Annotated in this window: 82 protein-coding genes, 1 tRNA gene and 3 pseudogenes (2 of these 86 running past the window's edge); 52 read left to right on the top strand and 34 right to left on the bottom strand. The window is 71.7% G+C overall.

Annotated elements, in window-relative coordinates; all coding sequences use genetic code 11:
- On the bottom strand, positions 1-1,365 hold the 5' portion of the coding sequence (locus ABD374_RS27550; RefSeq protein ID WP_344498585.1) for an AMP-dependent synthetase/ligase. The gene continues 459 nt to the left of window position 1, outside the view; 1,365 of the gene's 1,824 nt are visible here — the first part of the coding sequence; the start codon lies at positions 1,363-1,365; its stop codon lies off the left edge, out of view.
- A gap of 284 nt (positions 1,366-1,649) precedes the next feature.
- Positions 1,650-2,528, bottom strand: a complete 879-nt coding sequence (locus ABD374_RS27555) for a LysR substrate-binding domain-containing protein (RefSeq protein ID WP_344498587.1) — start codon at positions 2,526-2,528, stop codon at positions 1,650-1,652.
- A 129-nt stretch (positions 2,529-2,657) separates the two neighbouring features.
- Between ABD374_RS27555 and ABD374_RS27560 the strand changes: the two genes are divergently transcribed.
- Together ABD374_RS27560 and ABD374_RS27565 are read left to right on the top strand one after the other, a co-directional pair.
- Positions 2,658-3,683, top strand: coding sequence for a bile acid:sodium symporter family protein (locus ABD374_RS27560; protein ID WP_344498589.1), 1,026 nt, complete (start codon positions 2,658-2,660; stop codon positions 3,681-3,683).
- Between the two features lie 197 nt (positions 3,684-3,880).
- Positions 3,881-4,300, top strand: coding sequence for a (2Fe-2S) ferredoxin domain-containing protein (locus ABD374_RS27565; protein ID WP_344498590.1), 420 nt, complete (start codon positions 3,881-3,883; stop codon positions 4,298-4,300).
- A gap of 88 nt (positions 4,301-4,388) precedes the next feature.
- On the opposite strand, the gene fdhD is transcribed toward ABD374_RS27565, so the two are convergent.
- Both fdhD and ABD374_RS27575 read right to left on the bottom strand, forming a co-directional pair.
- A complete protein-coding gene (fdhD, locus tag ABD374_RS27570) occupies positions 4,389-5,264 on the bottom strand; it encodes a formate dehydrogenase accessory sulfurtransferase FdhD (protein ID WP_344498851.1) in 876 nt (291 codons plus the stop codon).
- A gap of 38 nt (positions 5,265-5,302) precedes the next feature.
- A pseudogene (locus tag ABD374_RS27575) lies at positions 5,303-5,434 on the bottom strand (2Fe-2S iron-sulfur cluster-binding protein); the annotation flags it as partial.
- Positions 5,435-5,749: 315 nt separating this feature from the next.
- On the opposite strand from ABD374_RS27575, the gene ABD374_RS27580 reads away from it, so the two are divergent.
- Positions 5,750-6,697: a beta-ketoacyl-ACP synthase III gene (locus tag ABD374_RS27580; protein ID WP_344498592.1), complete on the top strand. Its 948-nt coding sequence runs from the start codon at positions 5,750-5,752 to the stop codon at positions 6,695-6,697.
- A 128-nt stretch (positions 6,698-6,825) separates the two neighbouring features.
- On the opposite strand, the gene ABD374_RS27585 is transcribed toward ABD374_RS27580, so the two are convergent.
- Positions 6,826-6,981, bottom strand: a complete 156-nt coding sequence (locus ABD374_RS27585) for a hypothetical protein (protein WP_344498594.1) — start codon at positions 6,979-6,981, stop codon at positions 6,826-6,828.
- A gap of 462 nt (positions 6,982-7,443) precedes the next feature.
- On the opposite strand from ABD374_RS27585, the gene ABD374_RS27590 reads away from it, so the two are divergent.
- From ABD374_RS27590 to ABD374_RS27670, 17 genes are all read left to right on the top strand, one after another.
- Positions 7,444-8,121: a GntR family transcriptional regulator gene (locus tag ABD374_RS27590; protein ID WP_344498596.1), complete on the top strand. Its 678-nt coding sequence runs from the start codon at positions 7,444-7,446 to the stop codon at positions 8,119-8,121.
- A 216-nt stretch (positions 8,122-8,337) separates the two neighbouring features.
- Positions 8,338-9,519, top strand: coding sequence for an ROK family transcriptional regulator (locus ABD374_RS27595; RefSeq protein WP_344498597.1), 1,182 nt, complete (start codon positions 8,338-8,340; stop codon positions 9,517-9,519).
- Positions 9,520-9,714: 195 nt separating this feature from the next.
- The gene (locus ABD374_RS27600; RefSeq protein WP_344498599.1) at positions 9,715-11,253 is read left to right on the top strand and encodes a sugar ABC transporter ATP-binding protein; all 1,539 of its coding nucleotides are present in this window, start codon (positions 9,715-9,717) and stop codon (positions 11,251-11,253) included.
- Complete coding sequence (locus ABD374_RS27605; RefSeq protein ID WP_344498601.1) at positions 11,250-12,290, top strand: ABC transporter permease; 1,041 nt, start codon at positions 11,250-11,252, stop codon at positions 12,288-12,290. The genes ABD374_RS27600 and ABD374_RS27605 overlap by 4 nt, the downstream gene beginning before the upstream one ends.
- Positions 12,291-12,347: 57 nt before the next feature.
- Complete coding sequence (locus ABD374_RS27610; RefSeq protein WP_344498603.1) at positions 12,348-13,388, top strand: substrate-binding domain-containing protein; 1,041 nt, start codon at positions 12,348-12,350, stop codon at positions 13,386-13,388.
- Positions 13,389-13,447: 59 nt separating this feature from the next.
- Complete coding sequence (locus ABD374_RS27615) at positions 13,448-14,686, top strand: Gfo/Idh/MocA family protein (RefSeq protein WP_344498605.1); 1,239 nt, start codon at positions 13,448-13,450, stop codon at positions 14,684-14,686.
- A gap of 14 nt (positions 14,687-14,700) precedes the next feature.
- Positions 14,701-15,705, top strand: a complete 1,005-nt coding sequence (locus tag ABD374_RS27620) for a sugar phosphate isomerase/epimerase family protein (RefSeq protein ID WP_344498607.1) — start codon at positions 14,701-14,703, stop codon at positions 15,703-15,705.
- Between the two features lie 244 nt (positions 15,706-15,949).
- Positions 15,950-19,678, top strand: a complete 3,729-nt coding sequence (locus ABD374_RS27625; RefSeq protein WP_344498609.1) for a ThuA domain-containing protein — start codon at positions 15,950-15,952, stop codon at positions 19,676-19,678.
- Positions 19,679-19,800: 122 nt separating this feature from the next.
- A complete protein-coding gene (locus ABD374_RS27630) occupies positions 19,801-20,934 on the top strand; it encodes an inositol-3-phosphate synthase (protein ID WP_344498611.1) in 1,134 nt (377 codons plus the stop codon).
- Positions 20,931-22,139: a UbiA family prenyltransferase gene (locus ABD374_RS27635; RefSeq protein ID WP_344498613.1), complete on the top strand. Its 1,209-nt coding sequence runs from the start codon at positions 20,931-20,933 to the stop codon at positions 22,137-22,139. The genes ABD374_RS27630 and ABD374_RS27635 overlap by 4 nt, the downstream gene beginning before the upstream one ends.
- Entirely contained in the window at positions 22,136-23,065 is a 930-nt protein-coding gene (locus ABD374_RS27640; RefSeq protein WP_344498615.1) for a sugar phosphate isomerase/epimerase family protein, read from the top strand. The genes ABD374_RS27635 and ABD374_RS27640 overlap by 4 nt, the downstream gene beginning before the upstream one ends.
- The gene (locus ABD374_RS27645; protein WP_344498617.1) at positions 23,059-23,790 is read left to right on the top strand and encodes an EboA domain-containing protein; all 732 of its coding nucleotides are present in this window, start codon (positions 23,059-23,061) and stop codon (positions 23,788-23,790) included. Before ABD374_RS27640 ends, ABD374_RS27645 begins: the two co-directional genes overlap by 7 nt.
- The gene (locus tag ABD374_RS27650) at positions 23,790-24,641 is read left to right on the top strand and encodes a TatD family hydrolase (RefSeq protein ID WP_344498619.1); all 852 of its coding nucleotides are present in this window, start codon (positions 23,790-23,792) and stop codon (positions 24,639-24,641) included. The genes ABD374_RS27645 and ABD374_RS27650 overlap by 1 nt, the downstream gene beginning before the upstream one ends.
- Before the next feature lie 3 nt (positions 24,642-24,644).
- Positions 24,645-25,853: a metabolite traffic protein EboE gene (gene eboE / locus ABD374_RS27655; RefSeq protein WP_344498621.1), complete on the top strand. Its 1,209-nt coding sequence runs from the start codon at positions 24,645-24,647 to the stop codon at positions 25,851-25,853.
- Positions 25,850-27,253, top strand: coding sequence for an alkaline phosphatase family protein (locus ABD374_RS27660; RefSeq protein WP_344498623.1), 1,404 nt, complete (start codon positions 25,850-25,852; stop codon positions 27,251-27,253). The genes eboE and ABD374_RS27660 overlap by 4 nt, the downstream gene beginning before the upstream one ends.
- 25 nt (positions 27,254-27,278) lie before the next feature.
- Complete coding sequence (locus ABD374_RS27665) at positions 27,279-28,310, top strand: sugar phosphate isomerase/epimerase family protein (RefSeq protein WP_344498625.1); 1,032 nt, start codon at positions 27,279-27,281, stop codon at positions 28,308-28,310.
- A gap of 327 nt (positions 28,311-28,637) precedes the next feature.
- A tRNA-Leu gene (locus tag ABD374_RS27670) sits at positions 28,638-28,722 on the top strand.
- Here ABD374_RS27670 and ABD374_RS27675 read toward each other — a convergent pair.
- A complete protein-coding gene (locus tag ABD374_RS27675; RefSeq protein WP_344498627.1) occupies positions 28,687-29,304 on the bottom strand; it encodes a hypothetical protein in 618 nt (205 codons plus the stop codon). The two genes, ABD374_RS27670 and ABD374_RS27675, sit on opposite strands and share 36 nt — an antisense overlap.
- A 143-nt stretch (positions 29,305-29,447) precedes the next feature.
- On the opposite strand from ABD374_RS27675, the gene ABD374_RS27680 reads away from it, so the two are divergent.
- The 3 genes from ABD374_RS27680 (at position 29,448) to ABD374_RS27690 (ending at position 40,196) form a co-directional block, all read left to right on the top strand.
- Complete coding sequence (locus tag ABD374_RS27680; RefSeq protein WP_344498629.1) at positions 29,448-30,866, top strand: serine/threonine protein kinase; 1,419 nt, start codon at positions 29,448-29,450, stop codon at positions 30,864-30,866.
- Positions 30,867-31,063: 197 nt separating this feature from the next.
- Positions 31,064-34,357 (top strand): SNF2-related protein, encoded by a 3,294-nt coding sequence (locus ABD374_RS27685; protein WP_344498631.1) that lies wholly within the window; start codon positions 31,064-31,066, stop codon positions 34,355-34,357.
- 109 nt (positions 34,358-34,466) lie between these two features.
- Entirely contained in the window at positions 34,467-40,196 is a 5,730-nt protein-coding gene (locus ABD374_RS27690) for an Eco57I restriction-modification methylase domain-containing protein (protein ID WP_344498633.1), read from the top strand.
- A gap of 126 nt (positions 40,197-40,322) precedes the next feature.
- Here ABD374_RS27690 and ABD374_RS27695 read toward each other — a convergent pair whose 3' ends face one another.
- Both ABD374_RS27695 and ABD374_RS27700 read right to left on the bottom strand, forming a co-directional pair.
- Positions 40,323-40,520, bottom strand: coding sequence for a DUF397 domain-containing protein (locus ABD374_RS27695; RefSeq protein WP_344498635.1), 198 nt, complete (start codon positions 40,518-40,520; stop codon positions 40,323-40,325).
- Positions 40,517-41,380: a helix-turn-helix domain-containing protein gene (locus ABD374_RS27700; RefSeq protein ID WP_344498637.1), complete on the bottom strand. Its 864-nt coding sequence runs from the start codon at positions 41,378-41,380 to the stop codon at positions 40,517-40,519. The genes ABD374_RS27695 and ABD374_RS27700 overlap by 4 nt, the downstream gene beginning before the upstream one ends.
- Before the next feature lie 175 nt (positions 41,381-41,555).
- On the opposite strand from ABD374_RS27700, the gene ABD374_RS27705 reads away from it, so the two are divergent.
- The 6 genes from ABD374_RS27705 to ABD374_RS27730 all read left to right on the top strand — a co-directional run bounded on the left by ABD374_RS27705 (position 41,556) and on the right by ABD374_RS27730 (position 55,106).
- A complete protein-coding gene (locus tag ABD374_RS27705; protein ID WP_344498639.1) occupies positions 41,556-42,017 on the top strand; it encodes an ATP-binding protein in 462 nt (153 codons plus the stop codon).
- A 162-nt stretch (positions 42,018-42,179) separates the two neighbouring features.
- On the top strand, positions 42,180-49,421 hold the full coding sequence (locus tag ABD374_RS27710; RefSeq protein ID WP_344498641.1) for a DEAD/DEAH box helicase: 7,242 nt from the start codon (positions 42,180-42,182) through the stop codon (positions 49,419-49,421).
- On the top strand, positions 49,418-51,784 hold the full coding sequence (locus tag ABD374_RS27715; RefSeq protein WP_344498643.1) for a UvrD-helicase domain-containing protein: 2,367 nt from the start codon (positions 49,418-49,420) through the stop codon (positions 51,782-51,784). The genes ABD374_RS27710 and ABD374_RS27715 overlap by 4 nt, the downstream gene beginning before the upstream one ends.
- A gap of 87 nt (positions 51,785-51,871) precedes the next feature.
- Complete coding sequence (locus tag ABD374_RS27720) at positions 51,872-53,395, top strand: CBS domain-containing protein (RefSeq protein WP_344498645.1); 1,524 nt, start codon at positions 51,872-51,874, stop codon at positions 53,393-53,395.
- A gap of 204 nt (positions 53,396-53,599) precedes the next feature.
- The gene (locus tag ABD374_RS27725; RefSeq protein ID WP_344498647.1) at positions 53,600-54,052 is read left to right on the top strand and encodes a hypothetical protein; all 453 of its coding nucleotides are present in this window, start codon (positions 53,600-53,602) and stop codon (positions 54,050-54,052) included.
- Positions 54,053-54,626: 574 nt separating this feature from the next.
- Entirely contained in the window at positions 54,627-55,106 is a 480-nt protein-coding gene (locus tag ABD374_RS27730) for a VOC family protein (RefSeq protein WP_344498649.1), read from the top strand.
- A gap of 33 nt (positions 55,107-55,139) precedes the next feature.
- Here the strand turns inward: ABD374_RS27730 and ABD374_RS27735 are convergent, their stop codons facing one another.
- The 7 genes from ABD374_RS27735 to ABD374_RS27765 are packed head-to-tail and all read right to left on the bottom strand — an operon-like array spanning position 55,140 to position 64,873.
- Complete coding sequence (locus tag ABD374_RS27735) at positions 55,140-56,420, bottom strand: TIGR02679 family protein (protein ID WP_344498651.1); 1,281 nt, start codon at positions 56,418-56,420, stop codon at positions 55,140-55,142.
- Positions 56,417-60,541 carry a TIGR02680 family protein gene (locus ABD374_RS27740; protein WP_344498653.1) on the bottom strand — a complete coding sequence of 1,375 codons (4,125 nt, stop codon included), beginning with the start codon at positions 60,539-60,541 and terminating at the stop codon, positions 56,417-56,419. Before ABD374_RS27740 ends, ABD374_RS27735 begins: the two co-directional genes overlap by 4 nt.
- Entirely contained in the window at positions 60,538-61,878 is a 1,341-nt protein-coding gene (locus tag ABD374_RS27745) for a TIGR02678 family protein (protein ID WP_344498655.1), read from the bottom strand. The genes ABD374_RS27740 and ABD374_RS27745 overlap by 4 nt, the downstream gene beginning before the upstream one ends.
- Positions 61,875-63,449 carry a TIGR02677 family protein gene (locus ABD374_RS27750; RefSeq protein WP_425577375.1) on the bottom strand — a complete coding sequence of 525 codons (1,575 nt, stop codon included), beginning with the start codon at positions 63,447-63,449 and terminating at the stop codon, positions 61,875-61,877. The genes ABD374_RS27745 and ABD374_RS27750 overlap by 4 nt, the downstream gene beginning before the upstream one ends.
- On the bottom strand, positions 63,446-63,688 hold the full coding sequence (locus ABD374_RS27755; RefSeq protein ID WP_344498657.1) for a ScoMcrA-related endonuclease: 243 nt from the start codon (positions 63,686-63,688) through the stop codon (positions 63,446-63,448). The genes ABD374_RS27750 and ABD374_RS27755 overlap by 4 nt, the downstream gene beginning before the upstream one ends.
- Positions 63,689-63,725: 37 nt before the next feature.
- Positions 63,726-63,938 carry a DUF397 domain-containing protein gene (locus tag ABD374_RS27760; RefSeq protein ID WP_344498659.1) on the bottom strand — a complete coding sequence of 71 codons (213 nt, stop codon included), beginning with the start codon at positions 63,936-63,938 and terminating at the stop codon, positions 63,726-63,728.
- The gene (locus tag ABD374_RS27765) at positions 63,935-64,873 is read right to left on the bottom strand and encodes a helix-turn-helix domain-containing protein (protein WP_425577376.1); all 939 of its coding nucleotides are present in this window, start codon (positions 64,871-64,873) and stop codon (positions 63,935-63,937) included. The genes ABD374_RS27760 and ABD374_RS27765 overlap by 4 nt, the downstream gene beginning before the upstream one ends.
- A gap of 247 nt (positions 64,874-65,120) precedes the next feature.
- On the opposite strand from ABD374_RS27765, the gene ABD374_RS27770 reads away from it, so the two are divergent.
- The 10 genes from ABD374_RS27770 (at position 65,121) to arfA (ending at position 76,931) form a co-directional block, all read left to right on the top strand.
- Positions 65,121-65,597, top strand: a complete 477-nt coding sequence (locus tag ABD374_RS27770; protein ID WP_344498661.1) for an ATP-binding protein — start codon at positions 65,121-65,123, stop codon at positions 65,595-65,597.
- 209 nt (positions 65,598-65,806) lie between these two features.
- Complete coding sequence (locus ABD374_RS27775) at positions 65,807-66,841, top strand: LacI family DNA-binding transcriptional regulator (protein ID WP_344498663.1); 1,035 nt, start codon at positions 65,807-65,809, stop codon at positions 66,839-66,841.
- Positions 66,838-68,388, top strand: coding sequence for a sugar ABC transporter ATP-binding protein (locus tag ABD374_RS27780; RefSeq protein ID WP_344498665.1), 1,551 nt, complete (start codon positions 66,838-66,840; stop codon positions 68,386-68,388). The genes ABD374_RS27775 and ABD374_RS27780 overlap by 4 nt, the downstream gene beginning before the upstream one ends.
- A complete protein-coding gene (locus tag ABD374_RS27785) occupies positions 68,378-70,336 on the top strand; it encodes an ABC transporter permease/substrate-binding protein (protein WP_344498667.1) in 1,959 nt (652 codons plus the stop codon). The genes ABD374_RS27780 and ABD374_RS27785 overlap by 11 nt, the downstream gene beginning before the upstream one ends.
- Before the next feature lie 64 nt (positions 70,337-70,400).
- Positions 70,401-71,309, top strand: a complete 909-nt coding sequence (locus ABD374_RS27790) for a ribokinase (RefSeq protein ID WP_344498669.1) — start codon at positions 70,401-70,403, stop codon at positions 71,307-71,309.
- Positions 71,306-71,695, top strand: a complete 390-nt coding sequence (gene rbsD / locus ABD374_RS27795; RefSeq protein WP_344498671.1) for a D-ribose pyranase — start codon at positions 71,306-71,308, stop codon at positions 71,693-71,695. Before ABD374_RS27790 ends, rbsD begins: the two co-directional genes overlap by 4 nt.
- A 475-nt stretch (positions 71,696-72,170) precedes the next feature.
- Entirely contained in the window at positions 72,171-73,508 is a 1,338-nt protein-coding gene (locus tag ABD374_RS27800) for an extracellular solute-binding protein (RefSeq protein WP_344498673.1), read from the top strand.
- The gene (locus ABD374_RS27805) at positions 73,505-74,473 is read left to right on the top strand and encodes a carbohydrate ABC transporter permease (RefSeq protein WP_344498675.1); all 969 of its coding nucleotides are present in this window, start codon (positions 73,505-73,507) and stop codon (positions 74,471-74,473) included. Before ABD374_RS27800 ends, ABD374_RS27805 begins: the two co-directional genes overlap by 4 nt.
- A complete protein-coding gene (locus ABD374_RS27810) occupies positions 74,470-75,333 on the top strand; it encodes a carbohydrate ABC transporter permease (RefSeq protein ID WP_344498677.1) in 864 nt (287 codons plus the stop codon). Before ABD374_RS27805 ends, ABD374_RS27810 begins: the two co-directional genes overlap by 4 nt.
- Positions 75,334-75,401: 68 nt before the next feature.
- A complete protein-coding gene (gene arfA / locus ABD374_RS27815) occupies positions 75,402-76,931 on the top strand; it encodes an arabinosylfuranosidase ArfA (protein ID WP_344498679.1) in 1,530 nt (509 codons plus the stop codon).
- Positions 76,932-77,071: 140 nt separating this feature from the next.
- Here the strand turns inward: arfA and ABD374_RS27820 are convergent, their stop codons facing one another.
- The 13 genes and pseudogenes from ABD374_RS27820 to ABD374_RS27880 form a co-directional block, all read right to left on the bottom strand.
- Positions 77,072-79,132, bottom strand: coding sequence for a pectinesterase family protein (locus tag ABD374_RS27820; RefSeq protein ID WP_344498681.1), 2,061 nt, complete (start codon positions 79,130-79,132; stop codon positions 77,072-77,074).
- Between the two features lie 28 nt (positions 79,133-79,160).
- Complete coding sequence (locus tag ABD374_RS27825; RefSeq protein WP_344498682.1) at positions 79,161-80,495, bottom strand: pectate lyase family protein; 1,335 nt, start codon at positions 80,493-80,495, stop codon at positions 79,161-79,163.
- Positions 80,495-81,265: a rhamnogalacturonan acetylesterase gene (locus ABD374_RS27830; protein WP_344498684.1), complete on the bottom strand. Its 771-nt coding sequence runs from the start codon at positions 81,263-81,265 to the stop codon at positions 80,495-80,497. Before ABD374_RS27830 ends, ABD374_RS27825 begins: the two co-directional genes overlap by 1 nt.
- The gene (locus ABD374_RS27835) at positions 81,262-82,602 is read right to left on the bottom strand and encodes an ABC transporter substrate-binding protein (protein ID WP_344498686.1); all 1,341 of its coding nucleotides are present in this window, start codon (positions 82,600-82,602) and stop codon (positions 81,262-81,264) included. Before ABD374_RS27835 ends, ABD374_RS27830 begins: the two co-directional genes overlap by 4 nt.
- 75 nt (positions 82,603-82,677) lie before the next feature.
- Complete coding sequence (locus tag ABD374_RS27840; RefSeq protein ID WP_344498688.1) at positions 82,678-84,210, bottom strand: glycoside hydrolase family 43 protein; 1,533 nt, start codon at positions 84,208-84,210, stop codon at positions 82,678-82,680.
- Complete coding sequence (locus tag ABD374_RS27845; RefSeq protein ID WP_344498690.1) at positions 84,207-85,070, bottom strand: DUF6807 domain-containing protein; 864 nt, start codon at positions 85,068-85,070, stop codon at positions 84,207-84,209. The genes ABD374_RS27840 and ABD374_RS27845 overlap by 4 nt, the downstream gene beginning before the upstream one ends.
- On the bottom strand, positions 85,067-86,242 hold the full coding sequence (locus tag ABD374_RS27850; RefSeq protein ID WP_344498692.1) for a Gfo/Idh/MocA family protein: 1,176 nt from the start codon (positions 86,240-86,242) through the stop codon (positions 85,067-85,069). Before ABD374_RS27850 ends, ABD374_RS27845 begins: the two co-directional genes overlap by 4 nt.
- On the bottom strand, positions 86,239-87,165 hold the full coding sequence (locus ABD374_RS27855; protein ID WP_344498694.1) for a carbohydrate ABC transporter permease: 927 nt from the start codon (positions 87,163-87,165) through the stop codon (positions 86,239-86,241). The genes ABD374_RS27850 and ABD374_RS27855 overlap by 4 nt, the downstream gene beginning before the upstream one ends.
- Positions 87,162-88,094 (bottom strand): carbohydrate ABC transporter permease, encoded by a 933-nt coding sequence (locus ABD374_RS27860; RefSeq protein ID WP_344498696.1) that lies wholly within the window; start codon positions 88,092-88,094, stop codon positions 87,162-87,164. Before ABD374_RS27860 ends, ABD374_RS27855 begins: the two co-directional genes overlap by 4 nt.
- Positions 88,095-88,229: 135 nt before the next feature.
- Positions 88,230-89,954 carry an L-arabinonate dehydratase gene (gene araD, locus ABD374_RS27865; protein WP_344498698.1) on the bottom strand — a complete coding sequence of 575 codons (1,725 nt, stop codon included), beginning with the start codon at positions 89,952-89,954 and terminating at the stop codon, positions 88,230-88,232.
- Positions 89,951-90,862 (bottom strand): dihydrodipicolinate synthase family protein, encoded by a 912-nt coding sequence (locus ABD374_RS27870; RefSeq protein ID WP_344498700.1) that lies wholly within the window; start codon positions 90,860-90,862, stop codon positions 89,951-89,953. Before ABD374_RS27870 ends, araD begins: the two co-directional genes overlap by 4 nt.
- The gene (locus ABD374_RS27875; RefSeq protein ID WP_344498701.1) at positions 90,859-91,503 is read right to left on the bottom strand and encodes a GntR family transcriptional regulator; all 645 of its coding nucleotides are present in this window, start codon (positions 91,501-91,503) and stop codon (positions 90,859-90,861) included. Before ABD374_RS27875 ends, ABD374_RS27870 begins: the two co-directional genes overlap by 4 nt.
- A 141-nt stretch (positions 91,504-91,644) precedes the next feature.
- A pseudogene (locus tag ABD374_RS27880) lies at positions 91,645-92,868 on the bottom strand (immunoglobulin-like domain-containing protein); the annotation flags it as partial.
- 521 nt (positions 92,869-93,389) lie between these two features.
- Here ABD374_RS27880 and ABD374_RS27885 point away from each other — a divergent pair.
- The 8 genes from ABD374_RS27885 to ABD374_RS27920 all read left to right on the top strand — a co-directional run bounded on the left by ABD374_RS27885 (position 93,390) and on the right by ABD374_RS27920 (position 105,725).
- Positions 93,390-94,463, top strand: a complete 1,074-nt coding sequence (locus ABD374_RS27885; protein ID WP_344498703.1) for a glycoside hydrolase family 43 protein — start codon at positions 93,390-93,392, stop codon at positions 94,461-94,463.
- Positions 94,464-94,664: 201 nt separating this feature from the next.
- Positions 94,665-95,954, top strand: coding sequence for an ABC transporter substrate-binding protein (locus ABD374_RS27890; protein WP_344498705.1), 1,290 nt, complete (start codon positions 94,665-94,667; stop codon positions 95,952-95,954).
- On the top strand, positions 95,954-96,964 hold the full coding sequence (locus ABD374_RS27895; RefSeq protein WP_344498707.1) for a carbohydrate ABC transporter permease: 1,011 nt from the start codon (positions 95,954-95,956) through the stop codon (positions 96,962-96,964). Before ABD374_RS27890 ends, ABD374_RS27895 begins: the two co-directional genes overlap by 1 nt.
- Positions 96,961-97,830: a carbohydrate ABC transporter permease gene (locus ABD374_RS27900; RefSeq protein ID WP_344498709.1), complete on the top strand. Its 870-nt coding sequence runs from the start codon at positions 96,961-96,963 to the stop codon at positions 97,828-97,830. The genes ABD374_RS27895 and ABD374_RS27900 overlap by 4 nt, the downstream gene beginning before the upstream one ends.
- Positions 97,831-97,836: 6 nt before the next feature.
- On the top strand, positions 97,837-98,400 hold the full coding sequence (locus ABD374_RS27905) for a hypothetical protein (RefSeq protein WP_344498711.1): 564 nt from the start codon (positions 97,837-97,839) through the stop codon (positions 98,398-98,400).
- A gap of 60 nt (positions 98,401-98,460) precedes the next feature.
- Positions 98,461-101,199, top strand: a complete 2,739-nt coding sequence (locus ABD374_RS27910) for an exo-rhamnogalacturonan lyase family protein (RefSeq protein ID WP_344498713.1) — start codon at positions 98,461-98,463, stop codon at positions 101,197-101,199.
- 93 nt (positions 101,200-101,292) lie between these two features.
- Positions 101,293-102,495, top strand: coding sequence for a LacI family DNA-binding transcriptional regulator (locus ABD374_RS27915; protein ID WP_425577377.1), 1,203 nt, complete (start codon positions 101,293-101,295; stop codon positions 102,493-102,495).
- 599 nt (positions 102,496-103,094) lie between these two features.
- Positions 103,095-105,725 (top strand): ATP-binding protein, encoded by a 2,631-nt coding sequence (locus ABD374_RS27920; RefSeq protein WP_344498717.1) that lies wholly within the window; start codon positions 103,095-103,097, stop codon positions 105,723-105,725.
- A gap of 55 nt (positions 105,726-105,780) precedes the next feature.
- Here the strand turns inward: ABD374_RS27920 and ABD374_RS27925 are convergent, their stop codons facing one another.
- Positions 105,781-107,067, bottom strand: coding sequence for an MFS transporter (locus ABD374_RS27925; protein WP_344498719.1), 1,287 nt, complete (start codon positions 107,065-107,067; stop codon positions 105,781-105,783).
- Between the two features lie 107 nt (positions 107,068-107,174).
- Here ABD374_RS27925 and ABD374_RS27930 point away from each other — a divergent pair, with 107 nt between their 5' ends.
- Positions 107,175-108,035 carry an alpha/beta fold hydrolase gene (locus tag ABD374_RS27930; protein ID WP_344498721.1) on the top strand — a complete coding sequence of 287 codons (861 nt, stop codon included), beginning with the start codon at positions 107,175-107,177 and terminating at the stop codon, positions 108,033-108,035.
- A gap of 117 nt (positions 108,036-108,152) precedes the next feature.
- On the opposite strand, the gene ABD374_RS27935 is transcribed toward ABD374_RS27930, so the two are convergent.
- The 3 genes from ABD374_RS27935 to ABD374_RS27945 form a co-directional block, all read right to left on the bottom strand.
- The gene (locus ABD374_RS27935) at positions 108,153-109,403 is read right to left on the bottom strand and encodes an SGNH/GDSL hydrolase family protein (protein ID WP_344498723.1); all 1,251 of its coding nucleotides are present in this window, start codon (positions 109,401-109,403) and stop codon (positions 108,153-108,155) included.
- A 120-nt stretch (positions 109,404-109,523) separates the two neighbouring features.
- A complete protein-coding gene (locus tag ABD374_RS27940) occupies positions 109,524-110,018 on the bottom strand; it encodes a hypothetical protein (RefSeq protein ID WP_344498725.1) in 495 nt (164 codons plus the stop codon).
- A gap of 8 nt (positions 110,019-110,026) precedes the next feature.
- Complete coding sequence (locus tag ABD374_RS27945; protein ID WP_344498727.1) at positions 110,027-110,467, bottom strand: ATP-binding protein; 441 nt, start codon at positions 110,465-110,467, stop codon at positions 110,027-110,029.
- Between the two features lie 205 nt (positions 110,468-110,672).
- Here ABD374_RS27945 and ABD374_RS27950 point away from each other — a divergent pair, with 205 nt between their 5' ends.
- The 3 genes and pseudogenes from ABD374_RS27950 to ABD374_RS27960 form a co-directional block, all read left to right on the top strand.
- A complete protein-coding gene (locus ABD374_RS27950) occupies positions 110,673-111,533 on the top strand; it encodes a helix-turn-helix domain-containing protein (protein ID WP_344498729.1) in 861 nt (286 codons plus the stop codon).
- Entirely contained in the window at positions 111,533-111,769 is a 237-nt protein-coding gene (locus tag ABD374_RS27955) for a DUF397 domain-containing protein (protein WP_344498731.1), read from the top strand. Before ABD374_RS27950 ends, ABD374_RS27955 begins: the two co-directional genes overlap by 1 nt.
- A 57-nt stretch (positions 111,770-111,826) precedes the next feature.
- Positions 111,827-111,916: pseudogene (locus tag ABD374_RS27960) on the top strand (SAM-dependent methyltransferase); the annotation flags it as partial.
- 84 nt (positions 111,917-112,000) lie between these two features.
- On the opposite strand, the gene xylB reads toward ABD374_RS27960, so the two are convergent.
- Entirely contained in the window at positions 112,001-113,587 is a 1,587-nt protein-coding gene (gene xylB / locus ABD374_RS27965; protein WP_344498733.1) for a xylulokinase, read from the bottom strand.
- A gap of 120 nt (positions 113,588-113,707) precedes the next feature.
- Between xylB and xylA the strand changes: the two genes are divergently transcribed.
- Positions 113,708-114,880, top strand: a complete 1,173-nt coding sequence (gene xylA / locus ABD374_RS27970) for a xylose isomerase (protein WP_344498735.1) — start codon at positions 113,708-113,710, stop codon at positions 114,878-114,880.
- Positions 114,881-114,899: 19 nt separating this feature from the next.
- On the opposite strand, the gene ABD374_RS27975 is transcribed toward xylA, so the two are convergent.
- A protein-coding gene (locus tag ABD374_RS27975; RefSeq protein ID WP_344498737.1) for an ROK family protein crosses the window boundary here: on the bottom strand, positions 114,900-115,343 show its final stretch. It continues 777 nt past the right edge of the window; the window shows 444 of its 1,221 coding nt (coding positions 778-1,221); its start codon lies beyond the right edge, outside the window; the stop codon is at positions 114,900-114,902.

Genomic DNA, 115,343 nt, shown 5'->3' on the forward strand with positions numbered 1-115,343 from the left:
GTCCCCCGTGGCCAGCCAGCCCTCGCGCAGTACGGCTTCGGTGGCCCCGGGGTCGTTCAGATAGCCGGAGAAGATCTGGGGGCCGTGCAGCCAGATCTCCCCGTCGTCCGCGATGTGGACCGTCGTACCGGGCAGGGGAAGCCCCACCGTGCCGAAGCGGGTGCGCTCGGGCGGGTTCGCGGTCGCGGCCGCCGTCGTCTCGGTGAGCCCGTACCCCTCGAAGATCGTCACGCCCGCGCCCGCGAAGAACAGGCCCAGCCGCCGGTCCATGCCCGAGCCGCCGGACATCGCGTGCCGCACGCGCCCGCCCATGGCCTCGCGCACCTTCGCGTACACCGCCTTCTCGAAGAACTGGTGCTGGAGCCGGAGCGCGGCGGAGGGCCCGGGGCCGGTGCCGAAGGCGCGGTGCTCCTGCGCCTCGGCGTACCGCACCGCCACCTCGACGGCCTTGTCGAAGACCCCGGCCTTCCCGCCCGCCTCCGCCGCCCGGCGCGCGCCGTCGCAGACCTTCTCGAAGATGTACGGCACGGCCAGGATGAACGTGGGCCGGAACGCCAGCAGGTCCGGCATCAGCGCCTGCGCCGCGAGCACGGGCTGATGCCCGAACCTGACCCGCCCGCGCACCGCCGCGACCTCGACCATCCGCCCGAAGACGTGCGCGAGCGGCAGGAACAGCAACGTCGCCGCCCCGTCGCCCGGTCCGGAGCGGAACACCGGTTCCCAGCGGGCCAGCAGGGTGTCGCACTCGTACATGAAGTTGGCGTGCGTGATCACACAGCCCCTGGGCCGGCCCGTGGTGCCGGACGTGTAGACCACCGTCGCCACGGAATCCGGCGTCACCGCCCGCCGGTGACGGTGCACCACCTCGTCGTCGATGTCCGCGCCGGCCAGGACCAGTTCCGCTTCGGCGCCCGCGTCCAGCTGCCACAGGCGCCCCAGCATCGGCAGCCGGTCGATCACCGAGCCGACGGTCATCGCGTGGTCCTCGTGCTCGACCACGCAGGCCGTCACCCCGGCGTCGTACAGCGTCCAGAAGACCTGGTCGGCGGAGGCGGTGGGGTAGACCGGCACCGGCTGGGCCCCGACCGTCCAGAGCGCGAAGTCGAAGAGGGTCCACTCGTAGCGTGTACGTGACATGATCGCGACGCGGTCGCCGAACCGCACGCCGTGCGCCAGCAGCCCCTTGGCGACGGCCAGCACCTCGTCACGGAACCGGCCCGCCGTCACGTCCTGCCACTGCCCGTCCTCGCCCTTGCGTCCGAGCGCGACACGGTGCGGGTCCTGCTCGGCGTGGTCGAAGACGGCGTCCGCCAGTCCGCCGACCGGAGGCGCCGTCACCAGGGGTGGAACAGTGAACTCGCGCAATGACTACTCCTCGTGGCGCTCCGCACAGCGCCGGTGACGGTACCCCACGGTGCCTGGGCGCGGGAGAGGGCACGGAATCCGAATTCATCTGGATATGCGTCGGTCAACAGGTGAAATCCGGTCACAGCGGGAAGGCCCGGACGCTCTCCCGAGGACGGAGTGAGCACGGTGCGCGGGAATCTCCACGGAATCTGTACGCGCGCTGCGCATTCGCACTCCCCGGTTCCGCCTGCGCCCGGCTGCGCCCGCCTGCGTCCGGCTGCGTCCGTCCTCGCCCGTCCGCCTCACCGCGGACCGGCCGGAGGCCGGTGCAGCCGGTCGCCGCCCGCCAGGATCGCCGCCGCCAGCGCGTCCGCCGCCTCCTGGGCGGCGGCCCGTCCGCGGCCGTGCAGCAGGACGAAGTCCACGCCGCCGAGCTCCGGCAGGCCCGCCTTCGCCGGTACGGGGGCCAGACCCGGCGGGATCAGGCCCCGGGTGTGGGCCATGACGCCGAGCCCCGCGCGGGCCGCCGCGATCAGGCCGCTGAGGCTGCCGCTCGTGCAGGCGATGCGCCAGGGGCGGCCGTCCTCCTCCAGCACCTCCAGGGCGCGGGCCCGGGTGATGCCGGGCGGCGGAAAGACGATCAGCGGCACCGGGCGGTCGGGGTCGAGGCGCAGGGACGGCGCGCCGATCCACGTCAGCGTCGACTGCCACACCAGCTCGCCGTGGGTGTCGCCGGGCCGCCGCTTGGCCAGGACCAGATCGAGCCGGCCCGCCTCCAGCTGCCGGTGCAGGGTGCCGGACAGCTCGACGGTCAGTTCCAGTTCCACCTCGGGGTGGTCCCGGCGGAACGACTCCAGGATTTCGGGCAGCCGGGTCAGTACGAAGTCCTCCGACGCGCCGAAGCGCAGCCGCCCCCGCAACCGGGTGCCGGTGAAGAAGGCCGCGGCCCGCTCGTGGGCGCGCAGGATCGTACGGGCGAAACCGAGCATCGCCTCGCCGTCCTGCGTCAGTTCCACCCGGTGCGTGTCGCGGGTGAACAGCCGGCGCCCCGTGGCCTCCTCCAGCCGGCGCACGTGCTGGCTCACCGTGGACTGGCGCAGGCCGAGGCGCCGGGCGGCCCGGGTGAAACTCAGGGTCTGGGCGACCGCCAGGAAGGTGCGGAGCTGGGTGGGCTCGTACATGGGACGAGCGTACTTCCCGTCATCGTCAACCGTGATGACAGTGAGTTCGGTGTGCGGGATTCCCGATCGCGGGGAGGAGGAGGAACATGGGGCGGGCACGTATCGCCCGAGAGCAAGCAAGTGGAGCCAATGAGTCGCCGCACGTCGTTTCAGCCGCCGTCCTGGCTGCCGGTCGATCCGTACATCCTGATGCTCATCGGGACGGTCGTCCTCGCGGCACTGCTGCCGGCGTCCGGCACGGCCGCCGAAGCGGTGGGCGGGGTTTCGACCGGGGCGGTCGCGCTGCTGTTCTTCCTGTACGGCGCGCGGCTCTCCACCCGTGAGGCACTCGACGGACTCCGGCACTGGCGCCTGCACCTGACGGTCCTGGTCTGTACGTTCGCGCTCTTCCCGCTGCTCGGTCTCGCGGCGGGGGGCCTCGTCCCGTACGTCCTCACCCCTCAGCTGTACGGCGGCCTCCTCTTCCTCTGCCTGGTCCCCTCGACCATCCAGTCCTCGATCGCCTTCACCTCGATCGCACGCGGCAACGTGCCGGCGGCGATCTGCGCGGGCTCCTTCTCCAGCCTCGTCGGGATCTTCCTGACCCCGCTGCTCGCCGCGCTGCTGATCGGCGGCGGGGGCGGCTTCTCGGCGGACTCGCTGCTCAGGATCGTGCTCCAGCTGCTGGTGCCGTTCGCGGCGGGCCAGCTCCTGCGCCGGTGGGTCGGCGGATTCCTGGTGCGGCACAAGAAGGCACTCGGGTACGTGGACCGCGGCTCGATCCTGCTCGTCGTCTACACCGCGTTCAGCCAGGGCGTGACCGAGGGCGTCTGGCACCGGGTGAGCCCGGGTCGGCTCGGCGTGCTGGTGGGGGTGGAGGCGGTGCTGCTCGCGGTGATGCTGACGCTGAGCTGGTACGGGGCGAAGCGGCTCGGCTTCGGGCGCGCGGACCGGATCGCGATCCAGTTCGCCGGGTCGAAGAAGTCGCTGGCGGCGGGGCTTCCCATGGCGAGCGTGCTGTTCGGGGCGGAGGCGAGCCTGGCCGTACTGCCGCTGATGCTGTTCCACCAGATGCAGCTGATGGTGTGCGCGGTGATCGCGAAACGGCGTTCACGGGACGCGGACACGGACGCGGACGCGCTGCGGTCGGTGCCTTCGGCAACGGCGCCGGGGTGAGGTCCCGCGGAGCTTTTCCCCGCCCCGGACCCCGCTCCTCCGAGGACACACACCCGCAGGGCGTCCGGGAGACCGGGGCCCCGATCCCCTCTTCCCTGTTTCGGGAAGGGGCGGGCAGGGGACAGCGCCGCGGGCAACCCGCACCGCACCGCACCCGCACTCCCACAAGAGGCCGCCGCACCTGGCAAGATCGTCAAGTGACTTCCGCGATACGTCCCTTCGGTCCCCGCCCCTGCGCCCTCACCGTGTGCCGCGGCTGCTGCTGCGGCGACGCCCGCAAGAACCCGGGTACGGACCACGAGGGCCAGCTGCGCCGCCTGCGCGACGCGGCCACCGCGTCCGGCGGGACGCTCGCCGTACGTACCAGCGACTGCCTCGGCCCGTGCGGACAGGCCAACGTCGTGGTCGTCCAGCCCTCCACCGAGGGCCGCAGGAGAGGCGGCCGCGCCGCCTGGATCGGCTGGGCGCTGGACGACGACTGCACGGACGACATCCTGGCCTGGGTCGCGGCCGGCGGCCCCGGCGTCGCGAAGCCCCCGGCCACCCTCGCGCTCCAGTTCATCCCGCCCCCGGCGGAGGCCGGGCAGCGGGCGCGAGGCAGGCGCGGGCAGCGCTGAAGCGCAAGAACGGAGAGGCCCGGCCGGCGCAGGGGGCGCTCCCCGCGCCGGCCGGGCCCGTATTCCGTAACCCGTGTCGCGGGGCGCGTCAGACCCCGGAGGGCAGGGCGATGCGCTCGTCGCCCGCGTACACGTTCATGTTCGGCCCGCGCAGGAAACCGACCAGCGTCAGGCCCGTCCCGGCCGCCAGGTCCACGGCCAGCGACGAAGGCGCCGAGACCGCCGCGAGGACCGGGATCCCGGCCATCACCGCCTTCTGGGCGAGTTCGAACGACGCCCGGCCGGAAACCAGCAGCACCGCACGGGACAGCGGCAGACGCCCGTCCATGAGCGCCCGGCCCACCAGCTTGTCGACCGCGTTGTGGCGGCCCACGTCCTCCCGTACGTCGAGCAGCTCGCCCCTCTCCGAGAAGAGCGCGGCGGCGTGCAGCCCCCCGGTCCTGTCGAACACCTGCTGCGCCGCCCGCAGCCGGTCGGGGAGGCCGGCGAGCAGCTCGGGCGTCAGCCGTACCGGGGGAGTGTCCGCGATCGGGAAGCGGGCCGTGGTCCGTACGGCGTCGAGACTCGCCTTGCCGCACAGCCCGCACGACGACGTCGTGTAGACGTTGCGCTCCAGCGTGATGTCGGGGACGGGCACACCGGGCGCCAGCTTCACGTCCACCACGTTGTACGTGTTCGCACCTCCCCCGCTCTCGGCTTCGCCCGAGCGGGAGGGGTCCCCTCCCGTCGCCCCCGCGCAGTACACGATCGACTGCAGGTCGTCGGCGGCCCCCAGCACCCCCTCGCTCACCAGGAACCCCGCCGCCAGCGCGAAGTCGTCGCCCGGCGTCCGCATCGTGATGGCCAGCGGCTTGCCGTTCAGGCGGATTTCGAGCGGCTCCTCGGCGACCAGCGTGTCCGGCCGGGCGCTCACCACCCCGTCCCTGACGCGGATGACGCGGCGGCGCTCGGTGACCCGTCCCATGGTGATCAGTCCCACTCACTTCTTCGTGATCTTCATGATCAGTGCTGTCGTACGTGCGGGTGGCCGGACCGGCCCTTGATGCACAGACTGCCGTGGGTCACCGGGTTGTCGTGCGGCGAGGTGGCCTTGGCGATCTCATTGTCCTGCACGTGCAGGGTGAGGTCGCAGCCGGTCCGCGCAGGAATGGGCTTCCGGGCCGAGGAAGACGCAGCCGACGGGTCCGGCCTCGGCCGGGTCGTCGGTCGCCGCGGGCTGCGGGTCACGGGCCGCGGGCGATGAGGCGGACCTCGGCGCCCGCGCGGTGGAGCGGGTAGAGGTGAGGGAATATTGTCTACAGTATGCTTTCGGGGGGTGCGGGGGGCGTCGTCAGCAGGAAGCTCCAAAGAGTCGGGAGCGAATCCTGTCGGTTCACTTGCCCCCGTACCGGTGAGTCACAAAGAAGACTGGGCCGTTCCGACTGTCCGCAAAGAGGGGTGGAACCGCCAATGACCGGCTCACGAGTCGTCGCGCTCGGGCACTATCAGCCTGCCAAGGTGCTCACCAACGACGATCTGGCGGCCATGGTCGACACCAGCGACGAGTGGATCACCAGCCGCGTGGGCATCAGGACCCGCCATGTCGCCGGGCCCGACGAGCCCGTCGACGAGCTCGCCGCGCACGCCGGTGCCAAGGCCCTCGCCGCCGCGGGCCTCACCCCCGCCGACATCGACCTCGTCCTGGTCGCCACCTCCACCGCGATCAACCGCTCCCCGAACATGGCCGCTCGCGTCGCGGCCCGCCTCGGCATGCCGTCACCCGCCACGATGGACCTCAACGTCGTCTGCTCGGGGTTCACCCACGCCCTCGCGACGGCCGACCACGCGGTACGGGCCGGCTCCTCCACCCGCGCCCTGGTCATCGGCGCCGACAAGATGGCCGAGATCGCCGACTGGACCGACCGCACGACCTGCGTGCTCGTCGGCGACGGCGCGGGCGCCGCGGTCGTCGAGGCGTGCGCCGAGGACGAGGAGCCGGGGATCGGCCCGGTGCTCTGGGGCTCGGTGCCGGAGATGGGCCACGCCGTACGCATCGAGGGCACGCCCCCGCGCTTCGCCCAGGAGGGCCAGTCGGTCTACCGCTGGGCCACCACCCAGCTGCCGCCCATCGCCCGCAAGGTGTGCGAGCGGGCCGGGGTGACGCCGGAGGAACTGGCGGCGGTCGTCCTGCACCAGGCGAACCTGCGGATCATCGAGCCCGTCGCGCAGAAGATCGGCGCGGTCAACGCGGTGATCGCCCGCGATGTCGTCGAGTCGGGCAACACCTCGGCGGCCAGCATCCCGATGGCCCTGTCCAAGCTCGTCGAGCGCGGTGAGATCGAGTCCGGCGCGCCGGTGCTGCTCTTCGGCTTCGGCGGGAACCTCTCGTACGCGGGCCAGGTCATCCGCTGCCCGTGACGCCGTACCACCCGTGACGCCCGTACCACCAGTGACGCCCGTACCGCCCGTGACGCGCCGTGCCCGGACCCCGGCGCCATCGGGGACCGGGCGCGGTGCCGCTCGGGCGGTTTTCCGGCGGGGCGGTGTCAGTACGGCTTCGCGACCGCCGTGCGGGTCGTCCGCCGGAGCGCGGGCACCGGCGCGTCGCTCGGGTCGCCCACCCGCGCCCCCTGCGCGGGCGTCACGGTGCGGCCGTCCCCGCCCACGCCGGTCGGGTGGGCGCCCGGCCCGGAGTCCGGCACCGACGTGCGGACGCCGTGGACGTGAGCCCCTTCCCCGACCGGGACCGGGACGTAGTCCTGCCAGGACGCGGTGCCGCCGGGCGCGGCGCGCGGCCGGTCCGCCTCGACGCCCTTCGCCCCGCACCGTGATCCGCACCGCCCAGGCGTCCGGTTCGGCGCTGAAACCGCGGTGCCAGGTGCCACCGTCGGCGGGCACCGCCTTCTCCAGGGAGAACGGCGGCGGGTCCGGCGGGCCGGGCGCGGCGGCCGGTGCGGTCCGCATGCCGGGAGGCACCGGGAGGCACCTGGAGGCACCTCGTTCCGTGCGGTCGGTGCTGCCGGATTCGAGGCCGTGGGCCGCTGGGGCGATGACCGACACGCACCCGGGGCGGCGAGGATCTCGGCGTGGGTGAGGATTGTGCTCGGTAGACTGTAGACGATAGCCAATTACCGCTCGCCGATGTCGGCCAGGAGGGGATCGCGATGCCGTCCGCGGGACTGCCGCAAGGGGCCGTGCCGAAGCTGGAGAGGCCGGGGCCGCTCCGCGAGCGCGTGTACGAGGCGCTGCTCGAACTCATCACGACCCGGGCCCTGCGGCCCGGCCAGCATTTGATCGAGAGCGAGCTCGCCGGGCACCTGGGGGTGTCCCGGCAGCCGGTGCGCGAGGCGTTGCAACGGCTCAACACCGAGGGGTGGGTCGATCTGCGGCCCGCACAGGGCGCGTTCGTGCACGAGCCCACCGAGGAGGAGGCCGACCAGCTCCTCTCCGTCCGTACGCTCCTGGAGGCGGAGGCGGCCGGACTCGCCGCCGCCAACGCGGGGTCCGCCGGTATCGCAGCCCTCGAAGAGGTGTGCGCCCGGGGCGAGCGGGCCGTCGCCGAGGGCGACGTGGACCTCGCCGTGTCGCTCAACGCCCAGTTCCACGCCCAGGTCATGGAACTGGCGGGCAATGCCGTCCTCGGTGAACTGGCGGCGCAGGTGGGCCGGCGCGTCCGCTGGTACCACACGCCCGTCGCCCGGCAGCGCGGCAAGCAGTCCTGGACCGAGCACCGCGCGCTGATCGCCGCGATCTCCGACCGCGACGAGCGGCGCGCCACCGAGGTCATGCGGGCGCACACCGAGCACACCCGTACGGCCCACCACCAGCGCGAGGCCCGGTAGTCCGCGCGCCGGCAGCCCCACGCCGGCAGTCCGCGGGGCCCGGGGCGGAGTTCCCGGGCCCCGCGGACTGCCCGGGAAACCGCCTTTGTCCTCGGTGTGGAGAAAGTTGAGGCGGATTCCTGCTCAACTTCTTCCCACTCCCGGCACCCGCTGCTACGTTCCCCTCCAAAGCACGACGGAGAACGGCCGACAGGCAGGGAGGGGCATGTGAGGCGGATGACGGCGCGACCCGCGAACGCGCACCAGGCGCGACTGCTCCGCCTGCTGCGTGACGGCGGACCCAACTCCCGTGCCCAGCTGGGGGATCAGGTCGACCTCTCCCGTTCGAAACTCGCCGTCGAGGTGGACCGGCTGCTCGACACCGGCCTGGTCGTGGCCGACGGCCTCGCCGCCTCGCGCGGCGGCCGCCGCTCGCACAACATCCGGCTCGCGCCCGGCCTGCGCTTCCTCGGCGTCGACATCGGCGCCACCTCGATCGACGTGGCCGTCACCAACGCGGAACTGGAGGTGCTCGGCCACCTCAACCACCCCATGGACGTACGGGAAGGCCCGGTCGCCGTCTTCGAACAGGCCCTCGCCCTGGCCGCCAAGCTCAGGGCGTCCGGCCTCGCCGAGGGCTTCGACGGGGCGGGCATCGGCGTACCGGGCCCGGTCCGCTTCCCGGAGGGCGTGCCGGTCGCGCCGCCGATCATGCCCGGCTGGGACGGCTTTCCCGTACGCGAGGCGCTCAGCCAGGAACTGGGCTGCCCCGTCATGGTCGACAACGACGTGAACCTGATGGCGATGGGGGAGCAGCACGCCGGTGTCGCACGCTCCGTCGGCGACTTCCTCTGCGTCAAGATAGGCACCGGTATCGGCTGCGGCATCGTCGTCGGCGGCGAGGTCTACCGCGGTACGACCGGCAGCGCCGGCGACATCGGCCACATCCAGGTCGAACCGGAAGGCCGCGCCTGCGCCTGCGGCAACAAGGGATGTCTGGAAGCCCACTTCAGCGGCGCCGCGCTCGCCCGCGACGCCGAGGACGCGGCCCGCTCCGGCAGCTCGCCCGAACTGGCCGTGCGGCTCGAAGCGGCGGGACGGCTCACGGCCGCCGACGTCGCCGCGGCCGCGGCGGCCGGCGACGCCGCCTCGCTCGACCTCATCCGCGAGGGCGGCAACCGCGTCGGCCAGGTCATCGCCGGACTCGTCAGCTTCTTCAACCCCGGCCTCGTGGTGATCGGCGGCGGGGTGACCGGCCTCGGCCACACCCTGCTCGCCAGCGTCCGCACCCAGGTCTACCGCCAGTCGCTGCCCCTGGCGACCGGCAACCTGCCCATCGTCCTGGGCGAGTTGGGGCCCACCGCCGGCGTGATCGGCGCGGCCAGGCTCATCAGCGACCACCTGTTCTCGCCTGCCTGAACCCGGGCGGCGCCCGTAGGACCCGTACGACACGTAGGACCCGTACGACCGGTACGACCCGCACAGCACCGACAACCGCACCCGGGCGGCTTCGCCGTGCCCGGATCCGCCCTGCCCAGATCCGCTCCGACCTGCTTCTGACCTGATCCTGCCCTGCTCGCTCACCGGCCGCCGCACCAGCCGAGGGGAACCGTCATGGCACCACCGCAAGCAGCTCCACCCCTTCTTCTCACGATGTCCGGCATCACCAAGTCCTTCCCCGGCGTCCGCGCCCTCGACGGCGTCGACCTGGAGGTCCAGGCGGGCGAGGTCCACTGCCTCCTCGGCCAGAACGGCGCCGGCAAGTCCACCCTCATCAAGGTCCTCGCGGGCGTACACCAGCCCGACGACGGCGAGATCACCTGGCAGGGCGCCGAGGTCGCCCTCAAGTCCCCCATCGCCGCCATGCGCCTGGGCATCGCCACCATCTACCAGGAACTCGACCTGGTGGAGGGCCTGTCGGTCGCCGAGAACATCTTCCTCGGCCACGAGCCGACCACCGCCGGCTTCGTCGTACGGGGCAAGGAGGCCCGCGCGTCCGCGACCGCCCTGCTGAGGCGTCTCGGCCACCAGGAGATCGACTCCGGCTCCCTCGTCGGATCGCTCTCCGCCGCCCAGCAGCAGATCGTCTCCATGGCGCGGGCCCTCTCCCACGACGTACGGCTCATCGTGATGGACGAGCCGTCCGCCGCCCTCGACCCCGACGAGGTCGAGAACCTCTTCCGCATCGTCGCGGCGCTCACCGCGGACGGTGTCGCCGTCGTCTACATCTCCCACCGGCTGGAGGAGATCCGGCGCATCGGCGACCGCGTGACCGTGCTCAAGGACGGACGCGCGGTCGCGGTCGGACTGCCCGCCAAGACCACCCCGACACGCGAGGTCGTCTCCCTGATGACCGGCCGCGACGTCGGGTACGTCTTTCCCGGGCGGGCGGCGGACACCGGCGGGGCCACGGCCGCCCCACCCGTGCTGCGGGTCGAAGGACTCGCCAGGGAAGGGGAGTTCGCGGCCCTCGACCTCGACGTCCGCCCGGGTGAGATCGTCGGCCTCGCCGGTCTCGTCGGTTCCGGGCGCTCGGAAGTGCTGGAGACGATCTACGGAGCGCGCAGGCCCAGCGCCGGCCGCGTCCTCGTCGACGGACAGCCCCTGCGCCCCGGCAGCGTCCGCGCCGCCGTGCGCGCGGGCATCGGACTGGCCCCCGAGGAACGCAAGGCCCAGGGCCTGCTGATGCTCGAATCCGTCACCCGCAACGTGTCCGTGTCGACCCTGTCCCGCTTCTCGCGCGGCGGCTGGCTCGACCGTACGGCCGAACGCGGGGCCGCGCAGGCCGCCACCCGCGAGCTGTCCCTGCGCCCCGACAACCCCGACGCCCCCGTCCGCACCCTCTCCGGCGGCAACCAGCAGAAGGCCGTACTCGCCCGCTGGCTGCTGCGCGGCTGCCGGGTGCTGCTGCTCGACGAACCGACGCGCGGCGTCGACGTCGGGGCGCGCGCCGAGCTGTACGCCGTGATCCGCAGGCTGGCCGACGAGGGCCTCGCCGTACTCCTCGTATCCAGCGAAGTCCCGGAAGTCCTGGGGCTCGCCGACCGGGTGCTCGTCCTCAGGGAAGGGCGCGTCGTCCACACGGCGCCCGCCCGGGAACTCGACGAACACCGTGTACTCGACCTTGTGATGGAAGGGAGCCCGACGCCATGACGCAGCCCGTCCCGTCGGCGCAGCAGCAGCAGGACGGACCGGTCGTCACCCCGGCCGGGCCGCCCCCCGAGCAGCCGGCCCGGCGCAAGTTCGGGCTGCGCCTCGACGTACGCAACCTGTCGCTGCTCGGCGTACTCGCCGTCCTCGTCGTCGTCGGGGGCATCACCAAGCCCGACCAGTTCCTGGACGGCAGCAACCTCCAGCTCGTCCTCACCCAGGCGTCCGTCATCGGCGTCGTCACCGTCGGCATGACCTTCGTCATCACCAGCGGCGGCATCGACCTGTCGGTGGGCGCGATCGTGGCGCTCGCCTCGGTGTGGGCGACGACGCTCGCGACCCAGGAGTACGGTTTCGCGGGCATCCTCTTCACGGCGGTGGTGGTCGGGCTCGCCTGCGGGCTCGTCAACGGGCTGCTCATCGCGTACGGCGGGATGGTGCCGTTCATCGCGACGCTCGCCATGCTGGCGTCGGCCCGCGGCCTCGCCCTGCAGATCACCGACGGCAAGACGCAGATTGTCACCGTCGAATCGGTGCTCGACCTGGGCATTCCCGACGCGTACGTGCTCGGCGTACCGCCGCTGGTCTGGGTGTTCGCCGTCGTCACCGTCGTCGGCTGGCTGCTGCTCAACCGCACCACCTTCGGCCGGCGCACGGTCGCGGTCGGCGGCAACGCCGAGGCGGCCAGGCTCGCCGGCATCGACGTACGGCGCCAGCGCCTCTACCTCTACCTGCTGTCCGGACTGTGCTGCGGCATCGCGGCCTTCCTGCTGATCGTCCTGTCCGGCTCGGGACAGAACACCAACGGCAACCTGTACGAACTCGACGCCATCGCGGCGGCGATCATCGGCGGGACGCTGCTCAGCGGCGGCCGGGGCACGATCGTGGGCTCCGTGCTCGGCGTCCTCGTCTTCACCACGATCACCAACATCTTCGCGCTCAACAACCTGCAGAGCGACGTACAGCAGATCGCCAAGGGCGCGATCATCGTCGCCGCCGTACTGGTCCAGCGCCGCACCGCGCGCCACGGCGAGGGCTGACCCCGCCCCCTGCTCCCCCCGTACTCGTACGACCTGACCTGAAGGGTTGGAACCGTCATGCCAGAAACCAGTCGCAGAGGACTGCTCTTCGGCACCGCGGCCGTGTCCGCGGGCGCCCTGCTCACCGCCTGCACCAGCAACGAGCCGAAGAAGAAGGAGCCGGCCGTCAACGACGAGCCGGCCGCCGCCGAGGACAAGCCCGGCAAGCCGGTCACCATCGGGTTCGCGGGTCCGCAGGCCGACCACGGCTGGCTCAACGCCATCAACGAGAACGCCAAGTCGCGCGCCGAGAAGTACTCCGAGGTGACCCTGGAGATCACCGAGGGGTCGAACGACACCGCGGCGCAGATCGGCCAGGTCCAGACGCTGATCAACAAGAAGGTCGACGTACTGGTGATCCTGCCGGCCGACGGCAAGGCGCTCACCCAGGTCGGCCTCCAGGCGATGAAGGCGGGCATCCCCGTCGTCAACCTGGACCGGATCTTCGCGTCGCCGCAGGCCTACCGCTGCTGGATCGGCGGCGACAACTACGGCATGGGGCTCAACGCCGGCAACTACATCGGCGAGCAGCTCAAGGACAAGAAGAACGCCAAGGTGGTGGAGCTGGCCGGCCTCGACAACCTGGAACTGACCAAGCAGCGCAGCCAGGGCTTCGCGGACGCCCTCAAGAACTACCCCAACATCGAGCGCGTCGCCCGCCAGGCGGCCGACTTCACCGTCGAGTCCGGCCAGGCCAAGATGGCGCAGCTGCTCCAGGCGCAGAAGCAGTTCGACGCGCTGTGGAACCACGACGACGACCAGGGCGTGGGCGCCCTGCGCGCCATCCAGCAGGCCGGGCGCGACGACTTCATGATGGTCGGAGGGGCCGGGGCGAAGGCCGCGATGGACGCCATCAAGGCGGACAACAGCGTGCTGAAGGCCACCGTCCTCTACCCGCCCACCATGGCCGCGTCCGCCATCGACCTGGCGCGCGCGCTCGGCCAGGGCAAGGGCGTGGGCGGTATGTCGGAGCTGGAGATCCCGGCGTCGATCACCCTCTACTCGGCCGTCGTCACCAAGGACAACGTCGACCAGTACCTGCCGACCGGCTTCAGCTGACCGGGCCGCATCGCCAGCCCCCACCGTGCGCGTGACGAGTTCGACGAGGAGGAATCCGTATGGCCGGTAAGGAAGAGACGGAGACAGGTGCGCGGGCGGAGGCCGGGACCGCGTCCGGGGCGCCGCCGACGCTCGGCGTCGGCATGGTCGGATACGCGTTCATGGGAGCGGCCCACTCCCAGGGCTGGCGCACCGCGGGCCGCGTCTTCGACCTGCCGGCGCGGCCGGTCCTCGCGGCCGTCTGCGGACGCGACCGTACGGCCGTACGGGCGGCGGCGGACCAGCACGGGTGGGCCGCGGCCGAGACCGACTGGCGGGCCCTGATCGCCCGTGACGACGTGCAGATCGTCGACATCTGCACACCGGGCGACAGCCATGCGGAGATCGCCGTCGCCGCTCTGGAGGCGGGCAAGCACGTGCTGTGCGAGAAGCCGCTGGCCAACTCGGTCGCCGAGGCGGAGACCATGACGGCCGCCGCCGCACGCGCCCGGGCCCGCGGACAGGTGGCGATGGTCGGCTTCAACTACCGCCGGGTGCCCGCCATGATGTACGCCCGCCGGCTGATCGCGGAGGGCAGGCTCGGGGCGCTGCGGCACGTCCGCGTCACCTACCTCCAGGACTGGCTCGTCGACCCGGAGTTCCCGCTGACCTGGCGGCTCCAGCGGCAGCACGCGGGCTCGGGCGCGCTCGGCGACCTGGGCGCGCACATCGTGGACCTCGCGCAGTTCCTGGCGGGGGAGCCGCTGGTGGGCGTGTCCGCGCTGACCGAGACCTTCGTACGGTCCAGGCCCCTGCCCGCCGGGGCCACGGCGGGGCTCTCGGGGGCCGGGGGCGCCGAGGCGGGGCGCGGTGAGGTGACCGTCGACGACGCGGCGCTGTTCACGGGACGGCTCGCCTCGGGGGCGCTGGCCTCCTTCGAGGCGACACGGACGGCGGCGGGCCGCAAGAACGCGCTCCGCGTCGAACTCAACGGTGAGCGCGGTTCGCTGGCCTTCGACCTGGAGCGGCTGAACGAGCTGTCCTTCCACGACCACACCGAGCCGGCGGTCACCGCCGGGTTCCGCCGGATCCTGGTGACCGAGCCCGGGCACCCGTACCTGGAGGGGTGGTGGCCGCCCGGTCACGCCCTGGGGTACGAGCACACCTTCGTGCACCAGGCGCGCGACCTGGTGCACGCCATCGCCACCGGCACCGATCCGCAGCCGTCCTTCGCGGACGGGCTCCAGGTGCAGCGGGTGCTGGCGGCGGTGGAGGAGAGCGCCGAGAAGAACGCCGTCTACACACCCGTACCCCTGTAGGAGGTCGTCTCCGCATGCCACGTCCCTTCACACTCTTCACCGGCCAGTGGGCCGACCTGCCCCTGGAAGACGTCTGCCGGCTCGCCCGCGACTTCGGTTACGACGGGCTCGAACTCGCCTGCTGGGGAGATCACTTCGAGGTCGACAGGGCCCTGAACGAGCCCGGATACCTCGACGGGCGCCATGCCCTGCTGGACAAGTACGGGCTCACGTGCTGGGCCGTCTCCAACCACCTGGTGGGCCAGGCGGTCTGCGACGCGCCCATCGACGAGCGCCACCGGGCGATCCTGCCGGCGCGGATCTGGGGCGACGGCGAGCCCGAGGGGGTGCGGCGGCGGGCCGCGGCGGAGATGGCCGACACCGCGCGCGCCGCGGCGGCCTTCGGGGTCCGTACGGTCGTCGGCTTCACCGGGTCGTCCATCTGGCACCTGGTGGCGATGTTCCCGCCGGTGCCGCCGCACATGATCGAGCGGGGGTACGAGGACTTCGCCGAGCGCTGGAACCCGGTCCTGGACGTCTTCGACGCGGAGGGGGTGCGCTTCGCCCACGAGGTGCACCCCAGCGAGATCGCGTACGACTACTGGACGACGAAGCGGGCGCTGGAGGCGGTCGGGCACCGGCCTGCCTTCGGGCTGAACTTCGACCCGAGCCACTTCGTGTGGCAGGACCTGGACCCGGTCGGCTTCCTCTACGACTTCCGCGACCGGATCTACCACGTGGACTGCAAGGAAGCCCGCAAACGCCTCGACGGCCGCAATGGCCGCCTGGGCTCCCACCTGCCCTGGGGCGACCCGCGCCGCGGCTGGGACTTCGTCTCCGCCGGACACGGTGACGTCCCGTGGGAGGACGTCTTCCGGATGCTGCGCTCGATCGGGTACGAGGGACCGGTCTCGGTGGAGTGGGAGGACGCCGGCATGGACCGCCTCACCGGAGCCCCGGAAGCGCTCGCCACGCTGAAGCGCTACGACTTCGACCCGCCGTCGGCCTCCTTCGACGCTGCGTTCGGGGGCGGCGACTAGGTTTCACACACGGGACGCCGGCCGTCCGGACGCGGCTTTGTCCTGCGTCGGGAGAAAGTTCAACTTACCCGCTGCGCAAGGGCTTTCCGTTCCGGACGAACGGAGTTACCGTCCCTGAGGTGTACAGGACATGAGTGGGTTCCGGTGTGACGGCGCGTTCCGGTTCCCCTTCCCGCGACAGAGAGCTTCCCCGCCCGGCGTGGTGCAGGACGAGCACCGCCCGGCCCGTTCCCGGAGGACACTCGTGCACAGGAAACGGCTCAGAGCCGGATCGGCCCGAAAGACCCTCGCACTCCTCACCGGCGGCCTCCTGGCCGCCACCTCACTGACCCTCACCGCCACCGCCGCCGAAAAGCCCGCACCGGGCAGCGGCGCCGCCCCGTCCGCCGCAGCCGCCGCCGAGGACTTCCAGCAGGTCACCCTCGCCAAGGGCGAGCCCGAGACGGGCGAACCCATGTCGCTCGCGGTGCTCCCCGACCGCAGCGTGCTGCACACCTCGCGCGACGGCGAGCTGCGGATGACCGACAGCGCGGGCAACACCCGCGTCGTCGGCACGATCCCGGTCTACTCGCACGACGAAGAGGGCCTCCAGGGCATCGGCATCGACCCGGGGTTCAGCGAGAACCGGCGGATCTACCTCTACTACGCGCCCCCGATGGACACCCCGGCGGGCGACGCCCCCGACGAGGGCACCGCCGCCGACTTCGCCAGGTTCGACGGCGTCAACCGGCTCTCACGCTTCGTGCTCAAGGCCGACGGCACCCTCGACAACGCCAGCGAGAAGAAGATCCTCGACGTACCCGCCACCCGTGGCATCTGCTGCCACGTCGGCGGCGACATCGACTTCGACGCGCAGGGCAACCTCTACCTGTCGACCGGTGACGACTCCAACCCCTTCGCCTCCGACGGCTACACCCCCATCGACGAACGCCCGGACCGCAACCCGGCGTACGACGCGCGCCGGACCTCGGGCAACACGAACGACCTGCGCGGAAAGATCCTCCGTATCAAGGTGAACGACGACGGCTCGTACGCGGTTCCCGAGGGCAACCTCTTCGCCCCCGGCACCGCGAAGACGCGCCCCGAGATCTACGCCATGGGCTTCCGCAACCCCTTCCGCTTCAGCGTCGACCAGGCCACCGGTGTGCTCTACGTCGGTGACTACGGCCCCGACGCCGGCGCCGCCGACCCCGAGCGCGGCCCGGCGGGACAGGTCGAGTTCGCCCGCGTCACCAAGCCCGGCAACTTCGGCTGGCCCTTCTGCACCGGCAAGAACGACGCCTACGTCGACTACGACTTCGCGACCAAGGAGTCCGGCGCCGAGTTCGACTGCGCCGCGCTCAAGAACACCTCGCCGCACAACACCGGCCTGACCGACCTGCCGCCCGCCCAGGAGGCCTGGATCCCGTACGACGGCGGATCGCTCCCCGAGTTCGGCTCCGGGTCCGAGTCCCCGATGGGCGGCCCCGTCTACCGGTACGACAAGGACCTCGACTCCCCGGTGAAGTTCCCCGAGGCGTACGACGGCGACTTCTTCGCGACCGAGTTCGGCCGGCGCTGGATCAAGCGCATCGAGCAGGACGCCGACGGCGCCGTGCAGTCCATCAACCCCGTGCCGTGGACCGGCACCCAGGTCATGGACTCGGCCTTCGGCCCCGACGGCGCGCTGTACGTCCTCGACTACGGCACCGCCTGGTTCGGCGGCAACGAGCACTCCGGCCTCTACCGCATCGAGAACGCCACCGACGGACACTCGCCGGTCGCGGAAGCCGCGGCGGACAAGACGTCGGGCCAGGCCCCGCTGCGCGTGCGGTTCTCGTCCGCCGGGACGACGGACTCCGACGGCGACGCCCTGAAGTACTCCTGGGCGTTCGGCGACGGCGGTACGTCGACGTCCGCCGACCCCACGTACACCTACAAGAGGAACGGCACGTACACCGCGACCGTCACCGCCAGGGACACCACGGGGCGGACCGGATCGGCGAGCGTGCGGATCGTCGTCGGCAACACCGCGCCCGAGGTGACCCTGGAACTGCCCGGTGACGGCCGGCTCTTCACCTTCGGCGACGAGGTGCCGTTCAGGGTGAAGGTCACCGACGCGGAGGACGGCGCCGTCGACTGCTCGAAGGTCAAGGTGTCGCACTTCCTCGGCCACGACAGCCACGGCCACAAGATCACCGAGGCGTTCGGCTGCTCCGGCACCATCAAGACCATCGCCGACGGCGAGCACGACCCGAACGCCAACATCTTCGGCGCGTTCGACGCGGAGTACACGGACAAGGGCGCAGGCGGCCAGGCCCCGCTCACCACCCACGACCAGGCCGTGGCACAGCCCAAGCACCGCCAGGCCGAGCACTTCTCGAAGTCCTCGGGCGTCACCGTCTTCAACAAGACGCCCGCACACGGCGGCAAGGCCGTCGGTGACATCGAGAACGGCGACTGGATCGCCTTCGCGCCGTACCGGATCGGCGACGCCACCTCCCTCACCGCGCGGATCTCGTCCGGCGGCGCGGGCGGCACGCTCGAGGTCCGCACCGGATCGCCCGACGGCAGGCTCGTCGGATCGACCGTCGTGCCGGTGACCGGCGGCTGGGAGACCTTCCAGGACGTCACCACCACCATCGAACGCCCCCCGGGCAGGACCACCACCCTCTACCTCGTCTTCAAGGGCGGCGCCGGAGCCCTCTACGACATCGACGACTTCACCTTCTCCACGGCGAAGAGCGACGCCACGCCCAAGAAGCGGGTCCTCGTCTTCTCCAAGACCGCCGGCTTCCGCCACGACTCCATCGGGGCGGGCATCACGGCCCTCAAGGAGCTCGGCGCGCAGCGCGGACTCGCCGTGGACGCCACCGAGGAGGCGAAGCAGTTCACCCCCGGGAACCTCGCCCGCTACGACGCGGTCGCCTTCCTCTCGACGACCGGTGACGTGCTGAACGCCGACCAGCAGACGGTCTTCGAACAGTACGTCGCCGACGGCGGCGGCTACCTGGGCATCCACGCCGCCGCCGACACCGAGTACGACTGGAAGTTCTACGGCGGACTCGTCGGCGCGCACTTCCACTCGCACCCGCAGATCCAGAAGGCGACCGTGCGGGTCGAGGACCACGACCACCCCGCCACCGCGCACCTGGACAGCAGCTGGCAGCGCACCGACGAGTGGTACAACTACCGCACCAACCCGCGTGGGCAGGCCCGCGTCCTGGCCACCCTCGACGAGACCAGCTACACCGGCGGCACCATGAAGGGCGACCACCCGATCGCCTGGTGCCAGCCGTACGAGGGCGGACGCTCCTTCTACACCGGCGGCGGGCACACCAAGGAGTCGTACGCCGAACCGGCCTTCCGCAAGCACCTGCTGGGCGGAATGCTCTACGCCACCGGGATCGCCAAGGCCGACTGCAAGCCCGCCAAGGGCTACCGGCCGCTCTTCAACGGCGAGACCCTCGACGGATGGAAGCAGGCGGGCCCCGGTTCCTTCGAGATCAAGGACCGCACGCTGAACTCCGTCGGCGGCCTGGGCCTGCTCTGGCACCAGTCCAAGGAGTTCACGTCCTACTCCCTGAAGCTCGACTGGAAGACGGCCGGTGACGACAACTCCGGTGTCTTCGTGGGCTTCCCGGCCTCCGACGACCCGTGGTCGGCCGTCGAGAAGGGGTACGAGATCCAGATCGACGCGACGGACGCCCCGGACCGTACCACCGGGTCCGTGTACGGCTTCAAGGCGGCGAACACCGCCGCACGGGACGCCGCGCTCAACCCGCCGGGGGAGTGGAACGCGTACGAGATCAGGGTCGAGGGAGAGCGGCTGCGCGTCTTCCTCAACGGAGTGAAGATCAACGACTTCACGAACACCGACCCCGCGCGGAGCCTGGCCCAGGGACACATCGGCATCCAGAACCACGGTGCCGGTGACGACGTCTCGTTCCGCAACATCAAGGTCAAGGAGCTGCCGGCGGCGAACGGCTCCTAGCTCCTCGTCCGGCACGACCGCCAGGACCGGTGGCGGGCGGGAGCACGCCGAGCCCCCGCCCGCCACCCTCTGGCACGTGTGTACTTCCCCATCTCTTCACCGCTCTGGCAGGGAGGCAGCCCGTGACCACCCCATCCGAAGGCACAACGGCGCACACGGCACGGACCGGAGTGTGGTTCGTCGGAGCGCGAGGTTCCGTCGCCACGACCGCCGTCGCGGGCTGCGCGGCGCTCACCGCGGGGCTCCACGCGGCGGACGGCATGGTCACCGAGACCCCGCCGTTCGCCGGGAGCGGCCTTCCGCCGCTCTCCTCCCTCGTCTTCGGCGGGCACGACACGGCGAGCTGCCCCCTGCCCAAACGGGCCGAGGAACTGGAGGCGGGCGGCGTCCTGCCGCACGGCCTGGCCTCGGCCGTACGCAGCGAACTGACCGCGGCGGAAGGGGAGATCCGGACCGGCGGCCCGCTGCCGGGCGACACGCGGGGCGACGAGGAACTCATCGCCGCGTTCACCGCGGACCTGCTCGGCTTCGCGCACCGGCAGCGGCTCGACCGGGTCGTCGTCGTCAACGTCGCCTCCACCGAACCCGCCCCCGCGGACCACACGCTTCCGCCGAGCTCCCTGTACGCGGCGGCGGCGCTGCGGGCCGGCTGCCCGTACGTCAACTTCACCCCCTCCACCGGGCTGCGCGCCGAAGCCCTCCGAGGCGCCGTCGCGGCCAGTGGCCTTCCCCACGCGGGACGCGACGGCAAGACGGGCCAGACGCTGCTCCGTTCCGTACTCGCCCCGATGTTCGTGCAGCGCGCCCTGTCCGTACGGGCATGGTCCGGCACGAACCTGCTCGGCGGCGGGGACGGAGCGGCGCTGGCCGACCCGGCGGCGGCCGCGGCCAAGAACGCCGGCAAGAACCGCGTCCTGACCGACACCCTCGGCACGCTTCCGCAGGGCGAGGTCCACATCGACGACGTACCGGCGCTCGGCGACTGGAAGACGGCCTGGGACCACATCGCCTTCGAGGGCTTCCTGGGATCGCGGATGACGCTCCAGACGACGTGGCAGGGGTGCGACTCGGCGCTCGCGGCGCCCCTGGTCCTGGACCTGGCCCGGCTGCTGGCCCGCGCCCACGAGGCGGGCATCTCCGGCCCCCTGCCGGAGCTGGGCTTCTACTTCAAGGACCCGGACGGCGGCCCGGCGGCGCTGGGGGAGCAGTACGAGGCGCTCCTGGCCTTCGGGACCCGCCTGCGGGAGGCCCGATGACGTCCGCCCGCGGCACCGCGTGGGCGGAACTCCTGCGCGTGTCGGCGCTGTTCACCGTGGTGGGCGACGCGGTGGCGGGCGCGGCGTCCGCCGGGGTACGCCCCAACCGGGGCACCGCGCTGGCCGTCGGGGCTTCGGTGTGCCTGTACGAGGCGGGCATGGCCCTGAACGACTGGGCGGACCGGGCCGAGGACGCGGTGGACCGTCCGCACCGCCCGGTCCCCTCGGGCCGCGTCACCCCGCGAGCCGCCCTGACGGCGTCGTGCGCGCTGACGGCGGCGGGCCTCGCCCTGGCGGCCGGGGCGGGCCGGCCGGCCCTGGGGGTGGCCGTCCCGCTGGCCGCCACGGTCTGGGCCTACGACCTGCGCCTGAAGCACACACCGGCGGCCCCCGCCGCGATGGCGACGGCCCGGGCCCTGGACCTCCTCCTCGGTGCGACGGCCACGCGGGCGGGGGCCGGCCGGGCAGGTCTTTCCTTTCCCCGCCCCGCCCCTTCCCGGAGTCCTCGGTCGCCGGGCGGGCTTGACTTTCCACGTCGGGCCGGCAGGTTCACCCCTGTCCGGCGGGCTCCGGCCCGTCAAGGGGGCCCCTCTCCTGCCCTGGAGGCCATGGGGGGAATCGAGGACCGGGGTCCGGGGCGGAGCCCCGGTGCGGGAAGGGGCGGGGCGGGGGCCGGGGTCCGCCGGGCAGGCCCCGGCCCCGCGGGGGGCGCGGCCCGCGACCCCGGTGCGCGGGACGCCCTGACCGCCGCGGCGATGCTCGGCGCGCACACCTACGCCGTCACGGCGGTCTCGCGCCGCGAGACGCGGGGCGGTTCGACGGCCGTGCCGCTCGCCGCCCTCGCGGCGACCGCCGTACTGGCCGCCCTGGCCGCCCGCGAACGCCCCGGCTCCACGCGCCGCACCCCGTACGCGCACGGCCCCGCCGCATCCAGCCACGCAGCGGTACGCGTCGCCGCCCGCCTGGCGACCCCCGCCGCCCTCGCGGCAGCCTCCTACTTCCGCACCGCGGCCAAGCCCCTCCTCCACGCCGCGCTCAACCCTTCCCCGCCCCTCACCCAGCGTGCCGTGGGCGGTGGGATCCGGGCCATGATCCCGCTGCAGGCGGCGCTCACGGCCCGCAGCGGCGCGGCCGGGGCCGGGGTTGCGCTCATGGGGCTCGTACCCGTCGCCCGGAAGCTGTCGCGAAAGGTGAGCCCCACATGAGCCCCACTCCTCTCCCCACCTCCACTTCCCTCGCCACCCCCACTCCCGCCCCTCTCTGCCTCGGTTACGGCACCAACGGCCTCACCGACCTCCGCCTGGACGACGCCCTCGCTCTCCTCGCCGACCTCGGCTACGACGGTGTCGGCCTGACCCTCGACCACATGCACCTCGACCCCCTCGCTCCCGGACTCGCCGCCCGCACCGGCCACGTCGCCCGCGGGCTGGCGCGGCTGGGGCTGGGCGTGACCGTCGAGACCGGCGCGCGGTACGTCCTCGACCCGCGCCGCAAGCACGGCCCGTCCCTGCTCGACCCGGACCCCGAAGACCGCGCCGCCCGCGCCGGACTGCTCCTCACCGCGGTACGCGTCGCCGCCGACCTGGGCGCCCACGCCGTGCACTGCTTCAGCGGCGTCCCCCCGGCGGCCACCCCGCCCGGCACCGCCTGGCAGCGGCTGACGGAGTCGCTCGCCCCCGTCATCGACGCCGCCGCCACCGCCGGCGTACCGCTCGCCGTCGAACCCGAACCCGGGCACCTCCTCTCCACCCTCGCCGACTTCCACCACCTGCGCCGCGCCCTCGGCGACCCGTCCGCCCTCGGCCTGACCCTCGACATCGGCCACTGCCAGTGCCTGGAACCGTCCTCGCCCGCCGACTGCGTACGCGAGGCCGGGCCCTGGCTGCGGCACGTCCAGATCGAGGACATGCGGCGCGGCGTACACGAGCACCTGCCGTTCGGCGAGGGCGAGATCGACTTCCCGCCCGTCCTGGAGGCGCTCGCGGCCACCGGCTACCAGGGCCTGACGGTCGTCGAACTGCCCCGCCACTCGCACGCCGGCCCGGACCTGGCCGCACGCTCCCTCGACTTCCTCCGCACGGCACTGCCCACCGGGCCGCTCCTCCCGGCAGGAGGCGACACACGATGCTGACCGAGCTGACCGGGCTGACCGACGGCGCACCGCCCGCAGCCCTCCAAGCCGCACTCGAAGAACGACTGGCCGGCGCGGACCGCGCCTGGCTGCACGAGGCCCTGGCGGAGGCCGAGGCGGAGGCCGAGGCGGAGACGGAAACCGGGTCGCCCCGGCCGGCGGACCGCCCCCAGTGGTCCCTTCCCATCTGGGAGACCCGCTTCGCCGAAGCGGGCCGCCACTGCCACCCCGCCCAGGCCGGTCAGCCCGGCTCGCCCGGCCCGGGCGCCCAGGACCTGGCCGATGCCGCCCGTGTCCTCCTCCTGCACGCCGTACGGGCCGACCACGCCACCACCACCCGGCTCTACACCCACGGCACCGCGGCCGAGCGCCGCGCGGTCCTGCTCGCGCTGCCGCACCTGGGCGGGGTGCCCGCCGGTTCCGCGCTTCCGCTGGTCGAGGACGCGCTGCGGACGAACGACACGCGCCTGGTCGCGGCCGCGGTCGGCCGGTACGCCGCCGCCCATCTCGACCAGCACGCCTGGCGGCACGCCGTTCTCAAGTGCCTGTTCACCGGCGTCCCCGTCGGCGCCGTCGCGGACCTGGCCGGCCGGGCCGCCGGCGACGCCGAACTGGCCCGGATGCTCCGTGACTACGCCGCCGAACGCACCGCCGCCGGCCGCCCGGTCCCGGAGGATCTGGACCGCGTGCTGGCTCTTACGGCCGCCCCCACCCAGGAGTCCTGATGCGCATCTTCGACCCCCACATCCACATGACCTCCCGTACCACCGACGACTACGAGGCGATGTACGCCGCCGGGGTGCGTGCCGTGGTCGAGCCGTCCTTCTGGCTCGGCCAGCCCCGTACCTCACCGGCCAGCTTCTTCGACTACTTCGACGCGCTCCTCGGCTGGGAGCCCTTCCGCGCCTCCCAGTACGGCATCGCCCACCACTGCACGATCGCCCTCAACCCCAAAGAGGCGAACGACCCCCGCTGCGTCCCCGTTCTCGACGCGCTCGCCCGCTACCTCGTCAAGGACGGGGTCGTCGCGGTCGGCGAGATCGGCTACGACTCGATGACCCCCGCCGAGGACACCGCCCTGGCCGCCCAGCTCCAGCTGGCCGCCGGCCACGGGCTGCCCGCCCTCGTCCACACCCCGCACCGCGACAAGCTCGCAGGTCTGCACCGCACCGTCGACGTCATCCGTGAATCGGACCTCCCCCCGGACCGCGTCCTGCTCGACCACCTCAATGAGACAACCGTGAAGGCCGCCGCCGACAGCGGCTGCTGGCTCGGCTTCTCCGTCTACCCAGACACCAAGATGGACGAGGAGCGCATGGTCGCGGTGATCAAGGAGTACGGCACCGAAAAAGTGCTGGTCAACTCCGCCGCGGACTGGGGAAAGAGCGATCCGCTCAAGACCCGCAAGGTCGGTGACGCCCTGCTTGCCGCGGGTTTCACCGAGGACGACGTGGACCAGGTCCTGTGGCGCAACCCGGTGGCCTTCTACGGTCTCAGCGGCCGCCTCCAGCTCGACGTGCCCGACGCCCCCGGACCTCTCCACGAGGGCAACTCCATCCTCCGCGGCGGGGAGTGAACGATGCGCTTCCGCCACCCGGACGGCTCCACCGTCCACCTCGCGTACTGCACCAACGTCCATCCCGCGGAGACCCTCGACGGCGTACTCGCCCAGCTCCGCGACCACTGCGAACCCGTCCGCAGACGCCTCGGCCGCGACCGCCTCGGCATCGGCCTGTGGCTCGCGAAGGACGCCGCGCGCACCCTGACCAACGACCCGGCGACCCTGCGCGGCCTGCGCGCCGAACTGGACCGGCGCGGCCTGGAAGTCGTCACCCTCAACGGTTTCCCGTACGAGGGGTTCGGCGCCGGAGAGGTCAAGTACCGCGTCTACACACCGGACTGGACCGACCCCGAGCGCCTCGCCCATACCACCGACCTCGCCCGCCTGCTCGCCGCGCTCCTGCCGGACGACGTCACCGAAGGCACCGTCTCCACCCTCCCGATCGCCTGGCGCACCCCCTTCGACACGGCCCGCGCCGAGACCGCCCGCACGGCCCTCACCACCCTCGCCGAACGCCTCGACGCCCTGGAGGAGCTGACGGGCAAGTCCCTCCGCGTCGGCCTCGAACCGGAGCCCGGCTGCATCGTCGAGACCACCGCCGACGCCATCGGCCCGCTCACCGACCTGGCCACCCCGCGCATCGGCGTCTGCGTCGACACCTGCCACCTCGCCACCTCCTTCGAGGACCCGGCGACCGCCCTCGGCGCGCTCACCGCCGCCGGGATCACCATCGCCAAGGCCCAGCTCTCCGCCGCCCTGCACGCCGAGGAACCCCACCTCCCTGCAGTACGCGAAGCCCTCGCCGCCTTCGCCGAACCCCGCTTCCTGCACCAGACCCGCACCCTTCCCCACGCTCTCGAACGGCCGCGAGCGGGGGAGCCCCCGTTCACCACCGGCCTGCGCGGCACCGACGACCTCGACGAGGCCCTCACCGGCGGCGCCCTGCCCGACGGCGCCCCCTGGCGCGCCCACTTCCACGTACCCCTGCACGCCCCGCCCGCCCCGCCGCTCACCTCCACCCTCCCCGTGCTCCAGGACGCGCTCACCCGCCTCGTCGGCGGCCCGGAGCCGCTCACCCGCCACCTGGAGGTGGAGACGTACACCTGGCAGGCGCTCCCGCCCGAGCTGCGCCCCCGCACCCGCACCCAGCTGGCCGACGGCATCGCCGCCGAACTGACCCTCGCCCGCGACCTGCTGACCGACCTCGGCCTCAAGGAGCTGCCATGAGCCCCGCTCCCGCCCGGAAGCCCACCCCGCTCCTCGTCCTGGACGTCGTCGGCCTCACCCCCCGGCTCCTCGACCGCATGCCGCACCTCAAGGCCCTCGCACGGTCCGGCTCCCGGGCCGCCCTCGGCACCGTCCTGCCCGCCGTCACCTGCGCCGCCCAGTCCACCTTCCTCACCGGCGCCCTCCCCGCCGAGCACGGCATCGTCGGCAACGGCTGGTACTTCCGCGACATCGGCGAGGTACTCCTCTGGCGCCAGCACAACGGACTGGTCGAAGGCGACAAGATCTGGGACGCAGCCCGCCGCGTCCACCCCGGCTACACCGTCGCCAACATCTGCTGGTGGTACGCGATGGGCGCCGACACCGACATCACCGTCACCCCGCGCCCCGTCTACTACGCCGACGGCCGCAAGGAACCCGACTGCTACACCAGGCCCCCCGCGCTCCACGACGAACTCACCGACATGTTCGGCACGTTCCCCCTCTTCCACTTCTGGGGCCCGGGCGCCGACATCGTCTCCTCCCGGTGGATCATCGACGCCACCCGCCACATCCTCCGCACCCGCCCCACCGACCTGGCCCTCTGCTACCTCCCGCACCTCGACTACGACCTCCAGCGGTACGGCCCCGACGACCCCCGCTCCCACCGGGCGGCCACCGACCTGGACACGGCCCTGGCCCCCCTGCTCGCCGACGCGAAGGCCGAGGGCCGCACGGTCGTCGCCCTCTCCGAATACGGCATCACCCGCGTCAGCCGCCCCGTCGACATCAACCGGGCCCTGCGCCGCGCCGGCCTCCTGGAGGTCCACACCCAGGACGGCATGGAGTACCTCGACCCCATGACCTCCCGCGCCTTCGCCGTCGCCGACCACCAGCTCGCGCACGTCTACGTGCGCAGGCCCGAGGACCCCGGGAACATGGCGGCCGTACGCGAGGCCCTCAAGGACGTCGAGGGAATCGGTGAACTCCTCGACGACGCGGGCAAGAAGGCGCACGGCCTCGACCACCCGCGCTCCGGCGAACTGGTCGCCGTGGCCGAACCCGACGCCTGGTTCACGTACTACTACTGGCTCGACGACGCGAAGGCGCCCGACTTCGCCCAGCTCGTCGAGATCCACCGCAAGCCCGGCTACGACCCCGTCGAGCTCTTCATGGACCCCCAGGACCCGTACGTACGCGTCAAGGCGGCCAAGGCCCTCGCCCGCAAGAAGCTGGGCATGCGCTACCGCATGGCGGTCGTGCCCCTCGACCCCTCACCCGTGCGCGGCAGCCACGGCCGCCTGCCCGAGCGTGACGAGGACGGTCCGCTCATCCTGTGCTCCACCCCCCGCGCCGTCGAGGGCCGTGTCGCGGCCACCGATGTGAAAGCCCTGCTCCTTCAGCTTGCCGGACTGCACTGACCAAGGGAGTTCCACCGTGAGACCCATGAGCCGCACCCCGCACGACCCCGAGCTCGCCCACCGACTCAGCCGCCGCAACGTCCTCGGTGTCGCGGCGGGCGCCACCGCGGCAGCCCTCCTCGGCATGGGCCCGGCCGCCGCGGCCGGCACGGACCGGGGCAAGGGCCGCCCCGTCCTGCCCCCCGGCCGCCTCGGCATCCAGCTCTACAGCCTCCGCGACAAGGTCTCCACCCTCGGTTTCGCCCCCGTCTTCGCCGAACTGGAGAAGTACGGCTACGACGAGATCGAACTCGCCGGGTACACCCAGGGGTCCGCGGGCCCCATCACCCTCGCCCAGCTCAGGCGGCTGGCCAAGGACCACGGCCTCAACCCCATCGGCAGCCACGTCAACTACTACTCGTCCGACCCCAAGGCGTACTCCTTCGCGACCAGCCTCACCCAGGTCATGGACGACGCCCAGGCCCTCGGCCTCAAGCACATCGGCACCGCGTCCGGACCGTTCCGCTACGGCTCCACCGTCGACGGCTGGAAGCGCGCCGCCGAGGACTTCAACACCTACGGCGCGGCGGCCCGCGAGCGCGGCATGAAGTTCTACCAGCACAACCACGCCGAGGAGTTCTCCTTCGCCACCGACAAGCCGGGCGTCCGCCTCTACGACGTCCTGCTCGCCGAGACCGACCCCGGCCTCGTGTACCTGGAGATGGACATCTACTGGGCGTACGCCGGCCAGTTCCGCTTCGGCAGGAGGGCGGACGGCACCCCCGCTCCCTTCGACCCGCTGAAGTACGTCCTCGACCAGCCCGAGCGCTACCCGCTGTTCCACGTCAAGGACGGCATCAAGGACAACACGGCCCGCGACGGCTACCGCATGACCGACGTCGGCGACGGCGACATCGACTACAAGAAGTTCCTGTCGGCGGTCACCAGGCACTCCCGCCGCGGCCGCACGTACCACCACTGGCAGGCCGAGCACGACAACCCCGCCGAGTCCTTCGCCTTCGCCCGCAAGTCCAGCGAGCACCTGCACTCGCTCCGCGAGGGCCGCTGCGGCGACTGATACCCACGGCACGGCACGGTACGGCGCGACACGGTACGGGTGCGGGGCCCGGAATCCTCCCGGGCCCCGCACCCGTACCGCCCGCCGCCGGTCCGCAGCCGGTCCCGACGGCACCCGCGCCCACCGGATCCGTATCCATGAGTCACCACCCGAACGCTACGCGTGCGCGGGCGGCGACACGCGGTGCGCACGGCGGCGGAACGACGGCGAGGCCGGGCCGAGCGGGGCCGCCGCAAGCCACTGACCATGGAATACGCAGGTGAAAGCCACCCCGAACCCCTGGTATTGTTTTCCATGTCGCCGCGGGAAACCGGGGCCGACCACCTGGTCCGGGTGGCGGAATGGCAGACGCGCTAGCTTGAGGTGCTAGTGCCCTTTATCGGGCGTGGGGGTTCAAGTCCCCCCTCGGACACTGGAATACGTACATGTCGAGCGCGGGTTGTGACTGAAGTGTCACGGCCCGCGTTCGTGCGTTGTGGCGGAGCGTGACGCCGAGATTGGTGTACATCTTCATTTTCCCCGGAACGGGGGTCTGGCGGATGAGGTCGTCGATCTGGCCGAGCTCTCGGACGATCTTGGTGATCTCATCCTCCGTGAGGGCCCGCCCGGCGGCGCCCGCGATCTTGATGAGCTGCCGCTGGGCGGCTTCTTTGCGGGCGGTGGTTTCGGTGATCCAGCCAGTCACCAGGGCGGGGTCGGCACCGGAGTCGAGGGCGGACCGGTACTGCTTGAGCTTTTTGTGCAGACGCGTGCGCACCACCCTCCCCGACCCATCGACCGCACCGGCTGAAGACTTGTTCCAACGGGACTTCACCGCCCCTGAGCGCTTGTGGTCAACGAGCGCGTTGTTCGGAGAACGGCTGGACGTGCTCATCACCCCCACGGCCATAGCGGGAACCCTGAAGTACCGTCTGCTCGCCGGCTTCCTCCTTGGCATCTGCTCCAGCGAGGACGCCAGGGCTTCTTGCCCTACCAGGCCACGCACGGTGAGCACGCGCCGTAGACTGATCGTCGAGCCGTACGGCCAGGCGGGCGCCCCGCTAGTCCGCGCCGTCCCCGATCAATGAGACCAGGGGAGCAGCCGGTCACAGGCCATCGGTGATCAAAAGCCGATTCGCCGGGGGTACGAGAGCGCCGATGGAGCCACTGGACTACGACCGCGACCCCCGCGTCCGCGGTCCTTTCGAGACGCTGGCCCTCCTGGGGCAGGGGGGCATGGGCCGGGCGTACCTCGCGCGACGTCTCCCGCTGGACGGCTGGGACGGTTCCTGGGAGGCCGCATACCGGATAGCCGATGCCGACGCCGTTTCTATGGGCGAGAACTCGCTGGCCGTGCTGAAGACGATCCGGACCGAGCTGCTGACCGATGACGACGCGGCCAAGGTCGAACGGAACCGGGCCCGGTTCGTCGCTGAGGTGGACGCGATCCGCACCGTGGTCGGGCCGCGGATCCCGGCATTCCTCGGGGCCTCGCCCGAGGCTGCCGAGCCGTGGCTCGCCATGGAGTACATCGCCGGACCTTCCCTCGATACGCAGGTCAAGCACGGTGGTCCCGTCAAGGACGTGGGAGCGTGGGCCGCCCTCGGGCTCGGTCTGGTGGAGGCACTGGAGTCCGTCCATGGGGCAGGCCTCCTGCACCGGGACCTGAAGCCAGGGAACGTGGTGCTCGGACCGAATGGGCCGGTCGTTCTCGACTTCGGCCTCGCGGTCCTGGCCGAACGGCAGGACTTCAGCAACGCGCTGACCAAGACGGGCTGGGCGCTGGGCACCCCCGCCTTCATGCCGTGGGAGCAGTACCAGGACACCAAGCACGTGAAGGCGTCCGCAGACGTCTACGCGATCGGGTCCACTCTCTTCTTCACCGCGACCGGTCGGACCCCGTACTCCGGGATTCCAGCCCCATGGGCGCCTGATTGGAACGACGTCCCCGCGGAGTTCCTGCCCTTGCTGGGGCGCCTGTTCGCACCCACCGAGGAACAGCGCCCCAAACTGCTCGACGTACGCCACGAACTGTCCGCCATGCTGGCGAAGAACGGGCTGTCGTACGAGGCGGCCGCTCGTCGGCTCGCGGACATCGTCGCCACGGCCGGCCTGACGCCCGAACTGCCGGTCAAGGCGATCGCCGAAGGTCCCGATCCGCAGGTCCGCGCGCAAGCGCAGCGCGCGGTCGACGACGGCGCGGCGCCGGATGCCCCGTGGCTCGACGACGGGCTCTTCGCCGAGCTGTCCCCGGACACGGACCTGGATCTGGAACCGGGTGAGGAGGCGGACGCAGCGGACGCCGTCCCGCACGACGATACGCACCGCGCCCGTTACACCCCCACGGTCCCCGACGACGGCGAGGCACGGACGGCCCCGCTCCCGTCGCCCGAACCGACGAAGATGCACTCCACCGAGACGGCCGATCCCGTTCACAAGCACGCACAGCCGGATCCGCCGGTAAGCCCCCCGGCGGAGGACCGGCGGCGCCCGGTCACACCCCGCCCGGTCCCGCGCCCGGCGCTCAAGGTCGCCGAACGCCTCCGGCGCGCGTACGCGCACAGCGGAAGCCTCTAGGCCGGGTCGCCCCCCGGTACGGCACGGCACGCCGGTCACCCCGGGACCGACGTCGTGGGGGGACCGGGGCCCCGTCCTGGATTCCGCCGGCTTACGTTCCTCCAGCCCGCCACCAGCTCTAGGCTTCGAACAACACCCACCGCACGGGTTTCGGCCCACCGATCCGCCGTACCCCGTCCGAAAGGAACAGTGCCTCCATGCCCGACACCTCCGGCGGCCCCCCGCCCCGCTCCGTCGCGTTCACCGACGGTGCCCCGCCCGCGGGGACGGTGATCGAGGTCCGCGACGAGGAGTGGCTGGTACGCAACAGCCACGAGGTCCGGTCCGGGGAGTACCTGATCAAGGCGGTGGGCGCGTCAGAGCTGGTGCGGGGCCACGAGGCCATCTTTCTCACTTCCCTCGACGAGCCGAAGATCCTCCGTCCCGAGGAGACCGAGCTGGTGGCGGATCTCTCGCCGGGCTTCCGGCGCGGCCGGCTGCTCCTCGAGGCGGTCCTGCGCAAGACGCCGCTCTCCCAGGGTGAGCGCGGTCTCGCCCTGACCGACGGCTATCTGCTCGACCGTATGGACTACCAGCTGCGGCCGGCGGCCAAGGCCCTCGCCAACCCGCTGCGCCCGCGCCTCCTCATCGGTGACGTCGTCGGCCTCGGTAAGACCCTGGAGATCGGCATCCTGCTCGGTGAGCTGATCAGGCGCGGGCGCGGCGAGCGCATCATGGTGGTGACACCGGCCGCCGTCCTGGAGCAGTTCCAGCACGAGATGTGGACCCGGTTCTCCATCCCGCTGGTACGCCTGGACAGTGCGGGCATCGCCCGGATCGAGCGGAAGGTTCCCGCCGGGCGCAACCCGTTCACGTACTACCAGCGCGTCATCGTCTCCATCGACATGCTGCGCAACAGCGGCCGCTACGAGTCCTGGTTGCGGGATGTCCGCTGGGACGCGGTCGTCATCGACGAGTCGCACAACCTCATCAACAGGGGTACGGACCGACGCCGCGTCGCCGAGCTGCTGTCCCACCAGTCCGACGCGCTGATCCTCGCGAGTGCGACCCCGCACAACGGCGACATGCCCGCGTTCACCGGCCTGATCCGGCTCCTGGACCCGATGGCGGTCAAGGACCCGAAGAATCCGAAGGCCGAGGAACTGCGGCATGTGATGCTGCGCCGCACCAAGGCCAGCCGCGAGGTCAAGGAGCAGCTCGCCGACCACTGGGCCCCGCGCGGTGACTCCTACCCGGTGCGCTGCCCGGCGAGCGAGCTGGAGGAGCGGGTTTTCGCCGAGATCGCCGAGCACTGGCTCGGTGGCGGCCAGGGCAGGGCGGACGACGCTACTGCCCTGCTCGGCGGCGGCAGCGAGGGGAAGCAGCGTGGCAAGGGGTCGGACCACCTCTTCCCGTACGTGTTGCTGAAGTCGTTCCTCTCCTCCCACCGTGCACTGTTCACGACGGTCAAGAGCCGACTCGCGCTGCTCGGCGCGAAGCTCCCGGCCGGGCAGGACAAGATCGACGGCCCGGACACCGGGGCCGAAGGAGCCGTGGGCGAGTTGGCGTCCCTGCTGCGCCTCGCTGACCTGGCCAGGGCCATCGAGCGAGCCACCGTCCGGGAACTGCCCACGTCCAAGGGGCCCACGACCGCGTCGAAGCTGGCGGGTCTGGTCGCCGAGTTGCGGCGGATCGGCGTGCGCGCGGGCAGCTCCACCCGCGCGGTGGTGTTCTCCGAGCGCCACGAGACCTTGAAGTGGCTCGGTGCGGTCCTGCCGCCGCTGCTCGGCTGGAAGACCGAGAAAGCCGCCGAAGCCGCCGTACGGACGATGTTCAGCGGTTCGGCGTCCGATGCCCAACAGCAGGAACTCGTTGACGAGTTCGCCCGCGCCGGCACCGACGTACGCGTCCTGCTGACCGGCGACGGCGCCTCCGAGGGTGTGAACCTGCACCGGCAGTGCCACCACCTCCTGCACTGGGATCTCCCGTGGAGTCTTATCCGCGTCGAGCAGCGCAACGGCCGTATCGACCGTTACGGGCAGGTCGACCCGCCCGAGTTCCGGGCCATGCTGCTGACCACGGCCGTCGACGGGGCCCTGGACGACACGACCGTCGCCGAGAAGGTCATGGCGCGGGAGCAGAAGGTGCACTCCGTCCTCGGCGCGGTGGAGGCCGCGACCGTGACGAACGACTGGGAGCTGGAGGAGAAGCGCCTGATGGAGTCGCTGTTCCAGGGCGAGACCCCGGAGCAGGCGGTCGCCGGTCTGGAGACGGATCCGGATGCACTGGACGCCGAAGGCCCCGGATCGGCGCTGGTGGACCGGCCGGTGGAGCAGCAGCTGTACGGGGAGTTCGGTACGGACGGTCCGGGATACGAATACGCCGCCGAGGGTGGGGACTTCAGCGGTCTGGACGATTTCGACGGCTTCGAGGACGAGGACTTCGCGATCGGGGACGACGACCTCCTCGACGACCTCGATTCCCCGTCGGACGCGACCGGGGAACCCGCTGCGGTGCCCGGGAAGGGTTCCGCAGACGCGCCTGGTGGCGCCGGCTCAGGCTCCGCGCACGCCGACGGTGACCCGGACACCGGGCCCCTCCCGCTCCACCACGAACTGCGCCTCTTCCCCGACCGCTCCTCCTACGTCGAGGCCGGACTCGCGGAACTGGCGGACGTCGAGGCATTCCGGCTGGAGGCGGCCGTCGACGGCGAGGACCTGTCGTTCCGTACGCCCGAGGACCTGGCCGACCGGCTCGACGTGCTGCCGCCGGGGTACCTGCGTGAGCAGAACATCACCCACCGGATGAAGCTCACCTTCAGTCGCGACCACGGCACCGACGCGCTCAAGCGCGCCCGCGAGTCCAAGGGCTCCCTGTCGCTGTGGCCGGACGTTCACTACGTGGGCGAGCTGCACCCCGTCATCGAGTGGATCACCGACAAGGTGCTCGTCCAGTTCGGCCGGCGGCAGGCGCTGGTCCTTCAGGTGGACCGCGATCTGGTGCCGGAGCCGGTGTTCCTCATGCAGGGCGTCTGGTCCAACGCCGAGGGCCGTCCCACCGCCGTGGGCTGGCTTGCTGTGGACCAACTGGCCGGAGGCACACCGCGGGTGCGGCACATCATCCGTGAGACACGCGACCAGAAGCAGGCGGCCGACCCCGACCTGGTGTCCCTGGCCGAGCTGGGCATAGACCCGGACAAGCCGATGGACGACCACTTCGGACCCAGCGATCCCGGCGCCCTCCAGCCCATGGTCCCGGCGGCCGTGGAGGCGACCCGGAACGCGATGGGCGCGCTGCGGTCCGTCGCCGATGCTCGTGTGGACGAGCCCCTGCGGAAGTTCGGGACGAAGGTCGAGCGGTGGCAGCAGGAGGAACTTCCCGGGGCCGGGACGGGTAAGCGCCGCGAGGAACGCACCTCACAGGCCGACCTTCTACGAGAGACCGCCGAGCGGCTGCGGACCACCGGAGACCCGATGGTCCGCGTCCTGGCCGTACTGGAGCCCAGCTCATGACTCGCGCCTCCGGGTGCGTGTCCCCGGCCTTCCCCGATCTCCACCCTCCCGCTCCGCGGTGGCACACGGTCACCATCCACAGCAACGAACCCCGGCAGGAGCAGCAGGCGTGACGTTCGACTCCCTGGTCAACGCGGGCCAGTACTTCCCCTCCTTCTACCTGGACGAGATCCTGCCGAAGGAGCTCAAGGACGGTCCCCTCAAGCGCTGGTCCGCCGCCGAACGGCAGGGCGAGCACACCCCGCGCCAGGGGCTGCGCGACCTCAGCGGCCCGTACTTCAAGGTGCGCGACCTGCTCGCCTCGGGCGCGGAGAAGTACTCCGAACAGCCCGACGTACGAGCTGTCGCCGCGCAGCAAGCCGCGGCGGGCGTCCTCACCTCCGCCGAAGGCGACGGACCTCCGGCGTTCCAGCCGCTCACGGGCGCGGACCCGGACGGCGACAATCCGGAGCGGCCCGAGACACCCGAGGACGAGTGGCGGGCCGCCCTCGCCACCTGGCACCGGCAGGTCCTCAAGGGCCTCGGCTTCGAGCCGAACCCCGGCCACCTCACCCTGTACGGCGCGGCCGGCCCGGTCGCCGTCCCCGTCGCCCACAGCGAACCGGGCGTCGTCGTCCTGACCGGCGGTTACGCCGACGACCTCGACCACACCACCGGCGACGGCCACGCCAACCGGCTCCCCGCCCAGGTGAAGGCCGGCCCGGCCAAGACCCTGCGCACCGTCACCGACCTCGCCGCCTGGCTGCTCTCCTGCGACGACGCCCCGAAGTACGCCGTCCTGCTGTTCGGCGGCGTGATGGTCCTCGCCTCCAAGGGCGACTTCTCCCGAGGCCGTCACCTCGCGGTCAAGCTGGACACCGCACTGTCCCGCAAGGCGGAGAAGTCCGCGACGAACGCCGGTGAACTCGACGTCGCCGCCTGGCTTTTCGGCGCCCCCTCGCTGCGCCCCCGCGAGGACGGCGACGACGACATGACGCGGCTGCTCACACAGTCCCGGGACCACTCCGAAGGCGTCACCAAGGATTTGCGGGCGGGCCTGCAGGAAGCCGTCCAGCTGATCGCGAACGAGGTCCTCGACCGCGCCGACAAGCAGGGCGTTCGCCCCGAGGACCTCCAGGAATGGCTGCCGCACGTCCTGAAGGAACGCGACGACCTGCCCCGCGTCCTCACCACCGAGGCCCTGCGCTACCTCTACCGCATCCTCTTCCTCCTCTACGCCGAGGCCCGCCCCGAGCTGGAGATCCTCCCGGTCAAGGGTCCGGAGTACGCCACCGGTTACAGCGTCGCCCGCCTCCGCGAACTCGTCGTCCGCGAGAAGCTGCCGACCAGCTCGCACCGCGGCTACCACTTCCACGAATCCCTCGCCCTGCTCTTCGAGAAGGTCTTCTCCGGCCACCCGGTCGCCGACACCGTCCGCAGCCGCGAGGAGCTGGCCACTGCCACGAGCCCGGAGCTGGTCGCCTCGGCGGAACGCGCGAAGCTCGCCCAGGACGACGGAGGCGAAGGCGTACGCATCGAGGCCCTGCGCTCCAAGCTGTTCGACCCCGAGTCGATAAAGCTCGTCGGCCAGTGCCTCACCTACCCGTACCCGTCCCGCGCCGACGGTTCACCCGCCCCGGCTGACCTCGACCTCCGCCTGCGCAACTCCGTCCTGCACAGGGTGCTGCGCCGCCTCACCCTCACCGAGGGACAGGGGCCGCGCGGCCGTGGCGGGTTCATCAGTTACGCCAACCTCAGCATCAACCACCTCGGTTCGGTCTACGAGCGGCTGATGTCGTACACCGGGTTCATCGCCGAGACCCCGCTGTACGAGGTGGCCAAGGGCGGCGACCCCAAGGACGGTTCCTGGCTGATCGGCGAGGAACAGGTCAACTCCGGCCGGTACGCCGACGGCCCCGACGGCACGGTCTTCGTCAAGACCGGTGTGGACCCGGAGACGGGCGAGACGAAGGCCGTGCCGTACCCGGTCGGCAGCTACGTCTACCGCCTGGCCGGCCGCGACCGGCAGACCAGCGCCTCCTACTACACACCGGAGTCGCTGACCAAGGCGACGGTGGAGCAGACGCTGCGGTTCCGGCTCGACGAGGACGGCCGTATCGACCCGAAGCTCCCCGCGAGCGCGGACCGGGCGGACAAGGAGACCTGGGATCGGCTGCTGCGGCAGTCCGGTATCACCGCGGCCGAGGTCCTGAAGTGGCGGGTGTGCGAACCGGCCCTCGGGTCCGGCGCGTTCCTCAACGAGGCGGTCAACCAGATCGCCGAGCTGTACCTCAAACTCGCCGAGCGCGAGCGGGGCGTGGAGATCGAGCCGGACCGGTACCAGCGCGAACTGCAGAAGGTTAAGGCGTACATCGCGCTGCACAACGCGTACGGCATCGACCTCAACGACACGGCCGTCGAGCTCGCCGAGGTGTCGCTGTGGCTCAACACCATGTACCCGGGGATGCGGGCACCCTGGTACGGGCTTCATCTGCATCGAGGCAATTCGCTGGTGGGGGCCGTCCGCCGGGTCTACCCGGGGAAGACCCTCAAGGAGGGCGGCTGGCTGAACGCGCGGGAGCAACAGCGTCCGCGCAGTGTGGCCATGGGAACGGCGATTCCCGGAGGGTCCGTTCACCAGTTCCTGCTGCCGGCGCTGGGGTGGGGGTCGATCGGCGAGAAGGTGTCGCTGCGGAGGCCCAGGAAGGGCGCCGAGGACCAGAAGGTACGGGCGGTCGTCGACGGGAAGGTCGCGGACTGGCTCGATCCAGAGCTGATCGAACGGCTGCAGAAGTGGCGCGGCAAGATGAGGCGTGCGCCTGAGGGCGGTGAGGTGCGCAAACAGCCGCGGGACGCGAAGGCCGAGGCGGCGAAGAAGTTGGAGAAGGCGCGGGAGGCGGACCAGGCGGGGGAGACGCTGTTCTCGGCTGATCTTTTCGGTGCCGCCGAGCCCGAGCAGGGGGTACTGGACGGGTTCGCGGCCGAACCGAAGCAGCTGACGTTCGGTGCGGCGGGGAGCGGGGGCGGGCGTGGCCTGCGGGCCGTGAAGAACGTTGACCGGCAGGAGGAACGGGCTGAGGAGAAGAAGCAGATCGCACAGACGACGCGGTTGCGGCGGCTCGCCCAGCGGGTCGAGTACCTGTGGGACCTGGTCACGCTGCGGCTCGAGCTGTCGGAGCAGGAGATCTCGCGGTCCATCGACGTGTGGGGGCTGGAGGAGACGGTGGCCCCGGAGGGCGGGACCGTGCGCGATCCGGTCATGGACCGCGACGCGGTACGGCAGGCGCTGACCGTCGAGGGAACCCCGTACTGGCGGGTCAAGCAGGTCATGGACGCCTGGTGCGCGCTGTGGTTCTGGCCGCTGGAGCAGATCGGGCTCCTCGACGGGTCGGCACCGGACTACGTGGAGGACGGCAAGGATCTCACCAAGGCACCGAAGGGGTCCGGAGACCGGCGGGTACCGCTGCGGAACCTGGAGGACTGGATCGAGTTCGCCGAGGCGGTGGTGGGGCGGATCGACGTCGAGCAGGGGGAGGACGACCGGCAGGCCGCGCTGGTCGAGTTCAGCGGGGTGACGAACCTCCGGGAGTTGGACGCCAAGGAGCGTGAGCTGGACGCGTTCATGGCCGAGCAGTCGGCGTGGACGCACGCGTCGAACCTGGGGGACTACTTCCCGTGGTTCCAGGTCGCGCAGAAGATCGCTCGTGAGCGAGGCTTCTTCCACTGGGAGTTGAGCTTCGCGCACGTCTTCGCGGACGGCGGGTTCGACGTGATGGTGGGGAACCCGCCGTGGGTGAAGCAGGAGTGGAAGGAGAGCGGGGTCCTGGCGGAGTTCGAGCCGTGGTTCGAGCTGGCTGAGCATGTCTCGACGGAGGAGTGGACCGAGCGCAAGGATGGGCTGCTGGCGCGGGCGAAAGCGCGGGGGACGTTTCTTGGGGAGCTGGCCACGCACGCGGCGGCGTCGGGATTCCTGGCTTCACCGGACACTTATCTCGAGCTTGTAGGGACGCAGCCGGATCTGTACCGCGCATTCATGCTGACCACATGGCGAGCGACAGGTGAGCGCGGGGCGGCGGGCTTGGTGCATCCTTCGACGCACCTGACGGGTGGGAAGGAAGTCGCGCTACGGAGAGCCGCATATCGGCATCTGCGGTTCCATGCAGATTTCACGAACCAGCTCCGACTCTTCGCGGAACCTGTTGGCCACAGCAGCCACTTCAGCGTGCAGGTGTACGGTCGCGACCGAGAGATCGGGTTCCAGCACATGAGCTGGCTACATCACCCTGACACGCTTCTCGGCTCTCTTCGTGACATCGAGAATGGCAAGAAGAAGAGACTTCCAGGCATCAAGCACAACGGTGTCTGGGATGAGCTAGCCCACCCTGCGCGTGTGATCTTTGTGGACAAGGACCGGCTGGCCGCGTGGCAGAAGCTTTCGGGTGAAGCCGTATCTAGCCGGGCCGACTCTGCGAAGTTGCTGTTCCCTGTCACCGACAAAGAAGAGGCGGTCATCACAGTTCTTTCCCGCTGGACGCATCGCCTCGGAGGCATGGGGCCTCGCATCAGTCGTGGGTTCGATGAGAAGAATGACCGAGTGGCTGGTTACTTCGAGTGGACCCCCGGTCGGGCCGAGACCTGGAATGACGTCATCTTGCAGGGCCCGCTCATCAGCGTCGCTACGCCGATGCACAGGCAACCGCCAGAGAGTGGTGCGAGAAGCGTCAACGGATACGAGCTGTGGAATCACTTGGCCATGCCAGACGATGTGGTTCCGCGTACGAACTATCGGCGGACCGCCACTGAAGAACGATTCCGTGCCGCGCAGGACCGCTGGGTTGATCATGGCCGCCTTGCGCAGCTCCAACAGGATCCGGCAGCAGTTGCGGCAGCCGAGGCTGATGTCCTCGCTGGAAATCCCGACCTGGAAGGCGAAGGGCTGGAGCAGGCCACGGAGGCGTTGTTGCGGGCGGTGGCCTCGCGGCCTTACTCGGAGTTCTTCCGAGTAGCGTGGCGGGAGATGATCGCTTCGGATACTGAGCGATCGCTTTATGCTGCTCTCGTTCCGCCGGGGACAACACATGTCCATACTGTGCGCAGCTGCTCCTTGGCTGATGATCGGCAGACGGTGCTCGTCACAGGGTTCATGTCGTCACTGCCGCTCGACTACTTTTTGCGGAGTTCGGGCCGTGGTCACCTTGATGTAGCGGATGCGAGCACTATGCCCGCGCCGAGCCTGGGGCATCCGCTGGCTTCAGCCCTCCTCTTGCGCACTCTCCGCCTGAATGCCCAAGTCAACTCCTACGCCGGGCTTTGGCAATCGCTCTACGATCCGGCCTGGGGCAAGGACTCCTGGGCTGCCGCCAGTGTGTGGCCGAAGGATGCGCTGGATATTACCGACGGAATCGGTCCTGCCTGGAAACGCTCCACGCCCTTCCGCTCCGAGTTCGCCCGCCGCGCTGCCCTCGTAGAGATTGATGCGCTCGTCGCAGTCTGGCTCGGCATCAAGGCGGAGGAGCTGATTGCTATGTACAACGCACGCTTCCCGATCCTCGAACAGTACGAGGAGAACATGTGGTTCGACGCCGCCGGCCGCCGTATCGCCAAGGCCCACCAGGCCCACGGCTTCGGTCAGCCACGTGACGCCTGGAGGCAGCTCAGCGCGCACCCGGACTTCCCCGAAGGCGGTGCGAACGTGCCCGAGGGATACACCGGCCCGCTCTACCGGGCCAACCGTCGCGAGGAACTCCGGTCTGCGCACGCCGAGTTCGTGCGGCGTATGGCGGCCGCCGGGTGGAAGCCTGGGCAGACGGAGCCCGAAGGCCGAAGGACCGGGGAACAGGAGGCTGGGGTCACGGAGTGAACCGTGCCGTGAGCGTCCTTCTCGGGTGTTCCGAACTGGGAGAGAGGCGTACACCGGCGGCGGGTGCCAGGTATTCCTGGAGCCGCCGCCGGGTAGGGGACACGTCGCCCCATGTGAGTAGGGCGACTACCGAGCCCTTCCGAGCTCACCGAGAAACCCTGCCCAGGCGTCGCGCGCGAACGCGAGCTGAGGGCCGCCGCGTTCCTTGGAGTCCCGCACGCGGACGGCAGAGCGGTCGGCGGCAACCTCGACGCACGCGCCGCCCTCGCCGCTGCTGTAGCTACTCTTGTACCAATCCAACTTTGCGGGCTGTTCCCTGTTCATCGATCTCCCAGCATCTTCTCGATCAGGTCAAGGGACTGGCGCGGAGTGAGCGCCTGCGCCCTGAGGCTGCCGTAGCGTGCCGCAAGGATACGAACCTCGGTGGGGTCGGTGATCAGGCGGCTGATGTGCTGGACCTCCAGGTATGCCACTTGCGGCCTGTCCTTCGGCGTCAGCATGATGAAGGGCCCGCCCAGGCTGGGGTGCTCCTCGCGCTCCATCGGGAGCACCTGTAGTTCGACGCTACGCAATCTGCCGAACCTGAGCAGCGTCTCCAGCTGTTCGTAATGAACGTCCCACCCACCGAGGGGGCGCCGCAATACAGATTCTTCGATGGCAAACGTCGTGAACGGTGGAGGCCAGCGCTCGAACAACTTCTGGCGTTCCAGTCGGGCCGCGACGCGCTGATCGACCGTCTCCTCGTCCAGGAGCGGTTGCCGCGTACGGAAGACCACCTGCGCGTGGGCTTCTGTCTGGAGCAGCCCCGGAATGGCGAGAGAGCTGTAGTCATGCAGCTCCACCGCCTCCGCCTCAAGCCGCGCATAGTCCCGGAACCACTCCGGATGCCGAACCCGCCGCCGCTCCTTCGCCCGCTCCACATCATCCGTCACGGCCGCCAACAACCCACCGCACGCCAACAGTTCATCGACCGCGATCAGGAAACCCGGCTGCGGCGTCCGCCGTCCCCGCTCGATGGACGAGATCTGCTCCTCGCTGTACCCGACCCGTTCGCCCAGTTCCTTCTGGCTCATGCCGGCCCGCTCCCGGGCCGCCTTGACCATGCGCCCGACGGCGCGGAACAGATCCGCCGTCTCCTCCGAGCCCGCCCGGTCCCCGGCCTCCCGCTCCGGTCGTGCCGCCATCACGCCCCCACTTGTCGCCGAGCCGCCTCACCGGCCACCGTCGCCGGAGGTCACGGCCGTACGCCCGGACAACGGCGACCGCGACCCGTACAGCCTGCCCGTACGGCCGGACAGTCACCCTCCGTACCGTCTCGGACACTCCCCACCGTAGATCCGGGACACCACTCTCGGTGAGGTGAACAAGGAAACGGAATCAGCCGTCGCGACCCGCGAACCGGACACGTCCACTGGCGACTTCGGCTTCAGCGTCCTCTTCGCCACCACGGAACACGGTGCGCACACCGCCCGGCTCGCCGCCGAACGCGCCCTCGTCCCGCACCTGCCGCCGGACACCGGGACCACCGACGCCGCGCGCCTGATCATTGCCGAGCTGACCGCGAACGCCGCCCTGCACGGCAGGGTGCGGGGCCGCAAGGCCCGCCTCGACCTGACGCTCGACCCCACGTGTCTCCTGGTCGAGGTCACCGACGCGCGAGGCGACCACCTCCCCGCGCCGCCGCCGGACAGTGAGGCCGGAGACGGCGAGGGCGGACGCGGCCTGCTCCTCGTCGAGGCGCTCGCCGACGGCTGGGGCTGGCGCCCCCACCATCCCGGCGGCAAGACGGTCTGGGCGGTCCTCGTGACCCGTACCGAGTGACCGGCCGGCTGATCCAAACGTGGGTACGGATGTCAGTGGCCTCTCGTAGAGTTCGTGGAGCAGTGTGAGAGGGCCGGTGAACGTCGGCTGGTCCGGACGCGAGTCGGCCGGCCGGTCCACCGGTCCGGACAGTCCACGGGAGAACAGGGGCCACGGCGCGTCATGAGACCCACCCTCGCCGCGCAGCAGTTGCGCGACACCACGGTCGAGTACCTCACGACCACGTTCGCGCTGGCCGAGCCCGACACCCAGGACGCGCTGACCGACTTCCTCACCGACCCCGCCGACGGCATCTTCCGCGGACCCTACCTCCGCATCCGGCGGCCGTTCCGGCCCGCGGCGGACGGCTGGGAGAAGCACCTGGACTGGTACGAGACGGGTTTCACGCCGTACGCGCACCAGGCGGAAGCGTTCGCCCGGCTGTCCTCCAAGGACGGCCGGACCCCGCAGCCGACACTGGTCACCACCGGCACCGGGTCGGGCAAGACCGAGTCGTTCCTGCTCCCCGTCGTGGACCACTGCCGCCGGGAGAAGTCCGCCGGTAAGCACGGCGTGAAGGCCGTACTGCTGTACCCGATGAACGCGCTCGCAGGTGACCAGGCGTCCCGTCTCGGTGACCTCCTGGCGGACGAGCGGCTGCTCGACGCGGGAGTGACGGCCGGGCTGTACATCGGTGAGGCGTCCGCGTCCGGGACCGAGTCGCCGTACGGGCGGGTGATGGTGGACCGGTCCGAGATGCGGCGCAACCCGCCGGACATCCTGATCACCAACTACAAGATGCTCGACCTGCTTGTCCAGCGGCAGCAGGACGCCTCGCTGTGGCGCGACGCCGACCTGGCGTACATCGTCATCGACGAGTTCCACACGTACGACGGGGCGCAGGGCACCGACGTCGCGATGCTCCTGCGGCGCCTCGCGGTCGCCGCCGGTGCCGACGAGCCGGGCCGGCCGCTGGGGAGGATCTGCCCGGTCGCCACGTCCGCGACGCTCGGATCGGCCGGCGGCGGGGCACCCGCCGGGACCGGAGAGCCCTCTCGCCCCGGGGCGGACGGCGACGCGCGCCCGATGCTGGACTTCGCCTCGCAGGTGTTCGGGACGAGGTTCCCGGACGACGCGGTGGTCGGCGAGGACCGGCTCCCGGTGGAGGCGTTCCTGGCCCCCGTGGACCCGACGCTGCCCGTGCCGACGCCCGCCGAGCTCGCCGGCCTCCCGGACCCCGCACGCGAGAAGGGCGCGCTGGCCGACGTGGCCCGCGCGGTCCTCGGCAGCGCGGACCTCGATCCGCGCACTCTGGGACGGCGGCTGCTCGCCCACCCGCTCACCCACGCCCTGCTCCGGGCGGACGTGCACAGTCCGGTCTCCGCCCTCGAAGCGCTGAGCGCGTTCGAGCCGACCTCCGCCTGGCGGCTGGCCGCCCTGTCCGACCCGACCGATGCCGAGACAGCGCTGGCTCGCTTCGTGGCGCTGCTGTCGGAGGCACGGAACCCCCACGCTCCGCAGGGCAGCGAGCGGCCGCTCGTCATGATCGAGACCCATCTCTGGGTGCGGTCGCTCTCCCGGGTCCTCCGCTTCACCGCCCCGGAGCCGGTCTTCTCCTGGACCGACGCCGACCAGGCCGCACTGACCGCTCCGAACCCGAACGGCGGACCGGGGGAGCCCCTCGGTCCGGCGGCCACCTCCGACCGGGCGATCGTGTCCGCCGCCGCGCAGGCCGAACGCCGTCGCCGTGTCCAGCGGACGGGACGGCTGCCGGCCGCGTACTGCCGGCACTGCGGCCGGTCCGGCTGGGCGGCGGTCTGCCCCGAGCGGAACCCGCTGCAGCTGGAGCACGCCCCCGAGGAGATCTACCGGCGCAGCGTCTCCGGCGGCGCGGCGAAGGGCCGTGTCCGGGCCCTCATCGAAGCCACCCCGGCCGAAGCCGCCGAACAGGCCCGGCTCCTGCGCGACCAGCGGACCCGGCGCGGGCGCCGCGGCACCAGTGGCCAGGCGACCGTGATGGTCCTTGAGGACAACGGCCAGGAACTGCGGGCGCTCGACCCGGACGAGGTCCTGCTCGACGGCGGCAAGTTCGCCGAGGCACCGGACAACGGCGTGTTCGTCACGGCCTGGATCCACAACCGGGACCAGGACGAGTTCGCCAAGCAGGACCGCTGCCCGGCCTGCGGCCAGAGCCAGGGCATCCGCTTCCTCGGCGCCGGCATCGCCCCGCTGACCTCAGTCGTGGTGACCCAGCTGTTCACCGGCGGCGAGCTGCCCGCCCGGGACGAACAGGACGGGGACCGCCGCCGCACCCTGATCTTCAACGACTCCGTGCAGGACGCCGCCCACCGGGCCGGCTTCGTCGCCAGCCGCGCCTGGAAGTTCTCACTGCGCTCCCTGCTGTACGAACAGCTCCAGGGCCGGGCGGCGGAGAACACCGACGAGGGGGCGGACGGCGTACCGCTCAACGAGGTCATCGCCGACCTGGTTGTGCGGGCCGCCGACGAGGAGCAGAAGCTGCTGTCCTCCGTGGTGCCGCCGGACATGCGTGACATCGACCGGGTGAAGAAGCTCCTCGCCGGATCCAAGCAGGCCGGTGAACCGTCCTGGTCACTGGTCGGTGAGCGCCTCGCGTTCAACACCCTCCAGGAGTTCGGCTTCAGCTCGCGCTGGGGCAGGACCCTGGAACTCACCCGTACCGTCGCCGCCGAGGTCCACCTGCCCGACCCCGAACTCGCGGCCCGTACCGCCCAGGCGCTCTACGAACAGCAGCTCAACTCCATGCTGCCCACCGTCGACGCCGTGCCCGACGACGACGGAGAGGGCGGAGCCGAGGACGGCGAAGGCTCCACGGCACGGGCCGCGGAGGGCGAGCTGCCCGCCTCCGGCCCTGAGCGGCTGCGCCGCTTCGAGGGATACGTGCGGATGCTGCTCGAACACATCCGAGCCGGCGGCGGCATCTTCCACCGCTGGCTCGACGCCTTCGTCGCCGACGAGGGCCGCAACCGCTACCTGCTCACCGGTCTGCGATCCGAAGGCATGCCCGCCTTCCCCCGGGGCGCCCAGGCCCCCTCGTTCGTCCTGCTCGGCGCGGCCTCGGGCCGTACCGACTTCGAGAGGGCCGACTCCGCCGAGAGCTGGTTCACCGACTACACCGTGCGCTGCCTCGGCGGCCTGGACCGCGCAGGCGCCGCGGCCTTCATCACAGCGCTCCTGCCCCGGCTCGCCGACCCGGAGATCGGCGCACTCGCCCACCGTGCGACCGGCGACGCCAAGAAGGGCAAGCAGCGCGGCCCCGGCGTGTACGGCCTGACCGCCGGACACGTTCGGGTGCGGCCCCTGGCCGACTCCGAGACCCCGCATGCCGCCGTAACCTGCCCGGACTGCGGCTGGACCCAGACTGTCGCACCCGAGCGGACCGCCGTCTGGCAGGGCATGCGCTGCCCGCTCAAGCAGTGCGACGGCCTGCTGACCGTGCCCTCCGCCTCGGCGGCGGGACGTGCCGGACGTGACTACCGCTACGACTACTACCGGCGTCTGTACCGCGAGTCAGGCCCGTACAACGTGGTCGCCGCCGAACACACCGGCGTACTCAAGCGAAAGGAGCGCGAAGCGGTCGAGAAGGGGTTCCGGCGTGGCACTCTGCACACCGACCCCAACGTGCTGTCCTGCACACCGACCCTCGAACTCGGCATCGACATCGGCCAGTTGGAGGCGGTCATCCTCGCCTCCCTGCCGTCCACCACCGCCTCCTACGTCCAGCGGGTCGGCCGGGCGGGACGTGCCACCGGCAACGCGTTCATGGTGTCCCTCGCGGACAACAGCCCGCGTGCCCTCTATCACCTGTCCGAGCCCCGTCACCTGATCGACGGGCCTGTCACTCCGCCCGGCTGCTTCCTGTCCGCCAGCGAACTGCTGCGCCGCCAGTACACCGCCTATCTCCTCGACCTGGCCGCCCGCGGCCGACTGCACGACGTACCTCCGCTCGTCGACCGCGCCGGTCTCCTCTTCGCGCGGGGCGGCTGGGCCACGGCCTTCGTCCGGGCCACCTCCGGCCGCACCGACTACGCCGAACAGTTCCTGGCCCTCTTCCCCGAGATCGAGTCGGTGCGCGACTCCGGGGTGTCCGCCGAAGCACGCCGCTCGCTTCTCGCCTACGCGCAGGAGGGGCTGGCCAAGGACCTGCGCGAGGCCGAGGCGGCCTGGAAGGCGGAGCGCACGAGCCTCCAGGCCCGCCGCGACCAGATCAACGAGGCCGCCGACTCGCTCCACGAGAACATCGAGGACGAGGCACGCGACAAGAAGGCGCTCGGCCGCGAGGCCGCCGCCCTGGGCGAGAGGTTCCAGGAGCTCAACAACATCGGTGCCCAGGCGTTCCTCGTCGAACAGGGCCTGCTGCCCAACTACAGCCTCGTCGAGGAAGGCGTCCGCCTCGAAGCGACGCTGAACCACAAGCGGCCGCCTCGCCGGACCCGCGCCGGCGAGGCCGACCCTGCTGCCGAGCGGGCGCGGTGGCGCCCCGAAGTACGCACCTATGACCGGCCCGCCACCGCCGCGCTCAGCGAACTCGCCCCCGGCAACTCGTACTACGCGCGCGGCTACCGGCACGTGATCGAGGGGTTCGACCTCGGCCCTCAGAGCACGCCGGCCGAAGGCGAGGGCGCCGACGCCGCGCCGCCGGTCCTGCGTACCTGGCGGGTGTGCGGTGAGTGCGGCCATACCCGCACCGGCGACGACGCCGAGCAGAACACCCGGCCCTGCCCACGCTGCGCGAGCACCTCCATCGGCGGTCGCACCGCCCTGTACACCGTCGTCGTGCCCCGCAAGGTCCTCTCCCGCGACAAGCGCGAGGACGCCCGCATCATCGACGACAGCGAGACCCGTAAGCAGATCAACTACACCACCGTCACCGCCGTCGACATCGACCCGGACGACGTCAAGGAGAGCTGGCGGCACACCCGCGCCACCTTCGGCGTCGACCATGTCCGCGAAGCCGTCATCCGCCGCTTCAACCTCGGACGGGCCCGCCCCGGCCGCCGCGCCGACACCTTCTTCGCGGGCACCGAGACCAACGTCACCGGCTTCGTCCTCTGCCCCCTGTGCGGCGGGGCCACCGACCGCGAGCCCGGACACACACCCGTCCAGGAAGAACTCTCCGAGTCCGTCCTCAACTCCCCGGACCACGCCCACCACTTCCCGTGGTGCGTCGTCCGCCGCCGGGACCGGCGCACCGCGCCCCGCGACCTCACCCGCGTCCTCACCGCCGCCGAACACCGCACCGAGGCCCTGCGCATCCTGCTGCCCGCGGCCACCCTGAACGTTCCCGAACGCCTCGCCTCCTTCTCCGCCGCCCTCCACCTCGGCCTCGCCCGGCATTACGGCGGCGACCCGGCCCACATCCGCTCCACCCCCGCCACCGAGCCCGACCGCGACACCGAACTGACCCGCCACTACCTGGTCCTGTACGACGCCCTGCCCGGCGGCACCGGTTACCTCCAGCGCCTCGTCGACAACGACGGCGGAGACTTCCGCGCCGTCCTCGCCGCCGCCCAGCGGGTCCTGCTCACCTGCCCGTGCCAGTCGATCCCCGGCCGCCGCGCCTGCCACCGCTGCCTGCTGCCGTACGCGCAGACCCAGCGCGAGTACAAGGACCTCGACCGGCAGGAAGCCCTCTGGATGCTCGAAGGGCTCCTCGGTCCCGACGGCCACAGCGGCTGGCAGATCGACCGCCGGCCGTCCCGCGACACAGACCGGAGCGCCGAGGACCGCATCCGCTTCGCCGAACAGGCCGAGAGCGACCTGGAACGCCGCTTCATCACCTGCCTCGACACCTGGCTCGCCCTCCCCGGCAACGGCGGAGCCGACCACGGCACCACCCCCACCGGGCGCCAGGGCAAGCAGTTCGCCCTGCGCAGCCCCGACGGGCGAGCCGTGAACTGGGAAGTCGTGGCCCAGAAGGACCTCACCGGCTACCGGACCCGGCCCGATCTGCTCTTCCGCCCTGTCGCCGGAGCCGCGGCCCAGGCCGGACCGGGACCACTACCGGTAGCCGTCTACCTCGACGGCTACCGCTGGCACGCCTCGGCCCGCACCAATCGGATCGCCTCCGACGCGGCCAAGCGGGCCCGGCTCCGCGCCGACGGCATGCTCGTCTGGCAGATCACCTGGGACGACGTCATGGCCTGGGAGAAGCAGCTGACCGAGCAGGCGGCGGCCAAGGCGCCGGGCCGTGCAACGCCGGCTGCCGAAGTGCCCGACGCCCTCGCCCGCGTCATGGCCGGCCCAGCCGCCGACGCCGCCTGGCCGCCGTATCCCGTCGAAGGCGAGCAGTCGCCCGGTGGCAAGGTCCGCGCCAAGTGGGTCGCGGCCAAGCAGAATCCCGCCGTACTCGACTCCTACGTGTACAACGGGGCCATCCCCTCCTTCCTCGGCTATCTGCGCCACCCGAACCAGAAGCTGTGGCGGGCACTTTCGGTCCGCGCCCTCACCGGCCTCCTGACCACCGAGCCGAAGCCGGTGTCCGTGTCCGCCGACCCCACCAGCGCGGTTCCCTGGATTGAGGCCGTCCTGCGCGGACAGACTCCTCCGCGGCCCGTCGGACAGAGGTTGACCCTCGTCCAGGCTCAGGACGGTTCCGGCCTGCCGCTGCTCCTTGTCGTCGACCGGCGCCAGGAGAAGAAGCAGGTGTGGAGCGCGCTCACCGTGCTCGACGACCGTCAGGATGCCGTCAAGGGTGACCGCCCCGACCACAAGCGCCGCTGGAAGGCCTGGCTGAACTGGGGAAACCTCATCCAGTTCCTTGACCCCACGGGTACGGGCCAGGCCGACGGCGTCGCCCTGGCCCGTACCGCCGTGGACGACTTCGACGCCACGCTCCTCGCGGCCACGGCAGGGCCCGCCACCGGTCTGCTCACCGCACTCCGGGAGGAGAAGGCCGGACACGGTCTTTCCGCCGCCGACCCTGCCGCGGATGAACTGCCCGGGGCCGGCAGGTCCCCATCCCCGGCCGAGGCCGTGGAGCAAGCGCCCGAGCCGCGCTCCGGCCGCGCCGGCCAGGAAGAGCCGGAGCACCACACTTCGGCAGAGCTCGCCGTCTGGCGCGTCATCCAGGACGACCTCAGCGACGGCGACCTGGCCGTGCAGCAGTTCGCCGGACGGTTCATCGCCGAGTACGCGGGGAAGCATCCGAATCTTCCGGTTGCCGAGGTTCTCTGGGACGTGACCGGTGTGACCATGGCAGTGGAACTCGCCTGGCCACAGCAGAAGATCGGGGTCGTGTCGCCCGAGGTGGCCGAGAACAAGGACGACATGGCGCAGTTCGCACGACAGGGATGGGACGTCCGCCCCGTCGACCGATGGTCGATCGATGAACTGGCCGGACGCCTGCTCAGCTTCTCTGCGAACCGGCAGGAGGGGGACGCATGACACCCAGAGCAAGCACCCGGGTCATCATGAGCAAGCAGGTGCAGCAGGACCTGCAGCGGCTCAGTCATCAGGCGAACAGCCAAGTCATCGACTTCGTAAGGCGGTTGCGCGAGGACCGCGCCAACCGTTCCCTGCGCCTTGAGCCGCTGCGCGCGGCCGGCGCCAACGGGGATCTGTTGATCGCTGCCGTTCCACCTCACCATGCGGTCCTCCTGCTGTGCACGGAGGAGAGCCGCTTCACTGTGCTCGCGGTACGCGAAGGCGCCCAGGCCCACGAGGAACTCTCCCGGCTCACCGTCTCCATCAACCCCGTATCCGGACTCCCTGAGGTCATCGACCAGGTAAGGGCGTCCGACAACGTCCTGGCCTTCTCCTCCCAATCCGGGGAGAAGGAACCGGCAGGGGCCGCACGGCCGCAGCACTCGCCCGCCCCTGTCACCGCCTTGCCGAGCGCGCTGTTCGCCCGGATCGGCGACGACGACCTGGCGGGCCTCGGGGTGAGCCGCTCCCTCCTGCCGTCCATCCGCAGGATGACCTCCCGGGAACAACTGGACGCACTGCTCGTCGACAACGTCCCCGAGCTCACCCGGGACGTCCTCCTGGCTCTCGCCGAGGGCACCCCGGTCGAGCACGTCCGGCGCGACATCACCGACGCCTGGCACACCCCCGACGCCGACCCCGAGGACTGGGCCGGCGCCGCTCGCCACCCCGGCCTCGTCTCCACCGACGACGACGCCGTCCTCGACGCTCTGGGCAACTCCTTCGAAGCCTGGCGGCTCTTCCTCCACCCCGAACAGCGACGCCTGGCCACCACCCGCTTCAAGGGCTCGGCCAAGGTCACCGGCGGCCCCGGCACCGGCAAGACGGTGGTCGCCCTGCACCGCGTCCGCCACCTCGTCTCCCTGCTTCCGCCGGGCCACGACCGCCCCGTCCTGCTCACCACGTACAACACCAGCCTGGCCGAAGACCTGCGCCAGCGCCTGCGCAAGCTCGGCGGCGACGACGTCCTGAAGCGGGTCCGCATCGAGTCCGTCGAGGCTCTCGCCCGGCGCATCGTGGCCGAGAGTCCGTCCGTCGACCTCGGCGCTCCGCTCCAGGACGACGCGCCGATGGATCTCTGGCACACCGTTCTCGCCGAGTCCGAGCATGGGCACTACGACGCCGACTTCCTCGACGACGAGTTCCGCCACGTCATCCTCGCGAACCAGTGCACCCGCTACGACCGTTACCGCGGCGTCAGCCGCCCCGGACGTGCCCGCATCACGGTCAAGCAGAAGCGGGAGATCTGGGAGCTGGTCGAGGCTTACCGGGCGCACCTGGACGGGCCTCCGCGCCGGACGACCTTCGACCTCGTCGCCGCCGAGGCGGCCCGTATCGCCGGTGAGCGCAAGCGCGAGTACGATCGCTTCCTGGAGTACAAGGAAGAACGGGGAGGCCGGGACCTGATCCACCGGGAAGCCGCCAGCCTGATGGGCGGCAGCGCCCCCCGCCTGCCCTTCCGCCACATCGTGGTCGACGAGGCACAGGACCTCTCGGCATCCCACTGGCGCCTGCTCCGGGCCCTGGTCCCTGAGGGACCGAACGACATCTTTCTCGTCGGCGACGCCCACCAGCGCATTTACGCCCACCGTTCCGTCCTCAGCCACTACGGCATCCGCACCCCGGGCCGCGCCTCACGCCGTCTCACCCTCAGTTACCGCACCACCCGCGAAATTCTCGGCAGCGCCGGAGGACTCCTCGCCGGACAGCCCTTCGACGACATGGACCTCGGCGACGACACCCTCGACGGCTACCGCTCCGTCCTCACCGGCCGGGCCCCCGAGTACTGGTATGCACCCGATTGGCAGACCGAACAGCGCGCCCTGGCGGCCATGCTCGCGGAACGTCACGAGAAGTACGGAACGCCGTACGAGGCTATGGCCGTGGCTGTCCTCGATCGCACCGCGGCGGCCCAGCTCGCCTACACTCTCGCCACTTCGGACCACCCCGTGCCCGTAATCGAGATCAAAAGTGACGGAGTCTCGGAGAACAAGCCCGGCGTACGCATCGGGACCATGCACCGCTTCAAGGGCCTCGAGTTCCAGCGAGTGTTCATCGCCGGAGTTTCCGAGGGCCAGGTCCCGCACCAGCGCATCGAGCCGTACCGGCTGACCAACCCGGACCGCTACCGCCAGGAAGAACAACGAGCCCGCTCGCTGGTCTTCGTCGCGGCTACCCGCGCCCGCGACGAACTGGTCGTGACCTGGAACGGGCGGCCCAGCCGCTTCCTGCCCCGTAACGTTCACAAGATCGCGCACAGCGCGGCGAGTCTGTTGAAGGGTGACGGCCCGCCGTCCAGCTCCTCGGCTTCCTCGGTTGCCTGACCGGCCACGATTCGACAGCTGCACGGACCGAGGTCCTGACTTCCACCGGCCCGACCTTCCCGTGCTTCACCGAGAGGACATGACATCGTGCGCGCCTGGACCATACGTGGCGGACGAGAGGGGCAGCTGGAGTCCGCCGCCCTCGAACAAGGGCTGACCATCGCCGGCTGGGAAGAAGTCGACGACCTCGGTTCCTGCACATCCATCGAGGAAGTCGGAGTGCTCCTCGAGCAGACGTATCCCGACGAGGGTCCAGGCACCGTGGCCAGCTGGAAGCACCAGCTGTGGCGCTTCCTGACCATGGACATCGGTGACTTCGTCGTCATGCCCCGTAAGTTCCAGCAGATCATCGCCATCGGCAAGCTCACCGGCCCCTACGAGTACCGGGCCGATCAGCCTCCGGGCTACCGGCACGTCCGTACAGCGGACTGGCGCGTACGAGACCTGGACCGTGCGGCGGTCAAGGGCGACCTCCGCGACAGCATGGGTGCGTATCTCACCATCAGCGAGCTCACCCGCCGCGACGCTGTCCGCCGCATCACGGCACTCGTCGACGAAGGCCACGACCCCGGATACACCGGAGCCGTCGATCCGCCGGTCGACATCGCCGCTCTCGAAGCGGACGTCGCCGACGCCGGCACCCGGCAGCTCGCGGCCCGAGATCTCATCGGCCTGTGGGGCTGGTCCCGACGAACCGTCGGCGTCACCGAACTCGTGGACCATGAACTCGCCGTCCGCGGCCTGACGGTCGAGCCCCACTACAATTCCGTCCGCCTCGACGACCTGGTCACGGTCTCCGCCACCGATGAAGACGTCGCCACCGAGGAAAGTGCCGCCCCGGACAGCGTCCACCTCAGCGGCCACTCCACCTCCGGAAGTTCAGCGCGCAAGACGTCCACCGAGAAGGACCTCGGCTGGCGGATCGGAACCCTCCCCTTCGCCCGTGACGTCACCACCGTCCCCGTCGACGGCGATCTCGGACTCGCCTACCTCCACATGGTCGAGGCTGACTACTCCCAACTTCCCGTCGTCGACCGCAACGGACGCGCCAAGGGCGTCGTCACCTGGCAGTCGATCGCCAGGGCCAAACTGACCGGCCGCGGCCACAGTATTGCCGAGGTCACGGACCACGACGCCCCCACCGCCCGCGAACACGAAGAGCTCTTCTCCCGCATCCAGGACCTCCGCCAGCACGGCTTCCTCGTCATCGTCGACTCCGAGCACGTCGTCACCGGTGTCCTCACCGCCTCCGACATCGCCGACCAGCTCAAGCTCCGCATCGAGCCCTTCACCCTCCTCGAAGAGGTCGAACTCCGCCTCCGCCGCACTCTCAACCGCTACAACCGTGAGGACCTCCCGACCCGCACGCAGAACATCCTCGACAGGAAAGGCATGATCACCCTCGGCGAGTACCGCCACGTCTTTCAGGAAGAGGACCTGTGGACGCAGCTCAACTGGCCCTTCGATCAACAGAGATTCCTGGAGCGCCTCGACGTTGTGAAGAAGTTCCGCGACAGCGTGGCTCACTGGGACGTCGACGCCCCGGAGGCCGAACGAGAAGCTGTCGAGGCCACCCGACAACTCCTCCGTTTACTTCAACTTGTCGCCTGAATCCTGATTTCACGGCAAAGCAGTTGCAGACAAGGCGTATGCTGTACCTGGCAGCTAGCGCCTGCCCGCTCCGAGTCATGATGGTCCCACGTCCATCGTGATGGCGAAGACAAGGTTCCCCGAATCGCGCAGCAGTGTTCCGTCAGGTCATCGAATAGTCCACGGCGGGGCGGACGTGGGACGTCTCGCAAGATGGAGCACACGATGACCGAGAACCGTCGCCGCAAGGTTGAGATTCGCGCCCGCCAGGCGATCACCGGAGCGGGTTATCTAGAGACACGTCGGCGGATCACTGCCTTGGCCGAGGTGATGCAGCAACATCCGCAACTCAACTCGTACGGCATTGGGGTCTTCGACCCCCTGCGCAAGACAGCCGCACAGCGCCGGGCCGAACTCGCCGCTGGCCGCGAGGAGTTGGCCGGAGGTGTGGAAAGGGTGCTGGTGACGGTCGCGTGGTTGCGTGAGCACATCACGCCGATCAAGACCCCTACCATCAGCAGTTATGCCGCGAAACATGTGATGGAGCGGACAACTGAAAGGTACGTCAGCAACGGCGAGTTCATCGCCGCTGCTCTCGTCGCTGGATACACCTTCAAGTACGCGCAGCCGAATGTGTTGTTCGGTATGAGTGTCCGGGATCTGAAGCGGATGAACTGAGCACTCCACAGAGACCTTCAGGGTGAGAGCTGGGCTCTCACCCTGAAGACGTCATAACCGACTAGTGCTGGATTCCTCAACTTGTTCTTTTCCTTCCGGTCTCCAACAGAGTCCCGAACAGTGTTGCTCACCTGGAAGTTCGCGGGACGTGGAGACGGCCTTCGCCTGGCAGGGGATAGCCCTGGTGCAGCTCGACCGTGTTGTGCGCGAGGGGGACCGGCGGCCGCTCATAGCTCTTCGCCGGCGTGCGTGGCGGGGCTGCACTGGCGCCGGGATCTCAGGCTCGTGCAGCCCGGCGACTCGGACTACGGCAGCTGAATCCGCTCCTCCGTCGCTAGCGTGTATACATCCGCCGTGCCACCCCTCGGACACCAGCACACACCCCACGGTCTCTCGTAGACCGTGGGGTATTTCGTTGTGCGACGCAACGTTTCCCGCGCCCGTCCTCGCAGCACGTGTGCACGTGAGGACCGACGCGCTGTTCGTGTGGTGGCTGTCGGACACCGATGAGTTTCGGGCGCGGGGCCGGTCTTCATGGGTGTACACGCTCATGCGCCGGACGCGGGAGGAACCGATGGTTGCCAGGGAATTCACCACGTGTCTGTGGTTCGACGGGCAGGCCGAGGAGGCCGCGGAGCACTACGTCTCGATCTTCAAGGACTCGAAGCTCGGACGGATCGGCCGCTACACCGGGGCCGGGCCGGGGCCCGCCGGGTCCGTCATGGCCGTCGAGTTCGAGGCCAACGGCCAGAGGTTCGTCGGGCTGAACGGCGGGCCGGAGTTCACGTTCAGCGAGGCGGTCTCGTTCCAGATCCACTGCGGTGACCAGGACGAGGTGGACTACTACTGGGGCAAGCTCTCCGCGGGCGGTTCCGAAGGCCCCTGCGGCTGGCTGAAGGACAAGTACGGGGTGTCCTGGCAGGTCGTCCCCGACGGGCTCCTCGACATGCTCGGCGACTCGGACCCGGAGAAGGGGAAGCGGACCGCCGAGGCGATGTTCTCGATGTCCAAGCTCGACATCTCCGCACTTCGGAAGGCGTACGCGGGAGAGTAGGGCGTACGCGGGACAGGAGGTACCGCGCACGGATCAGGCGGTCGGCCCGTTCCGGGTGGCCGGGTGCCGGGACAGGTCTGCCAGCAGGTCTTCGGCCACGTGTTCCTCCAGGACGGCGGTCCGGTGGGTGAGCAGGGCCTCGGACAGGGCGGGGTCCCACGGGGCCTCGGTGATTCTGCCGACGGGCGGGCCCGGATCCGTGCGGGCGCGGGCCGTCAGGTAGTCGCTGGCCGACATGCGCCAGGGGGTGGCCGGCGTCTTCGCCAGGACGTGGGCGGCGATGCGCAGGCCCTCGCCGTCGAAGTCGCCGTGGTGGCGGAGCGGGGCCCCCGCCTCCGCGAGATGGCGCAGCAGGAGGAGTACGGCGCTGTTCGGCCAGCCGGACGTGCACACCAGGGGCGGGCAGGCCGGGCCGAAGCGCTGGAGGGCGAGGGCCGGGATGCTCGGGTTCTCGGTGATGTGGACCACCGTGGGCGGGAAGCGCAGCTCGCCGGGTGTGCGCAGCTGGGCCAGGGTGAGGTGCGTGGCGTGGCCGGCGCGGGAGTACGCCGTCACGGCGTGGGCCACCGGGCCGTCGCCCGTGGGGCGCAGGCCCGCGGTGAGGACCGTGGTGGACAGGGCGTCGTCGGCGATTCCGGCCCGGGCCCACAGGGCGCGCCGTTCGGAGGCCGACTCGGGGGCGGCCGTGTCGTACAGCGCGGCGAGGGCGCGCAGGACCAGGCCGGACAGGCGGGTTCCGTCGTCGAGGGCGTGGGAGTCGTTCAGGATGCGGGTGGCGAAGACCGGTAGTGGTTCGCCCCGCGCGGGGAGTGCGGACAGGGTCCGCAGGGCGTCGGCGAGGGTGCTCCGGGTGGTGGCCACCGAGCCGCCGGTCAGGCCGGCGCGGCGTACCTGCGCGACCCAGGCGTCGAGGGCGGGCTGCGCCAGGACCACCGGGTGGGTGGCCAGCCACTCCCACAGGGCGGCGCGGTCGGCCCGGTCGGTCGCGCGGGCCGCGGCCCGGTCGCCGACCGGGCCGACGATCGCGGTGACCACCGAGCGGGTGTCCTCGCCGCAGCTGTCGCGGAGGGCCTGGTCGAGCCGGGTCAGGGAGAGGGTGGGGCGCGGGCCGGGGAGGCGGTCCAGGCCCAGAAGGTCGGCGACGGCGTTCTGCGCGGCCTCGTCCAGGGGGCCGACCCGTACCCGTGCGACCGGCTGCCCGGTGGACAGCCGGTCGTGGAACGCCCGCCACAGCGGCGCCAGTCCGGGGCGGTCCAGCGGGTGCCCCGCCGCAGAGTGGCCCGCCGGAGAGTGTTCCGCCTCCGGGTGCCTCACCGCGGCTCCTCTTCGGACCGCAGGTCCGTGCCGTCCCAGACGAAGCGGACCGTCGTGACGGCGTCGTCGGGGCCGCCGCTCCCGTCCCCGCCCTCGATCCCGCCCGTGATCAGCTGGTGCACGGCGATGCCGTCGAGCTCCCGGTAGGTGCACCACTCGTGGTCCGAGGTGAGCATCAGATCGAGGTCGAGCGAGCACAGCAGCGCGAAGATCTGGCCCCGGTTGGCCGCGTCCACGCCGACGAACACCTCGTCCAGCAGGATCAGCCGGGGCGCCCGCGGCACCGCCTGGTAGTGCGCCGCCACGGCGGCGAACAGCGGCAGGTGCAGGGCGATGGCCTTCTCCCCGCCCGACAGCGCGCCGTGCAGCTTCTTCGTCAGCAGCTGCCACCCCTGCCCGTTCGCACGGTCCAGCCTCACCACGAACTGGTGCCACGCGGTGTAGTCCAGCACCCGCGTCAGCTGCTCCTCCCAGTTCCTCGCCGTGTCGGACGCCTTGGCCTCCTCGACGCGGTCGCGGAAGAAGCGGTGCAGCGCCTCGCGGTCGCCGTCCGACATCCGCACCGGATCCTTCAGCAGCAGGTCGCGGGCGGCCCTGGTGCCGGGCGGCAGCGCCGGATCGACCTGCCACACCAGGCGCACCGCGACCCGGGAGGCGGTACGCACCCGCTCCAGGCGGGAGTTCATCGCGTCGACCAACTCGTTGGCCTGGCGGATACGGGCGGCCAGATGGCGCCGGGTGTTGCCCGTGAGCGTACGGTCGAAGAGCTCGCGCTCGTCGGCGGTGATCTCCTCCTGGCTGCGGTCCCGCTCGGCCGTCAGGGAGGCCAGCAGCCCGGCGGCGCCCGTCCGCATGCCGTCCATCGCCGCCGAGAACACCTGGACGTCGTCGTCCGACTCCAGCGACAGGTCGGCGCGCTCGCCCAGCGCCTGCCGGCTGATGTGGACGGTCTCGGCGAGACGGCCCAGGGCGTCCGCGATGTTCTTCGGCCCGTACGGTACGGACGGCCACAGCGACCCGATCGTGCGGGCCGCCTCCAGGGTGGACTTGATCCCCTCCTCGGCCCTCACCGCCACCTCGGCCCCCGCGTCGACGGCGAAACCCAGCCGCAGACGGCGGCGGAAGCGGTCCGCGGCCGTGTCGCGCGCCGTCAACGCCGCGTCCCGCTGTGCGGCGGCCGTGACCCGCTCGCTGTCCAGCGAGCCGATACGGCCCGCGACCTTCAGCAGCAGCGCGTTCAGGTCGCGCAGGCCGGACAGGGCGGCGCGGTGCGACGCGCGCAGCTCCTCGATGCGGGCGAGCACCTCCTCGTACTCCGCGCCGACGGTGTGCTCGATCTCCTCCAGCCGGGCCGCCAGCGCGCGGGCGCCCGACTCCGCGCGGCCCGCCTCGGCCTCCAGCCCCAGGGCGGCCTCGCCGGACCGCTCGGCGCGGGACTTCGCCTCCGCCGCCGTACGCCGCTCGGACGCCAGCTGGAGGTGGGCGAAGAACCACTGGTCGGCGGTGTCCCGCAGCCTCTGGACCGTCTCGGCCACCGCGTCCAGCGCCGACGGATCGGCCGGCAGTCCGTGCTCGGCCGCCGTCTGGTCGAGCAGGGCCCGGGTGGTCTGCGCCGCGCTCTCGCACCGGCTCAGCCGCGCGACGGCGGACCGCACGGCGTCGTCCCGGGCGGCGGCGTCGGCCTGCGCCCGGTCGAGGTCGCGTTCCGCAGCGACGACCGCCCGGTGGTCGGGGCGCGAGCGCCGGTCGGCCTCCAGGGCGGCGCGGCGGCCGGCGAGAGCGGTGAGCGCGGTGTCCAGTCCGGTGATCTCGTGGTCCAGAGCGGTCAGCTGCGCCGCCAGCCGGGCCAGCCGCTGCTCGCGGGCGCGGGCGCGCGCGGACGCGCCGATGTGGGCGGCCTCCGCCTTGGCCCAGCTCCCCGTCGCGCTCGCCAGCCGCCAGGTGCCGTCCCCGCCGATCGCGGCGCCGTGCCCCTGCGGCAGGGTGTCGTCGTACGCGATGCCGGACAGCAGCTGGCCGATGCGTTCCGCCGCGACCGGTGCCCCCGGCTCCGGCCGCAGCACCTCGGCCAGGGACCGGCCCGGGGCGGGCACCGACCAGTCGGCCTCGGCGAAGGTGTCGTGGCCGAGGGCGAACGCACCGCCGTACGGGGCGACCCAGGCGTCCAGCAGACCACTCGCCTCCAGCGCGGCCTCGACCGCCGCGCGCGTACCGGCCGGCACCTCGTCGCGGAAGGCCACCAGCTTCCACAGCGGGGCGCCCATCAGCCGGGAACGGTCGGCCGTGCGGAACGGCGGGGGAGCGGGCGGCAGTTCGGCTGTCTGCTCCAGCGTCTCGGCCTCGGCGGCCAGCGCCTCGCGCTCCGCCTCCACTGCCGCGCGCCGGGAGGCGGCGGTGGTCTCCGCGGCGGTCAGGGCGTGCTCGACCGCGCGGACGGCCGCGTCGGTCAGCGCCAGCACCTCGGGTTCGTCCGTCGCGCGGGCGGCCAGCTCCTCCACGGCGCCGCCGTCGAAGGCGAGCTCCGCGCACTGCCGGGCCCAGACGCGCAGCCCCTCGGCCCGGGCCGCGACCGCCTGCTCGTACTGCGCCGTCCGCCGGGCGCGCCGCTCCGAGGCGGAGGCCAGGTCGGCCCGGCACTCCTCCAGCCGCTCCTCGGCCGTCGTACGTTCGCCGGTCGCGGCCCGGTGGGCGGACAGCGCCCCGCGCACCTCCTCGACCTGGCTCCGCCGCCCCCGCACCGCGCCGTGCAGGATCTGCCGGGCCCGGTCCGCGGATCCCGCCGCGAGCAGGGTGGCCACCTCCGTGCAGGACGCCGTCATTCCGGCGCTCCGGGCGACCTGCCAGGTGTCGCTCTCGGCGCTGCGGACCTTCTCCTCCTGCGCATCGGCCGCCTCCTGGGCCCGCTCCTGACGCAGGGCGTCCTGGTCGGCCGTCTCACGGGCCGCGCCCGCCTTGGCCCGCCGATCCCGCGCGTCCCGGCGGGCGTCGGCGGCCTGCTGCCGCAGCCGGTCGAGGTCGCGGCCCTGGCGGTAGGCGTCGGACTCCGTGAGGCCCTCGATCCTGGAGGCCAGCTCCTCGACGAGAGCCTCGGTCTCGGCGTGTTCCGCCTCGGCCCGCCCCTGCTCCTCGACCGCCGCCCGGTGCGCCTCCTCGCTCTCCCGGGCCGCACGGGTGCGGTTGTCCATCTCGGTCGTCGCCGAGATCACGGCGGCGGCGCCGGATCGGAGCACCCGCTGGGCGTACGCGCGCTGCCGGGCGCCGAGGGCCTGCGCCGCCCGTACCTCGTCCTCCAGCCGGGACAGGTGCTCGCGCCGCCGGTCGAGCCGCTCGAAGCCGTCGGCCAGCTCGGAGATCTCTCCCTGGTCGAGCGGGGGCAGGGCGCGGGAGAGCAGTTCGGACAGGAGCGAGGGGTCGAGGCGCTGGGACAGCTTCGGCGTACGCAATTGCAGCAGTGCGGTGATGAGCGCGTCGTAGCGCTGCTCGTTCAGTCCCGGGAAGAGGGTCTGCCGTACGGTGTCGCGGTACTCGGAGGCCGAGGCGTGCACCTCGCCGTGCCCGGCCAGGGCCTGCGCGAGGGCGGCCCTGGTCAGCGGCCGGCCCGCGTCGTCGACCAGGTCGAAGCCGCCGGGGACACCGACGCGGCGGCGGGTGGTGAAGAAGTCGGCGGTCACCGACGTGGTCCGCTCGCCGGCCTGGAGCCGTGCCCCGACGGTGAACCAGGCGTCGCCGCCGCCGTCCGGGACCTCCCCTTGCTCCCGTCCCTGCTCCTGTCCGGTGCGGAACTCCAGCCAGACGTATCCCACCCGGGTGAGGCCGGTGGCGCCCTCGCCCATCAGGTTCCAGTGCATGGTGCGCTCGGAGCCGCCGAAGGTGGACAGCCGGTGGGGGCGCAGGCTCGCGTCGAAGAGGAACGGCAGCAGCACCTCCAGGGCCTTGGACTTGCCCGTGCCGTTCGGACCGCGCAGCAGCAGGCGGCCGCGGTGGAAGGTGAAGACCTCGTCGTAGTAGCGCCACACGTTGAGCACGCCCGCGCGGGTCGGCTGCCAGCGAGGGGTGCGGCCGCGGGCTCCGGAGCCTGCGGAGTCCGCGGAGGCGCGGCGGGGGAGGGCGGTGACCGTCATGCGGGGGGTTCTTCCTTGAGAGTGGCACCGGTGACCCGGTAGCGGGCGGCGGCGGGCCGGGGGACGACGCGGCCGCCCTCGCCGCGTACCAGACCGAACTCGGCCAGGACCTGTACGGCGTCCGAGGCCAGGGCCGCGGCCCCGCCCTCCGTGCGGTACGCCTTGCCCCAGCGGGGGAAACGCCCCAGCAGGCTCTCCGCCTCGGCGGCCAGCTGCTCGGACGTGCACCCGGCGGGCGAGGCGGTGAGCGTGTCGAGGAGCAGCAGGGCGGCGACCTTGGCATGGCTCGCGTCGTCGGGGAACTTGCTGTCGGTGGCGATGGCGTCCGGGTCGACCAGCAGGAACCCTTCGGCGCGCTCCTCCAGCACGAACCCCGCCTGCTCCGCGGCGCGCCGCAGGATCTGGCGGCCGGTGGGGGAGGTGAGGTAGCCGAGCTGGGCCCCGGTCAGGTCGTCCCGGTGCAGGACGGGGTTGTCGAACAGGCGCCGCAGCACCGAGTGCCGCAGCCACAGATTGCGCTGTACGGGAGAGGCGTGGGCTTCCGGGGTGCCGGACTCCGGATCGTCCGGACCGTCCGGATCTTCTGGGTCCTCCGGCCCCTCCCAGATCCCCGGAGTCCCCGGAGTCCCTGAGCCGTCCGGGGCCTCCGTGGCCGCGGGCCCGTACCGCCGTTCCCGTACCAGACCGGTCAGCAGCGCCTCGAACCTGCCGGGTATCGCGGCGGCCGGGACGGCGAGGCGGGAAGGACCGCACGGCGCGGCGAGCAGACGCATCAGCACGGTGGCGTCCACCCGGTAGAGCACCTTCGCCTCGGCCGAGTCGGCGAAGCTGTCCGTCGTCCCGTCGACGGTCTGCAGGGCGCCGTACGACTCCAGCAGCCGCAGTACGTCGACGAACGCCACGCGCTCCGCACGCTGCGCGGTGTCGAAGGCGGGCAGTGCCTCGTCCGCGGCCGCCGCCCGCACCACCCGGTCGGCCAGCAGCCCGATGGTGGTGACCGGTACGGAGAGCAGCTCGGCGGCGGTGACGCAGAGCAGGACGTACCGCCGGCGGTCGAAGGGGGCGCGTCCCGGGCGGGTCCGCCGGGCGGGCCGCGTCGCGTCCGCGTCCGCCCGGACCTTCAGCAACCGGGCGTAACCCAGCCGCGGTTCGACGACCAGCGTCCAGCCGCAGTGGTAGTCGAACCAGTGGATCAGCGGATCCCGGCGCCGGCGCACCAGGTCGAAGGCCGCCGGGTCGGAGCGCTCGGTGAGCAGCGGGCGGGCCAGCAGCGTCCGGATGCAGCGGGCCAGCTCCTCCCGTTCGGCGACGACCAGTTGATTGGCGAAGTTGCTCATCCGGTCGCCTCCTCCAGGGCCGCCCCGGCCGGAAGTGTCCCGGCCGGTGCCGCCCCGGCCGTGTGTACTTCGACGACGAAATCGGGTCCGGTCAGCGTGCCGCGCGGCGTACGCAGCACGGCCGGGGCGGCGCCGGCGGCCGGTGGCCGCAGGACCACCTCCACCCGGCCGTCGCCGGTCACGGCCCGGCGCACCCCCGTGGAGTCCGGGCGGACGGCCAGGGCGCGGCCGAGCAGATCCATCAGCCGCTCGAAGACCTCGTGGTCCAGCGCGCCGAAGTGCGAGAGCCGCACCGGGGCCTGAGTGCGCAGCAGACTCCAGGCGGCCTCCAGCTCGGCGCGCTCCGCCCGCGCCCGCTCGGCTCTCGCCGCCTTGAGTTCCGCCACGTCGCGCACCCGGCCGGTGCGGGTGAAACGCTCCGTACGGCCACTGGTGCGCAGCAGCGCGGACACCTCCACCGGCGGGGCGTCGCGCCAGCTCTCGGTGGCCGACGTCAACTCGGGGTCGGCGTGCGCGAGATGTGCGTGGCGGGACGGCCCGAGCCCGAACGCCGTCGACCACAGCCGGTGCAGGTCGTCGTCGGCGGGCGCGGCGGCGAACCAGCGCGCCAGCTCCCTGAAGTCCTGTACGGCGCCGGTGGAGCGGCGCCGCGACTCGGTGATCCTGTCGAGCACCTGGAGCAGGGTGACGATGGCGCGGCGCGCCACATGGTGCAGCTGCTCCACCCGGGCGGGCGAGCCGTCGGCCGGCAGGAACCAGGCACGCAGCCCCTCCCAGCGGGCGCGGCGGCGCGCGAGCCACTCGGAGGCCGGGTCGGCGCCGCCGGACGGCGGAAGCTCGGCGCCGCGCAGCGCCCGTCGCCACAGCGTCTCCGGGCCGCGGTCCTCGATCCGGGCGACGGCCGCCGCGACGGCGTGGGCCCGCTGGTCGAGGTTGGTGAGGAACTCCTGGAGGTAGGCCACGGTGGCGCCCTTGACCTCGTGGAACGTCGACAGTTCGGCGCCGTCGGTGCGCAGCAGCCGCTGCAGCTCCCCGTTGAACTGCTTGGTGTTGCCGCGCAGCGCGTCGAGGTGCCCTTCGAGCTCCTGGAGGGTGCTGAAGATCCGCCGGTCGCCGGAGCCGGTGTCCGCCAGCAGACGGTCCAGCTCCGCGAGCCGGTCCGCGATCGCGTCCAGCACGGCGGTCTGGAGGGCGCCGGTCGACGCGAGGACGGTGAGTGCGTGCTGCACGCCGGCGAACGCCGCCTCGCCGCGCCGGGTCAGGGAGTACTGGAGGTTGCGGCGCTCGTACTCCTGCGCGGTGCGGTAGTTCTCCGCGTGGTTCTGGATCACGTCCAGCAACTGCCACTCCCGCAGCTGCTTCAGGGCCTGGGTCAGGTCGTCGTCGGTCAGCGCGTCGAACCAGCCGACGCCGCGCAGCCGCTCCCGTACGTCGTCCAGACCGAGCGCCGTCACCAGCCGCTCGTTCGCGTCGCCGAAGGCATGGAGGATCGCGGAGTACAGCGGTGCCCGGTCACCGGTGGTGAACCGGAACATGTCGGCCGGGACCCGGTGCGTCCCTCCTGCCGTCACAGCGCCGCTCCGTGATCGACGGCTTGCGACACCCGGGCGGCGGCGAGCCGGTCGGGCCGGGGGCGTTCGCCGTGCGCGACTCCGACGATCGCCTTCGAGTCGTACTGCCTGCCGTTGCGCGCCAGCAGGTACCGGCGTGCCGGGCGGAAGCGGCCGTGGAGGAAGGACTCCTGCCCCACACGGTCGAACTCCTCGATCGCGCACAGGATCTCGGTGGTGGTTATGTCCGTCAGCGCCATGCGTTGAACAGTAGACGGCGCCGCTGACAGGGGGAATCTATGCCTGGACGGCGAAGCGCACGAAGTCGGTCCACGAGGGCCCCGCCACCGTGAGCTGCGCACTGGCCGGGTCCTTGGAGTCGCGGACGTGAACGGCACCGGCGCACACCGCGACCTCCACGCATTCGCCGCCTTCGCCCCCGCTGTAACTGCTCTTGAACCAGGCCGGTTCCGATGACTGCGCCGTCGAGAATGCCGCCTCGGTGATCATGACTCTCCCAGCAGCTCTTGGATCAAGGACCGCGACTCACCCGGAGTGAGTGCCTGACCCCGGATGCTGCCATACCGCGCGGACAGGTTGCGGACTGCATCGGGATCCGTGATCAGGTTACTGACCCCCTGGGCCTCCAGGTATCCGACCGGTGGTTTCCCCTTGGGGGTCAGCACGATGAAAGGGCCGTCCACTCCCGGGTTCTCGTCACAAGCCAGAGGCAGTACCTGAATGGTGGTGCTCCTGAGCCTGCCCAGTGCCATCAGATGTTCCAACTGCCCTTTCTGTAAGGCCCTTCCACCGATCTCCCGTCGCAGCACTGCCTCGTCGATGACGGCGCTTACGATCGGAGCGGGCCAGCGTGTCAGGATCTCCTGCCGAGCCAACCGTGCCATGACCCGCTGTTCAATCGTTGCTTCGTCCAGCAGGGGCTGGCGCACCATGAACGTCGTACGCGCGTAGTCCTCGGTCTGGAGCAGACCGGGCACGGTCACCGTGCTGAAGAAGCTGATCTCGACTGCCGTCAATTCCAGCCGCGCATAGTCCCGGAACCAGGCCGGATGCCGCACCCGTGCCCGCGCTTTCGCCCGTACGACGTCCTCCTCCGCAGCCCGGAGCAGCCCGCCCGCACCGAGAACACCGTCCGCCGCCCGCAGGAACTCCGGCTGCGGTGTCCGCCTGCCGCGTTCCAGGGAGGAGATCAGGTCCTCCCCGTATCCGAGGCGTTCGCCCAGCTCCCGCTGCGTCCACCCCGCCCGCTCCCGCAGCAGCCGCACCTGGCGGCCGATCGTCCGGAACAGGTCCCCGCCGCCGTCCCCGTCGTCCCCGTACTCCTCGTCGGCGGGTTCGGGGCCGGGCCGCAGCCGGTCGTCCCCCGTCTCCGCATCCCGGCTTTCCACCACTGCCCGCGCATCCGCTGCTGCCATCGCGTCCACCGTCCGACCCGCCCCGACCAACCCTTGCCCGACCGGTACGCCGGCCCGCCGTACCGCCCGCTGTCGTCACCAGAGTACGAGCGATCGCACACGCACAGTGACCAACGGGTGAAGATCACCCCCACGTGCATCGTCGCCCGCCCGTGCCCGACCGGTGGTACGCGCGGTGCTCCACGCCGGTACGCGTGCCTCCCGTACCGCCCCGTCCCCTGGCCGGGGGGTCCCCGGTCCGGCCACGCTGAGCTGCATGGACTCCGAGATCACCACGGCTCGAACAGCCGTCTCCGCCCAGCGGTTCACGCAACTGCTCAGTGCCACCCGACGCAGCGCCCGCCTCGCGCGGCTGCTTGCCGTGCAGCAGCTCGACGCGTGGGGGTGGTCGCCGGACAACGACTGCGTACGGGCCGCCGAGCTGGTCGTCGCGGAACTCGCCGCGAACGCCGTCCTGCACGGCCGCGTGCCCGGACGCGGTTTCCGGCTGGGACTCGCCCTTGTGCCGGTCACGCCCAGGGCGTCCGTACTGCGGATCGACGTCACGGACCCCCGTGGTGATCTCCTGCCGCCTTCCGGGGGCGTCCCCGCCACCGCCGACGTCCCCGCCGACGGCGACGACACGCAGGGCCGGGGACTCCTCCTTGTCTCCGCCCTCTCCGTCAACTGGGGCTTGATCCCCGAGCCGGCCGGTGCGAAGACCGTCTGGGCGGTCGTGGGGCTGGTCGGCTGACCGCGCGTTCGGGGGGCCGGGTCCGGCGCGGTGGGTCGCTCATCTGAGCGGTAATCGGTCACGATCCGGTCTCGCTGTGGGGTGGAGGTATTGCTTCCGGTGCGTGTAATCGTTTCCAATCAGGCGTGTAATCGATTCCACGAGGGGCGGGCCCTGTCCGCGGCCCCCGGAACCGGGGTTCACCGCAACCACAAGGAGGTGGTCCGGCAGTGGCGAGCATCAAAGACGTCGCGGCCGAGGCGGGAGTGTCCGTCGCCACGGTCTCGCGCGTCCTCAACAGCCATCCGTCCGTCAGTCCCGACGCGCGGACCCGCGTCCTCGCCGCCGTCGACGCGCTCGGCTACCGGCCCAACGCCGTGGCCCGGTCGCTGCGTACCGACCAGACGCGCACCCTCGGGCTCGTCATCAGCGACGTGCTCAACCCGTACTTCACCGCGCTCGCCCGCTCCGTCGAGGAGGCGGCGCGCGCGCTCGGCTACAGCGTCATCATCGGGAACGCCGACGAGCGGCCCGAGTTGCAGGACCACCACGTCCGTACGCTCCTCGACCGCCGCATCGACGGGCTCCTCGTGTCGCCCACCGACGGCGGTTCCCCGCAGATACTCGACGCCGCGCGCGGCGGCACCCCCATGGTCTTCGTCGACCGCTGGATTCCGGGTGTGGACGTGCCCGTCGTGCGCGCCGACGGCTGCCCCGCCGTACGCGACCTCGTCGGCCACCTCCACCGCCTCGGCCACCGCAGGCTCGCGATCATCGCCGGACCGGCGGCCACCACCACCGGCAGCGAGCGCGTCGAGGCGTTCCGGGAGGCGCTGCGCGAGCACGGGCTGCCGCTGCCCGACGCCTACATCGGCCAGGGCGACTTCCAGGCGGCCAGTGGACGGCGCGCCACCGTGCGCTTCCTCTCCCTGCCCGAGCCGCCCGACGTCGTCTTCGCCGCCGACAACCTGATGGCGCTCGGCGCGCTGGACGCGATCCGCGAGCGCGGCCTGCGGGTCCCGCAGGACATCGGGCTCGCCGCCTTCGACGACATCCCGTGGTTCGTCCACACCGATCCGCCGCTCACGGCGATCGCCCAGCCGACCGGCGAGCTGGGCCGGGCCGCCGTACGGGCCCTGGTCGACCTCATCGAGGGCCGGCCGCCGCAGTCCGTCACGCTTCCCGCCCGGCTCGTCGTACGCCGGTCCTGCGGCGAGGGGCCTTCTTCGCATTCTCCGTACCAGAGCCAGAGGAGCAACCTGTGAGCGGCCCGGGCGAGTTGCTGCGCATCGAAGGCATACGCAAGACCTTCCCCGGCGTGGTCGCGCTCGACTCCGTCGACTTCGACCTGCGGCGCGGCGAAGTGCACGTCCTGCTCGGCGAGAACGGGGCGGGCAAGAGCACGCTGATCAAGATGCTGTCCGGCGCCTACCGCCCCGACAGCGGGCGGATCCTGGTCGACGGGCGGGAGGTCCGTATCCACGGGGCGCAGGACGCCGAGCGGCTCGGCATCGCCACCATCCACCAGGAGTTCAACCTGGTGCCCGAGCTCACCGTCGCCGAGAACATCTTCCTCGGCCGCCAGCCCCGGCGCTTCGGAATGATCGACCGCAGGCGGATGGAGGCCGACGCGGAGGAGCTGCTGAAGCGGGTCGGCGTGCGGGTCGCGCCGCAGGCCAAGGTGCGCGAACTGGGCATCGCCCGGCTCCAGATGGTGGAGATCGCCAAGGCCCTGAGCCTGGACGCGCGCGTCCTGATCATGGACGAGCCGACCGCCGTACTGACCAGTGAGGAAGTGGACAGGCTCTTCCGGATCGTGCGGCAGCTGCGCGAGGACGGGGTGGGCGTCGTCTTCATCACGCACCACCTGGAGGAGATCGCGGCCCTCGGCGACCGCGTCACCGTCCTGCGCGACGGCCGCAGCGTCGACCAGGTGCCCGCCTCCACGCCCGAGGACGAACTCGTACGGCTGATGGTCGGGCGCAGCATCGAGCAGCAGTACCCGCGCGAACGCCCGGAGACGGGGGAGCCGCTGCTCTCCGTGCGCGGGCTGACCCGCGACGGCGTGTTCCACGACGTCGGCTTCGACGTGCGCGCCGGCGAGGTCGTCGGACTCGCCGGGCTCGTCGGCGCCGGACGCACCGAGGTCGTACGCGCCGTCTTCGGCGCCGACCCCTACGACGCCGGGAGCGTCGAGGTACGTGGCGAGCGGCTGGCCGGGGGCGACGTGAACGCCGCCATGGGCGCCGGGATCGGGCTCGTGCCCGAGGACCGCAAGGGCCAGGGCCTGGTGCTCGACGCCTCCGTGGAGGAGAACCTCGGCCTGGTCACGCTGCGTTCGGCCACCCGCGCCGGCCTCGTGGACCTCAAGGGGCAGCGCGCGGCCGCCGCCCGGATCGCCGGACAGCTCGGCGTACGGATGGCGGGCCTAGGCCAGCACGTCCGTACCCTCTCCGGCGGCAACCAGCAGAAGGTCGTCATCGGGAAGTGGCTGCTCGCCGACACGAAGGTGCTGATCCTCGACGAGCCGACCCGTGGCATCGACGTCGGCGCCAAGGTCGAGATCTACCAGCTGATCAACGAACTGACCGCCTCCGGGCACGCCGTCCTGATGGTCTCCAGCGACCTGCCCGAGGTCCTCGGCATGAGCGACCGGGTGCTGGTCATGGCCCAGGGCCGGATCGCCGGTGAACTCCCGGCGCACGAAGCGACCCAGGACGCGGTGATGGCGCTCGCCGTCAGCGCCCCGGCGGCCGGCGCCCCGAACCCGAACGCAGCGAAGAACGAAGTGGAGGGCCCCCGTGGCCACTGACACGCTCAAGAGCGACACGGGCGCGAGCGCCGCGAGTACGGTCCGCCGCGTCCTGCTCGACAACGGCGCGCTGAGCGCCCTGGTGGTCCTGGTGGCGGCGATGTCGCTGCTCTCCGGCGACTTCCTCACCACCCAGAACCTCCTCAACGTGGGGGTGCAGGCCGCCGTCACCGCGATCCTCGCGTTCGGCGTCACCTTCGTCATCGTCTCGGCGGGCATCGACCTGTCCGTCGGGTCGGTGGCGGCGCTCTCGGCGACCGTGCTCGCCTGGACGGCCACGTCCGAGGGCGTCCCGGTGTGGATCGCGGTGATCCTCGCCGTCGCCACGGGCATCGCCTGCGGCCTCGTCAACGGCGCCCTCGTCTCGTACGGCAAACTCCCGCCGTTCATCGCCACGCTGGCCATGCTCTCGATCGGCCGCGGACTGTCCCTGGTCATCTCGCAGGGCAGCCCGATCGCCTTCCCCGAGTCGGTGTCGGTGCTGGGCGACACGCTCGGCGGCTGGCTGCCGGTCCCGGTCCTCGTGATGGTCGTGATGGGGCTCGTCACCGCGCTCGTCCTCGGCCGTACGTACATCGGACGCTCGATGTACGCGATCGGCGGCAACGAGGAAGCGGCCCGGCTCTCCGGACTGCGCGTCAAGCGGCAGAAGCTCGTCATCTACGCCCTGTCCGGCCTCTTCGCCGCCGTCGCGGGCATCGTCCTCGCCTCCCGCCTGGTCTCCGCGCAGCCGCAGGCCGCGCAGGGGTACGAACTCGACGCGATCGCCGCGGTCGTCATCGGCGGCGCCAGCCTGGCGGGCGGCGTCGGCAAGGCGTCCGGCACGCTGATCGGCGCGCTCATACTCGCCGTGCTCCGCAACGGGCTCAACCTGCTGTCCGTCTCGGCCTTCTGGCAGCAGGTCGTCATCGGTGTCGTGATCGCGCTCGCGGTCCTGCTGGACACGCTGCGGCGCCGGGCCGGCGGCGGGTCTGCGGCCCCCGCGGCCTCGTCCGGGGCCGGTGCGTCCGGGTCCGGCCGCAAGGGCGCGGCGCAACTCGCGGTCGCCGCCGTGTGCGTGGCCGCCGTCGTCGGCGCCGTGTCGTTCTTCAGCTCCGGCTCCACCGGTACGGCCACCAGGGTCAGCATGTCGCTCTCCACCCTCAACAACCCCTTCTTCGTACAGATGAAGGAGGGCGCGCAGGCGGAGGCCAGGAAGGCGGGCATCGACCTCACGGTGACGGACGCGCAGAACGACGCCTCCCAGCAGGCCAACCAGCTCCAGAACTTCACCGGCGAGGGCGTGAAGTCGATCATCGTCAATCCGGTCGACTCCGACGCGGCGGGCCCCGCCGTGCGGGCGGCCAACACGGCCGGCATCCCGGTGGTCGCCGCCGACCGGGGCGTCAACAAGGCGGACACCGCCACGCTCGTCGCCTCCGACAACGTCGCGGGCGGCAGGCTCGCGGCGAAGGCGCTGGCCGAGAAGCTCGGCGGCAAGGGCGAGATCGTCGTCCTCCAGGGTACGGCGGGCACCTCCGCCAGCCGCGAGCGCGGCAAGGGCTTCGCCGAGGGGCTCCAGGCGTACCCGGGAATCAAGGTGGTCGCCACCCAGCCGGCCGACTTCGACCGCACCAAGGGCCTGGACGTCATGACCAACCTGCTCCAGTCCCACCCCAAGATCACCGGCGTCTTCGCCGAGAACGACGAGATGGCGCTCGGCGCGGCCAAGGCGCTCGGCGGCAGGGCGGGCACGTCCGTGGAGGTCGTCGGATTCGACGGGACGCCGGACGGCCTCAAGGCGGTCGGGGCCGGCACGCTCTACGCTTCCGTGGCCCAGCAGCCCAGGGAACTCGGGAAGATCGCCGTCCGGAACGCGGTCGAGGCCGCGCGGGGCAAGAAGATCGACAGCATGGTCAAGGTGCCGGTCAAGGTCGTGACGGAGAAGAACGTCGCCGACTTCTCATGACGGTGACGGTGACGGTGACGTCGACCGCGATCGTGAGCGCGACGAACAGCGAAAGCAGGAAAGCATGAACGACTACGACCTGCTGGTCGTGGGGTCGGCCAACGCCGACCTGGTGATCGGCGTCGAGCGCCGCCCCGCGCCCGGCGAGACCGTGCTCGGCTCCGACCTGGCCGTCCACCCCGGCGGCAAGGGCGCCAACCAGGCCGTCGCCGCCGCCCGCCTCGGCGCCAGGACCGCGCTGCTCGCCCGGGTCGGTGACGACGCCCACGGGCGGCTGCTGCTGGAATCGCAGCGCGCGGCCGGTGTGGACACCGGTGGCGTCCTGGTCGGCGGGGCGCCCACCGGGGTCGCGCTGATCACCGTGGACCCCTCGGGCGACAACAGCATCGTCGTCTCGCCCGGCGCCAACGCCCGGCTGACCCCCGAGGACGTCCGCGCCGCCGGGGACCTCCTCGCCGGGGCCGGGGTCGTCTCGGCGCAGCTGGAGATCCCCCTGGAGACCGTGGCCGAGGTGGTGCGTGCGCGGGCGGCCGGCGCCCGGTTCGTACTGAACCCGTCGCCGCCCGCGCCGCTGCCCCCGGACGTGCTCGCCGCCTGCGATCCGCTGGTCGTCAACGAGCACGAGGCCAGGTTCGTGCTCGGTGACGCGGCGGGGCACGGCCCCGAGGACTGGGCGCGGGCGCTGCTCGCGCTCGGCCCGCGGTCGGTGGTCGTCACGCTGGGCGCGGAGGGCGCGCTGGTCGCCGAGGGCGGTACGGGCGCTTCCGCCGTACGGGTCCCGAGCCCCCGGGTCGACGCCGTCGACACCACCGGCGCCGGCGACGCGTTCACCGCGGCCCTGGCCTGGCGGCTCAGCCTGGGCGAGGACCTCGCCACGGCCGCGGCCTTCGCGGTACGGGTGGGCGCCGCCGCCGTCACCAGGGAAGGCGCGCAGGCGTCCTTCCCGACCGCCGAGGAGGTCTCCGCGCTGTGAAGAAGGCCGGCATTCTGAACCGCCGTCTGGCGGGAGCGCTGGCCGAACTGGGCCACGGCGACGCGGTCCTCGTCTGCGACGCGGGCCTGCCCGTCCCGGCCGGTCCGCACGTCGTCGACCTGGCCTTCCGGGCCGGCACACCGTCCTTCGCCGACGTACTGGAAGGGCTGCTGGCCGAGCTGGTGATCGAGAGCGCGACGGCCGCGCACGAGGTACGGGAGGCGAACCCGGCGGCGGCGCGGCTGCTGGAGGGCTGTCTGCCGGACCTCACCCTGGTCCCGCACGACGAACTCAAGGCGCTGTCGGCGGGGGCCCGGCTGATCGTACGGACCGGGGAGGCGCGGCCGTACGCGAACGTACTGCTGCGCTGCGGCGTCTTCTTCTGAACGGGTGAACGGGTCGACGGGCGCGGGGGTCGGTGCGGGGTTCCGCTCCGGCCCCGGCCCCGTCCCGGCCCGATCGGCCGGGGGCCTCGGCGGAAAGCGTCAGCCCTGATCGGCCGAGCCCGCAAAGCTTGTCACGTACCGCGCTGGGCCCTGCTCGTACGCTCACTCGGCGTACGGGGCACGCTCCCGGACCGTGAGGCGCACCAGCAGGCAGGCCGGGGCCGCGGGCAGCTCGACGGCGAGCCCGGCGCCGTCGGACCGGCCGTCGGGCTGCCAGGCCACCGTGGCCGCCGGCGCCGAGGGGTGCAGGAGGTGGCACCGGCGCGCGGCCGGTGTTCGGTTGTTCGTAACTTCGAACGGCGTCCGGAGATTTGAAGAAAATACGTGCGATTCATTGACGCGCGCGAGGATTTGAATCTACGGTCCCGTTCGAAGTTACGAGCGCTATTCGAAATACCGAACACTAGGGGTGGGGATGGCACGACCTTTCCTGAGCCGCAGGAATGTGCTTGCCGGGATAGGCGGGCTGACCGCGGCCGGCACTCTCGCGGCAGGCGCGGCAGGATGCGCCGCACCACAGGCGGCCGCCGACGGAAAGACCAGGCTCCGTTACTGGCACCTCTTCGGCGGCGGCGACGGTGTCAACATGCAGGTGATGCTCGACGCCTTCCGGGCCGGGCACCCGGACATCGCCCTGGAATCCGCCACCCTCCAGTGGGGCGCCCCCTACTACACCAAACTCGGCATGGCGGGCGCGGGCGGCCGGGCCCCCGAAGTCGCCGCGCTCCACCTCGCCCGCCTCGCCGGCTTCGGTCCCGGCAGGCTGCTCGACCCGTTCGACCTCGACCTGCTGGCCGAACACGGCGTCCACGCGGACGACTTCCCCGAAGGCATCTGGCGGCGCGGCGCCGTCGACGGCAAGCAGTACGCGATCCCGCTCGACACCCACCCCATGGTGCTCTTCTACAACACCGAGGTCTGCGAGAAGGCCGGACTGCTCGCCGCCGACAAGAGCCTCCGGCCCATCGAAGGGGCCGAACAGTTCACCGCCGCGCTGCGCGCCGTCAAGAAGGTCACCGGGCAGCCGGCCCTGGTCACCGAGACGCTCGGCGCCGACTGCATCGGCCCCTGGCGGCTCTTCTCCACCTTCTACTCCCAGCTGGGCGGCGCCGTGCTGTCGCCCGACGGGAAGTCCCTCGCCGTCGACGACGCCAAGGCGCTGACCGCGCTGAAGTACATGCGCATGCTCGTCGAGGAGGGCCTCGCCGTCCGCCGGGTCGACTACGCGGGCGCCATCGGCGTCTTCAACAACGCGAAGACCGGCTTCTACCTCAACGGCGAATGGGAGATCAGCTCCTTCCTCACCACCAAGCTGCCGTTCTCGATGACCCGCGTACCGAACCTCTTCGGCCGCCCCACCGCCCAGGCCGACTGCCACGCCTTCGTCCTGCCCCACCAGAAGGAGCGGGGCGGGAAGACGAATGAGGCGGCGCACGCCTTCGTCGCCTGGATGCTCAAGAACACCGTCGAGTGGGCCAAGGGCGGCCACGTACCCGCGTACCTGCCGACCCTGGAGGAGCCGGACTACCTGAAGCTCACCCCGCAGTCCGCCTACCGGTCGGTGGTGGACGACGTGGCGCTCGACGAGCCCGCCTGGTTCGCCGGCTCGGCCTCCGTGATGTGGATCGAACTCGGCGCCGTCCTCTCCGGCGTCCTCACCGGATCGCGTACCCCCGAGAACGCCCTGGCCGAGGCCAAGGCCAGGCTCCGCACCCTGCTGGAGACCCCCAACCCCTTCGGAGGCGCGGCATGAGCGTGACCCACCCGGCCACCGTGCCGCCGGCCGCCGGAGCACGGACCTCCGCGACGGGGCCCGCCGTCAAGCGCGTGGCCGTACGCCGCCACTGGAGCGAGCACGGGCTCGTCTTCGTCGCGCCCTTCCTCCTCTTCTACGGCCTCTTCCTGGTGTGGCCGCTGCTCTCCGGCCTCGGCATGAGCATGAGCAGCGACAACATCGCCGGTACGGGCGGCGGGTTCGTCGGCTTCGACAACTACGCCGAAGCCCTCCAGGACCCGAACGTCTGGTCCTCCCTCTGGAACACCGTCTGGTTCACGGTCCTGTCCACCGTGCCCCTGGTCGTCACCGGACTGGTCCTCGCCCTGCTCTCCCACCACCTCCGGATCGTCCAGTGGCTGTGGCGGCTCAGCTGGTTCGCGCCGTTCCTGCTGCCCTCCGGCGTCGTCGGCCTGCTCTTCCTCTGGGTGATCTTCCCCTCCGACTTCGGCTTCGCCGACCAGGCGCTCGCCGCCGTCGGGCTGCACCCGGGCATCGGCTGGCTCACCGACGAGCGCTACGCGATGCTCTCCATCGTCCTCACCACCGTGTGGTGGACCGTCGGCTTCAACTTCCTGCTCTACCTCGCCGCGCTCCAGGCCATCCCGCAACACCTCTACGAGGCCGCCGAACTCGACGGCGCCGGGGGGTGGCACCGCCTGCGCCACATCACCCTGCCCCTGCTGAGCCGCACCACGGGCGTGGTCCTCGTCCTCCAGGTGCTCGCCTCCCTGAAGATCTTCGACCAGGTCTACATCATGACCGGCGGGGGCCCCGACGACTCGACCCGGCCGATCCTCCAGTACGTCTACCAGGCCGGGTTCACCGGTTACCGGATCGGCTACGCCTCCGCCGTCTCGTACATCTTCTTCGCCCTGATCCTGATCGTCTCCCTGGTGCAGCTGCGGCTGTCCCGGCGTACACGCGAGGAGAACGCCCGATGAGCGCCCACGCCCCGGCCGACACCACGGGCCGCCGGGCCCGCTGGACCCCGGGCCGCGCCGCGATGCTGCTCGCCGCCCTCGCCCTGGTGGTGGTGTGGGTGCTGCCGCTCGCCTGGGCCGTCGCCACCTCCCTCAAGCCGGAGGGCGAGACGACGAAGACACCGCTGGAGTGGATCGGCTCGACCGTCACCTTCGACGCCTACCGGCAGGTGTGGAAGTCCGGCGACCTCACCCAGTGGCTGTTCAACTCCGTCTACATCTCGGTGACGACGACCGTGCTGACCGTCGTCCTGTGCGCGATGGCGGCCTACGGCTTCTCCCGCACCGACTTCCGGGGCCGCAAGGCGCTCTACGCACTGGTGCTCGCCGGAATCATGGTGCCGCCGCAGGTGCTGATCGCCCCCCTCTTCGCCGAGATGGTCCAGCTCGGCCTCGTCGACACGTACTGGGGCGTGATCCTGCCCCAGGTCGCCGTCCCCGCCATGGTGTTCATCCTGGTGAAGTTCTTCGACGGCGTGCCGCGCGAACTGGAGGAGGCCGCCTTCGTCGACGGCGCCGGGCGCTGGCGGGTCTTCTGGACCATCGTCATGCCGCTGTCCCGGCCGGTCCTCGCGGCCGTCGCGATCTTCACGTTCATCTCCACCTGGAACAACTTCCTCTGGCCGTTCCTGGTGACCACCGACCCGGGCGGCATGACCCTCCCCGTCGGACTCGTCAACGTCCAGTCGAGCTACGGGCTCCGGTACGCCCAGATGATGGCCTCCGTCGTCATCGCGGGGCTCCCGCTGCTGATCGTCTTCGCGCTCTTCCAGCGCCAGATCGTGCGCGGCGTCGCCCACACCGGCCTGGCCGGCCAGTGACACCCCCATGACCGCCATGAGCCCGTGACCCCATGACCCCCATGACCTCCATGAGAGGAAGCGCACGCATGACCCCCTCCCCGGGCCCCGCCGCCGCCCGTTTCACCCTCGACCCGGCCTTCGCCGTCGGCGACGTCGATCCCCGGCTGTTCGGCTCGTTCGTCGAGCACCTCGGCCGCTGCGTATACACCGGCATCTACGAGCCCGGCCACCCCACCGCCGACGAGGCCGGGCTGCGTACCGACGTGCTCGGCCTGGTCCGCGAACTCGGCGTCACCGCCGTCCGCTACCCCGGCGGCAACTTCGTCTCCGGCTACCGGTGGGAGGACTCCGTCGGCCCGGCCGACGAGCGGCCGCGCCGCCTCGACCTGGCCTGGCGCTCCACCGAGACGAACCGCTTCGGCCTCAGCGAGTACATCGCCTTCCTGAGGAAGATCGGCCCGCAGGCCGAGCCGATGATGGCCGTGAACCTGGGCACGCGCGGCGTCGCCGAGGCGCTGGAGCTCCAGGAGTACGCCAACCACCCGGCCGGCACCGCCCTCTCCGAGCGCCGCGTCGCGCACGGCGACAAGGATCCCTTCGGCATCCGGCTGTGGTGCCTCGGCAACGAGATGGACGGCCCCTGGCAGACCGGTCACAAGACCGCGGCCGAGTACGGGCGGCTCGCCGCCGAGACCGCGCGCGCGATGCGGCAGATGGACCGGGACGTCGAACTGGTCGCCTGCGGCAGCTCCAGCCGGGCCATGGAGACGTTCGCCGCCTGGGAGGCGACGGTACTGGCCGAGACGTACGACCTCGTCGACTACATCTCGCTGCACGCCTACTACGAGGAGCTGGACGGCGACCGGGACTCCTTCCTCGCCTCCGCCGTCGACATGGAGTCCTTCATCGAGAACGTCGTCGCCACCTGCGACCACGTCGGCGCCCGCCTCAAGTCGTCGAAGAAGATCAACCTCTCCTTCGACGAGTGGAACGTCTGGTACATGAGGCGCTTCCAGGAACAGGCCGACGCCGAACCGCTCGACTGGCCCGAGGCGCCGCGGCTGCTGGAGGACAACTACTCCGTCACCGACGCCGTCGTCTTCGGCTCCCTGATGATCGCGCTGCTGCGCCACGCCGACCGGGTGACGGTCGCCTGCCTCGCCCAGCTCGTCAACGTCATCGCGCCGATCATGACCGAGCCCGGCGGCCCGGCCTGGAAGCAGACGACCTTCTTCCCGTTCGCGCAGGCGTCCCGGTACGGGCGGGGCCGCGTGCTCGACGTACGGATCGACTCGCCCGCGTACGTGACGCCGAAGTACGGCGAGGTGCCCCTGCTGCACGCCACGGCGGTACGCGGCGACGACGGCACCGTCACCGTCTTCGCCGTCAACCGCAGCCAGAGCGAGCCGCTGCCGCTCGAAGTGGCCCTGCACGGGATGCCGCTGGGCTCGGTCCTCGAACACAGCGTGCTGGCCGACACCGACCCGGAAGCCCGCAACACCCTGGCCGACCCCGAGCGCGTCACCCCGCGCGAGGCCCGGGGAACGACGCTCCGAGGCGGCACGTTGAGCACCGTCCTGGAGCCGCTGTCCTGGAACATGATCCGCCTGGCCTGACTGTGCCGGACGGCGCCCGACCGCGTCTGACGGCGGGAGCGGCAGACCGGCCCCGGGCCGGCTTCACGGCGAGTGCCGCGAAGCCGGCCCGGGCGTTTCCGGACCCGCCCAGGCCCTCTCACCGGCCCTCTCAGGCGCTCTCAGGCGGTACGCGCGCGGGTGCGGTGCGGCGCCCAGCCGTCCTGGCCCGCCAGGTAGTCGGAGACCTGGTGGCGGGCCGCTTCACCGGCGGGCATCTGCGGGCGCTGCGGGGTGACCGCCGCGCCGGGGCCGTGGTTGCGGTACTCGCTGAACCGGGCCTCCTGCCACGGGAACCCGCCCATGTCGGTCCACGGCGCGGACTTGACCGCCGCGGGCAGCAGCGTCTCACGGATCAGCACCTGGCCGACGGCGTCGGGGTTCCCGCCGGGGTGCCACGGCCGGCCCAGGTGGAAGGACTGCTCCGGTGCGTCGCTGACGATCCTGCTGCGGATGATCAGGAAGCCGTACGGGTTGCCCTTCCAGGTGCTGGCCGCGGTGATGTAACCGTTGTTGGTGGCGGAGCCGCGGCTCAGCGCCTTGATGACGGACCGCTCGACGACGGTCGTCGCCCGTCCGTAGACGAAGTCGACATCGCCCTCGATGTACGCGTCCCTGATGTAGACGCGCGCGGTCTCGGTGAGGACCGGGGTGTCGGTCATCAGAGTGTCCTGGTTGCCGAGGAAGCCGGTGTTCTCGAAGAGCAGCCGGTCTCCGGTGGTCTTCACGGCGAGCGCCTGTTCGCCGTTGATCTCGACGGCCGCCTCGTCGAAGTCGTTGGAGAAGGTCAGGTTGCGCGCGGTGAAGTCGTCACCCTCGACGACGACGGTGGCGCTGCCCCAGGACCCGACGGTCCCGCCGCCCGGCTTCGCCTCGCCCGACGGCGTGTCGAAGACGATCAGCGTGTCGTCGCGGTGCCTGCCGGTGCCGGCGAAGGTGATGCGGTGCCGCTCCTTGCCGACGCGCACCTTCTGCCGGTACGTACCCGGGGCCAGGGACAGGGTCACCCGGCCGTCGTTGCCGGCCGGGACCGCGTCGACGGCGGCCTGCAGGGTCGGGTAGTCACCGCTGCCGTCCGCCTTCAGGCGCAGCACGGTGTCCGTGCCGATCGACTTCTGCGGCCCGGAGAACTTCGTCACCAGCGCCGGGACGGCGGCCGCCGGGTCCAGCCGGTACCGGTAGAAGTCACGCGGCTCGAAGGCCGTGCCCCAGGCGTCGTGCCGGCCGGTGGTGTTCTCGGTGACCGACCCGCGCTGGACCAGTTCCGCCGTGGCGTCGGCCTGGTAGGGGTGCTGGACGTCCTCGTAGTAGCTGTTCTCGATGACCATCTTCGTCCTGCCGCGCGCCCAGTTCCCGTACGAGAAGACCGGGTCGCCGTCCGCCACCTGCGCGGACAGGTAGTTGTTGTAGAGGTGGGCGTAGGCGCAGTTGTCGGCGGACGGGTTGCGCTGCTTGGTGCCGCCGAACCAGTTGTGGTCGATGGTGATCTGCGTCTTGACGTTGGGGGTCCAGCCGATCCCGAACGCCTTGTTGTGGTGGTCGAAGCGGTTGTACGAGACGGTGATGTACTCGCTGTCCTTGCGCACGTCGAGCAGTCCGTCGCCCATGTGCGTGAAGCGGTTGTGGTCGATCCAGACGTGGTGGACGGAGTCCATCTGGATGGCGTCGAAGTCCGTCGTCTTGCCGTCCCAGTCGCCCTCGACGTAGGAGTCCCTGATGGTGAGGTTGCGGATGATGACGTTGTGCGTGCCGGGGTTCAGGTGCAGCTCGCCGTGGACGAGCTCGGCGGTGTTCCCGACGCCGACGATGGTCTTGTCGGAGGCGACGTCGATGTCCGAGCCGAACGGTTCGACGCTGATCGTGCCCGCCACCCGGATGATGTAGGGCTCCTCGGCGCCGGCGTACCTGGCCAGATCGGCCTGGTTCCTGACGGTGACGACCTTGCCGCCCCGCCCGCCGGTGGTGCCTCCGTCGAGCGACGCGAAGCCGTGCGGGGTGTCGGACCAGGCGCGGTGCGAGGACGGTGCCGGTCCGGTCGCGGCAGCAGGTGCCGTTGCCGCCGTTGTCGCTGCCGCCGTCGCCGTCGCCGTCGCCGTCGCGGGGAGTCCGGCCACGGCCGCGGCCAGTGCCACGAGCAGGCCGAGGACCCGGGTTCTGGATCGCTTGCTGTGAGGGTGCGTCATTGCGGCTCCTGACAGGCTGGGGTGTGGATCAGTGGGTGCGGGGCGCGCCCGCTCGGCGCGTGACCAGGGCCGGGACGGCCTGCGGCGGGTCGACCCGGGTGCGCAGGGCCGGGGTCCAGCCCGCGCCCTCGCGGAGCGGGTTGCCGGGGTTGGCGGCGTTGTGGGCGGCCACGAGGTCGGCCGGTGCGCCGTTGACGTGGTTGCCCTCGGCCGTGACCGGGGCGTCCTTCCACTTCTTCAGGATCTTCGCCGCGCTCACCCCCGCCGGCAGCGCGAAGGTGTTCTTCTCCGCGTACAGCTGGGATTCGAGGCCGATGCCGAAGGAGTACGCGTACCCCTTCGCCGCCACCGCGAAGTGGTTGTTGTACGCGTCGACCTTCCCGAACCGCACGCGCGGCGCGCGCTCGACGATGTTCCGGAAGAGGTTGTGGTGGAGGGTGACCCGCAGCTTGCCCCGGTCGGTTGCGCCCGCGCTGTCGCTGTTGCCGATCATCAGGGTCTTGTCGTGGTCGGCGAAGACGTTCCAGGAGACGGTGACCAGGTCGGCACCCCTGACGACATCCAGCTCGCCGTCGTGCTGCTGGAACAACTGGCCGTAGTGGAGCGGCTGTTCACTGTCCGGGCGGCGGCCGTCGGTGAACGTGTTGTGGTCGATCCAGACGTGCGTCGAGCCGTGCACGACGAGGTTGTCGTACTCGGAGTTCCACGCGCCCGCGTCGCCGTCCGCCGGGTCCCACTGCGGGAAGCAGTCGAAGGCGTCCTCGAAGGTGAGGCCCCGGACCACGACGTTGTCGGTGTCCTTGATCTGGAGGGACCCGCCGAGCAGCCGCGCGCCGCGGCCCACGCCGACGATCGTCGTGTTCGCCGGGACGTACGCCTTGACCTGCTGGGCCTGTGCGGCGGCGGAGGCGGCGCGGGCCTCCTCCTGCGGCCCGGCGGGCGGCGCGGTGCCCCAGGTCTTCGGGTCGTACGCCGCCAGGTACGCGTCCAGGGAGTAGCCGCCGGTGGCGAAGTCCTCGCAGCTTCGGCCGCCCATGCCGTCGAGCGTGCCTCTGACCCTGATCACCTTCGGGGCGTCGCCGCCGTCCTTCAGCGCGCGCTTGAGCCCCTCCCAGGTGGTGACGGTGTAGGTGTGCGCCCCATCGGCCCCGGCGCCTCCGGTGGTGCCGCCGTCGGCCGACGCCCAGCCGTCGTGCGCGGGGAGGACGGGGACGTCACGTACCGGTGAGGCCGGCGCGGCGTGGGCGCTCGCGCCGGGCACGGCGACGAGCAGGCCCGGCGTCACCACCGCGGCGACCAGCGAGACGATACGCGCACGGCGTGCCCGTGCTCTGCTCCGTGTGCTGTTCCGTGTGCTGCGCATTACGGCTCCTCGTGCCAGGTCAGCCAGGTGTCGGGCAGGTCCGTGTCCAGGCGGCGCAGCTCGTCCGGCGCCAGCACGCCCTCCGCCGCCAGCGCGCGCGCCGTCAGCCGGGCCACCTCGATGGCGCCGCGCGGGTGGAAGTGGGTGTCGTCGGCGACGCCGTCCGGGTAGTTGGGGGATTCGCCCGGCTCCAGCCAGTGGAAGTACTCCTTGCTCGCCCCGGGGCCGAGCTTCTGCCACAGCGCGAGCGAGAGCGCCGCGATGTCCAGCAGCGGCACCTCGTGCGCGGCCGCGAGCGCCCGCATCGCCTCCGGGTACGCGCCGTGCGTGGCCAGCGCCGTACCGGCGGCGTCGAACCGCCGGCGCTCCACGGAGGTCAGCAGCACGGGACGCGCGCCGCGGGCCCGCGCCCCGGTGACGTACTGGAGCAGATACCGCTGGTAGCTCGTCCACGGCTCGGTGAGGCGGACGGGGTCGTCGTGCTTCTGGTCGTTGTGGCCGAACTGGACGAGCAGGAGGTCACCGGGGCGGACCGCCTCCAGGACGGGGGCGAGCCGCCCCTCGTCGAGGAAACTCTTCGAACTGCGGCCGTTGACGGCGTGGTTGGCGACGGTCAGATGCTCGTGCAGGAAGAAGGGGAGCGCCATGCCCCAGCCGGCCTCGGGCGCGGCCGCGGCGTGCTTGTCGGCGGCGGTGGAGTCTCCGGCGATGAAGACCGTGCGCGCCCGGTGGGTGCCGCGGTCGGTGTCGCGGTGGGCGTGCGGGGTCACTTGTTCTGCTCCTCCCACTCGGCCTGCGCCTCGTTCAGCTCACCGGCGAGCTTGTCCAGGAACGCCTTGGGCGTGGTCTTGCCGAGCAGGAGCTTCTGGAACTCGGGCTCGTTGTCGGCCTTGGTGATCGAGTTCCAGTCGGGCAGGTAGTACGGCAGCTGCACGATCTTGGTGGAGCCGTCGGTGAGGGACCGCGCGCCGAGCTTCGTCGGCTCGGACTTGTTGATCCACTCGTCCTTCGCGGCCTCGGTGTTCGCCGGGATCGCGCCCGCCGCCTCGTTCCACTTGCTGTTCGACTCGTGCGACGCGGCGAACTCGATGAACTTCCACGCCGCGGCCTTGTTCTTGCTCGCCTTGAACAGACCGAGCCCGTCCACGGGGTTGGACACCTGGACCCGCACACCACCGGGGCCCGTCGGGTTCGGGATGCCGGCGAACTTCTCCTCGCCCAGCGCCTTCACGTGGTCCTGGTAGGAGCCGAGGTTGTGGCTGAGCATCCCGATGGTGCCGGAGTCCCACTGGGCGACCATCTTGGCGAAGTCGTTGTTGACGTCGGCCTCGGGCGTCGTCCGCTTGTACAGCCCGACGTACTTCTCCAGCGCCGCGACGTTCTCCGGGGCGTTGACGGTGGTCTTCTCACCCTTCCAGAACTCGGTGAGGCCGGACTGCCCGTAGATCGCGTCCAGCGCCTGCGCGACGGACCCGGCGCCGCCGCGGATCGTGTACCCGAAGGCGTTCCTGTCGGCGTCGGTCAGTTTCTCGGCCGCCGTGTAGAACGCGTCCCACGTCGTCGGCGCCTCCAGCTTCGCCTTCTCGAACAGATCGGTCCGGTACCAGAGGGTGCCGTTGTTCGCGGACGTCGGCACGGTGTACATCTCGTCCCCGCGCCCGCCGGCCGTCCGCACCCCCTCGACCATCGACTCCACCAGCCTGCCGTCCAGCGAGGACTCCTTGATCCGGTCCCCGACCGGCTCCAGTGCTTCCTGCGCGACGATGTTGGAGAGGTAGGCGGTGCCGACGCCGCCGACGTCGGGCAGGCCGCCGCCCGCTATCGCGGTGTCGTACTTCGACTGCACATCGGTGATCGGGATCGGGACGTACTTGACCTTGATGTCCTTGTTCGCCGCTTCGAAGTCCTTGATGATCTCCTTCCAGACGGCGGTACGCGGACCGCCGTTGTTGTCCCAGAAGGTGATCTCGCCCCTGCCCGAGCCCTCGTCGCCGCTCGCACTGCTGCCGTCGTCCCCGCAGGCGGTCGCGGTGAGCGCGAGCACCGCGGTCAGTGCGACCGCGGCGGTGACGCGGCCCCGGGGGCGGTGGCTGGAGGTGACTCTCATGGGCTGCTCTTCTCTCTCGGTGTGCGTCATTGCGGCTCCTCGGAGCTTCGGAGATTCGGAGATGCGGGGCGGTACTCAGGCGTTGACACGGAAGTCGCTGAAGAGAGCGGTGCCGGCGGGGCCCGTCCCGGCCGGCGCGGCGGCGAACAGGGCGAGCTGCGCCCCGACCCAGCGCCACGGCACGGCCGCGAAGACCTGGCCGGAGGGGACGAATCCGTCCCCGGTGTCGGCGGCGAACCGGCAGCGCGCCCCGGCCGAGACCTCGATCCGCAGCCGCGCCCGCCCCCCGGGCGCCGGCCGGGCGTACTCCGCGTCCCGTTCGCGCTCGGCGACCGTCTCGGCGTACCGGTGCACCAGCTGTACGCGGCCGTCGGGGCCCCGCTCCAGACCGATCCAGGAGAACGCGTCACCCAGCACGGCGAACCCCGCCCTGGCCCCCGGCTCCGTGCTGTCGAGGGACAGTCCGACCGTCGCGGTGAACTCGGGCGCGGGCAGCCGCTGCACCAGGACGTTCGGCAGCAGCCGCAGGTCGTGGGCGTCGGCCGTCCGCAGGCAGGTGGCCAGCAGCCCGTCCCCGGAGTGCGGCACCGTCCACCCCGCCCGCGGGGCGGCCGTCCACTGCCACTGGCGCCCGTAGCGCCCGCCGGGGAAGCTGTCGTCGGTGGCCGGAGCAGCGACCGGCTGCGGCGGCAGGTCCGGCTTCGGGTGTACGGACACGGGCTCGCCCGCGTCCCCCATCACCGGCCACCCCGCGTCGTCCCAGCGCATCGGCTGGAGGTGCACCACCCGCCCGTACGCCCCGCGCGACTGGAAGTGCAGGAACCAGTCCTCACCGGCCCCGGTGCGCACCCAGCCGCCCTGGTGGGGGCCGTTGACCTCGGTACGGCCCTGCTCCAGGACGACCCGCTCCTCGTACGGGCCGAAGAAGTCCCGCGACCGCAGCGCCCCCTGCCAGCCGGTCTCCACGCCGCCGGCCGGTGCGAAGATCCAGAACCAGCCGTCGTGGCGGTAGAGCTTCGGCCCTTCGAGGGTGAACCAGCCGGGGATCAGGTCCGCGTCGACGATCACCTCGCCCTCGTCGAGCAGGGTGCGCCCGTCCGGGCTCATCCGGTGTCCGGTCAGCCGGTTCTTCACCCCCGACCGCGACTTGGCCCAGGCGTGCACGAGATAGGCCCGGCCGCTCTCCTCGTCCCACAGCGGGCACGGGTCGATCAGGCCCTTGCCCGCCTTCACCAGGTGCGGCTCGGTCCACGGCCCGCGGATGTCCTCCGCGTTGATCTGGTGGATGCCCACGTCCGGATCGCCCCAGAAGATCCAGAACCGGCCGCCGCTGTGCCGGAGGGACGGCGCCCACACCCCGCCGTCGTGCCGCGGCCCGGCGGGCTCCCCCTCCTCTTCCGCCGGCGGCTCCAGCGCGTACCCGGTCAGTGTCCAGTTGACGAGGTCGCGCGAGTGCAGCAGCGGCAGCCCCGGCACCCGGCCGAAGCTGGAGACGGTGAGGTAGTAGTCGTCTCCGACCCGCACCACGTCCGGGTCGGACCAGTCACCGGCGAGCACCGGATTGCGGTACGTGCCGTCGCCCCGGTCGGCGGTCCACGGCCGGCTCACGCGCCCACCGCCTTGCGGACGTAGGCCGCCGAGGCGTCCCGGTCCAGCCGGCCGTCGGCCACGACCGTGACCACGCGGCGCACGACCGTCTCCCCGGCGGGCACGGGCAGCCGGTCCGACCAGGCGAGCGCCGACCCGACGCCCGGGTACTCGGCCGTCCGTACGAACCACGGGTCGCGGCGGGTGTCCGCCGTCGCCCCCGCGAAGACCAGCGTCCAGCCGTCGCCCGCCAGGCCCAGCCAGTCGGCGGCCCGCCCGTGCACGGCGTCCTCGCCCTCCCCGGCCTCGGTGAAGGCCGTCGGCGCCGCGGCCTGCCGGGGGGCGCGCCAGAAGAAACCGCCGTACCCCGCGCCCGCCCGGCCGTTGGTGGCCGGGCTGCCGATGGACAGGTCCCCGCCCGAGGTGTTGGTGAGGGAGAAGGTGAGGTCCAGCGCCCAGGCGGTGTCGTCCAGCGCGGTGGCGGCCACGGTGCGGTGCTCGCGCAGCAGCTCGCCCGTACGGTCCGCGGCGTCCGCACCGGCACGCCAGCTCAGCTCCTCCACGAAGCCGGAGCCGTCCGGGTCGCGTTGCCGCCACCCCTGGTGGAGCTGCACGCCGTGGTTGTCGAGCTCCGTCGGGCCCTGGTCGCGTACGTAGGTGCTCCCGCCCCAGAAGTTGTGCCCCGCCACGTCCGGCACGGCGAGCCCCACCCCCAGGTGGTGGACGTGGTCGTCGGGCATCTCCTCGGTCACGGGCAGGCCGCCCAGTGTCGACAGGGGGTGCAGGTACGGACGCGGCGCGAGCCGGGCCCCGAGTGCGGGCCGGTAGGTGTAGCGGCCGACGGGACGTCCCGAACAGCGCAGTGCGAGGGTCGAGTTCATGGTGTGCTCGCTTCGGTGGAGCGCGCCCAGGGCGCGCCCAGCTCGGAGAAGAGGGCCAGGGTCTCGGCGCTCGCGGCGACCACGCGGTCCACGCCGGTGACGATCCGGCGCGGCGCCCGCTCGCCGGCCGCGGTCCGCCAGGCGGACGCCGGCAGCGCGAGGGGATCGGGAGCGAGCCGTATCGCTTCGACGACCCGCATGAAGGCGCCGGTCAGCTCCGGCGGTACGAGGAGCGGCGCGCCCTCCGTCAGATGACGGACCAGGTTCTCCAGCAGATCGGTCCTGCCGTACACGGACTCCTCGGGGCCGCGCCCGGCGCGCTGCACCAGTACGCGGTCCTCCTTGTACCAGAAGGTGATCCGGCCCAGTTCGCCGTGGGCGACGACGTACGGCTCGTCCGGTTCCTCGGCGCAGAGCGTCGCGGCCACCGTGACCGGGATCCCGCGCGCCGTCGTGATCCGTACGCAGGAGGTGTCGTCCGACTCGATGTCGTTGGCCCGCAGCAGCTCGGACTCGATGCCCGCCACGTCCTCGGACCGCGGACTCCCGGCCACCGCGAGGGCGGTGGCGACGGCGTGCGCCAGCGGATTGGTCAGCGCGCCGTCCACCACGTCGACCTCGCCCAGCCGGCGGCGCCCCGACCACGGGGCCCGGGTGAAGTACGCGGTGTCCCGCACCCACGCCCCGGCGGCGCCGACGCCCAGCAGCTCGCCGATCGCGCCCCGGTCGATCAGCGACCGGATCGCGGGCAGGGCGTGCGAGCCCAGGGACTGGAAGCCGATCTGGCAGCGGGTGCCGGCCGCCCGCACCCCGTGCGCCATGCGTTCGAACTCCGCGTACGACGGCGCGGGCGGTTTCTCCAGCAGCAGGTGCACCCCGCGCGGGGCCGCCGCCAGCGCCAGGTCGGTGTGGGTCTGGATGGGCGTGCAGACGACCGCGAGCCGGGCGCCGGTGGAGTCCAGCAGCCCGCCGAAGTCGGCGGACTGCTCGGGCGTACCGAAACCGTCCAGCTCTTCGGCGTCCAGCGGCCTCAGCTCGCAGATCCCGGCGAGCCGGACCAGGCCCAGCGCTTCGAGGCGGCGGATGTTGTGCAGGTGCCAGCGGCCGTGACCGCGTGCGCCGGCGAGTACGACGGGCAGGGGGAGCGGCGGGGGCGGAGACAGGGTGCTCATCCCTTCACCGCCCCTGCGCTGAAGCCGGTGATCAGCCACTTCTGGATGAAGGCGAAGACGATCACGACCGGCACCGCGGCGATGACACCGCCCGCGGCCAGTGCTCCGAGATCCACGCTGTCCGCTCCTATCAGGGTGTTGAGGCCGACCGGAATGGTCTGCTTGTCCTGCTCGCTCAGGAACATCAGGGCGAACAGGAAGTGGTTCCAGCTGTGGACGAAGGCGAAGGAGCCGACGGCGATCAGACCGGGCCGCAGCAGCGGCAGCACCACCGCGCAGAAGGCCCGGAAGCGCGAACAGCCGTCCACCCAGGCGGCCTCCTCCAGCGTGACCGGCACGTTCTTGATGAATCCGCTGATCAGGATGATCGACAGCGGCAGCTGGAAGACCGTCTCCGCGATGATCACGCTTCCCAGGGAGTTGATCATCTGGAGGTTCTTGAAGATCTCGAAGAGCGGTACGAGCATCAGCGCGCCCGGGATGAACTGCGAGCACAGCAGCGCCAGCATGAAGCCGCTCTTGATCCGGAACTCGAACCGGGCCAGGGCGTAGCCGCCGGCCAGCGCGATCCCCGTCGTCATGACCAGGGTGGCCACCCCGACGATCATGCTGTTCTGGAAGAACATCCCGAAGCTGCGCTCGGTCCAGACCTTCTCGAAGTGCTCGAAGGTGACCGGCCACGGCACCAGCGAGGTGGAGCCGGCGGGCCGTACCGCGAACAGCAGCATCCAGTAGAACGGGACGAGCGTGAAGAGGAGGTAGAGGGCGAGCGGCAGGTAGATCTGCCAGCGCGGTACGTCGTCGAAGGCGCGCTCGCGCCGGTTCCTGCGGCGCGCGCCGCGGCCCGGCGGCGCGGGGGCGTCGGTGGCGGTGTCCGGGGCCGCGGGGGAGCGGGGGTCCTTCTCCGCGAGTGCTGCGGTCACTTGGTGTCGCCTCCGAACTTGCTCAGGCGCAGATAGAGGATCGAGCAGAAGAGGAGGATCACGAAGGCGACGGTGGTCAGCGCGGAGGCGTAGCCGAAGTCGTGACCCTCGATGCCGGTGTTGGCGACGTACAGCGGGAGCGTGGTGGTGACGCCGGCCGGTCCGCCGCCGGTGAGGGTGTAGAGCAGGTCGACGTTGTTGAACTCCCACACCCCGCGCAACAGCGTGGCCAGCACGATCGCGTCCCTGAGGTGCGGCAGCGTGATGTGGAAGAACTGCCGCATCCGGCCGGCGCCGTCGACGGAGGCCGCCTCGTACAGCTCCTTCGGGACGGACTGGAGGTCGGCGAGGATGAGGATCGCGAAGAAGGGGACACCGCGCCAGAGTTCGGCGAGGACGGCGGCCCAGAAGACGGTGCCGGTGTCGGAGAGCACCGAGGTGCCGTACGAGCCGATGCCCGCGTCCGCCAGGTAGCGGCTGACGCCGGTGGACGGGTTGTAGAGCAGCATCCAGATGGTGGTGGTCAGCACGCCCGACACCGCCCAGGGCGAGAACACCATCGCGCGGGCGATGCCGCGTCCGACGAAGGTCTGGTTGACCAGCAGGGCGAGGACGAGTCCGAGGGCGAGCTGAAGGCTCACCTGGACGACGACCCAGCGGGCGCTGAAGCCGAGGGTGGTCCAGAACTGCGGATCGTCGGTGAAGATCCGGGTGAAGTTGTCGAGGCCCGCGAAGCCGTTGCGCCACGGCTTGGTGACGTTGTAGTTCTGCAGGCTGTAGTAGAAGACGCTGATGACCGGATAGGCGATGAAGCCCAGCATCAGCAGCCCGGCGGGCGCGATGAGCAGATACGGGAGCCGGCGGGGTGGTGCTCCCACGCGGCGCCCCGGCGCCCTGGGCTTGTCGGCCACGGCTGAGGCTGAGGCCATGACTGCTTCTCCGTTCTCACGTCATAAGTGCGGGTGGTGAAGCGCTTTCCGGATGCTGTTCGAGATACCGGCCGGCGCTGAGCAGGACAGGAAGGGTGGTGCAGAACAGGGCAGGGCGGTGCGGGCCGGACGGACTCAGCCCGCGTACGGATCGGGGACTTCCCCCGGCCGGGAGAGGAAAGCGAAGTCGCAGCCGGTGTCGGCCTGGGTGATCTGTTCGCTGTACAGCGCCCCGTAGCCGCGCTCGTACTTCGCGGGCGGCGGGCTCCACTCGGCCCTGCGCCGCTCCAGCTCCTCGTCCGGCACGTCGAGCCGCAGCGACCGGGCCGCTACGTCGAGGGTGATCGCGTCCCCGGACCGTACGAGCGCGAGCGGCCCGCCCACGTACGACTCCGGGGCGACGTGCAGCACGCACGTGCCGTAACTCGTGCCGCTCATCCGGGCGTCGGAGATCCGCACCATGTCCCGGACCCCCTCCTTGAGCAGGTGGTCGGGGATCGGCAGCATCCCGTACTCGGGCATCCCGGGGCCGCCCTTGGGGCCGGCGTTGCGCAGCACGAGCACGGTGTCGGCGGTGATGCCGAGCGACGGATCGTTGATGGTGCGCTGCATGGTCCTGTAGTCGTCGAAGACGACCGCGGGGCCGGTGTGGCGCAGCAGGTGCGGCTCGGCGGCGATGTGCTTGATGACCGCGCCGTCCGGGCACAGGTTGCCGCGCAGTACCGCGACCCCGCCCTCTTCCGCGAGCGGCTTCGAACGCGGCCTGATCACTTCGGGGTTGTGCACCCGTGCGCCCGCCAGCTGCTCGCGCAGCGAGTCGTGCGCCACGGTCGGCCGGTCCAGGTGGAGCACGTCCGTGAGCCGCGCCAGGAACGCCGGAAGCCCGCCCGCGAAGTGGAAGTCCTCCATCAGGTACTGGCCGCCCGGCCGCAGGTTCGCGAGCACCGGCACGGTCCGCGCGATCCGGTCGAAGTCGTCCAGCGCCAGCGGGACCTGGGAGCGTCCCGCCATCGCGATCAGATGGATCACGGCGTTCGTCGAACCGCCCAGCGCCAGCACGGTCGCGACCGCGTCCTCGTACGCGTCGCGGGTCAGGATCCGCGACAGCTTCAGGTCGCGGTGCACGAGCTCGACGATCCGGCGGCCCGAGGCCGCCGCCATCCGGTCGTGCCCGGAGTCCACGGCCGGTACGGACGACGCGCCGGGCAGGGTGACGCCCAGCGCCTCGGCCGCGGCGGTCAGCGTCGAGGCCGTGCCCATCGTCATGCAGGTGCCGGGGGAGCGGGCGAGCCCGTTCTCCAGCTCCGCCATCTCGGCGTCGCCGATCAGCCCGGCCCGCTTGTCGTCCCAGTACTTCCACATGTCGGTGCCGGAGCCGAGGACCTCGTTGCGCCAGTGGCCCGGCAGCATGGGCCCGGCCGGGACGAAGACGGCCGGCAGGTCGACGGACGCGGCGCCCATCAGCAGCGCGGGCGTCGACTTGTCGCAGCCGCCGAGCAGCACGGCGCCGTCGACGGGATAGGAGCGCAGCAACTCCTCCGTCTCCATCGCGAGCATGTTCCGGTAGAGCATCGGGGTCGGCTTCTGGAAGGTCTCCGAGAGCGTGGAGACCGGGAACTCCAGCGGGAAGCCCCCCGCCTGCCACACCCCGCGCTTCACCGCCTGCGCCCGGTCCCGCAGGTGGACGTGGCACGGGTTGATGTCGGACCAGGTGTTGAGGACCGCGACGACCGGCTTGCCCAGGTGCTCCTCGGGGAGGTAGCCGAGCTGACGGGTCCGGGCGCGGTGACTGAACGAGCGGAGCCCGTCCGTCCCGTACCACTGATGGCTGCGCAGCTCCTCCGGCGGCCGGGCGCTCATATGGACCACCCCGCCACGAGCTCCGCGATCTCGGCGCGCCGGTCCTCGGGCAGGATCCGGCTGGGTGCGCGCACCTCGCGCCGGCACAGGCCGAGGGAGGCCAGGGCCTCCTTCACCACGGTGACGTTGTCGGCGGACTGCCGGGCCGCCCGCAGCTCCTCGAAGGGGCGGATCTGCTCCCAGGTCTTCATCGCGGCCGGGTAGTCGCCCGCGCGCAGCGCGTCGAGCATGCCCAGCGACACGGACGGGGCGACATTGACCAGTCCCGAGGTGAACCCGGTGGCGCCGACCGCGAAGTAGGGAACGGCGTACAGCTCGGCGAGCCCGGCGACCCAGACGAAACGGTCCAGGCCCGCGTCCCGAGCGAAGGCGGCGAAGCGCGCCGTGTCCGGCACGGCGTACTTCACGCCGATGACGTTGGGACAGGCTTCGCCCAGCGCGGCGAGGCTCTCCGCGCTCAGCTGCGGATCGCGGACGTACGGGACGATCCCGAGCCCGGGGACGGCGTCGGCGATGGCGCGGTGGTAGTCGGTCCAGCCGTCGTGCGAGACGTACGGATGGACGGGCTGATGCACCATCAGCATCTCGGCGCCCGCGTCCCGGGCGTGCTCGGCGGCGGCGACGGCGGTCGGCACGTCGTGTCCGACGCCGACGAGGACCGCGGCCCGGCCGCCCGCCTCCTCGACGGTCAGTTCGGTGACGGCGCGGCGCTCCGGCGGGGTCAGCGCGTAGAACTCGCCCGTGTTCCCGTTCGGCGTCAGGGTCCGTACGCCTCCGTCCAGCAGCCGGCCGAGCAGCGCGCGGTGAGCGGCGGTGTCCAGGGAGCCGTCGGCGGCGAACGGGGTCACCGGTATCGCCACCACATCGGCGAGGGCGCTCCGCAGGGCGGAGAAGTCTGCGCTGGTCATACGGGATCCCCCTCCGGGAAGGCACGCTGGACGAAGTCGGCGATGTGGGCGTGCAGGGCGCGGGCGGCGCCCCGGGCGTCGCCGTCGAGCGCGAGCCGCAGGATCTCCAGGTGCTCCCGGGCCTCCCGCTCCCAGGACGGGACGGCGGCCCAGGCGACGGTCGAGACGAGGGCCGCCTGGTCGCGCACCTCGTCCAGCATCCTGGCGAGCAGCGGGTTTCCGCACGGCAGGTAGAGCGCGCGGTGGAACTCCCGGTTGGCCAGCGAGCGTTCGGCCCGGTCGGTGGCCTCGGCGGCCCTGACGAGCGCCTCGCGGGCCGCTTCCAGGGAGGCCCGGGAGGCGATGGTGCGGCGCAGCGCCTCCGGTTCGAGCAGCAGCCGTACGTCGTACACCTCGCGCGCCATGGCCGCGTCGACGGTCCGTACGGTGACGCCCTTGTACTGGTTCATCACGACGAGCCCGGTGCCGGCCAGGGTCTTGAGCGCCTCACGCACCGGGGTCTTGGACACCCCGAACTGGGCGGCCAGTTCGGTCTCGACCAGGGCCTGCCCGGGGCTGAGGCCGCCGGTGAGGATGGCGTGTTTGATCCCCTCCAGCACGTACTGCGTGCGGGAGGGGATCGGGCTCGGAGCGAAAGCCATGGGCACTCACATATCTCGTGTATCGCGTCTCATATATGACGTACGAAGTACGACGCGATGAAGCTAAGCCCGCAGCCATGTGCCGTCAATGTTTCGCGCAAAAGAACTTCCGCGCGCTGTGCGGCAGTTGCCTCAGCGGGCGTACGCCTCCAGCAGCCGCGCGTACTCCGCCTTCGTCACCGGCAGCACCGTGCCGTGCCGGGGGCTGGCCGGCAGCTCGAAGTTCTCGGACACCGTCCAGGTGCCCGAGTCGAGGTCGGTGGTCTCGAAGGGGAGGTAGCCGCGGCCGCCGAACTCGTCGATGAACAGGTACCACTTCTCCTCGGTGTTGGACTTGAAGACCGTCGGCCCCTCACCGCGCGCGATCGCGCCCTTGCCGATGCAGTCGGCGACGAAGCCGTACGCCGTGGAGCGCAGGTCGTCGGACTTCTCGGCGGTGATGAACTTGGAGCACGGGGTGGTCGAGGAGTTGTTCCGCTCGTCCTTGGTGAAGCGGTAGTAGCTGCCGTCGTGGCGGATCACCGTCGAGTCGATGACGGAGTAGCCGGGGTCGTTCCAGACCTTGGGCTCACTGAAGGTGTGGAAGTCGCGCGTGGTGGCGTACAGCATCTTGTTGTACGTGGTGCCGGTGTGGCCCGGGTCGTCGGCGGCGTACACCTTGGAGGCCCAGAAGACGACGTACGAGCCGAGCTTCTCGTCGTAGTACGCCTCCGGCGCCCAGGTGTTGCCCGCCGTGTCGGGGGAGACCTGCACCAGGCGCTGGTCGGTCCAGTGGACGAGGTCGGTGGACTCCCACACCATGACGGACCTGCTGCCGGTGCGCTGCACCTGGTCCCAGCTGCCGCCGCTGCCGCCGTGCATCCGCAGGTCGGTGGCTATCTGGTAGAACTTGTCGCCCTCGGGGGAGCGGACGACGAACGGGTCGCGCAGCCCCTTGGTGCCGAGCGTGGACGTGAGCACCGGCCTGCCGCCGTTCAGCTCCTGCCAGTGCAGGGGGTCGTTGCCCCGGCTGAGCGCCATCCGGACCTGCTCGCCGTCGGGCGTTCCCTCGCCGGTGAAGTAACTGAAGGCGTAGCCGGTGTACTTCCGCTTCTTGGGCAGCGCGGGAACGGTGGCCGTGAACGTGCGGCGCGCCCGGGCCTCGCCACGGGTGACGGTCGCGGTGAGCTCCACGGTGCGGGGGCCCTTGCCGTGCCCGGGCCGGTGCACGAGACCGGTGGGGTCGATGACGGCGGGCTCGGCGGAGGCCCAGCGGACGGCCGTACGGTGGGGGCCCGCGGTGGGCAGCGTGAGATTTCCGCGTACGTCGTCGAGGTGGTGGACGGTGAGTTCCCGGGCGGCCAGGGCGGTGGCCGCGGCGTCGTCGCCGGGCGCGGGCCCCGCGTGGGCGAGGCCGCTCCCCGGTACGGCCAGCAGGCCGGCGAGCAGGGACAGCAGGGGCAACAGGAGGCGGGGGCGCAAGGGCGGGGGTCCTTTCGGGTGGTGGGCTCGGGCCCGTCCCCGGTCCTCGACCGCGAGCGGCACCCTCGAGCCCGTCGGTCTCCCCCCGGACGAAGTCCGGGGGGAGACCGAGGGCACGCCCGAAGGGCGCCGGGGTCCGGGGTTTGCCCCAGTCGGGGAAGGAGCGAGAAGGGGCGGGCAGGGGGAGAGCCCCGCAGGGCGCGACGCCCTGACGGTGCCGGACGCTAACGCCCCGCCCGGCGCACCGGCAAGGCCCCCGGACGGAATCCGTTCGAAACCAAGCCCGGCGTCCGGGTGGTCGAACGGAAAGCCCTTGGTCCGTGCCCCAAGGGGCTGGTGTGCGCGCCCGCTCCCGATTACCGTCTCCGCTGCACAGGATCTCGTACGTCGTTCGATATATCGAACGCTTCCCTGAGGAGGGCTCCGTGAGCCGCGATCACATACCGGCCACCCGTCGAGGAGTGCTGAAGGGCGCCCTCGCGCTGGGCGCCGTCGCCGCCGTCCCCGCCGTTGCGACCCCCGCCCACGCCGTCGCCGCCCCCGCCAACCCCCTGGTCCGCCACCGCGCCGACCCGCACATCCACCGCCACACCGACCGCCGTTACTACTTCACCGCCACTTCGCCCGAGTACGACCGGATCATCCTGCGCCGCTCCCGCACCCTCGCCGGACTGGCGACGGCCGAGGAGTCCGTCATCTGGCGCCGGCACACCACCGGCGACATGGCGGCGCACATCTGGGCACCCGAGATCCACCACGTCGACGGGGCCTGGTACATCTACTTCGCCGCCGCGCCCGCCGACGACGTCTGGAAGATCCGCATCTGGGTCCTGGAGAACCGGAACGCCGACCCCTTCAAGGGGACCTGGACCGAGAGGGGGCAGCTCACCACCGCCTGGGACACCTTCTCGCTGGACGCCACCACCTTCACGCACCGGGGCGGCCGCTACCTCGCCTGGGCGCAGCACGAGCCCGGAATCGACCACAACACGGGTGTCTTCCTCTCCCGGATGGCGAATCCGTGGACCCTCACGGGACCCCAGGTGCGCCTGACCACGCCCGAGTACGACTGGGAGCGCATCGGCTTCAAGGTCAACGAGGGGCCCGCGGTGATCCGGCGCAACGGCCGCCTCTTCATGACGTACTCGGCGAGCGCGACCGACGCGAACTACTGCATGGGCCTGCTCACCGCCGACGAGGGCGCCGATCTGCTCGCCCCCGGCGCCTGGGCCAAGTCGCCGGTGCCGGTCTTCACGAGCAACGACACGACCCGCCAGTACGGCCCGGGGCACAACTCCTTCACCGTCGCCGAGGACGGCCGTACCGACGTCCTCGTCTACCACGCCCGGCAGTACAGGGAGATCAGCGGCGACCCGCTGCACGACCCCAACCGGCACACCCGCGTCCAGCGTCTGCGCTGGAAGCCGGACGGGACCCCGGACTTCGGCGTCCCCGTCGCGGACGGACCGGTCCGGCTGATCGGCAAGGGCCGCCCCTGACGCGCCCGCGTCACCTCCCGTCCCCGTCCCCGCCCGCGTCCGTGGCTCAGTCGCCGACGCGGGCGCGGTGCCGGGCCGTACGCCCGACGGCCGATTGGCCGACCTCCTGCGCAAACCGTTGACGGGCCCGGCGGGCACTCGTACATTGCCCCGGCAAGCGCTTTCCTAAAACGATTCAATCGCCGGCTGAAGGGGTGAACCATGCGCACAACCAGGCATGTCGAGAGGCGTACCTTCCTGAAGGCGGCCGGCGCCTCACTGGCGACCGCGGGGCTGACCGCCGCGGGGTGCGGGGGCGGCAGCGGCTCTTCCGGCGGCCCGGTGACCATCAGGTATGCCTGGTGGGGCGCCGACGACCGCGCCAAGAAGATCAACGAGTCGATCGCGCTCTTCGAGAAGAAGCACCCGAAGATCAAGGTCAAGACGGACTTCCAGCCCTACCTGGACTTCTGGAAGAAATTCAACACGCAGGCCGCGGGCGGCAACGCGCCGGACGTCATCCAGAACGCGGTGACCTTCCTGCGCAAGTACGCCGCCCGCAACGTGCTCCTCGACCTGAACCCCCAGGTCGAGGCGGGCAACCTCAGTACCGACAACTTCCGCGCCGGTCTGGAGAAGTTCGCCGAGATCGACGGCGGGCTGCTCGGCCTGCCGGTCGGCTCGAACTCGATGGGCTACATCATCGACGAGAAGGTCTACGAGAAGGCCGGCGTCACGCCCGAGTTCGGCTGGACCTGGGACGACTGGTACGCCGGGCTGGAGAGGATCAAGAGCAGGACCGGTGTCGCGGGCGACTCGGGACCGCACTCGATCATGTACTACTACGACCTGAAGCTGCGCCAGCAGGGCAAGGCGTTCTTCACCGAGGACGGACTCGGCTTCCAGGAGAGCGACCTCGAAGCCGAGTGGACCGAGGCAATGAAACGAATCAGGTCCGGCGTCTACACCGATGCCAAGAAGGCCGAGCAGATCAAGCCCAAGGCCGCGACCGCCGGGGGCCTTTCGGCGGGCGAGTTCACCTGGGACAACTTCACCGTCCGCTACGCCGCCGAGGGAAAGAGCTCGTACGGCATCGCGCCCATACCGACGACCGACGGCAAGAAGACCGGCCAGTACCTCGGCTCCCTGATGCTCAGCGGCACCGCCCGTACCAAGCACCCCGAGGAAGTGGCCACCTTCATCAACTTCATGGTCCACGACCCGGAGGTGGGCCGGATCATGGGCTACGACCGCGGAGTGCTCTCCACCACCGAGCAGTTCGAGGCCTTCGAGCCCACCGACAAGGTGAGCAGGCAGATCTCGGCGTACGAGACGAAGATCGCCGAGACGGGCGTGCTCGAACCCATCACCCCGCACCCCGCCGGCGCCGACGTCGTCGAGGCGGCCTTCCTGCGCCTCGCCACCGAGATGAGCCTCGACAAGGCGTCACCGGGCGAGGCGGTCGACAAGTTCTTCACGGAGGCGAAGACGGCCTTCACCGCGAACGCCTGATGGGGCGGACCGTGACGCACACCGGACATGCCCCGCCCCCGCCGCGGGCGGCCGCCCGCGCCGAGCCCCCGCCCGGCCCCGGCCGGGGCGGCGCGCCGCCCTCCGCCGAACTGCGGCGCAACAGCCGCCGAGAGAACCTCGCCGGCTACCTCTTCATGTCGCCCTGGATCGCCGGCTTCCTGCTCCTCACGGCGGGCCCCATGGCCGCCTCGCTCTACTTCGCCTTCACCGACTACAACCTCTTCGACGCGCCCCAGTGGGTCGGCCTCCGGAACTTCAGCGACATGTTCGCCGACCCCCGCTGGCAGAAGTCGGTCGAGGTCACGGTCAAGTACGTCGTCATCGGTACGCCGCTGAAACTCGCCGCCGCACTCGGCGTCGCCCTGCTGCTCGCCCAGAGCCGCCGCGGCCAGGCCTTCTACCGGGCCGCGTTCTACGCCCCGTCCCTGATCGGCGCGAGCGTCTCCGTCGCCGTCGTGTGGCGGGCGCTCTTCACCGACGACGCCGTGGTCGACCGTACGCAGCAGCTCTTCGGCATGGACGCCGGCGGCTGGGTCGGCGACCCCGACATGATCCTGTACGCCCTGGTCGCGCTCACCGTCTGGCAGTTCGGCGCGCCCATGGTCATCTTCCTGGCCGGGCTGAAGCAGGTGCCGCGCGAGCTGTACGAAGCGGCCGAGATGGACGGCGCCGGTCCCTGGCGCCGGTTCTGGAACATCACCCTGCCGATGATCTCCCCGGTGCTCTTCTTCAACGTCCTGCTGGAAACCATCCACTCCTTCCAGATCTTCGGCTCCGCGTACATCCTCGGCGGCCAGGGCAACCCCTGCGGACCCGCCGACGCCACGCTCGTCTACACCTGTTACCTCTACCAGCAGGGCTTCGAGAACAGCCGGATGGGCTTCGCCTCCGCCATGGCCTGGATGCTGCTGATAGCGGTCGGCCTGGTGACGGCGGTGCTGTTCTGGTCGCAGAAGCGCTGGGTGCACTACGAGGAGAACGCCCGGTGACCCTGACTTCCGACCCCACCTCGTCAAGCCGGCGGGGGCACGCCGGATCACTCGGCTGGCACCTGGGCGCCCTGGCGGTGCTCGCCGTCGTGCTCTACCCGGTGATCTGGGTGCTCGGCGGCTCCTTCAAGCCCGGCAACGAGATCGTCGGCAGCCTCGACCTGCTGCCGACCGATCCGATCGTGGCCAACTACACGCGGCTCACCGAAGGCATCGCGGGCATCCCCATCTCCACCTTCTTCATCAACTCCACCGTGCTGGCGGTGGGTTCGGTCGGCGGAGTGGTGATCTCCTGCTCGCTGGCCGCCTACGCCTTCACCAGGATCAGGTTCGCGGGACGCAACCTCCTCTTCACCCTGATGATCGGCACGCTGCTGCTGCCGTACCACGTCCTGATGATCCCGCAGTACGTGCTGTTCCAGAAGCTGGAACTGATCAACACGATGGTCCCGCTGCTGCTCGGCAAGTACCTGGCCGTCGACGCCTTCTTCGTCTTCCTCATGGTCCAGTTCATGCGCGCCCTGCCCAGGGAACTGGACGAGGCGGCGCGCCTGGACGGCTGCGGACACTTCCGGATCTACTGGTCCATCGTGCTGCCCCTGTGCCGCCCCGCCCTGATCACCAGCGCGATCTTCACCTTCATCAACGCCTGGAACGACTTCATGGGCCCGTTGCTCTACCTCAACGAACCCGAGAAGTACACCGTCTCGCTGGGGCTGAAGATGTTCGTCGACCAGGACGCGGTCGCCGACTACGGCGGCATGATCGCCATGTCGCTGGTGGCACTGCTGCCCGTGCTGGCGTTCTTCCTCGCCTTCCAGCGCTACCTCATCGACGGCATGGCCACCTCCGGCCTGAAGGGCTGACCGGCCGTGGCCCGCTTCCACGAGCGCTTCGGTGTCTTCGCCGAGTGCCTGCTCACCGGCGTGTGGATCGCCCTCGCCTCGCTCCCGCTGGTGACGTGGCCCGCGGCGCTCGCCGCCGGGGCGCGGCACCTGCGACGCCATCTGGCCGGCGAGGAGAGCGCCGGATGGCGGGAGTTCGCCGCCGACCTCCGTTCGGCGGCCCGGCGGGGCTGGGCCGTGGGCCTGGCCGGCTGGGCGGCGGCCTGGCTGCTGTGGCTGGACCTCGCGGCGGTACGAGCGGGCCTGCCCGGCGGCCCCCTCGTCGGCACGGTGGGCATCCTCGCCTTCACCGGCTGCGCGGTGGCGGCGCTGCGGGCGGCCGCCGACTGGCGGCCGGCGGCCTCCTGGCGCGTCCTGCTGGCGGCGGCGGGCCGGCGTACGGTCCTCGACCCCGCCGGATCGCTCCTGATCGTCGGCGGATTCGCGGTGGTCGCCGCCTCCGCCTGGTTCGTGGCGCCGCTGGCCGTTCCGGTGGCCGGCGCCGTCACGGCGGCGGCCGTCGCCGTGGAGCGACGGTACGCGTCCCGCTGAGGCCGCCGCCTCCCTCACCCGCACCACGGCCCCACACCCACACCACGGAAGGGCACGACCATGTCTTCGATCCCCCGCAGATCCCTCCTCAAGGCGGCGGCGGTGGCCGGCGCCGCCGCCCAGTTCAGCTGGGCGCTGGGCACCCCCCGCGCCCAGGCCGCGCCCGGGGCCGACGCCTCCGACACGGACCCCGTGACCCTGAAGTGGCTGGAGGACACGGGCCTGGGAGCCGCCCCCGGCACCACCCTCGGAGTGCCGTGGCCCAAGGGCGCGTACGACGAGGACCAGACGTTCACGCTCACCACCGCCGAGGGCGAGGACGTCCCCGTCCAGTCCTGGCCGCTCGCCCACTGGCCCGACGGTTCGCTGAAGTGGACCGCGCACGCCATCGGCCCCGAGACGACCGCCGCCGCGTTCACGCTCAGCGCCGGAACGCCGGCCGCGCCCGCCCGCGAGGTCACGGTCTCCGGAGGCGGCGGCACGATCGACGTGTCCACGGGCGTCATCACCGCGAAGATCGGCAAGAGCGGTTCGACCCTGGTGAAGTCCGTCCGCCGTGGCGCCACCGAGATCGCCAAGGACGGACGGCTCGTCCTCCTCAGACAGGGCGAGATCGAGGACGGCGACCAGGGGAGCACGAAGTACGAACGCTTCGAGAGCGCCATCTCCGAGGCCGTGGTGGAACAGGACGGACCCGTCCGCGCCGTCGTCCGCATCGACGGCAGGCACCGCCGCGGAAACCGCAGCTGGCTGCCGTTCTCCGTCCGCCTCTACTTCTACGCGGGCGCCGAGTCGTTCCGCATGGTGCACACCATCACGTACGACGGCACCCAGGAGCCCGGCAAGGCGAGCGGCGACTTCGTCCGCGGCCTCGGCGTCCGCTTCACCGTGCCGATGCGCGACGAGGCGTACGACCGCCACATCCGGATCGGCGGCGACGGCACGGGCCTGCTGCGCGAAGCCGTCAAGGGCGTCACGGGCCTGCGCCGCGACCCGGGGGCCGCCGTCCAGGCCGCGCAGTTCGAGGGGAAGAAGCTGCCCGACCCGGCCACCTGGGACCAGCGCGTCACCAGCCGCCTCCACCTCGTCCCCACCTGGGGGGACTACACCCTCAGCCAGCTCTCCGCCGACGGCTTCACCCTGCGCAAGCGCACCAAGGAGGGCCACGGCTGGATCCCGGCCGGCGGCGGGCGCCGCGCCTCCGGCTTCGGTTACGTCGGCGGGGCGAGCGGCGGGCTCTCCTTCGGGCTGCGCGACTTCTGGGAGAAGCACCCCGCCGGACTCGACGTCCGCGGCGCGCACACCGACGAGGCCGAGGTCACGCTCTGGCTCTGGTCGCCCGAGGCCCCGCCCATGGACCTGCGCTTCTACCACGACGGCCTGGGCCAGGACACGTACGCCGAGCAGCTCGAAGGTCTCAACATCACCTACGAGGACTACGAGCCCGGCTTCGGCACCCCGTACGGCATCGCCCGCACCAGCGAACTCCTCTTCTGGGCCCACGGCTCCACGCCGGACGCCGCCGCGCTGGCGCGGGAGGTGACGGCCGTGCGCACCCCGCCCCAGCTCGCCGCCCCGCCCCGGCAGCTGGTCAAGGCCAAGGTCTTCGGCGGCCTGTTCTCCGAACCCGACCGGTCCGTGCCCGCCAAGGCGAAGATCGAGGACCACCTGGACTTCCTCTTCACCTACTACAAGGACCAGGTCGAGATGCGGCGCTGGTACGGCTTCTGGGACTACGGCGACGTCATGCACAGCTACGACCCGGCCCGCCACCAGTGGCGCTACGACGTCGGCGGCTACGCCTGGGACAACTCCGAGCTCTCGCCCGACCTCTGGCTCTGGTACGCCTACCTGCGCTCGGGCCGCGCCGACATCTTCCGCTTCGCCGAGGCCATGACCCGCCACACCGGCGAGGTCGACGTCTACCACCTCGGCACCTGGGCCGGCCTCGGCACCCGGCACGGCATCCAGCACTACGCCGACAGCGCCAAGCAGCAGCGCATCGCCAACACCACCTACCGCCGCTTCTACTACTTCCTCACCGCCGACGAACGCACCGGCGACCTCATGCACGCCAACGTCGACTCCGACGAGACCTTCCTCGCCCTCGACCCGATCCGCAAGATCCGCACCGAGCCGTACACCCCCGACCGGCACGCCCTGTCCGTCGGCTTCGGCACCGACTGGAGCGGACTGGTCTCGGCCTGGCTCACCGAGTGGGAACGCGGCGGCCCCAAGGCGGCCAAGGCCAAGGCCCGGGTGCTGTCCACCATGGAGACGATCGCCGCCCAGCCCAACGGCTTCGTCCAGGGCAGCGGTCTGTACGACCTGGACACCGGCCGGTTCGCCGTCGCGAAGGAGGCCAAGGTCGAGGTCTCGCACCTGTCGGCGGTCTTCGGACTGAACGAGCTGTGCGCCGAGCTGATCCACCTCGTCGACATGCCGGAGTTCAAGGAGGCGTACCTCGACTACTGCCGCTACTTCAACGCCACCAAGGCCGAACAGGCCGCGCGCTACGGCAGGAACTTCGGCTCGCTGATCCTCTTCCAGGGACACTCGCGGCTCGACGCGTACGCGGCGGTGCAGAGCGGCGACGAGAAGCTGGCCAAGCGCGCGTGGGAGAAGTTCTACAACAGCGACGGCTACAAGGAGTCGTCGCCGTGGACCACGGAGAAGGTGAGCGGACCGGTCGCGCTCGTGCCGGGCAGCGAGGCGAACTGGGTCCACACCAACGACACCGCGCTGTACGGCCTGGCCGCCATCGAGAACCTGGCGCTGATCGGCGACCGGATGCCGTAGCCCGCGCGGTACGCCCCACCCCCACCGGAAGCCGCCTCTTCGCGATCAGCCGCACCGCGTCGGACCCGGGAACGCCGCTCGGCGCCCCGGCTGATGCGGTGCGGCCGGCACCCGGCACCCCCTCACCCGCCACCCTGCCCTGGTCGTAAGGGCATCGCGTACCGACCCGTTCATGACGGCTCCGGACCCACCCGCACGCCGGCCGAAGGAGAGGGCAGGATCTTGACCACGGCACAACCGGCAGGCATCAAGGACGTGGCCCGCGCCGCCGGAGTCTCGGTCGGTACGGTCTCGAACGTCCTCAACCGCCCCGAAACCGTCGCCGTACCGACCCGGGGCCGGGTGCTGTCCGCGATCAGCCGGCTGGGCTACGTGCGCAGTGATTCCGCGCGTCAGCTCCGGGCGGGCCGCAGCCGCATGATCGCCCTGCTCGTACTCGACATGGGCAACCCGTTCTTCGTGGAGGTCGCGCGCGGCGCCGAGCGTGCGGCGCGCGCGGCAGGGCTCGGCGTCATGCTCTGCAACAGCGGCCAGAGTCCCGCCGAGGAGGCCGGCTACCTGGGCCTCTTCGCCGAACAGCGGGTACGCGGCGTGCTGCTCACGCCCGCCGATGCCACCGGCCGCACCGTCGAGGACTTCCGCCGCCACGGCATCCCCTTCGTCCTCGTCGACCGCGTCGCCGAGGGGCGGGACGGGTGCTCCGTCTCCGTCGACGACGTCACCGGCGGGGCACTCGCCGTACGCCACCTCGTCGACGCGGGCCACCGCGACATCGCGTTCGTCGGTGGCCCCGCCCGGCTCCAGCAGGTCAAGGACCGCCGCGACGGTGCCCGCACGGCCCTGGCCGAAGCGGGCCTGGAACCCGGCGCCCTCAAGGAGATCCCCACCGGCCGCCTCGACGTGGCGGCGGGCCGCGACGCGGGCGCCCGGCTGCTCGGCCTGCCCGAGGCACACCGGCCCACCGCCGTTTTCTGCGCCAACGACCTGCTCGCGCTCGGTGTGCTCCAGGCGATGTACGCGGCCGGTGTCGGCGTGCCGGACCGGCTGGCCATCGTCGGGTACGACGACATCGAATTCGCCGCGGCCGCCGCCGTCCCCCTCACCTCGGTGCGCCGGCCCGCCCCGACCATGGGCGCCATGGCCACCGGCCTCCTCCTGGAGGAGACCGGGACCGCCACCGCGCCGGACCCCGGCCACGAGCATGAGCACCAGCACCAGCACCAGCACCAGCGTGTGGTGCTCCGGCCCGAACTGGTCGTACGCCGCTCCACCCTGCTGCCACCCCGCGCCGGCTGAGGCCCGGACGCGGGCGTCCCGGTCGTCGCGCCCGTCCGGCTGCCCGGCCGGCGCACCCCCGTGCGCGACCATGCGGCGTGGTGCACGACCGGCGTCCACGCGGGTGCCGTACACGAGCGGCGCCACCTGCTGGTCCCGTCGTCCCCACCGCCGCCGGAGCGCTGCTGGTGCGCCGGGAGCCGGGACTCCCCGATGTACGGCGCCGTGTTCATCACCGGCGTCCGGCTGTTCAGCACCCAGGCGGTGGTCCACGCCAGGGCCGACACGGTGTACGCACCCGGTCGGCGCGCCACCGGCCCCGGCCGGCTCGGCGCGGTCCTCGGTCCGTCGCCGGGCGGCGCCCTGGTGGCCAACGGCATGCGGTGCCGGGAGTATCACCGCCTTCGCGGTGGCCGGGCTCTGCGGAGCCGACGCCGGCACCGCGACCGCCTGACGCGGCGTCCGCATCGAAAGAGTGTTCGCGTCATGCGCGTTCGCCGCCCCCCTCACCGGGCCTGCGGGTAACGGTCGTTCACTCCTCCCGGATCAAAGTGCGCCGATCGATTCCGCACCGCGGTGCTGCCGGGCTACGCTCGAGATCCGCCACCTTTTGGGGAGGGATGATGGTGCCCGTCCCGGAGCACCCGGTCACCGTCCCGCTGCTGGAACGCGAGACGGAACTCACCGCCGCCAGGCACGCCGTCGAAGCGCTCTGCGCGGACACGCCGGCCGGCGGGGTCCTCGTCTGCAGCGGCGAGGCCGGCCTCGGCAAGACAGCGCTGCTGTCCGAGATCCGGCGCCTCGCCGCCGGACGGTGCACGGTGTGGTCCGCGCGTGGTGGCGAGGCCGTCACCTCCGTCCCCTTCCACGTCGTACGGCAACTCCTCCAGCCCGCACTCACCCTGCCCGGCGCCGTGGACGTCAGGGAACTGCTCGGCGACGGGTACGAGATCATCGGACCCGCTCTCGGCGTGGCGCCGCCCGACGGGCAGGCGGACCCCCAGGGCGTCCGCGACGGCCTGGACGCCCTGGTCCTGCGGCTGGCGGCCACGCACCGGCCGCTGGTCCTGATGGTCGACGACGCGCACTGGTCCGACCTGGAAACGCTCGGCTGGCTGGCGTCCTTCGTCCAGCGCGAGGACCTTCCGGTGCTCGTCGTCATCGCGTACCGCCCCGAGGAACCCACCGGCGACACGGCGGAGTTCCTCCGGGCGGTGGAGGCCGTCGCCCGCCAGTGCGTACGTCTGCGGGCGCTCACCCCCGAAGCCGTGGCCGGCCTCGCACGGGCCGCGCTCGGGCAGCACGCGGACGACCCGTTCTGCCGTGAGGTGTGGGCGGTCACCGGGGGCAACCTCTACGAGACCGTGGAACTCGTCGCCAAGGTGCGCGACGAAGAACTGGACCCCGTGGAGGATTCCGCCGGCGTCCTGCGCGCCCTCGGCGCGTCCGCGCGCGGCACCGGCCTGATCGCCAGACTCGAAGAACTGGGCACCGCCGCCACCCGGTTCGCCTGGGCCGCCGCCATCCTCGGCACCGAGATCTCACTGGACCTCGCCGCCTCGCTCGCGAGTCTGAGCCGCGACCAGGCCGCCGACTGCGCCCAGCGGCTGCGCGCGGCCCGCATCCTGGCGGGCAGCGACCCGATGGAGTTCGTCCACCCGCTCATCGCGGGCGCCGTCTACCGCGCCATGCCGTCGGCCACCCGTACCGCCATGCACGGCAGGGCCGCCTGGACACTCACCCAAGCCGGCCTGGGCGCCGCTGCCGCCGCCAGGCACCTGCTCGAAGTCCACCCGGACGACGACCCGGAGCTGGTCGCCCAACTGCGCGAGGCCGCGGCCGAGCACCTCGCCGTCGGCGCTCCGGACGCCGCCAGGCGCTGTCTGGAGCGCGCCCTCCTGGAGCCGCCGCTGCCCGAAGAGCACGCGAAGGTCCTGTACGAACTGGGCTGTGCCACCCTGCTGACCTCACCCGCCACCACCGTCGGCCACCTGACGACCGCCCTCGGTATGCGCGGTCTCGACGCCGGCCGGCGCGTGGACGCGGTCTTCCGGCTGTCCCAGGCCCTCACCCACAACAACCAGACGCGGGAGGCGGCGCAGGTCGTGGCCGCCGAGGCCGCCCGGACCGCCCCGGGCCCCGCCAGGATGCGCCTCCAGGCCGTGCACTTCCTGTGGGAGGGCGTACAGGCGGCCGAGGACGACGGCCCCGGACGCTCCCGGCGCCTCGCCGAGACGACCGACGGCCTCCAGGGGCGCGACAACTCCGAGCGCGCGCTGCTCATACTGAGGGCCTTCGACGCGGTCGCGCGCGGGGAGAACGCGGAGGAGATCGTCCAGATCTGCGACCGCGCCCTGCTGAACGGCCGGCTCGCGCCGGGCCTCGGCTGGACCAACACCGAATGGGGCTTCGAGCCCCCGGCCCTGCTCGGTCTCGCCTACGCCTTCGCCGACCGCCTCGACCAGGCGGAGAGCCTCTTCGACGAGGCGCTGCGCGACTTCGAGATCTCCGGCTGGAGCGGCGGCCACCTGGCCTTCGCCCACGCCCTCGTCGGTTACCTCCAGCGCAGGCGCGGGAGGCTCGCCGAGGCCGAGGCGTACCTGCGCGAGAGTCTGCGTCTGGCCGAGCGCGTCGGCAACGGCCTGCCGATGCACTGGGACGCCGCCTGCATGCTCATCGACACACTGCTCGCGCGGGGCAGGACCGACGAGGCCCAGGAGGCGGCCGACCGCCACGGGTTCGCCCCGCCGTACCCGTCGTCGATCGTCGTCCCCGACGCGCGGTGCGTACGCGGAAGGCTGCTGCTGGCCCAGGGCCGCACCAAGGAAGCCGTCGCCGAACTCGAAGCCGCCGGGGAGGCGTTGGCGGTGCGCGGCCGGCACAACGGTGTCATGGCCCCCTGGGCGAGCGACCTCGCCCGCGCGGTGGCCGCCGACGACCCCGGCCGCGCGGCCGCCCTCGCCGCCTACGTGCGCGACCGCGCGGAGCGCTTCGGCACGGACACCGCCATCGGGGAGTCACTGCGCTGCGCGGCGGCCCTGGCGGAGGGGGAGCGGGCCGTGGAACTGCTGGCCAAGGCGGTCGCGTTCCTCGAGAACTCCCCCTGCGCGTACGAGCACGCCCTGGCCCGCGTCGAGTACGGCATCGCCGCGCGCTCCGAGAACGAGCTGGTGCGGGGGCTGGCCCTCGCGGAGAAGTGCAGCGCCGACGGACTGGTGGCGCGGGCCGGGGAGGCGCTGCGTTCGCTCTGAGGCATGTCCCGGACTGCTCCGGACTGCTCCGAACTGCTCCGGACCGTTCCCGGGATCAGCGTTCCAGCTCCCTGTGCGCGCTCTCGGGAAGCCGGAAGTACACCGCGGTGGACACCAGGCAGAGCGCGGCGACGTACCACGGGAACAGCCCCGGGCGGCCCAGCTCCTTGAACAGCGTGCCCACGTACGGCGCCGTACCGCCGAAGAGCGCGACCGTGAGGGAGTACGGGAAACCGATGCCGGCGGCGCGCACCCTGGCCGGGAAGATCTCCGCGTTGACCGCCGCCGAGATCGAGGTGAAGCCGGTGAGCAGGGCCATTCCCGCGCACTGCACGAGCAGCAGCGACACGAAGGAACCGTTGACGGAGCGCAGCAGCGGCACGCTCAGCAGCGTGAAGCCGATGCCGAAGAACAGCAGCAGCGGCTTGCGGCCGTAACGGTCGGAGAGCAGTCCGCCGACCGGCTGGAGCAGCGCGAAGAAGGCCAGTGAGACGGTGCCCGCGAGCAGCGCGTCGGACTTGGCGATGCCCGCGTTCAGTTCGGCGTACGTCGGCAGGTAGGACGTCCACGTGTAGTACGCGATCGTGCCGCCCGCCGTGATGCCGCAGATCAGCAGCGACTGACGCGGGTGGTGGCGCAGGGCGTCGAGGAGCCCCGGGCGGGGCCCGCGCGCACGCTCGGCGGCGAGCGTCTCCTGGGCCCCGCGGCGGATCCAGAACCCGACCAGGCTGAGCACCGCGCCCACGACGAACGGAACGCGCCACCCCCATCCCTCCATCGCCCCCTCGTCGAGGCCGGCGACGAGCGCGGCGGCGACGCCGGACGCGGCGAGCTGGCCCGCGGTGGTCGAGACGTACTGGAAGCTGGAGAAGAGACCGCGCCTGCCGGGCCCGGCCGACTCCACCAGGAAGGTGGTCGAGGCGGCGAACTCACCGCCGACGGAGAGCCCTTGGAGCAGCCGGGCGCCGACCAGCACCACAGGAGCGAGGATCCCCGCGGACGCGTATGTCGGTGTCAGACCGACCAGCAGGCTGCTGCCGCCCATCAGGAGGATGGTGACGGTGAGCGCGGCCCGCCGCCCGTGCCGGTCCGCCACGGCGCCCATCAGCAGGCCGCCGACCGGCCGCATGAAGAAGCCGACGGCGAAGACGGCGAAGGCGGAGAGCAGGGGGACGAGGGAATTCCCGGTGCCCGGGGGGAAGATCTGACCGGCGATGTAGGTGGCGAGGAAGGTGTACGCGTACCAGTCGTACCACTCGACGGCATTGCCCACGGAGGCCGCGAGCAACTGCCGGACGGGGCGGCGCAGAGGGACGGAGGTCTGTGTCATGATCATGACCATCCCCCGGTGGAAGCGGCGCCAATCGCCCCGCGCCCCGCGTCGAGGCCCTCTTCCGGGGCACGCGTGCGGGGCAGTCCATTGATGCACGCGCGAAGGAGGCCGAAAAGGTGTTCGAAGGCTTCGAGACCGGGCGGATCCAGCTCGACGAGGCATCCGTCTTCGTCCGCCACGGCGGGGAGGGGCCGCCGGTGCTGTTGCTGCACGGCCACCCCCGGACCTCCGCTACCTGGCACCGCGTCGCCCCGCTGCTCGTCGAGCGGGGCTTCACGGTCGTCTGCCCCGACCTGCGGGGGTACGGCCGGTCCCGCGGTCCGGCGCCCACCGCGGACCACTCGGGTCATTCCAAGCGTGCCGTCGCCCACGACATGGTCGAGGTGATGCGTTCCCTCGGACACGCCCGGTTCGCGCTCGCCGGGCACGACCGAGGGGGCAGTGTCGCGTTACGCCTCGCCCTCGATCACCCCCGCGCGGTGTCACAGGTGGCGCTGATCGACTGCCTGCCCGTCACCGAGCACCTGTCCCGCATCACCGCCGAGTTCGCCACGCAGTGGTGGCACTGGTTCTTCTTCGCCCAGCCGGACATCCCCGAGCGGGTCATCACCGCGGACCCGGACAGCTGGTACCGCGGCGATCCGCGGCGCATGGGGCAGGAGAACCACGACGAGTGGCGGGAGGCCACGAGGAATCCCGACGTGGTGCGGGCGATGCTGGAGGACTACCGGGCCGGCCTCACCGTCGACAGGCGCCACGAGGAGGCCGACCGGGCCGCCGGGGTGCGGATCAGGTGTCCCGCGCTGATCCTGTGGTCGCTCCGGGACGATCTGGAAGAGCTCTACGGAGACCCGTTGGAGATCTGGCGGCACTGGGCGCCCGACGCGCGCGGCCACGGCATCGATGCCGGGCACCACGTGGCCGAGGAGGCCCCGGACGCGCTGGCCGCCTCCCTGGGGGACTTCTTCGACGGCTGACCGGGGCGGAGAACGGCCGCCCCGGCCGCCTCCCGCCCTGCCCCGCCCTGCCCCGCCCTGCCCCGCCCCGCCCGGCTCGGACCGGATCGGCCGGCCCGGGAAGGCCCGGCCGGAGCGCTAACGCCGGGAGCAGCGCAGGCTCTTCAGGTCGACGGTGTCGCTCATCGTCCGCATCCCGAGGTCGTTGGGGTGGAGGTGGTCGCCGCTGTCGTACGCCGGAAGGATGCGCGACGGTGCGGCGGGGTCCCCGACCGCCTCGTCGAAGTCGACGACCGCGTCGAACACCCCGCTGCCCCGGACGAAGGCGTTGACCTCCTGCCGTACGGCCTCTCCCGCCGGCGTCCACTCCCGCCAGCCCCCGTACGGCATGACGGTCGCCCCGACCACGCACACACCCGCGGCGTGCGCCCTGTCGACGAGCTGCCGGTAACCGGCGATCAGGTCGGCGGCCGTCGGCGCGGGCACGGCCTTGATGTCGTTGACCCCTTCGAGCAGGACCATGGTGCGCACGCCCCGCTGCGAGAGCACGTCCCGGTCGAGGCGTTCGAGCGCGCTCTCGCCGGCGCCGTCCTTGAGGACCTTGTTGCCGGAGATGCCTTCGTTGGCGACGCCCTTGACGCGCGTGCCGGGGTCGGCGTCCAGCCGGCGGGCCAGGAAGTCCGGCCAGCGGCGGTTGGTGTCCCGGGTCGAGAGGGCGCCGTCGGTGATCGAGTCGCCGAGCGTCGCCACGGCGCCGGTGCCGCGCCGGGCGTCGACCGTCACCGCGTCGAGGTAGAACCACGAGGTGGTCTTCCGGGTGTAGGGCGTGGCGGAGTCGTCCGCGGCGTGGTCGCCGGCGGGCGCGACGTACGAGGTCTGCAGGGCCATTCTGTGGCCGGTCGCGGCGCCGCCCGCCCGCCGTACGTACAGGCTGACGGCCAGGTCCGACCGCGGCCGGACCGTGCCGGGCAGCGGGTCGCTGTGGACGGACCCGCCGGGCGGGACGGTGACCGAGGGCGATCCGGCGAACGACAGCGGCCGGTTGGTGCCCGGCACCAGCGTGGCGCCGGTGGCCCGCAGTCCGGCGTGGACGCGGCCGAACGTCACCGGCTGGTCGCCGAAGGCGTTGGAGAGCCGGACCCGCAGCCCGCTGCCGCCCGCGCTCGTGTGCACGACGAGCCGGTACGTACGGTCCGGGGCCGCGCCGGCGGTGGAGAGCCTGTCCGTGCTGGCGGCCCAGGTGACGACGGGCGTGGTGCCGCGCGCTGCGGAGGGCCCGGGGGACGGGGAGGCGGCGGACGGCGGCCCGCAGACGAGGAGCGCCCCGATCGTGAGGGCGACGGCCGCCAGGAGGCGCGGGGCGGGTGGGTGCGGCGTGGGTCTGTTCATGGCGCGGAGATCCCTCCCCTGGGCACGGGCGTACCGGAAACGGCACTCGGGGAATTGACTCCCGGCGCGGCACGTGGTGTCCAGGGTGCGAAACCGGCGGCAGTGGCTCGCGCGAGGGGGTCAGGACCCCTGATGCGGGACAGTGGACCACGCCGGAACGGTGTCCGCGATCCGGCACGCCATCAGGTAGAGCGGAATCGGCGGCGTGTACGGCGAGCTGCCTTCCGGCGAGTGGATCAGGCGCGGACGCGTCGCGGGTACGTACAGCCCGGGGACGTACCGGGCCGGCTGCGGCCAGACGAGACCGTGGTCGGACTCGGCCGGCACGATCCACCACCACCAGTCGGGGTCGGCGAAGACGCAGCCGGGCCGGGACAGATGCGCCATCGTCCGGAACCCGTGCCGCGCGGGAAGGCCCACCGCGTCGCAGCCGAGCGGCGCGGAGAGGCCGGGCGGCACGGGCAGCCGGACCGGTCCGCCGCCGTGCTCGCCGCGTCCGCCGTGCTCGCCGCGTCCACCGGGCTCACTGTGTCCACCGGGTTCGCCGTGTCCGTCGTGCTCGCGGTTGGCGCGGCGGCGGGCGCGCGCGAGGCGGCCGGCCGGCAGGTTGGTCATCACGGACCTCAGCAAGGAAGCTCCGCCCAGACGATCCGTCCGGGGCCGTCCGCGGCGTCGCGCGTTCCCCAGAAGCTGCTCAGGGCGTCGACGAGCTGCAGCCCGCGCCCGTGTTCCTCGTCGCCGGCCTGGCGCAGCTGCGGCCCGGTGGGACGCAGTCCCTGGTCCTTCACGGCCACACGCAGCCGGCCGTCGCTGTCGCGCAGTTCGCACACGATGTGCTCGCTCGCGGTGTGCAGCAGGGCGTTGGTGAACAGTTCGGTGACGATCAGTGCCGCCGTGTCGCAGGCGTCCTCGTCGACGCCCCACTGCGTGAGCTGCCGCCTGGTCAGGCGCCGGGCGGCGGACACGCATTCCGCTCGCGCCGGCAATTCGAATCCGTACCGGCGTATGGCCGTCCCCCGGCAGAGGTCCATGAGCTGGGGGACGAGCGCAGTGCCTGGTGCCACGAGCGTTTCCTCACGGTGGGGGGCAGGGCCGGACCACTGCTACCCCCCTGGGACAGCGTGCGGCATCCGCGTGAACTGGTTCGCCGCTCAACTCTCCTCCTGAACACGACACTTGGCAAGAGGCACTGTGAAAATTGCAGAGTGTCGTTTCTTTGGCCGCGACCGCGTGGCACACTGCTCGCAACAGCCCATGGGGAGGTCTGAAGTGAGTGAACCGCGGTCCGCCCCGACGGTGGGTCAGGTCGTTCTCGGCAAGCGCCTGCTGGACCTGCGCGAGAGAGCCGGCCTGAGCCGCGAAGAGGCCGCCAAGGTGCTCCGCGTCACCCCGGCCACCATCCGCAGGATGGAGACGGCCGAGGTCGCGCTCAAGATCCCCTACGTACAGCTCCTGCTGCCGGCGTACGGGCTCCCCGCCGAGGAGACCGCGTCCTTCGTCGAACTGGCCGAGGAGGCGAACAGGCCCGGCTGGTGGCAGCGGTTCCACGGCATCCTGCCCGACTGGTTCAGCATGTACGTCAGCCTGGAGGGCGCCGCGTCACTCATCAGGGCGTACGAACCGCAGTTCGTGCCGGGCCTCCTGCAGACCGAGAACTACGCCCGCGCCATCATGCGCGGCGGAGCCGTCGGCCAGACCAGGCCCGACGAGATCGAGCGGCACGTGGCCCTGCGCATGGCACGCCAGAGCCTCCTCGCCCGCCCCGACGCCCCGAAGCTGTGGGTCGTCATGGACGAAACGGTCCTGCGCCGGCCCGTCGGCAGCCCGGACGTGCTGGGGGAGCAGATCGACCGCCTCCTGGAGGCCGCCGAGATGCCCAACGTCACGTTGCAGATCGCCGAGTTCGTGACGGGCCACCACCCCGGGACCTACGGCCCCTTCGTCCTCTTCCGCTTCGCCGTGCCGGAACTCCCGGACATGGTCTACAGCGAGTACCTGACCGGCGCGGTCTATCTCGACTCGCGCTCCGAGGTGGCGTCCCACCTCGAGGTCCTGGACCGCATGGCGGCCCAGGCCGCGACTGCACAACGCACAAAGGAGATCCTCAAGGATCTCCGCGAGGAGCTGTGATGGACCGGATATACAACGGCATGCCCGCGACCGACCTGCCCGCGGAGGGCTGGAACAAGCCGTGGAGCGGTGGCAACGGCGGCAACTGCGTCGAGGCCATGAAGCTGGCCGACGGCAGGGTCGCGGTCCGCCAGTCCGCCGACCCCGAGGGGCCCGCGCTGATCTACACCCCCGGTGAGATCGCCGCCTTCATCCAGGGAGCCAAGGCCGGTCAGGCGGACTTCCTGCTCACCTGAACCACCACGCCGCCCCCGCCGGTTCTCCATCGTCCACCGCTCCCCACGCAGCGCCGCATGACCGGGCAGGACCACGCCGCCGTCGGGATCGACGCCGGCAAGCCGCACCCGGCGCGCATGTACGACTGGTTCCTGGGCGGCAAGGACACCTGCGTGGCCTCGAACGCCGGCCGGGCTCGAGTCGCCGGCCGGGTTCGGTTTTCGCGGCGCGGCTGAGCTTTCCGCGCCGCGTCAGGCTTTCAGCCCGTCCGGAGGCTGAGGACCGGGGTCCGGGGCGGAGCCCCGGTTGCGGGAAGAGGCGGGCAGGGAACAGCCCCGCGAGGGAGACGGCCGGCCGCCCTGGCCGGGGGACCCGGCGCCGGTGAGGTTGTCGAGCACCGACGTGACCCGGGCCCACGTGGCGACGTCGCGCTCCAGGGGCGGGACTTCCGCGCCGCCCCCGGCCCCCCACTCCGCCGCGATCGCCACCGCGTCCCGCCCGCTCGCCGCCCCCGCGGCAAGCGCCGCCGCGCCGAGTGCGACCAGCTCGCCGGCCTCGGGGACCAGCAGCGGGCGCCCGGAGAGGCGTCGTACGGTCTCCACCCATGTACGCCCCCGCGCCCCGCCTCCGACCAGGCGCAGCGGACGCGACGCCACCGCCGGATCGGCGGGGTCGAGGCCGCAGGCGCGCAGTACCTCGTCCAGGGCCCGCAGCACGGTCACCGCCGCGCCCTCGTAGGCGGCGCCCAGGAGCTGTTGCGGGGTGGTGTGGTGGCGCAGGCCGGTCAGGAGGCCGGAGGCGGCGGGCAGGTCGGGGGTGCGCTCGCCGTCGAGGTAGGGGAGGAGCACGGCCTCGCCGCCCGGCGCGGCGTCGTCGCGGTCCAGGCCCAGGAGAGCGGCGACCCTGTCGACGGCGAGGGTGCAGTTCAGGGTGCAGGCCAGCGGCAGGTAACCGCCGTCGGCGGCGGCGAAACCGGCCAGCGCGGGCGAGTCCGGCCGGGTGCGGGTCGCCGCGAACACCGTGCCGGACGTGCCCAGGCTGAGCACCGGATGGTCCAGGAGCCCGGCGCCGCCCAGACCCAGTCCCACCGCCGCGGCCATGTTGTCGCCCGTGCCCGCCGCGACGGCGATCCCGGCGGGCAGGCCGAGCCGCTCGGCCGCCGCGCGCGTGAGGGAGCCGATGCGGGTGGCCCCGGTGGGGGCCACGGGCGGCAGCAGCTTCTCGTCCAGGCCGGCCAGGCCGAGGAGTCGCGAGTCGTACGCACCGGTGGCGGTGGAGTACCAGCAGGTGCCCGAGGCGTCGCCCGGGTCGGTCGCGGCCACCCCGGCGAGGCGCTCGGTGAGGAAGTCGTGGGGGAGGCGTACGGCGGCGGCGGCCTCGGCGGCGTACGGCTCGTTCTCGCACAGCCACCGCCACTTGGCGGCCGTCATGGAGGCGACGGGCACGGATCCGGTGCGCGCCGTCCACGCGGCCGGACCGCCGAGCGCCTCGGTGAGGGCGGCGGCCTGCGGGGCCGAACGGGTGTCGTTCCACAGCAGGGCGGGCCGCAGCGGGCGCCCGGCACCGTCGAGGACGACCAGGCCGTGCTGCTGGCCGGCGACCGCGATGCCGGTGACGGCGGAGGCGGGGACGCCGGACTCGCGGAGCCCGGCGGCGACGGCGGCGGCCAGGGCCCGCCACCACTCCTCGGGGTCGCTCTCGCGCGCGCCCCCCTCGCCCGTGACCCGGTGGGGCGCGCGCCCCACGGCCAGCAGCCGGCCCGTGACGGCGTCGGTGAACGCAGCCTTCGTGGACTGCGTGGAACTGTCCACTCCGACGACGACCCTGCTCGACGGCATGGGACCCCCTCTTCTCCTCGGCCGCGTGGTTTCCCGCAGCTTCCGCGTCTTCCGGTCTTCTGTGGAACAGGTTGGTCGTGCAGTATTAGTCATGTCAACAAACAAATGGAGGCCGGTCATATGTCGGAGCGCTTCACCCCCACCCCCGACGACAAGTTCACCTTCGGTCTGTGGACCGTCGGCTGGCAGGGCGTCGACCCCTTCGGTACGGCGACCCGCCCCGCCCTCGACCCCGTCGAGTCCGTCCGGCACCTCGCCGGACTCGGCGCCCACGGCGTCACCTTCCACGACGACGACCTCATCCCCTTCGGCTCCACGGACACCGAGCGCGAGGCGCACGTCAAGCGGTTCCGCCAGGCGCTGGACGCCACCGGCATGAAGGTGCCGATGGCCACCACCAACCTCTTCACCCACCCCGTCTTCAAGGACGGCGCGTTCACCGCCAACGACCGCGACGTACGTCGCTACGCGCTGCGCAAGACGATCCGCAACATCGACCTCGCCGTCGAACTCGGCGCCACCACCTACGTCGCCTGGGGCGGCCGCGAGGGCGCCGAGTCCGGCGCCGCCAAGGACGTGCGGGTCGCTCTCGACCGCATGAAGGAAGCCTTCGACCTCCTCGGCGCGTACGTCACCGAGCAGGGCTACGACCTGCGCTTCGCCATCGAGCCCAAGCCCAACGAGCCGCGCGGCGACATCCTGCTCCCCACCGTCGGCCACGCGCTCGCGTTCATCGAGCGCCTGGAACGCCCCGAGATGGTCGGTGTGAACCCCGAGACCGGCCACGAGCAGATGGCCGGGCTCAACTTCCCGCACGGCATCGCCCAGGCCCTGTGGGCGGGCAAGCTCTTCCACATCGACCTCAACGGCCAGACCGGCATCAAGTACGACCAGGACTTCCGCTTCGGCGCCGGCGACCTGCGCCAGGCCTTCTGGCTCGTCGACCTCCTGGAGACGGCCGGCTACGAGGGCCCCCGCCACTTCGACTTCAAGCCGGTGCGCACCGACGGCGCCGACGGCGTGTGGGCCTCCGCCGCCGGCTGCATGCGCAACTACCTCATCCTCAAGGAGCGGGCCGCCGCCTTCCGTGCCGACCCGGAGGTGCAGGACGCCCTGCGCGCCTCCCGGCTCGACGAACTCGCCCGGCCCACCGCCGAGGACGGCCTCGCGGCGCTGCTCGCGGACCGCGGCTCCTACGAGGACTTCGACGTCACGGAGGCGGCCGGGCGGAGCATGGCCTTCGAGACACTGGACCAGCTGGCGCTGGACCACCTGCTGGGCGTACGCCCGTAACCGGGGCCAGTACGCGGGGTCAGTACGCCGCCGGGTCGGCCAGTACGTCCCGCACCACCAGCGCCGCCGCGCCGCGCGCCGCGTCCCCCGTCAGGGACGCGGCGCGCAGCCGGCCGCCCGGCCCGGACCACAGGCCGGACACCACCCGGCGGCCCAGCTCCCGGTCGGCGGGGGGCGACAGCCACGGCATCAGCGTCCGGTAGATCCCGCCGAGCACCACCGCGTCCGGGTCGAAGAGGTTCACCGCGCCGGACAGGACGAGCCCCAGCATGGCCCCGGCCTGCCGGATCGCGGCCACGGCCCGCGCGTCGTCCGCGCGCGCCCGGGACGCGAGCTCCGTCACGCCCGGCAGCCCGGCGTTCTCGTCGATGCCCGCCGCCCGCAGCACCGCGCGCTGGCCGGCGTACTGCTCCAGACAGCCCCGCGATCCGCAGCGGCACCCGGGCCCCTCCGGGTCCACCAC

Origin of the sequence: Streptomyces enissocaesilis, assembly GCF_039533765.1 — a bacterium.
GTDB lineage: Bacteria > Actinomycetota > Actinomycetes > Streptomycetales > Streptomycetaceae > Streptomyces > Streptomyces enissocaesilis.

What these genes read in the sequence shown, in the direction of transcription:
- ABD374_RS27555 (WP_344498587.1), bottom strand. Translation starts at nt 2,528, where the DNA reads ATGTACGAGCCCACCCAGCTCCGCACCTTCCTGGCGGTCGCCCAGACC.
- ABD374_RS27560 (WP_344498589.1), top strand. Translation starts at nt 2,658, where the DNA reads ATGAGTCGCCGCACGTCGTTTCAGCCGCCGTCCTGGCTGCCGGTCGAT.
- fdhD (WP_344498851.1), bottom strand. Translation starts at nt 5,264, where the DNA reads ATGGGACGGGTCACCGAGCGCCGCCGCGTCATCCGCGTCAGGGACGGG.
- ABD374_RS27580 (WP_344498592.1), top strand. Translation starts at nt 5,750, where the DNA reads ATGACCGGCTCACGAGTCGTCGCGCTCGGGCACTATCAGCCTGCCAAG.
- ABD374_RS27590 (WP_344498596.1), top strand. Translation starts at nt 7,444, where the DNA reads ATGCCGTCCGCGGGACTGCCGCAAGGGGCCGTGCCGAAGCTGGAGAGG.
- ABD374_RS27595 (WP_344498597.1), top strand. Translation starts at nt 8,338, where the DNA reads ATGACGGCGCGACCCGCGAACGCGCACCAGGCGCGACTGCTCCGCCTG.
- ABD374_RS27600 (WP_344498599.1), top strand. Translation starts at nt 9,715, where the DNA reads ATGGCACCACCGCAAGCAGCTCCACCCCTTCTTCTCACGATGTCCGGC.
- ABD374_RS27605 (WP_344498601.1), top strand. Translation starts at nt 11,250, where the DNA reads ATGACGCAGCCCGTCCCGTCGGCGCAGCAGCAGCAGGACGGACCGGTC.
- ABD374_RS27610 (WP_344498603.1), top strand. Translation starts at nt 12,348, where the DNA reads ATGCCAGAAACCAGTCGCAGAGGACTGCTCTTCGGCACCGCGGCCGTG.
- ABD374_RS27615 (WP_344498605.1), top strand. Translation starts at nt 13,448, where the DNA reads ATGGCCGGTAAGGAAGAGACGGAGACAGGTGCGCGGGCGGAGGCCGGG.
- ABD374_RS27620 (WP_344498607.1), top strand. Translation starts at nt 14,701, where the DNA reads ATGCCACGTCCCTTCACACTCTTCACCGGCCAGTGGGCCGACCTGCCC.
- ABD374_RS27635 (WP_344498613.1), top strand. Translation starts at nt 20,931, where the DNA reads ATGACGTCCGCCCGCGGCACCGCGTGGGCGGAACTCCTGCGCGTGTCG.
- ABD374_RS27640 (WP_344498615.1), top strand. Translation starts at nt 22,136, where the DNA reads ATGAGCCCCACTCCTCTCCCCACCTCCACTTCCCTCGCCACCCCCACT.
- ABD374_RS27645 (WP_344498617.1), top strand. Translation starts at nt 23,059, where the DNA reads ATGCTGACCGAGCTGACCGGGCTGACCGACGGCGCACCGCCCGCAGCC.
- ABD374_RS27650 (WP_344498619.1), top strand. Translation starts at nt 23,790, where the DNA reads ATGCGCATCTTCGACCCCCACATCCACATGACCTCCCGTACCACCGAC.
- eboE (WP_344498621.1), top strand. Translation starts at nt 24,645, where the DNA reads ATGCGCTTCCGCCACCCGGACGGCTCCACCGTCCACCTCGCGTACTGC.
- ABD374_RS27660 (WP_344498623.1), top strand. Translation starts at nt 25,850, where the DNA reads ATGAGCCCCGCTCCCGCCCGGAAGCCCACCCCGCTCCTCGTCCTGGAC.
- ABD374_RS27665 (WP_344498625.1), top strand. Translation starts at nt 27,279, where the DNA reads ATGAGCCGCACCCCGCACGACCCCGAGCTCGCCCACCGACTCAGCCGC.
- ABD374_RS27680 (WP_344498629.1), top strand. Translation starts at nt 29,448, where the DNA reads ATGGAGCCACTGGACTACGACCGCGACCCCCGCGTCCGCGGTCCTTTC.
- ABD374_RS27685 (WP_344498631.1), top strand. Translation starts at nt 31,064, where the DNA reads ATGCCCGACACCTCCGGCGGCCCCCCGCCCCGCTCCGTCGCGTTCACC.
- ABD374_RS27695 (WP_344498635.1), bottom strand. Translation starts at nt 40,520, where the DNA reads ATGAACAGGGAACAGCCCGCAAAGTTGGATTGGTACAAGAGTAGCTAC.
- ABD374_RS27700 (WP_344498637.1), bottom strand. Translation starts at nt 41,380, where the DNA reads ATGGCGGCACGACCGGAGCGGGAGGCCGGGGACCGGGCGGGCTCGGAG.
- ABD374_RS27710 (WP_344498641.1), top strand. Translation starts at nt 42,180, where the DNA reads ATGAGACCCACCCTCGCCGCGCAGCAGTTGCGCGACACCACGGTCGAG.
- ABD374_RS27715 (WP_344498643.1), top strand. Translation starts at nt 49,418, where the DNA reads ATGACACCCAGAGCAAGCACCCGGGTCATCATGAGCAAGCAGGTGCAG.
- ABD374_RS27725 (WP_344498647.1), top strand. Translation starts at nt 53,600, where the DNA reads ATGACCGAGAACCGTCGCCGCAAGGTTGAGATTCGCGCCCGCCAGGCG.
- ABD374_RS27730 (WP_344498649.1), top strand. Translation starts at nt 54,627, where the DNA reads ATGGTTGCCAGGGAATTCACCACGTGTCTGTGGTTCGACGGGCAGGCC.
- ABD374_RS27740 (WP_344498653.1), bottom strand. Translation starts at nt 60,541, where the DNA reads ATGACGGTCACCGCCCTCCCCCGCCGCGCCTCCGCGGACTCCGCAGGC.
- ABD374_RS27745 (WP_344498655.1), bottom strand. Translation starts at nt 61,878, where the DNA reads ATGAGCAACTTCGCCAATCAACTGGTCGTCGCCGAACGGGAGGAGCTG.
- ABD374_RS27755 (WP_344498657.1), bottom strand. Translation starts at nt 63,688, where the DNA reads ATGGCGCTGACGGACATAACCACCACCGAGATCCTGTGCGCGATCGAG.
- ABD374_RS27760 (WP_344498659.1), bottom strand. Translation starts at nt 63,938, where the DNA reads ATGATCACCGAGGCGGCATTCTCGACGGCGCAGTCATCGGAACCGGCC.
- ABD374_RS27770 (WP_344498661.1), top strand. Translation starts at nt 65,121, where the DNA reads ATGGACTCCGAGATCACCACGGCTCGAACAGCCGTCTCCGCCCAGCGG.
- ABD374_RS27790 (WP_344498669.1), top strand. Translation starts at nt 70,401, where the DNA reads ATGAACGACTACGACCTGCTGGTCGTGGGGTCGGCCAACGCCGACCTG.
- ABD374_RS27800 (WP_344498673.1), top strand. Translation starts at nt 72,171, where the DNA reads ATGGCACGACCTTTCCTGAGCCGCAGGAATGTGCTTGCCGGGATAGGC.
- ABD374_RS27805 (WP_344498675.1), top strand. Translation starts at nt 73,505, where the DNA reads ATGAGCGTGACCCACCCGGCCACCGTGCCGCCGGCCGCCGGAGCACGG.
- ABD374_RS27810 (WP_344498677.1), top strand. Translation starts at nt 74,470, where the DNA reads ATGAGCGCCCACGCCCCGGCCGACACCACGGGCCGCCGGGCCCGCTGG.
- arfA (WP_344498679.1), top strand. Translation starts at nt 75,402, where the DNA reads ATGACCCCCTCCCCGGGCCCCGCCGCCGCCCGTTTCACCCTCGACCCG.
- ABD374_RS27820 (WP_344498681.1), bottom strand. Translation starts at nt 79,132, where the DNA reads ATGACGCACCCTCACAGCAAGCGATCCAGAACCCGGGTCCTCGGCCTG.
- ABD374_RS27825 (WP_344498682.1), bottom strand. Translation starts at nt 80,495, where the DNA reads ATGCGCAGCACACGGAACAGCACACGGAGCAGAGCACGGGCACGCCGT.
- ABD374_RS27835 (WP_344498686.1), bottom strand. Translation starts at nt 82,602, where the DNA reads ATGAGAGTCACCTCCAGCCACCGCCCCCGGGGCCGCGTCACCGCCGCG.
- ABD374_RS27845 (WP_344498690.1), bottom strand. Translation starts at nt 85,070, where the DNA reads ATGAACTCGACCCTCGCACTGCGCTGTTCGGGACGTCCCGTCGGCCGC.
- ABD374_RS27850 (WP_344498692.1), bottom strand. Translation starts at nt 86,242, where the DNA reads ATGAGCACCCTGTCTCCGCCCCCGCCGCTCCCCCTGCCCGTCGTACTC.
- ABD374_RS27860 (WP_344498696.1), bottom strand. Translation starts at nt 88,094, where the DNA reads ATGGCCTCAGCCTCAGCCGTGGCCGACAAGCCCAGGGCGCCGGGGCGC.
- araD (WP_344498698.1), bottom strand. Translation starts at nt 89,954, where the DNA reads ATGAGCGCCCGGCCGCCGGAGGAGCTGCGCAGCCATCAGTGGTACGGG.
- ABD374_RS27870 (WP_344498700.1), bottom strand. Translation starts at nt 90,862, where the DNA reads ATGACCAGCGCAGACTTCTCCGCCCTGCGGAGCGCCCTCGCCGATGTG.
- ABD374_RS27875 (WP_344498701.1), bottom strand. Translation starts at nt 91,503, where the DNA reads ATGGCTTTCGCTCCGAGCCCGATCCCCTCCCGCACGCAGTACGTGCTG.
- ABD374_RS27890 (WP_344498705.1), top strand. Translation starts at nt 94,665, where the DNA reads ATGCGCACAACCAGGCATGTCGAGAGGCGTACCTTCCTGAAGGCGGCC.
- ABD374_RS27895 (WP_344498707.1), top strand. Translation starts at nt 95,954, where the DNA reads ATGGGGCGGACCGTGACGCACACCGGACATGCCCCGCCCCCGCCGCGG.
- ABD374_RS27910 (WP_344498713.1), top strand. Translation starts at nt 98,461, where the DNA reads ATGTCTTCGATCCCCCGCAGATCCCTCCTCAAGGCGGCGGCGGTGGCC.
- ABD374_RS27915 (WP_425577377.1), top strand. Translation starts at nt 101,293, where the DNA reads ATGCGGTGCGGCCGGCACCCGGCACCCCCTCACCCGCCACCCTGCCCT.
- ABD374_RS27920 (WP_344498717.1), top strand. Translation starts at nt 103,095, where the DNA reads ATGATGGTGCCCGTCCCGGAGCACCCGGTCACCGTCCCGCTGCTGGAA.
- ABD374_RS27925 (WP_344498719.1), bottom strand. Translation starts at nt 107,067, where the DNA reads ATGGTCATGATCATGACACAGACCTCCGTCCCTCTGCGCCGCCCCGTC.
- ABD374_RS27935 (WP_344498723.1), bottom strand. Translation starts at nt 109,403, where the DNA reads ATGAACAGACCCACGCCGCACCCACCCGCCCCGCGCCTCCTGGCGGCC.
- ABD374_RS27940 (WP_344498725.1), bottom strand. Translation starts at nt 110,018, where the DNA reads ATGACCAACCTGCCGGCCGGCCGCCTCGCGCGCGCCCGCCGCCGCGCC.
- ABD374_RS27955 (WP_344498731.1), top strand. Translation starts at nt 111,533, where the DNA reads ATGGACCGGATATACAACGGCATGCCCGCGACCGACCTGCCCGCGGAG.
- xylB (WP_344498733.1), bottom strand. Translation starts at nt 113,587, where the DNA reads ATGCCGTCGAGCAGGGTCGTCGTCGGAGTGGACAGTTCCACGCAGTCC.
- xylA (WP_344498735.1), top strand. Translation starts at nt 113,708, where the DNA reads ATGTCGGAGCGCTTCACCCCCACCCCCGACGACAAGTTCACCTTCGGT.